At 33.0% G+C, this 115,343-nt stretch carries 112 protein-coding genes and 1 tRNA gene (2 of these 113 cut by a window edge); 48 read left to right on the forward strand and 65 right to left on the reverse strand.

Translation table 11 applies throughout. The features are described 5' to 3' along the window. From rplR to rpsL, 21 genes are all read right to left on the reverse strand, one after another. A protein-coding gene (gene rplR, locus B0M43_RS01955; RefSeq protein WP_065450857.1) for a 50S ribosomal protein L18 crosses the window boundary here: on the reverse strand, positions 1 to 47 show its 5' end (the start). 304 nt of this gene lie to the left of the window's left edge; only the first 47 of its 351 coding nucleotides appear in the window; it begins with the start codon at positions 45 to 47; the stop codon falls past the left edge of the window. 11 nt (positions 48 to 58) lie between these two features. Then, complete coding sequence (gene rplF / locus B0M43_RS01960; RefSeq protein WP_042565877.1) at positions 59 to 601, reverse strand: 50S ribosomal protein L6; 543 nt, start codon at positions 599 to 601, stop codon at positions 59 to 61. 18 nt (positions 602 to 619) lie between these two features. Next, entirely contained in the window at positions 620 to 1,018 is a 399-nt protein-coding gene (gene rpsH, locus B0M43_RS01965) for a 30S ribosomal protein S8 (RefSeq protein WP_017495014.1), read from the reverse strand. 104 nt (positions 1,019 to 1,122) lie between these two features. Beyond that, complete coding sequence (gene rpsN / locus B0M43_RS01970; protein WP_007803655.1) at positions 1,123 to 1,392, reverse strand: 30S ribosomal protein S14; 270 nt, start codon at positions 1,390 to 1,392, stop codon at positions 1,123 to 1,125. A gap of 3 nt (positions 1,393 to 1,395) precedes the next feature. Then, on the reverse strand, positions 1,396 to 1,947 hold the full coding sequence (rplE, locus tag B0M43_RS01975; RefSeq protein WP_007803652.1) for a 50S ribosomal protein L5: 552 nt from the start codon (positions 1,945 to 1,947) through the stop codon (positions 1,396 to 1,398). Between the two features lie 2 nt (positions 1,948 to 1,949). Next, positions 1,950 to 2,264: a 50S ribosomal protein L24 gene (rplX, locus tag B0M43_RS01980; RefSeq protein ID WP_007803650.1), complete on the reverse strand. Its 315-nt coding sequence runs from the start codon at positions 2,262 to 2,264 to the stop codon at positions 1,950 to 1,952. An 11-nt stretch (positions 2,265 to 2,275) separates the two neighbouring features. Beyond that, positions 2,276 to 2,644 (reverse strand): 50S ribosomal protein L14, encoded by a 369-nt coding sequence (gene rplN, locus B0M43_RS01985; protein ID WP_007803649.1) that lies wholly within the window; start codon positions 2,642 to 2,644, stop codon positions 2,276 to 2,278. Between the two features lie 2 nt (positions 2,645 to 2,646). Further along, complete coding sequence (gene rpsQ, locus B0M43_RS01990) at positions 2,647 to 2,907, reverse strand: 30S ribosomal protein S17 (protein ID WP_007803646.1); 261 nt, start codon at positions 2,905 to 2,907, stop codon at positions 2,647 to 2,649. 17 nt (positions 2,908 to 2,924) lie between these two features. Next, on the reverse strand, positions 2,925 to 3,116 hold the full coding sequence (gene rpmC / locus B0M43_RS01995) for a 50S ribosomal protein L29 (protein ID WP_007803639.1): 192 nt from the start codon (positions 3,114 to 3,116) through the stop codon (positions 2,925 to 2,927). Positions 3,117 to 3,129: 13 nt separating this feature from the next. Continuing rightward, complete coding sequence (gene rplP / locus B0M43_RS02000) at positions 3,130 to 3,555, reverse strand: 50S ribosomal protein L16 (RefSeq protein ID WP_007803637.1); 426 nt, start codon at positions 3,553 to 3,555, stop codon at positions 3,130 to 3,132. Between the two features lie 19 nt (positions 3,556 to 3,574). Further along, entirely contained in the window at positions 3,575 to 4,336 is a 762-nt protein-coding gene (gene rpsC / locus B0M43_RS02005; protein WP_007803635.1) for a 30S ribosomal protein S3, read from the reverse strand. 5 nt (positions 4,337 to 4,341) lie between these two features. Then, on the reverse strand, positions 4,342 to 4,755 hold the full coding sequence (gene rplV, locus B0M43_RS02010; protein WP_007803631.1) for a 50S ribosomal protein L22: 414 nt from the start codon (positions 4,753 to 4,755) through the stop codon (positions 4,342 to 4,344). Positions 4,756 to 4,761: 6 nt separating this feature from the next. After that, positions 4,762 to 5,040 carry a 30S ribosomal protein S19 gene (gene rpsS, locus B0M43_RS02015; protein ID WP_012022488.1) on the reverse strand — a complete coding sequence of 93 codons (279 nt, stop codon included), beginning with the start codon at positions 5,038 to 5,040 and terminating at the stop codon, positions 4,762 to 4,764. A 6-nt stretch (positions 5,041 to 5,046) separates the two neighbouring features. Beyond that, positions 5,047 to 5,871 (reverse strand): 50S ribosomal protein L2, encoded by an 825-nt coding sequence (rplB, locus tag B0M43_RS02020; RefSeq protein WP_007803623.1) that lies wholly within the window; start codon positions 5,869 to 5,871, stop codon positions 5,047 to 5,049. Positions 5,872 to 5,880: 9 nt separating this feature from the next. Continuing rightward, positions 5,881 to 6,171: a 50S ribosomal protein L23 gene (gene rplW / locus B0M43_RS02025; protein WP_065450856.1), complete on the reverse strand. Its 291-nt coding sequence runs from the start codon at positions 6,169 to 6,171 to the stop codon at positions 5,881 to 5,883. A gap of 7 nt (positions 6,172 to 6,178) precedes the next feature. Next, on the reverse strand, positions 6,179 to 6,808 hold the full coding sequence (gene rplD / locus B0M43_RS02030) for a 50S ribosomal protein L4 (RefSeq protein ID WP_065450855.1): 630 nt from the start codon (positions 6,806 to 6,808) through the stop codon (positions 6,179 to 6,181). After that, on the reverse strand, positions 6,808 to 7,425 hold the full coding sequence (rplC, locus tag B0M43_RS02035; protein WP_007803612.1) for a 50S ribosomal protein L3: 618 nt from the start codon (positions 7,423 to 7,425) through the stop codon (positions 6,808 to 6,810). The genes rplD and rplC overlap by 1 nt, the downstream gene beginning before the upstream one ends. 403 nt (positions 7,426 to 7,828) lie before the next feature. Next, positions 7,829 to 8,134: a 30S ribosomal protein S10 gene (gene rpsJ / locus B0M43_RS02040; protein ID WP_007803605.1), complete on the reverse strand. Its 306-nt coding sequence runs from the start codon at positions 8,132 to 8,134 to the stop codon at positions 7,829 to 7,831. An 11-nt stretch (positions 8,135 to 8,145) separates the two neighbouring features. Then, complete coding sequence (fusA, locus tag B0M43_RS02045) at positions 8,146 to 10,302, reverse strand: elongation factor G (RefSeq protein WP_065450854.1); 2,157 nt, start codon at positions 10,300 to 10,302, stop codon at positions 8,146 to 8,148. Positions 10,303 to 10,312: 10 nt separating this feature from the next. Then, entirely contained in the window at positions 10,313 to 10,789 is a 477-nt protein-coding gene (gene rpsG, locus B0M43_RS02050) for a 30S ribosomal protein S7 (protein WP_007803600.1), read from the reverse strand. Between the two features lie 113 nt (positions 10,790 to 10,902). Beyond that, the gene (gene rpsL / locus B0M43_RS02055; protein WP_007136570.1) at positions 10,903 to 11,286 is read right to left on the reverse strand and encodes a 30S ribosomal protein S12; all 384 of its coding nucleotides are present in this window, start codon (positions 11,284 to 11,286) and stop codon (positions 10,903 to 10,905) included. A gap of 353 nt (positions 11,287 to 11,639) precedes the next feature. Here rpsL and B0M43_RS02060 point away from each other — a divergent pair, with 353 nt between their 5' ends. From B0M43_RS02060 to B0M43_RS02090, 7 genes are all read left to right on the forward strand, one after another. After that, positions 11,640 to 13,169, forward strand: coding sequence for a ShlB/FhaC/HecB family hemolysin secretion/activation protein (locus tag B0M43_RS02060; RefSeq protein ID WP_246860187.1), 1,530 nt, complete (start codon positions 11,640 to 11,642; stop codon positions 13,167 to 13,169). Positions 13,170 to 13,256: 87 nt separating this feature from the next. After that, entirely contained in the window at positions 13,257 to 16,472 is a 3,216-nt protein-coding gene (locus B0M43_RS02065; RefSeq protein ID WP_078005998.1) for a SusC/RagA family TonB-linked outer membrane protein, read from the forward strand. A gap of 10 nt (positions 16,473 to 16,482) precedes the next feature. Next, positions 16,483 to 17,988, forward strand: a complete 1,506-nt coding sequence (locus tag B0M43_RS02070; protein ID WP_078005999.1) for a SusD/RagB family nutrient-binding outer membrane lipoprotein — start codon at positions 16,483 to 16,485, stop codon at positions 17,986 to 17,988. 311 nt (positions 17,989 to 18,299) lie between these two features. Beyond that, positions 18,300 to 21,365 carry a SusC/RagA family TonB-linked outer membrane protein gene (locus B0M43_RS02075; protein WP_078006000.1) on the forward strand — a complete coding sequence of 1,022 codons (3,066 nt, stop codon included), beginning with the start codon at positions 18,300 to 18,302 and terminating at the stop codon, positions 21,363 to 21,365. A 17-nt stretch (positions 21,366 to 21,382) separates the two neighbouring features. Next, entirely contained in the window at positions 21,383 to 22,759 is a 1,377-nt protein-coding gene (locus B0M43_RS02080; protein ID WP_078006001.1) for a SusD/RagB family nutrient-binding outer membrane lipoprotein, read from the forward strand. A gap of 85 nt (positions 22,760 to 22,844) precedes the next feature. Continuing rightward, positions 22,845 to 23,579: a 23S rRNA (guanosine(2251)-2'-O)-methyltransferase RlmB gene (rlmB, locus tag B0M43_RS02085; RefSeq protein ID WP_065450848.1), complete on the forward strand. Its 735-nt coding sequence runs from the start codon at positions 22,845 to 22,847 to the stop codon at positions 23,577 to 23,579. Positions 23,580 to 23,622: 43 nt separating this feature from the next. Then, positions 23,623 to 24,423 carry a DUF2490 domain-containing protein gene (locus B0M43_RS02090; RefSeq protein WP_078006002.1) on the forward strand — a complete coding sequence of 267 codons (801 nt, stop codon included), beginning with the start codon at positions 23,623 to 23,625 and terminating at the stop codon, positions 24,421 to 24,423. A 2-nt stretch (positions 24,424 to 24,425) separates the two neighbouring features. Here the strand turns inward: B0M43_RS02090 and B0M43_RS02095 are convergent, their stop codons facing one another. Together B0M43_RS02095 and B0M43_RS02100 are read right to left on the reverse strand one after the other, a co-directional pair. Next, complete coding sequence (locus tag B0M43_RS02095) at positions 24,426 to 24,932, reverse strand: hypothetical protein (protein ID WP_078006003.1); 507 nt, start codon at positions 24,930 to 24,932, stop codon at positions 24,426 to 24,428. Positions 24,933 to 24,989: 57 nt separating this feature from the next. Next, positions 24,990 to 25,760, reverse strand: a complete 771-nt coding sequence (locus tag B0M43_RS02100; RefSeq protein ID WP_078006004.1) for a rhomboid family intramembrane serine protease — start codon at positions 25,758 to 25,760, stop codon at positions 24,990 to 24,992. 152 nt (positions 25,761 to 25,912) lie between these two features. On the opposite strand from B0M43_RS02100, the gene B0M43_RS02105 reads away from it, so the two are divergent. Further along, a complete protein-coding gene (locus tag B0M43_RS02105) occupies positions 25,913 to 27,190 on the forward strand; it encodes a replication-associated recombination protein A (protein WP_065450844.1) in 1,278 nt (425 codons plus the stop codon). 18 nt (positions 27,191 to 27,208) lie between these two features. Here B0M43_RS02105 and B0M43_RS02110 read toward each other — a convergent pair whose 3' ends face one another. The 3 genes from B0M43_RS02110 to radC are packed head-to-tail and all read right to left on the reverse strand — an operon-like array spanning position 27,209 to position 29,337. Beyond that, the gene (locus tag B0M43_RS02110; protein ID WP_078006005.1) at positions 27,209 to 27,955 is read right to left on the reverse strand and encodes a hypothetical protein; all 747 of its coding nucleotides are present in this window, start codon (positions 27,953 to 27,955) and stop codon (positions 27,209 to 27,211) included. A 2-nt stretch (positions 27,956 to 27,957) separates the two neighbouring features. Then, positions 27,958 to 28,644 (reverse strand): YjjG family noncanonical pyrimidine nucleotidase, encoded by a 687-nt coding sequence (locus B0M43_RS02115; RefSeq protein WP_078006006.1) that lies wholly within the window; start codon positions 28,642 to 28,644, stop codon positions 27,958 to 27,960. Between the two features lie 3 nt (positions 28,645 to 28,647). After that, on the reverse strand, positions 28,648 to 29,337 hold the full coding sequence (gene radC / locus B0M43_RS02120) for a DNA repair protein RadC (protein ID WP_078006007.1): 690 nt from the start codon (positions 29,335 to 29,337) through the stop codon (positions 28,648 to 28,650). A gap of 206 nt (positions 29,338 to 29,543) precedes the next feature. On the opposite strand from radC, the gene B0M43_RS02125 reads away from it, so the two are divergent. After that, positions 29,544 to 30,170, forward strand: a complete 627-nt coding sequence (locus tag B0M43_RS02125) for a DUF1287 domain-containing protein (protein WP_078006008.1) — start codon at positions 29,544 to 29,546, stop codon at positions 30,168 to 30,170. 87 nt (positions 30,171 to 30,257) lie between these two features. On the opposite strand, the gene B0M43_RS02130 is transcribed toward B0M43_RS02125, so the two are convergent. The 3 genes from B0M43_RS02130 to B0M43_RS02140 are packed head-to-tail and all read right to left on the reverse strand — an operon-like array spanning position 30,258 to position 33,026. Continuing rightward, positions 30,258 to 30,914 (reverse strand): hypothetical protein, encoded by a 657-nt coding sequence (locus B0M43_RS02130; RefSeq protein WP_078006009.1) that lies wholly within the window; start codon positions 30,912 to 30,914, stop codon positions 30,258 to 30,260. 11 nt (positions 30,915 to 30,925) lie between these two features. Then, entirely contained in the window at positions 30,926 to 32,281 is a 1,356-nt protein-coding gene (gene murC / locus B0M43_RS02135) for a UDP-N-acetylmuramate--L-alanine ligase (protein ID WP_078006010.1), read from the reverse strand. Positions 32,282 to 32,339: 58 nt separating this feature from the next. Next, entirely contained in the window at positions 32,340 to 33,026 is a 687-nt protein-coding gene (locus B0M43_RS02140) for a lipopolysaccharide assembly protein LapB (RefSeq protein ID WP_078006011.1), read from the reverse strand. Positions 33,027 to 33,159: 133 nt separating this feature from the next. Between B0M43_RS02140 and B0M43_RS02145 the strand changes: the two genes are divergently transcribed. After that, entirely contained in the window at positions 33,160 to 39,564 is a 6,405-nt protein-coding gene (locus tag B0M43_RS02145; protein ID WP_078006012.1) for an alpha-2-macroglobulin, read from the forward strand. 132 nt (positions 39,565 to 39,696) lie between these two features. On the opposite strand, the gene B0M43_RS02150 is transcribed toward B0M43_RS02145, so the two are convergent. The 5 genes from B0M43_RS02150 to hpt form a co-directional block, all read right to left on the reverse strand. Continuing rightward, the gene (locus tag B0M43_RS02150; protein WP_078006013.1) at positions 39,697 to 41,841 is read right to left on the reverse strand and encodes a S46 family peptidase; all 2,145 of its coding nucleotides are present in this window, start codon (positions 41,839 to 41,841) and stop codon (positions 39,697 to 39,699) included. 177 nt (positions 41,842 to 42,018) lie between these two features. Further along, positions 42,019 to 43,020, reverse strand: coding sequence for a GTPase ObgE (gene obgE, locus B0M43_RS02155; protein ID WP_055093408.1), 1,002 nt, complete (start codon positions 43,018 to 43,020; stop codon positions 42,019 to 42,021). A gap of 78 nt (positions 43,021 to 43,098) precedes the next feature. Beyond that, positions 43,099 to 44,373 (reverse strand): hemolysin family protein, encoded by a 1,275-nt coding sequence (locus B0M43_RS02160; protein WP_078006014.1) that lies wholly within the window; start codon positions 44,371 to 44,373, stop codon positions 43,099 to 43,101. A gap of 93 nt (positions 44,374 to 44,466) precedes the next feature. Beyond that, the gene (locus B0M43_RS02165) at positions 44,467 to 45,039 is read right to left on the reverse strand and encodes an adenylate kinase (RefSeq protein ID WP_065450832.1); all 573 of its coding nucleotides are present in this window, start codon (positions 45,037 to 45,039) and stop codon (positions 44,467 to 44,469) included. 74 nt (positions 45,040 to 45,113) lie between these two features. Beyond that, positions 45,114 to 45,644, reverse strand: coding sequence for a hypoxanthine phosphoribosyltransferase (gene hpt / locus B0M43_RS02170; protein WP_065450831.1), 531 nt, complete (start codon positions 45,642 to 45,644; stop codon positions 45,114 to 45,116). Between the two features lie 184 nt (positions 45,645 to 45,828). Between hpt and B0M43_RS02175 the strand changes: the two genes are divergently transcribed. The 5 genes from B0M43_RS02175 to purE all read left to right on the forward strand — a co-directional run bounded on the left by B0M43_RS02175 (position 45,829) and on the right by purE (position 52,433). Next, positions 45,829 to 47,103, forward strand: coding sequence for a sorbosone dehydrogenase family protein (locus tag B0M43_RS02175; RefSeq protein ID WP_078006015.1), 1,275 nt, complete (start codon positions 45,829 to 45,831; stop codon positions 47,101 to 47,103). A 217-nt stretch (positions 47,104 to 47,320) separates the two neighbouring features. Further along, the gene (locus B0M43_RS02180) at positions 47,321 to 49,417 is read left to right on the forward strand and encodes a TonB-dependent receptor (RefSeq protein ID WP_078006179.1); all 2,097 of its coding nucleotides are present in this window, start codon (positions 47,321 to 47,323) and stop codon (positions 49,415 to 49,417) included. A gap of 21 nt (positions 49,418 to 49,438) precedes the next feature. Continuing rightward, on the forward strand, positions 49,439 to 49,993 hold the full coding sequence (locus B0M43_RS02185) for a hypothetical protein (protein WP_078006180.1): 555 nt from the start codon (positions 49,439 to 49,441) through the stop codon (positions 49,991 to 49,993). Positions 49,994 to 50,675: 682 nt separating this feature from the next. After that, a complete protein-coding gene (locus B0M43_RS02190) occupies positions 50,676 to 51,830 on the forward strand; it encodes a 5-(carboxyamino)imidazole ribonucleotide synthase (RefSeq protein WP_078006181.1) in 1,155 nt (384 codons plus the stop codon). A 117-nt stretch (positions 51,831 to 51,947) separates the two neighbouring features. Continuing rightward, the gene (gene purE / locus B0M43_RS02195) at positions 51,948 to 52,433 is read left to right on the forward strand and encodes a 5-(carboxyamino)imidazole ribonucleotide mutase (protein ID WP_078006016.1); all 486 of its coding nucleotides are present in this window, start codon (positions 51,948 to 51,950) and stop codon (positions 52,431 to 52,433) included. A 136-nt stretch (positions 52,434 to 52,569) separates the two neighbouring features. On the opposite strand, the gene B0M43_RS02200 is transcribed toward purE, so the two are convergent. Beyond that, entirely contained in the window at positions 52,570 to 53,241 is a 672-nt protein-coding gene (locus B0M43_RS02200; protein ID WP_246860188.1) for a hypothetical protein, read from the reverse strand. A gap of 220 nt (positions 53,242 to 53,461) precedes the next feature. Here B0M43_RS02200 and B0M43_RS02205 point away from each other — a divergent pair, with 220 nt between their 5' ends. Both B0M43_RS02205 and B0M43_RS02210 read left to right on the forward strand, forming a co-directional pair. Beyond that, positions 53,462 to 55,489: a M3 family metallopeptidase gene (locus B0M43_RS02205; protein ID WP_078006018.1), complete on the forward strand. Its 2,028-nt coding sequence runs from the start codon at positions 53,462 to 53,464 to the stop codon at positions 55,487 to 55,489. A gap of 135 nt (positions 55,490 to 55,624) precedes the next feature. Then, the gene (locus B0M43_RS02210) at positions 55,625 to 56,284 is read left to right on the forward strand and encodes a vancomycin high temperature exclusion protein (protein ID WP_078006019.1); all 660 of its coding nucleotides are present in this window, start codon (positions 55,625 to 55,627) and stop codon (positions 56,282 to 56,284) included. A 22-nt stretch (positions 56,285 to 56,306) separates the two neighbouring features. Here B0M43_RS02210 and B0M43_RS02215 read toward each other — a convergent pair whose 3' ends face one another. The 5 genes from B0M43_RS02215 to B0M43_RS02235 all read right to left on the reverse strand — a co-directional run bounded on the left by B0M43_RS02215 (position 56,307) and on the right by B0M43_RS02235 (position 60,678). Continuing rightward, positions 56,307 to 56,657: a type II toxin-antitoxin system HicB family antitoxin gene (locus B0M43_RS02215; RefSeq protein WP_078006182.1), complete on the reverse strand. Its 351-nt coding sequence runs from the start codon at positions 56,655 to 56,657 to the stop codon at positions 56,307 to 56,309. A gap of 1 nt (position 56,658) precedes the next feature. Next, entirely contained in the window at positions 56,659 to 56,901 is a 243-nt protein-coding gene (locus tag B0M43_RS02220) for a type II toxin-antitoxin system HicA family toxin (RefSeq protein ID WP_065450827.1), read from the reverse strand. Positions 56,902 to 57,094: 193 nt separating this feature from the next. Further along, a complete protein-coding gene (locus tag B0M43_RS02225; protein ID WP_078006020.1) occupies positions 57,095 to 58,357 on the reverse strand; it encodes a sodium:proton antiporter in 1,263 nt (420 codons plus the stop codon). A 280-nt stretch (positions 58,358 to 58,637) separates the two neighbouring features. Next, complete coding sequence (locus tag B0M43_RS02230; protein ID WP_078006021.1) at positions 58,638 to 60,116, reverse strand: hypothetical protein; 1,479 nt, start codon at positions 60,114 to 60,116, stop codon at positions 58,638 to 58,640. 148 nt (positions 60,117 to 60,264) lie between these two features. Then, positions 60,265 to 60,678 (reverse strand): DUF1842 domain-containing protein, encoded by a 414-nt coding sequence (locus B0M43_RS02235; protein ID WP_078006022.1) that lies wholly within the window; start codon positions 60,676 to 60,678, stop codon positions 60,265 to 60,267. A 411-nt stretch (positions 60,679 to 61,089) separates the two neighbouring features. Between B0M43_RS02235 and B0M43_RS02240 the strand changes: the two genes are divergently transcribed. The 7 genes from B0M43_RS02240 to B0M43_RS02270 all read left to right on the forward strand — a co-directional run bounded on the left by B0M43_RS02240 (position 61,090) and on the right by B0M43_RS02270 (position 65,179). Continuing rightward, positions 61,090 to 61,593, forward strand: coding sequence for a GbsR/MarR family transcriptional regulator (locus tag B0M43_RS02240; RefSeq protein ID WP_078006023.1), 504 nt, complete (start codon positions 61,090 to 61,092; stop codon positions 61,591 to 61,593). A 55-nt stretch (positions 61,594 to 61,648) separates the two neighbouring features. Continuing rightward, positions 61,649 to 61,987 carry a hypothetical protein gene (locus B0M43_RS02245; protein WP_078006024.1) on the forward strand — a complete coding sequence of 113 codons (339 nt, stop codon included), beginning with the start codon at positions 61,649 to 61,651 and terminating at the stop codon, positions 61,985 to 61,987. Then, entirely contained in the window at positions 61,984 to 62,721 is a 738-nt protein-coding gene (locus B0M43_RS02250) for a YqjF family protein (protein WP_078006025.1), read from the forward strand. Before B0M43_RS02245 ends, B0M43_RS02250 begins: the two co-directional genes overlap by 4 nt. A gap of 35 nt (positions 62,722 to 62,756) precedes the next feature. Further along, complete coding sequence (locus B0M43_RS02255) at positions 62,757 to 63,104, forward strand: hypothetical protein (protein ID WP_078006026.1); 348 nt, start codon at positions 62,757 to 62,759, stop codon at positions 63,102 to 63,104. Between the two features lie 19 nt (positions 63,105 to 63,123). After that, complete coding sequence (locus tag B0M43_RS02260) at positions 63,124 to 63,510, forward strand: hypothetical protein (protein WP_065450819.1); 387 nt, start codon at positions 63,124 to 63,126, stop codon at positions 63,508 to 63,510. Positions 63,511 to 63,615: 105 nt separating this feature from the next. Continuing rightward, positions 63,616 to 64,524 carry a TIGR01777 family oxidoreductase gene (locus B0M43_RS02265; protein WP_078006028.1) on the forward strand — a complete coding sequence of 303 codons (909 nt, stop codon included), beginning with the start codon at positions 63,616 to 63,618 and terminating at the stop codon, positions 64,522 to 64,524. A gap of 190 nt (positions 64,525 to 64,714) precedes the next feature. Beyond that, a complete protein-coding gene (locus tag B0M43_RS02270) occupies positions 64,715 to 65,179 on the forward strand; it encodes an SRPBCC family protein (RefSeq protein WP_078006029.1) in 465 nt (154 codons plus the stop codon). 71 nt (positions 65,180 to 65,250) lie between these two features. Here the strand turns inward: B0M43_RS02270 and B0M43_RS02275 are convergent, their stop codons facing one another. Next, positions 65,251 to 66,057: a hypothetical protein gene (locus tag B0M43_RS02275; protein WP_078006030.1), complete on the reverse strand. Its 807-nt coding sequence runs from the start codon at positions 66,055 to 66,057 to the stop codon at positions 65,251 to 65,253. Positions 66,058 to 66,269: 212 nt separating this feature from the next. Here B0M43_RS02275 and gcvP point away from each other — a divergent pair, with 212 nt between their 5' ends. The 6 genes from gcvP (at position 66,270) to B0M43_RS02305 (ending at position 74,274) form a co-directional block, all read left to right on the forward strand. Further along, positions 66,270 to 69,119, forward strand: a complete 2,850-nt coding sequence (gene gcvP / locus B0M43_RS02280; protein WP_078006032.1) for an aminomethyl-transferring glycine dehydrogenase — start codon at positions 66,270 to 66,272, stop codon at positions 69,117 to 69,119. A gap of 808 nt (positions 69,120 to 69,927) precedes the next feature. Next, positions 69,928 to 70,986 (forward strand): 3-oxoacyl-ACP synthase III family protein, encoded by a 1,059-nt coding sequence (locus B0M43_RS02285; protein WP_078006033.1) that lies wholly within the window; start codon positions 69,928 to 69,930, stop codon positions 70,984 to 70,986. Positions 70,987 to 71,152: 166 nt separating this feature from the next. Beyond that, a complete protein-coding gene (locus B0M43_RS02290) occupies positions 71,153 to 71,680 on the forward strand; it encodes a methyltransferase (protein ID WP_065450814.1) in 528 nt (175 codons plus the stop codon). 159 nt (positions 71,681 to 71,839) lie between these two features. After that, positions 71,840 to 72,688 (forward strand): glycosyltransferase family 2 protein, encoded by an 849-nt coding sequence (locus tag B0M43_RS02295; RefSeq protein ID WP_078006034.1) that lies wholly within the window; start codon positions 71,840 to 71,842, stop codon positions 72,686 to 72,688. A gap of 78 nt (positions 72,689 to 72,766) precedes the next feature. Beyond that, a complete protein-coding gene (locus tag B0M43_RS02300; protein ID WP_065450812.1) occupies positions 72,767 to 73,513 on the forward strand; it encodes an ABC transporter permease in 747 nt (248 codons plus the stop codon). Next, positions 73,513 to 74,274: an ABC transporter ATP-binding protein gene (locus B0M43_RS02305; protein WP_065450811.1), complete on the forward strand. Its 762-nt coding sequence runs from the start codon at positions 73,513 to 73,515 to the stop codon at positions 74,272 to 74,274. Before B0M43_RS02300 ends, B0M43_RS02305 begins: the two co-directional genes overlap by 1 nt. 136 nt (positions 74,275 to 74,410) lie before the next feature. Here B0M43_RS02305 and B0M43_RS02310 read toward each other — a convergent pair whose 3' ends face one another. The 5 genes from B0M43_RS02310 to B0M43_RS02330 all read right to left on the reverse strand — a co-directional run bounded on the left by B0M43_RS02310 (position 74,411) and on the right by B0M43_RS02330 (position 78,405). Then, entirely contained in the window at positions 74,411 to 75,013 is a 603-nt protein-coding gene (locus B0M43_RS02310; RefSeq protein ID WP_065450810.1) for a SprT-like domain-containing protein, read from the reverse strand. A gap of 26 nt (positions 75,014 to 75,039) precedes the next feature. Beyond that, a complete protein-coding gene (locus B0M43_RS02315) occupies positions 75,040 to 75,405 on the reverse strand; it encodes a four helix bundle protein (RefSeq protein ID WP_078006036.1) in 366 nt (121 codons plus the stop codon). A 27-nt stretch (positions 75,406 to 75,432) separates the two neighbouring features. After that, the gene (locus tag B0M43_RS02320) at positions 75,433 to 76,110 is read right to left on the reverse strand and encodes an SDR family oxidoreductase (protein ID WP_078006038.1); all 678 of its coding nucleotides are present in this window, start codon (positions 76,108 to 76,110) and stop codon (positions 75,433 to 75,435) included. A 35-nt stretch (positions 76,111 to 76,145) separates the two neighbouring features. Then, positions 76,146 to 77,123 (reverse strand): M20/M25/M40 family metallo-hydrolase, encoded by a 978-nt coding sequence (locus tag B0M43_RS02325; protein WP_078006039.1) that lies wholly within the window; start codon positions 77,121 to 77,123, stop codon positions 76,146 to 76,148. A 139-nt stretch (positions 77,124 to 77,262) separates the two neighbouring features. Next, positions 77,263 to 78,405: an acyl-CoA dehydrogenase gene (locus B0M43_RS02330; protein ID WP_065450806.1), complete on the reverse strand. Its 1,143-nt coding sequence runs from the start codon at positions 78,403 to 78,405 to the stop codon at positions 77,263 to 77,265. Positions 78,406 to 78,890: 485 nt separating this feature from the next. On the opposite strand from B0M43_RS02330, the gene B0M43_RS02335 reads away from it, so the two are divergent. The 3 genes from B0M43_RS02335 to B0M43_RS02345 all read left to right on the forward strand — a co-directional run bounded on the left by B0M43_RS02335 (position 78,891) and on the right by B0M43_RS02345 (position 82,047). Then, positions 78,891 to 79,466, forward strand: a complete 576-nt coding sequence (locus tag B0M43_RS02335; RefSeq protein WP_065450805.1) for a chalcone isomerase family protein — start codon at positions 78,891 to 78,893, stop codon at positions 79,464 to 79,466. A gap of 146 nt (positions 79,467 to 79,612) precedes the next feature. Then, a complete protein-coding gene (locus B0M43_RS02340) occupies positions 79,613 to 80,839 on the forward strand; it encodes a Glu/Leu/Phe/Val dehydrogenase dimerization domain-containing protein (RefSeq protein ID WP_065450804.1) in 1,227 nt (408 codons plus the stop codon). Between the two features lie 308 nt (positions 80,840 to 81,147). Continuing rightward, positions 81,148 to 82,047: a hypothetical protein gene (locus B0M43_RS02345; protein ID WP_078006042.1), complete on the forward strand. Its 900-nt coding sequence runs from the start codon at positions 81,148 to 81,150 to the stop codon at positions 82,045 to 82,047. A 412-nt stretch (positions 82,048 to 82,459) separates the two neighbouring features. Here the strand turns inward: B0M43_RS02345 and B0M43_RS02350 are convergent, their stop codons facing one another. Further along, complete coding sequence (locus B0M43_RS02350) at positions 82,460 to 82,855, reverse strand: biopolymer transporter ExbD (protein WP_026983008.1); 396 nt, start codon at positions 82,853 to 82,855, stop codon at positions 82,460 to 82,462. Between the two features lie 3 nt (positions 82,856 to 82,858). Next, entirely contained in the window at positions 82,859 to 83,551 is a 693-nt protein-coding gene (locus tag B0M43_RS02355) for a MotA/TolQ/ExbB proton channel family protein (protein ID WP_065450801.1), read from the reverse strand. 131 nt (positions 83,552 to 83,682) lie between these two features. Between B0M43_RS02355 and B0M43_RS02360 the strand changes: the two genes are divergently transcribed. Continuing rightward, the gene (locus tag B0M43_RS02360; RefSeq protein WP_078006044.1) at positions 83,683 to 84,909 is read left to right on the forward strand and encodes a folylpolyglutamate synthase/dihydrofolate synthase family protein; all 1,227 of its coding nucleotides are present in this window, start codon (positions 83,683 to 83,685) and stop codon (positions 84,907 to 84,909) included. Between the two features lie 178 nt (positions 84,910 to 85,087). After that, positions 85,088 to 85,162 (forward strand) — tRNA-Val (locus B0M43_RS02365). On the opposite strand, the gene B0M43_RS02370 is transcribed toward B0M43_RS02365, so the two are convergent. From B0M43_RS02370 to mobA, 3 genes are all read right to left on the reverse strand, one after another. Continuing rightward, positions 85,153 to 86,676 carry a recombinase family protein gene (locus B0M43_RS02370; protein ID WP_078006046.1) on the reverse strand — a complete coding sequence of 508 codons (1,524 nt, stop codon included), beginning with the start codon at positions 86,674 to 86,676 and terminating at the stop codon, positions 85,153 to 85,155. The two genes, B0M43_RS02365 and B0M43_RS02370, sit on opposite strands and share 10 nt — an antisense overlap. Further along, positions 86,660 to 86,815: a hypothetical protein gene (locus B0M43_RS24390; protein WP_168199921.1), complete on the reverse strand. Its 156-nt coding sequence runs from the start codon at positions 86,813 to 86,815 to the stop codon at positions 86,660 to 86,662. Before B0M43_RS24390 ends, B0M43_RS02370 begins: the two co-directional genes overlap by 17 nt. Positions 86,816 to 87,113: 298 nt before the next feature. Then, a complete protein-coding gene (gene mobA, locus B0M43_RS02375; protein WP_078006050.1) occupies positions 87,114 to 87,551 on the reverse strand; it encodes a conjugal transfer protein MobA in 438 nt (145 codons plus the stop codon). Positions 87,552 to 87,773: 222 nt separating this feature from the next. Between mobA and B0M43_RS02380 the strand changes: the two genes are divergently transcribed. After that, the gene (locus tag B0M43_RS02380) at positions 87,774 to 88,454 is read left to right on the forward strand and encodes a nucleotidyl transferase AbiEii/AbiGii toxin family protein (RefSeq protein WP_078006051.1); all 681 of its coding nucleotides are present in this window, start codon (positions 87,774 to 87,776) and stop codon (positions 88,452 to 88,454) included. Positions 88,455 to 88,493: 39 nt separating this feature from the next. Then, positions 88,494 to 88,811, forward strand: coding sequence for a hypothetical protein (locus B0M43_RS02385; RefSeq protein ID WP_078006052.1), 318 nt, complete (start codon positions 88,494 to 88,496; stop codon positions 88,809 to 88,811). A gap of 291 nt (positions 88,812 to 89,102) precedes the next feature. On the opposite strand, the gene B0M43_RS02390 is transcribed toward B0M43_RS02385, so the two are convergent. The 7 genes from B0M43_RS02390 to B0M43_RS02420 all read right to left on the reverse strand — a co-directional run bounded on the left by B0M43_RS02390 (position 89,103) and on the right by B0M43_RS02420 (position 94,784). Continuing rightward, positions 89,103 to 90,260 (reverse strand): IS3 family transposase, encoded by a 1,158-nt coding sequence (locus B0M43_RS02390; protein WP_078006054.1) that lies wholly within the window; start codon positions 90,258 to 90,260, stop codon positions 89,103 to 89,105. Between the two features lie 46 nt (positions 90,261 to 90,306). After that, positions 90,307 to 91,362: an IS3 family transposase gene (locus B0M43_RS02395; protein ID WP_246860189.1), complete on the reverse strand. Its 1,056-nt coding sequence runs from the start codon at positions 91,360 to 91,362 to the stop codon at positions 90,307 to 90,309. A 546-nt stretch (positions 91,363 to 91,908) separates the two neighbouring features. Continuing rightward, entirely contained in the window at positions 91,909 to 92,388 is a 480-nt protein-coding gene (locus tag B0M43_RS02400; RefSeq protein WP_210418044.1) for a hypothetical protein, read from the reverse strand. A 56-nt stretch (positions 92,389 to 92,444) separates the two neighbouring features. Continuing rightward, positions 92,445 to 93,005 (reverse strand): hypothetical protein, encoded by a 561-nt coding sequence (locus B0M43_RS02405; protein ID WP_123921754.1) that lies wholly within the window; start codon positions 93,003 to 93,005, stop codon positions 92,445 to 92,447. Position 93,006: 1 nt separating this feature from the next. Then, a complete protein-coding gene (locus B0M43_RS02410; RefSeq protein ID WP_078006059.1) occupies positions 93,007 to 93,546 on the reverse strand; it encodes a hypothetical protein in 540 nt (179 codons plus the stop codon). 12 nt (positions 93,547 to 93,558) lie between these two features. Next, the gene (locus B0M43_RS02415) at positions 93,559 to 93,909 is read right to left on the reverse strand and encodes a hypothetical protein (protein WP_078006060.1); all 351 of its coding nucleotides are present in this window, start codon (positions 93,907 to 93,909) and stop codon (positions 93,559 to 93,561) included. A gap of 8 nt (positions 93,910 to 93,917) precedes the next feature. Further along, complete coding sequence (locus B0M43_RS02420) at positions 93,918 to 94,784, reverse strand: hypothetical protein (protein WP_078006062.1); 867 nt, start codon at positions 94,782 to 94,784, stop codon at positions 93,918 to 93,920. A gap of 173 nt (positions 94,785 to 94,957) precedes the next feature. Between B0M43_RS02420 and B0M43_RS02425 the strand changes: the two genes are divergently transcribed. The 11 genes from B0M43_RS02425 (at position 94,958) to B0M43_RS02480 (ending at position 110,024) form a co-directional block, all read left to right on the forward strand. Continuing rightward, positions 94,958 to 95,365, forward strand: coding sequence for a helix-turn-helix domain-containing protein (locus tag B0M43_RS02425; RefSeq protein WP_078006064.1), 408 nt, complete (start codon positions 94,958 to 94,960; stop codon positions 95,363 to 95,365). A 101-nt stretch (positions 95,366 to 95,466) separates the two neighbouring features. Then, the gene (locus B0M43_RS02430; protein ID WP_078006066.1) at positions 95,467 to 95,718 is read left to right on the forward strand and encodes a hypothetical protein; all 252 of its coding nucleotides are present in this window, start codon (positions 95,467 to 95,469) and stop codon (positions 95,716 to 95,718) included. 65 nt (positions 95,719 to 95,783) lie between these two features. Continuing rightward, positions 95,784 to 97,610 (forward strand): P-loop NTPase fold protein, encoded by a 1,827-nt coding sequence (locus tag B0M43_RS02435; protein ID WP_078006068.1) that lies wholly within the window; start codon positions 95,784 to 95,786, stop codon positions 97,608 to 97,610. Positions 97,611 to 98,156: 546 nt separating this feature from the next. Then, positions 98,157 to 98,903 carry a hypothetical protein gene (locus tag B0M43_RS02445; protein WP_123921755.1) on the forward strand — a complete coding sequence of 249 codons (747 nt, stop codon included), beginning with the start codon at positions 98,157 to 98,159 and terminating at the stop codon, positions 98,901 to 98,903. 408 nt (positions 98,904 to 99,311) lie between these two features. Beyond that, on the forward strand, positions 99,312 to 102,089 hold the full coding sequence (locus tag B0M43_RS02450) for a TrlF family AAA-like ATPase (protein ID WP_078006073.1): 2,778 nt from the start codon (positions 99,312 to 99,314) through the stop codon (positions 102,087 to 102,089). A 58-nt stretch (positions 102,090 to 102,147) separates the two neighbouring features. After that, complete coding sequence (locus tag B0M43_RS02455) at positions 102,148 to 104,676, forward strand: ATP-binding protein (RefSeq protein ID WP_078006074.1); 2,529 nt, start codon at positions 102,148 to 102,150, stop codon at positions 104,674 to 104,676. Between the two features lie 145 nt (positions 104,677 to 104,821). Then, positions 104,822 to 105,907 carry a TIR domain-containing protein gene (locus B0M43_RS02460; RefSeq protein WP_078006075.1) on the forward strand — a complete coding sequence of 362 codons (1,086 nt, stop codon included), beginning with the start codon at positions 104,822 to 104,824 and terminating at the stop codon, positions 105,905 to 105,907. 78 nt (positions 105,908 to 105,985) lie between these two features. Next, positions 105,986 to 107,311: a restriction endonuclease gene (locus B0M43_RS02465; protein ID WP_078006077.1), complete on the forward strand. Its 1,326-nt coding sequence runs from the start codon at positions 105,986 to 105,988 to the stop codon at positions 107,309 to 107,311. Between the two features lie 248 nt (positions 107,312 to 107,559). Beyond that, positions 107,560 to 108,768: a hypothetical protein gene (locus B0M43_RS02470; protein WP_078006078.1), complete on the forward strand. Its 1,209-nt coding sequence runs from the start codon at positions 107,560 to 107,562 to the stop codon at positions 108,766 to 108,768. A gap of 326 nt (positions 108,769 to 109,094) precedes the next feature. Beyond that, positions 109,095 to 109,835 carry a hypothetical protein gene (locus B0M43_RS02475; protein WP_078006080.1) on the forward strand — a complete coding sequence of 247 codons (741 nt, stop codon included), beginning with the start codon at positions 109,095 to 109,097 and terminating at the stop codon, positions 109,833 to 109,835. Between the two features lie 3 nt (positions 109,836 to 109,838). Then, positions 109,839 to 110,024: a hypothetical protein gene (locus B0M43_RS02480; RefSeq protein ID WP_078006081.1), complete on the forward strand. Its 186-nt coding sequence runs from the start codon at positions 109,839 to 109,841 to the stop codon at positions 110,022 to 110,024. Between the two features lie 457 nt (positions 110,025 to 110,481). Here the strand turns inward: B0M43_RS02480 and B0M43_RS02485 are convergent, their stop codons facing one another. The 7 genes from B0M43_RS02485 to B0M43_RS02515 all read right to left on the reverse strand — a co-directional run. Further along, entirely contained in the window at positions 110,482 to 110,934 is a 453-nt protein-coding gene (locus B0M43_RS02485; RefSeq protein ID WP_078006082.1) for a hypothetical protein, read from the reverse strand. A 110-nt stretch (positions 110,935 to 111,044) separates the two neighbouring features. Continuing rightward, positions 111,045 to 111,569: a hypothetical protein gene (locus B0M43_RS02490; protein WP_078006084.1), complete on the reverse strand. Its 525-nt coding sequence runs from the start codon at positions 111,567 to 111,569 to the stop codon at positions 111,045 to 111,047. Positions 111,570 to 111,902: 333 nt separating this feature from the next. After that, positions 111,903 to 112,427, reverse strand: a complete 525-nt coding sequence (locus tag B0M43_RS02495; protein WP_168199922.1) for a GNAT family N-acetyltransferase — start codon at positions 112,425 to 112,427, stop codon at positions 111,903 to 111,905. Positions 112,428 to 112,982: 555 nt separating this feature from the next. Beyond that, a complete protein-coding gene (locus B0M43_RS02500) occupies positions 112,983 to 113,720 on the reverse strand; it encodes an SDR family NAD(P)-dependent oxidoreductase (RefSeq protein WP_078006086.1) in 738 nt (245 codons plus the stop codon). 77 nt (positions 113,721 to 113,797) lie between these two features. Beyond that, positions 113,798 to 114,367 carry a Crp/Fnr family transcriptional regulator gene (locus B0M43_RS02505; protein WP_078006087.1) on the reverse strand — a complete coding sequence of 190 codons (570 nt, stop codon included), beginning with the start codon at positions 114,365 to 114,367 and terminating at the stop codon, positions 113,798 to 113,800. A 68-nt stretch (positions 114,368 to 114,435) separates the two neighbouring features. Then, complete coding sequence (locus B0M43_RS02510; protein ID WP_065450791.1) at positions 114,436 to 114,759, reverse strand: MazG-like protein; 324 nt, start codon at positions 114,757 to 114,759, stop codon at positions 114,436 to 114,438. 3 nt (positions 114,760 to 114,762) lie between these two features. Next, a protein-coding gene (locus tag B0M43_RS02515) for an AraC family transcriptional regulator (protein WP_078006089.1) crosses the window boundary here: on the reverse strand, positions 114,763 to 115,343 show its 3' portion. 334 nt of this gene lie beyond the right edge of the window; 581 of the gene's 915 nt are visible here — the last part of the coding sequence; its start codon lies off the right edge, out of view; the stop codon is at positions 114,763 to 114,765.

Genomic DNA, 115,343 nt, shown 5'->3' on the forward strand with positions numbered 1-115,343 from the left:
ATTCTGAATCTAATTCTCTGTCTTCTATCAGATTTTGTTAATGACATAATCTTATTTTTTAAGCTGATTTACCTGCTTTTCTTCTTAATACTTCACCCACAAATTTAACACCTTTTCCTTTGTATGGCTCAGGCTTACGGAAACCTCTGATTTTCGCAGCAACCTGACCTAAAAGTTGTTTATCAAATGATGTTAATTTTACGATAGGGTTTTTACCTTTTTCAGATATTGTTTCTAAAGCTACTTCCGGAGCAATTTCTAAAACAATATTGTGAGAATATCCAAGAGCTAAATCTAACTTTTGACCTTGGTTTGAAGCTCTATAACCAACTCCAACTAATTCAAGTTCTTTTGTAAAACCTTCAGATACACCAATTATCATGTTATTGATTAACGATCTGTATAATCCGTGTTTTGCTCTTTGGTCTTTATGATCAGATGATCTTTCTAACAGAACCTGATCACCTTCAACTTTTACAGTAATGTCCGAAAACTCCTGAGTTAGTTGACCTTTTTTTCCTTTTACCGTAACGATACCATCTTTAACTTCAACAGTTACTCCAGCAGCAATTACAATTGGGCTTTTACCTATTCTTGACATCTTATTTAGTCTTTAAAATTAGTATACGTAACAAATTACTTCACCACCTACATTTAATTGTTTCGCTTGTTTTCCAGTCATAAGACCTTTTGAAGTTGAAACAATTGCAATTCCTAATCCATTAAGGATTCTTGGTAATTTGGCAGCACCTGCATATTTACGTAAACCAGGTTTACTAATTCTTTGGATATCTTTAATTACAGGCTCTTTAGTATCTTTATCATACTTTAAAGCTATTTTGATTGAACCCTGTACAGAGTTGTCTTCAAATTTGTAACTCAAGATATAACCTTGATCAAATAAGATCTTAGTTATTTCTTTTTTTAGATTAGATGCCGGAATTTCAACAACTTTGTGGTTTGCAGCCACAGCGTTACGAACTCTAGTCAAATAATCTGCAATAGGATCTGTATACATATGTATTTGATTGCGACTATGGTTTTCGGGAGGCACTCGCCTCCCGAACCTTTAATCAATTAAAATTATTTTTTGGTTTGCAAAAGTACTAACTTATTGCGAGATTACCAAGACGCTTTTTTAACTCCAGGAATTAACCCATTATTAGCCATCTCACGGAAAGTTACACGTGAAATACCGAATTGACGGATATAACCTCTTGGTCTACCTGTTAATTTGCAACGATTGTGCAAACGAACTGGTGAAGCATTTTTAGGTAATTTTTGTAAACCTTCAAAATCTCCAGCTTCTTTCAAAGCTTTTCTTTTCTCAGCATACTTTGCTACCGTTTTTTCTCTCTTAACCTCACGGGCTTTCATTGATTCTTTAGCCATGTCTTAATTCTTTTTAAAAGGTAATCCTAATTCAGCCAATAATGACTTTGCTTCCTTGTCTGTTTTTGCAGTAGTAACAAATGTAATATCCATTCCTGAAATTTTGTTTACTTTGTCAATATCAATTTCAGGGAAAATGATTTGCTCTAAAACTCCAAGATTGTAGTTACCCCTTCCGTCGAAACCAGTAGCTTTAATACCACTAAAATCTCTAACACGTGGTAAAGCAGAAGTAACAAGTCTATCTAAAAACTCATACATTCTTTCTCCACGTAAAGTAACTTTTGCTCCAATAGGCATCCCTTTTCTCAATTTGAATGACGCAACGTCTTTCTTTGAAATTGTAGATACTGCTTTTTGTCCAGTGATCTTTGTCAACTCATCAACTGCATAGTCAATAAGTTTTTTATCAGATACAGCTGCACCAACTCCACGGCTCAAAACGATTTTTTCAAGTTTTGGAACTTGCATTACGTTTGTATATCCGAATTCCTCTTTAAGAGCAGAGATTACTCTACTCTTATATTCTTCTTTTAGTCTAGGTGTATATGCCATTACTATAGTACTTGATTAGATTTTTTTGAAAATCTTACTTTCTTATCTCCTTCTACTCTAATACCAACTCTAGTTGTTTCCTTAGTTTTAGGATCAATTAGTGAAATGTTAGATATTTGTATAGAAGCTTCTTTCTTAACGATACCACCTTGAGGGTTTTTAGCACTTGGTTTTGTATGTTTCGAAACCATGTTTACACCTTCAACTATCGCTTTATTTTTCTCACGGTAAACACGTAAAACTTTACCTTCAGCACCTTTATGGTCTCCAGCAATAACTCTTACGATATCTCCTGATTTTATTTTTAGCTTTATCATCTTAAAACGAATTAAAGCACTTCTGGTGCTAATGATACAATTTTCATGAATTGTTTTTCACGAAGTTCTCTTGCTACCGGACCAAAAACACGTGTTCCTCTCATTTCCCCTGCAGCGTTCAAAAGAACACATGCATTATCATCGAAACGGATATAAGAACCATCAGCTCTTCTCACTTCTTTTTTGGTACGTACAACAACTGCAGTTGAAACAGCTCCTTTTTTAACGTTACCGTTAGGAGTTGCATCTTTAATAGATACTACAATCTTGTCACCAACAGAGGCATACCTTCTTTTGGTACCTCCTAAAACACGGATAGTTAAAACTTCTTTTGCTCCCGTGTTATCTGCTACTTTTAGTCTTGATTCCTGTTGTACCATAATTATTTAGCTCTTTCTAAGATTTCAACTAATCTCCAACATTTTGTTTTACTTAAAGGACGCGTCTCGCTAATTCTTACAGTATCTCCAATGTTACAGTCGTTTGTTTCGTCGTGTGCAACGTATTTCTTTGTTTTCAACACGAACTTACCGTATAATGGGTGTTTTACTTTTCTTACTTCAGCAATAACAATAGACTTATCCATTTTATTTGAAGTAACAACACCTATTCTTTCTTTTCTTAAATTTCTTTTTTCTTCCATCTTTCAGCAGAATACAATTATTGTAACTCTCTTTTAGTTAACTCTGTAGCCAATCTTGCAACTGTTCTTCTTACACTTCTAATTTGAAGTGGGTTCTCAATTGGAGAAATAGCGTGAGCCATTTTTAGGTCAGCATATATTTTCTTAGTTTGACTAAGTTTTTCTTGCAACTCCGCTGCAGAAAGATCTTTTATTTCTGATTGTTTCATAATATAAATTTAATTATGCTTCGAAATCTCTAGCAACGACGAATTTAGTTTTTACTGGAAGCTTTTGAGCTGCAAGACGTAAAGCCTCTTTTGCAACTGATAAAGGAACTCCTCCAACTTCAAACATAATTCTTCCGGGTTTAACAACGGCAGCCCAATATTCAACGGCACCTTTACCTTTACCCATACGTACCTCAAGAGGTTTCTTAGTAATTGGTTTGTCTGGAAATATTTTGATCCATAATTGTCCTTCTCTCTTCATGAAACGAGTTGCAGCAATACGTGCAGCTTCGATTTGACGAGAAGTTAAGAACATTCCATCTTCATGTACAGATTTAATACCAAACATTCCATTAGAAAGTTCATGCCCTCTTTGAGAGTTACCTTTCATTTTACCCTTCTGTACCTTACGGTATTTTGTTCTTTTAGGCTGTAACATTTTTCTTTAGTTTAAAAATTTACTTTCTTTTACGAGCGTCTGGTTTACCACCTTTATTAAAAGGTTTTCTGTCTCCTCTCGGAGAATCTCCACCTTTACCACCACCAGTTCCAGATTGTTTTTTATCCATTCCTGCAAGTGGAGAAAGATCTCTCTTTCCATAAACTTCACCTTTCATGATCCATACTTTGATACCCATTCTACCGTAAGTAGTATGAGCTTCAGCCAAAGCATAATCAATGTCAGCTCTGAAAGTTGATAGAGGAATTCTACCTTCTTTGAAACCTTCTGAACGTGCCATCTCAGCACCATTCAAACGACCAGAAATCAAAACTTTGATACCTTCAGCGTTCATACGCATAGAAGCAGCAATAGCCATTTTGATTGCACGTCTGTAAGAAATACGGCTTTCGATTTGACGAGCGATGCTTGTCGCCACAAGATAAGCATCTAATTCAGGTCTTTTGATTTCAAAGATGTTGATTTGAACCTCTTTGTCAGTAACTTTCTTAAGTTCTTCTTTCAACTTGTCTACCTCTTGTCCACCTTTTCCGATAATGATACCAGGTCTGGCAGTAGTGATAGTAACGGTTACAAGTTTCAAAGTTCTCTCGATGATTACTTTTGATACACTAGCTTTTGATAAACGAGCGTGGATATACTTTCTGATTTTGTGATCTTCGGCAAGTTTATCACCGTAATCATTTCCACCATACCAGTTTGAGTCCCACCCTCTGATGATACCAAGTCTATTTCCAATTGGATTTGTCTTTTGTCCCATGCTGCTTAAGAATTGCTTTGTGTGTTATTGATAGCTCCAAGCACGATTGTTACGTGATTAGAACGTTTTCTTATTCTGTGTGCACGACCTTGTGGAGCTGGACGAAGTCTTTTCAACATCATTCCACCATCTACTCTGATCTCTTTAACAAATAACCCAGCTTCTTCTAAATTACCTTCGCTATTTTTTTGCTCCCAGTTGTTGATTGCAGATAATAATAGTTTCTCTAATTTTCTTGAAGCTTCTTTAGAACTAAATCTTAAGATGTTAAGTGCTCTTTCTACCTTCTGACCTCTTACCAAGTCCGCTACTAAGCGCATTTTTCTAGGTGAAGTAGGGCAGTTATTCAATTTTGCGAAAGCAATAGACTTATTAGCCTCTTTTCTCGCATCTGCTGTTTCTCTTTTACGAACTCCCATTGCTTCTTATTTTTTACCTTTATTTTTTGCTCCAGCATGACCTCTAAAAGATCTAGTTGGTGAAAATTCTCCTAATTTGTGACCTACCATGTTTTCTGTTACGTAAACTGGTACAAATTGACGACCGTTATGAACTGCGATAGTTTGTCCAACGAAATCCGGAGTAATCATAGAAGCTCTAGACCAAGTCTTTACTACACTATTTTTACCACTTTCTACGTTTTCCTGAACTTTCTTGTCTAACTTATAATGAACGAAAGGTCCTTTTTTTAATGAACGTGCCATATCTTATTATTTCTTTCTACGTTCTACGATATACTTGTTACTCGGGTTTTTCTTAGAACGAGTTCTATAACCTTTTGCTGGTATTCCATTTCTTGAACGTGGATGTCCACCAGAAGAACGTCCTTCTCCACCACCCATTGGGTGATCAACAGGGTTCATCGCAACAGGTCTTGTTCTAGGTCTTCTTCCTAACCATCTTGTTCTACCTGCTTTACCAGATACAACTAATTGGTGGTCTGAATTAGAAACAGCTCCAATTGTAGCCGAACAAGTTAACAAGATCAATCTTGTTTCACCAGATGGCATTTTAATTGTAGCATATTTTCCATCTCTTGCCATTAATTGAGCAAATGTACCAGCTGAACGAGCAATTACTGCTCCTTGACCTGGACGTAACTCAATACAAGAGATTACAGTTCCTAAAGGAATTCTGCTTAAAGGCAATGTATTACCAATTTCAGGTTGAGATTCTGGACCAGAAACTAATTTCTGACCAACTTTCAATCCGTTTTGAGCAATTACATAAGTTTTCTCTCCATCAGCATAAGCTAATAAAGCGATAAATGCAGTACGATTTGGATCGTATTCGATTGATTTCACTGTAGCCGGAATTCCGTCTTTAGTTCTTTTGAAATCAATAATACGATATCTCTGCTTGTGACCACCACCCGTATAACGCATGGTCATCTTTCCTTGACTATTTCTACCTCCAGAGTTTTTTATCGGCGCTATCAAAGAGCGTTCCGGCTTATCAGTTGTAATGGCGTCATAACCATTCACAACTCTAAATCGCTGACCTGGGGTAATAGGTTTTAATTTTCTTACTGACATTTTTCTATCTTAGATATTGTTGTAAAAATCAATTGTTTCTCCTTCTTGTACTTGAACAATCGCTTTTTTATATGCATTTGTCTTTCCACTGATCAAACCACTTTTAGTGTATTTTGTGCTTCTATCCGGTCTTACGTTCATCGTGTTAACTGAAACGATAGTTACTCCATAAGCAGCTTCAACAGCTTTCTTAATTTGAACTTTGTTTGCTTTTTTGTCAACAACGAATCCGAAGCGGTTTAAAACTTCACTTTCTTTGGTTACTTTTTCTGTTACTATAGGTCTAATTATGATACTCATATTCCTATTATTTGCTTAAATTTTCTTCGATTAACTCCAAAGAACCTTCTAAAAGCACTAAATTGTTAGTGTTTAAAATAGCGTAAGTGCTTAATTCTGAGCTAGTTACGACATTAGAAGCCTTTAAATTGCGTGACGACAAATATACATTTTTATTTGACTCTCCCAACACAAATAGAGATTTTTTATTTTCTAACCCTAAAGCTTTCAAAACGTTAATGAAATTTTTAGTGTTTGGCGCTTCAAAATTAAAGTCTTCAAGAACGATAATATTCGACTCTTTTGCTTTGATTGAGAAAGCTGATTTTCTCGCCAATCTTTTCAAGCTTTTATTCAATTTGAATGAATAACTTCTTGGTCTTGGTCCAAAAATTGTTCCACCACCTTTAAACAATGGATTTTTGATACTTCCCGCACGAGCTGTACCAGTTCCTTTTTGTTTTTTAATCTTACGTGTACTTCCTGTCACTTCAGCTCTTTCTTTAGCTTTGTGAGTTCCTTGTCTTTGATTAGCAAGATATTGCTTTACATCAAGGTATACAGCGTGATTGTTTGGTTCAATTGCGAATACTGAATCAGAAAGTTGAACTTTTCTTCCAGTATCTTTTCCGTTGAAATCTAATACTTTTACTTCCATTACTTCTGAATGATTACATAAGAGTTTTTATGTCCAGGAACACATCCTTTAATAACAAGTAGGTTCTTTTCAGCAACCACTTTTAAAACTCTAAGGTTTTGAACTTTTACATTATCTCCTCCCATTCTTCCAGCCATACGCATTCCTTTGAATACTCTAGATGGATAAGAAGAAGCCCCCACAGAACCTGGTGCTCTTAAACGGTTGTGTTGACCGTGAGTTGCTTGTCCAACACCACCAAATCCGTGACGTTTAACAACCCCTTGAAAACCTTTACCTTTAGATACACCTTGTACATCTACAAATTCTCCTTCAGCAAAAATAGAAACATCAATAAGATCTCCTAATTTTTGTTCAGTTGCAAAATCTTGAAATTCAACGACTTTTTTCTTAGCAACAGTTCCAGCTTTTTTAAAGTGACCTAAAGCCGCTTTAGTGGAATGTTTCTCGTTTTTGTCATCGAAACCAAGTTGCAACGCTTCGTACCCGTCAACACCTTTGGTTCTGACTTGGGTAACAACACACGGCCCAGCCTCGATTACTGTACAAGGAATGTTTTTCCCGTTTTCGTCGAAAATACTAGTCATGCCGATTTTTTTACCAATTAACCCAGACATAAATATTAATTATTAATTACTAAAATTCCCTTCAATTTGAAAATAACAGAAATTTCCAAACAGGGAGTGCAAAAGTATACATTAAAATTGAATATACCAAACAGTTAGAAAAATTAAATGTCTCATAATCAAAATCAAAGCTTCGATTCCTCCTCATTCAATATTTTATTCTTCAAGAAAATCAAATTTTAATATTTTAACAAACACCTTTATTTACCTTAACAATTACATAATCTCGACAAGAAAAAACACTCGCAGCAGCCTAAACAAAAGACATTTCAGTAAAAACAAAGAAATAAATCACAAAAATAAATAACTCAAAACAAACTAGTGTCAAAAATTTCAGCAACAAAAAAAGCGAGACATTTCTGACTCGCTTTTATATATAAAATATAATAAAAAATTATACTTTTATTTCTACTTCAACTCCACTTGGCAATTCAAGTTTCATTAATGCATCAATAGTTTTAGATGAAGATGAATAAATATCAATCAATCTCTTGTATGACATTACTTCAAATTGCTCTCTCGCTTTTTTGTTAACGTGCGGAGAACGTAACACAGTGAAAAGTTTTTTGTGAGTTGGTAACGGAATTGGACCTGTTACAACTGCTCCAGTAGTTTTTACTGTTTTTACGATCTTTTCAGCAGATTTATCTACCAACATGTGATCGTAAGATTTTAGTTTTATTCTGATTTTTTGACTCATTTTCTTAAGAATTAAGCGTTACCTTTTGCTTTTTTAATTACAGCTTCTGAAATATTAGAAGGTGTTTCTGCATAGTGAGAAAACTCCATTGTTGAAGTTGCTCTACCAGAAGATAATGTTCTTAATGTTGTTACATATCCAAACATTTCTGATAAAGGCACATCAGCCTTAATAGTTTTAGCACCGTTTCTATCACCCATGTCGTTAACCTGACCTCTACGACGGTTGATATCACCTACGATATCTCCCATGTTTTCTTCAGGAGTAATAACTTCCATTTTCATGATAGGCTCAAGAATAATAGCTCCAGCAGCTTTCGCTACTTCTCTATAACCCATTCTTGCTGCTAATTCAAAAGAAAGAGCATCAGAATCGACAGGGTGGAAAGATCCGTCTGTCAAAGTTACTTTCAAACTATCCACTTGATAACCAGCCAAAGGACCAGTTTTCATAGCTTCACGGAAACCTTTTTCTACAGATGGAATATATTCCTTAGGAACGTTACCACCTTTTACTGCATTAATAAACTGTAATCCTACAGGAACTTTACCATCAACTTCGTCAGCTGGCTCAAGTGTAAATACGATATCACCGAATTTACCACGACCTCCTGATTGTTTCTTGTAAGTTTCTCTATGCGTAGCAGTTCTTGTAAACGCTTCTTTATATTCAACTTGAGGCTCACCTTGGTTCACTTCAACTTTAAATTCACGTTTCATACGATCTACTAGGATATCTAAGTGAAGCTCACCCATACCAGAGATAATAGTTTGCCCTGAAGCCTCATCTGTTCTAACAGTAAATGTTGGATCTTCTTCAGCTAATTTAGCCAAAGCCATACCCATCTTATCAACGTCAGCTTTAGTTTTAGGCTCAATTGCAATACCAATTACCGGCGCAGGGAATTTCATAGACTCAAGAATAATTGGGTGTTTTTCATCACACAATGTATCTCCAGTTTTGATATCTTTAAATCCAACAGCAGCTCCAATATCTCCAGCCTCAATAAATTCGATTGGATTTTGTTTGTTAGCGTGCATTTGGTAGATACGAGAAATTCTTTCTTTATTTCCTGAACGTGTGTTCAAAACATAAGAACCAGCATCTAAACGACCAGAGTAAGCACGGAAGAAAGCTAAACGACCTACGAATGGGTCAGTAGCAATTTTAAATGCCAAAGCAGCGAACGGCTCTTTTACATCTGGCTTACGCAAGATTTTAGTTTGATCTTCTTCTAATAATTCAGCATCATCAGGATGAATCCCTTCAATACCTTCCTTATCCATAGGAGAAGGTAAATATTTACAAACTGCATCTAACATGAATTGAACTCCTTTGTTTTTGAAAGAAGAACCAGCGATCATAGGAATGATTGCCATATCCATAGTAGCAGCTCTTAAAGCCTTGTTGATTTCTTCCTCTGTAATAGAGTTTTCATCTTCCATGAATTTCTCTAAAAGATTTTCATCATAATCAGCAACCGCCTCAATAAGAATAGATCTGTATTCTTTAACCTCTGCAACCATATCCTCAGGAATAGGCACAATATCAAAAGTTGCCCCTTGAGTTGCATCATGCCAAATGATAGCTTGGTTTTTTACTAAATCTACAACACCTTTGAAATCATTTTCTTCACCAATTGGCAAAGTGATTGCAACAGCATTTGATTTTAGCATATCACGAACTTGTTGACAAACTGCCAAAAAGTTAGATCCTTGACGGTCCATTTTGTTAACGAATCCCATACGAGGAACTCTGTATTGATCAGCAAGTCTCCAGTTAGTTTCTGATTGCGGCTCAACACCATCAACAGCACTAAACAAGAAAACCAATCCATCAAGTACACGTAAAGAACGGTTTACCTCTACAGTAAAGTCAACGTGCCCAGGAGTATCAATAATATTAAAGTGATATGGCAAAGATTCAGGCAAAATTTTACCTTGCTCAGTTGGAAAATTCCACTCACAAGTTGTTGCAGCTGAAGTAATTGTAATACCTCTTTCTTGCTCTTGAGCCATCCAGTCCATTGTCGCAGCACCATCGTGTACTTCACCAATTTTATGTGACTTTCCAGTATAAAAAAGAATACGCTCAGTTGTTGTTGTTTTACCAGCATCAATGTGAGCAGCAATTCCGATATTTCTTGTATATTTTAAATCTCTAGCCATTTCTTACGAATTAAAATCTAAAGTGAGAGAAAGCTTTATTAGCCTCTGCCATCTTGTGAGTATCCATTCTTTTCTTAACCGCAGCACCTTCTTCTTTAGCAGCAGCTAAACATTCTGACGCTAAACGTTGTGCCATAGATTTTTCATTTCTTCTTCTAGAATAAAGTATTAACCACTTCATTGCCATAGAAATTTTTCTGTCTGGTCTAATTTGCATTGGAATTTGAAATGTAGCTCCACCAACTCTACGACTACGTACTTCTACGTGAGGCATAACGTTTGTTAAAGCATCTTTCCAAATTTCTAATGAAGATTTTTCTGAATCTTGCTTTTTAGACTCAATGATGTCAATTGCATCATAAAATACTTTGAAAGCTGTAGATTTCTTACCATCCCACATTAAGTTGTTCACAAAACGTGTTACCAATTGGTCGTTAAACCTTGGATCTGGTAAAAGTGGTCTTTTCTTTGCCGCTCTTTTTCTCATGTCTTTTTTTTAATAAAAAGTTATAGGTTATCCGTTAAATGTTATGTTATAGACTTCAACATTTGTTTCAATCTAACCCTCAACTCCTAACCTCCAACTCTTAACGTTTTAAATTACTTTTTTGCTTCTTTTGGGCGTTTAGCACCGTACTTAGATCTTCTTTGCGTTCTTCCTGCAACTCCTGACGTGTCAAGCGCTCCACGAACGATATGATATCTAACACCTGGTAAATCTTTTACCCTTCCACCTCTAACTAATACTATCGAGTGCTCTTGTAAATTGTGTCCTTCTCCAGGGATGTAAGCATTCACCTCATTACCATTTGTCAAACGTACACGCGCAACTTTACGCATTGCAGAGTTTGGTTTTTTTGGTGTAGTAGTGTAAACACGCGTACAAACCCCTCTTCTTTGAGGACAAGAATCTAAAGCAACCGATTTACTCTTCTTAGTTATCTGAGTTCTTCCTGTTCTTACTAATTGTTGAATTGTTGGCATAATTAATACTAAAAATTTATTATGTATATTAAATTCCCGCTTTTTACGGGGTTGCAAATGTATAAAATATTTTTCACTATACAAACGTTAATCCATTAATTTTCAATAACATTATTTAACCTTAAACTTTTACAAACAAATAATAGATATTTGCAATACTTTTAAAAACCAAACTATTAGACTTGAAACATATCTTATACATAATTATTCTCTGCATCAGCTCATCGTGTTATAGTCAAAATTTTTATTTAAAAATAACCGGCTCAGGCAATACCGAAAACAAAATAATCGACTCTCTTGACTACGCAAAAAAACACCCCAATATTAAATCATTAAATAAGGAAACAACAATCATGTCTGAAAAGCTAACCAAAATTGGTTTTCTAGACCACAAAACACAGCAACTTGAACAGATAAACGACAGTACGTATACCTTAATAATTGACTTAAAAAAAAGAATTAAAGAGATACATATATATATAGGTATAAATAATCTTTTTTTTGAATTAGAAAAAAGACAAAAAGACACCATAATTATAGCCTATCAAGAAGTTGAAAACTTTCTTAATCAAAAAATAGCTGATGCAGAAAAGAAGGGATTTGCACTAAGTAAAATAAAACTTGAAAATATACGAAGAGATAATTTAACAATTTATGCTGATTTAAATTTTAAATCCGAAAAAAAACGCACCGTTAATTCAATTATTCTAACCCAGATTAATTTGGAAGAAAAAAAATATTTCCCTAAAGGACATCTAAAACAATTAAACAAAAAATACCTCAACAAAACTTTCAATCAAGAAACCGTAAAAGAACTATATGCTGATATAAATAATTTCGAATTTGTAAACCAAACAAAATATCCCCAAATTTTATTCACAAATGATTCGACGAAAATATATACTTACATCGAAAAAAGAAAAGCTAATACTTTTGATGGCTATATTGGATTTTCAAATGATGAAAACAAAAAAACAACCATTAACGGCTACCTTGACATAACACTTATAAATACCCTGCACGCTGGCGAACAATTTTCATTGTACTGGAAGAGCGATGGAAATCAGCAAAAAACTTTTAACACCAAATTAGAAATTCCTTACATCTTTCAATCGCCACTAGGAATAAAAGCACAATTAAACATTTTCAAACAGGATAGTACTTTTCAGAACACAAAAACAGCAATTGATCTGGGATATTACATCAGTTATAATTCAAAAATATATCTTGGATATCAATCTACAGAATCAAGCGATATCCAAAACATCAATAATGCTACTATTAGCGACTACAAAAACTCCTATATCACATCAACTTTAGAATACAAAAAAACAGATTACATCAACAATTTATTCCCAAAAAAGGCATCACTTAACTTTATGATTGGATACGGAAAAAGAAACACCAATGACAATCCCGAAACAGCTAAATCAAGCCAACAATTTTCAACCAATTTTAATCTCTTCTACAATTTCGAATTAAACAAAAAGAACTTTATCTTCATCAATTCGCAAAATTCATACTTAAAGAGCAAAAACTACATTACAAATGAATTATTCAGATTTGGCGGAATAAACTCGATAAGAGGGTTTACCGAAAACAGCCTTCAAGGCAATTTAACTGCCATGCTTCTAACAGAATACCGATATGTTGTATCAAGCAATTTATACATAAATTCAATTTTAGATTACGCGATTTATCAAGATTTAACAAATAGTCAAAATCCGGATAAAATAAAAAATTTAACAGGAATTGGAATAGGAACAAATATCCAAACTCCAAACGGTCTACTTCGGATTAATCTCACTAATAGCGGGACAAAGCTTCAGGAAATTCAATTATTTAACACTATCGTTAATATATGTTATAATGTTAAATTTTAACCTTTAAGAGAAATTCGTTAACATAACGTTAGGATTATTAACTAATTATTATGAATATTGCATCACTAATTCAAAATAATTGAGAAAATGAAGCCAAAGTTCAATGGATTTTTAGTACTATTATTAGTGCTATTCGCGCAATTAACCTTCGCGCAAGAAAGAGCCGTTTCGGGAACTGTTACCGATGATGCAGGTATGCCACTACCAGGCGTAAGTGTATTAGTTAAGGGAACAAAAACCGGAACACAAACCGATTTTGATGGTAAATATTCCATCAAAGCAACAACAAGTCAAGTTTTAGTATTCAGCTACATTGGAATGAAATCGCAGGAAATAACAGCGAGTTCATCACAAGTAAATACTAAGTTATCCGGAGATGCCCAACAACTTGAAGGCGTTGTAGTAACAACAGCAATGGGTATTAAAAGAGAAAAAAAATCTCTTGGATATGCCTCTCAACAAATTTCGGGTGCAGATGTTAACGGCGGAGCAGGAAATGCAAACGTCGCTAACCTTTTATCTGGTAAAGCTGCGGGTGTAGAAGTTCAGAGAAACAACAACTTTGGAGGATCTACAAACGTTGTAATTAGAGGAAATAAATCCCTTACAGGAAATAATCAGGCCCTTTGGGTAATAGACGGGGTGCCGATTGACAACTCAAACTCAAACGCTTCTTCCCAACAAGTAGGTGGCGGAGGTTACGATTACGGTAATAACGCATCTGATATCAACCAAGAAGATATCGAAAGCATCAACATTCTTAAAGGAGCTGCTGCAACAGCACTTTACGGATCTAGAGCTGCAAACGGTGTTGTAATGGTAACAACAAAAAAAGGAAAGTCAAACGATAATAAAATTGGATTTTCGTTCTCAAGCGGATTTACAAACGGAAGCATTGATAAGTCAACTTTTCCTACATACCAAAACAGATACGGATCAGGATATGGATTTGGATCATCATTCTTAGGAACCGGAACACCAGATACCGTAGACACATCAAACGATGCCTCTGACGGAGATGCATTCAACAATCAGCCGGTATATCAATGGGATGCTTTTACACCATTTTCGCCAAATTATGGAAAAGCAACACCTTGGGCAGCTGCAAAAAATGGTCCTGTAACTTTCTTTAAAGACGCTCAAACATTTGTTAACAGCATCTCGCTTGAAAAATCAACAGAAAGATCAAGCTTGTCTATGAGCTACGTTAACACAAATCAAACAGGTATTTTACCGAATAGTGAATTGAAAAAGAATCAAATAAGTGCAAGATTTAGCCAAAAAGTTACTGATAAACTTACCGCTAACGCTTATGCTTCTGTTACATTACAAAGCACAGTTGGTAGAAACTCTACTGGTTACAACGACAATATTATGAGTAACTTCAGACAATGGTGGCAAACCAACACTGATGTTCAAGCTCAAAAAGATGTTTACTTTGCTTCAGGAGGCCAAAACATAACCTGGAACTTTAGTGACCCTACTAGTCCAGAAGGTCTAGTGCCAGCATATTGGGACAACCCTTATTTTACACGTTATCAGAACTACTCATCTGATGACAGAACTCGTTTGTTTAGCTACGCCTCTTTAAACTATGAAATTACTCCTTGGTTAAGCGCATTAGGACGAGCGTCTTTGGATACTTACAAACAACTTCAGGAAGAAAGAAGAGCAATTGGCTCTATAGCTTCAGGATTTGGTCTTTCTCCAGTTGATGAATCATCAGGATACCAAAGAAATGACATTAGCTTTCAAGAAATCAATTACGATTTTATGTTAAATTTCAATAAAAAATTCGGAGACAACATCAGCGTAAACGGAGTAATTGGAACAAACATAAGAAGAAATGACAGAGACAACGTACTATCATCAACAGTTGGTGGATTAGTAGTACCTGGAATCTATGCTTTATCAAACTCTAAATTAGATTTACCATTCCCTAAAGAAGCTAAAATATCTTCAGGTGTTAACGGTATTTACGCTCAGGGATCTATTGGATACCTAGACACTTATTTTGTAGATGCTTCTATCAGAAGAGACGTTTCATCTACACTACCAGACGATAACAATTCATACGTTTATCCTGCAATTTCAGGATCATTTTTATTCTCAAACGTAGTAAAAGCAAATTGGTTGAATTTAGGAAAATTCAGAGTTAACTATGCAGAGGTAGGTAATGATGCAGATGCATTACAACTTAACAATACTTATACAAGAGTTTCTAATTTTCAAGGACAACCTCTTTACACAAATTCATTATTACTTCCGTTTCGTAGTATTAATAAAAACCCAGAACTTAAACCAGAGAGAACAAAATCATTCGAAGTTGGTTTAGAAGCAAGCATGCTAGACAGACGTTTAGGCTTTGATATCACTTACTACAAAACAAACTCTGTTGATCAAATTGTATCTGCAGCAGTATCTTCTGCTTCAAGCTATACAAACGGACTTGTTAACGGTGGTAATATCGAAAACAAAGGTTTAGAACTTCAATTGAATGGTACTCCTATTAAAACAAAAGATTTTTCTTGGGAAATAATCATCAACTGGTCTAATAACAGAAGTAAAGTAATTTCATTACCAAACGGACTTGACAACCTTCAATTAGGATCTTTTCAAGGTGGCGTTACTGTAAATGCTGCTCCTGGAGAAGCTTATGGAGCCTTAAAAGGAACAGATTACGTTTACACAAACGGACAGCCAACAGTAGATCAAACTACAGGAAAATATTTAATCACTACTTCTTCAAGCAATACAATTGGTAATATTACTCCAGATTGGATTGGTGGTGTTAGAAATAAATTCACATACAAAAATTTAACTTTTGGATTCTTAATTGACACTCAAAAAGGTGGAGATATTTTCTCTCTAGACATGTACTACGGACTTGCTTCAGGATTATACAAAGAAACTGCTATAGGAGACATGAGAGAAAATGGAGTTATACAACCAGGTGTTGCGCCAGACGGATCAGTTAACACTGTAAGAACAGAAGGCGGAACGATCGAAAACAGTATGGGTTATGGAGCCGCTCCAAACAAAGCCTTTATTTACGATGCTTCATTCGTAAAATTAAGAGAAGTATCTATTACATATAACTTCCCTAAAAAAATGTTCGAGAACACTTTCTTAAGCTCTGCATCAGCAAGCCTTGTAGGATCGAACTTATGGATAATCAGTAAAAATCTACCATACGCAGATCCAGAAAGCGGATTGTCTTCAGGAAATAGCTCTAGAGGTTACTCAGTTGGATCACTTCCAACAACCAGAGATATTGGATTTAACTTAACATTCAAATTTTAATACCAAAAAAATGAAAAAATTAATATATGCTTTAGGAATTATGATTCTCACAGTTTCTTGTGACGATAGTAGCCTAACAGACTTAAACGTAGATGTAAAAAACCCTTCCGTAGTCCCTGCTAGCACTTTATTTACAAATGCAGAAAAAGGTCTTACTGAGCAATTGGTTAATACAAACGTAAATAAAAACATATTTAGATTAGTAAACCAGCAATGGACAGAAACTACTTATTTGGATGAATCTACCTACAACTGGGTAACTCGTAAAATTTCTGACAATCACTGGGACAGATTATACGCAGGACCACTAGCTGATTTATCGCAAGCAAAAGCTTTTTTAGAAAAAGATGTAATAGACCCTGTAGATCCTGAATTTGCTCAAAAAACAATCAGAAAGAAAAATCAATTAATACTAATTGATATCTTGATGGTTTACACTTATCAAATATTAGTAGACACTTTTGGAGACGTTCCTTATACAGAATCATTAAAAGGAGCAGGTAATTACTTACCTAAGTATGACAAAGCTATTGACATCTACAAAGATTTAATTGTTCGCCTTAATAATGACATTGCTAATATAGACACTTCAGAGTCTGCATTTGAAGGCGCTGAAGTTATTTACAAAGACGACTTAGATGCTTGGGTTAAATTTGCCAACAGTATTAAATTAAAATTAGGAGTAAACTTAAAAGCATCCGGACTAGAAGGTGCTATTGCTGACGCTACAATTATTTCCGCAGCAGCAGGAGGATTTACATCCAATGCTGACAATGCAAAATTACCTTATATGTCAAACCTTCCTAACACGAATCCACTTTATGTAGATATGGTATTTTCAGGAAGAAATGATTTTGTTGTTGCAAAACCATTTGTTGATGCATTAGTAACTTTAAACGACCCTAGAAAAGCGCAGTATTTTAGACCAACGTATAAAGATACAGATCCTGTTACAGATGAACTGATAACAGTTACTGGTTACAGAGGAGGAATAGTAGGAACAAAAAATTCTCAATCGAGATTTACACACGCAAGTGACAAAATTAAAGCCCCTGATTTCAGCGGTACTTTATTAGACTATGCCGAAGTAGAATTTTTATTAGCTGAAGCTTCAGCAAGAGGAGTTGCAGTAGGAGGATCTATTGCTTCGCATTATGAAGCAGCAATTAGAGCCTCTATGCAAGACTGGGGTGTTTCTTCAGCAGATGCAGATACTTATTTAAGTCAGCCAGCTGTCGCTTACGCTACAGCCGCAGGAACATGGCAACAAAAAATTGGAGAACAAGCTTGGTATGCCTTATTCAACAGAGGTTTTGAAGGATGGACATCTACAAGAAGATTAAATTTCCCAGTTTTAGCACTAGCTGCAAATGCAGATGCTGCAGCTGAAGGCCAAGTACCCTCAAGAATGGCATATCCTATTAGAGAGCAAACATTAAATGCTACAAATTACAATGCTGCATCAACTTCAATTGGAGGAGATAAATTAAGCACAAAAATATTCTGGGATAAGTAAAATAGTAATCCTAACATAATTTAACAGAAAACCACCCTTCAAAAAGGGTGGTTTTTTTGTGTAAAAGTTATAAAAAAAAGAATAATAACCACTATTTTCTTAAATTTAACATTTTAAACAATCACATTATTTTTCATTATTATCATATTTGAAGCAAAAAAATACGAATTTACAATTTACACATGTTTTTTAACTATAAAAAAACAATATCTTATAGTAAAATCATAATTTAACTAAAAAAAAAGCTTTTTATATTAGGTAGATTAACAAATTATTAAGATTTTTGTCGAACTAATTCAAAATATTTAAAAATGAAACTAAAGTTCAATGGATTCTTAGTACTTTTATTAGTACTAGTTGCGCAACTTACTTTCGCGCAAGAAAGAGCTGTTTCTGGAACAGTTTCTGATAATACAGGAATGCCTTTACCAGGTGTTAGTGTATTAGTTAAAGGAACAAAGACAGGAACGCAAACAGACTTTGATGGTAAATTCTCTATCAAAGCATCTTCAAGCCAAATTTTGGTAATTAGCTACATCGGGATGAAAACTCAAGAAGTAGCTGCAAGTTCAACTTCAATTAATGTAAAATTAAAAGATGACTCAGTAGAACTAGAAGGTGTGGTTGTAACCGCATTAGGTATTAAAAGATCTGAAAAAACCTTAGGATACGCTGTATCTAAAGTAAGTTCAGATGAAATTACTAGATCTGGTGAACAAAACGTTCTTCAGGCATTAGCAGGAAAAGCTGCAGGTGTACAAGTAATTGGATCGGGTGGTACTCCAGGAGCATCTAGTAAGATCATCATTCGTGGTGTTAATACAATCACAGGATCATCTGATCCTTTAATTGTAGTAGATGGTGTGCCAATTGACAACAGTACAAGCCAGACTACAGCTGGAGACAATCCTTTTAATGCAAACTTATCAGGTATCAACAACTCAAACAGAGCTTTAGATATCAACCCTGATGATGTAGAAAGTGTTACTGTTCTTAAGGGACCTGCTGCTGCTGCCTTATACGGAGAAAGAGCTGGTAACGGTGTAATTCTTTATACTACTAAAAAAGGTAGAGCTGGACGAGGATTAGGAATTGATTTCTCTACTTCATTGGCTATTGACAAAGTAAGTCAATTACCTTCAAGACAAAACAAATACGTTCAAGGTACTAGTGCTACTGCAACTACAATACCTACTAATACGCCACAAAGCTGGGGGCCTGCAGCTTCTACTTTAGGTGTACCAATGTATGACAATGTTGGAAACTTCTTTCAAGAAGGTTTAACATACAACAACAACATCGCTTTTTATGGCGGAGACAACAAAGCAACCTACAGAGCTTCTTACGGTAATGTAACGCAAACTGGTATGGTTCCTGAAACAGGATTAAAAAGAAACACTCTAAGAGTTGTTGGTGATTTAAAACTGAACGACAAATGGAAGACGGGTGCTAGCTTACAATACACTCACACAACAAATACATTGGCTCAAAACGGAAGTAACGTTTCTGGGGTTATGTTGAGTTTATTACGTTCAGTAGGAAACTACGATCTGAGAAATTATAAAGATGCATTAGGAAACAATCAAAACTATTTTGCTTCTTATGATAACCCATATTTTACAGTAAACGAAAACCCTGCTACAAGTGATGTAAATCGTGTTTTAGGAAATATGTACTTAACTTATTCTCCAGGTGAATATTTGTCTTTGACAGCTAAAGGAGGTATCGATACATACTCAGATTATCGTAAACAAATTTATGCAATTTCATCAAATGGTGATAATCTTGCAGGTATTGGAGAAGTTGCCTTTAACAACATTACCAACAAACAATTTTATGCAGACTTTATTGCAAGTGGATTATTACCACTAAAAACTGAGTGGTTAAAAATTAACTATACTGCTGGTCTTAATTTACGTTCTAATCAAAATACAGATGTATTCTCTAGAGGTAAAGAACTTGCTGTAAGAGGAGTTTACAACTTAGCAAATGCTACTCAGCTATACGCTTCCAACTACGAAGAAAACATAATGTCAAGAGCGATTTTTGGTCAATTAGAATTCGACGTAAAAAACCAACTTTTCATAACAGGATCTATCAGAAAAGAATGGTCTTCAACTTACGGAACAAATGCTAACAGTGCTATTTTCCCTGCGGCATCTGCTTCATGGGTAATAACAAATTCATTTGATTTACCAGAAGCAATTAGTTTTGCAAAAGTAACTTACGGTTATGGTGAGGTAGGTATTGCTCCTGGACCTTACAGAACACTTAGTACTTATACGCAACCATTTATGACAGATGGTTTCACAGACGGGTTAAGTTTCCCTTACAATGGAATAAACGGAATGACAGTATCAGGAGGATTAGGAAACCAAGACTTAAAACCTGAAAGAGTATTAGGTCATGAAGTTGGTTTAAGCACTAAATTCTTAGACAACCGTTTAACATTTGACATTAACGCATATTACAAAACTTCTAAAGATTTGTTAATCACTCTACCATTACCAGCGTCAAGCGGATTTACATCAGTATACCAAAACGCTGCTGAATTAGTAAATAAAGGTGTGGAAATTGAATTAGGATATGATATTTTCAAAAAAGGAAATGCTTTCCAATGGAACATCAATGCTAACTGGTCTAAAAATGAAAATGAAGTAACAGATATTTCTGGAAACTTAAGCGAAATTTCTATTGAATCTGCTTTTGGATCAATTGGATACTATGCTGTTAAAGGTCAACCATTAGGAAGTTTCTACGGAACTAAATGGGCACGTGACGCAAATGGCAATAAAATTATTGGAACTGACGGTTTAGCTATTGTTGACGGACAAACTGGTAACTTAGGTAACTCTGCTCCAAAATGGACAGGAGGCTTAAGAAACACATTCTCTTACAAAAGAGTAACAATATCAGGTTTATTAGATTTCAGACATGGTGGTGCTGTTTACAACGGTACATTAGCAAGAATGCATAACTTTGGAGTTTCTGAAGCATCTGCAGACAGAGAGCGTACTTACGTAATCGATGGTGTTAAAGCTGACGGTACTAAAAATGATGTAGCTATAACAGCAAAAAACTACTTCCAAAAATATTTAGGAGATGGTGGTGGAGCTGCTGAAGAAGCAGTAACTGATGTTAATTGGATTAGACTTCGTGATGTTACTTTAAGCTATGATTTTGATGTAAAAAGATTTACTGCAATCAATTCTGCACAAATTTCATTTACAGGAAGAAACTTATGGTTAGACACTAACTACAAAGGTGTAGATCCAGAAACAAGTTTAACTGGTGCTGGTTCAAGAATCAACGGATTAGACTACTTCAACAATCCAGGTAGCAAATCATTTATCATGACTCTTAAAGTAGGCTTCTAAATTTAAAATAAATAAAAATGAAAAAATATATAAAAAGTATAATTCTTACAGCCGTTGGTATTAGTTTGCTAACTAGCTGCCAGACAGAATTAGACACATTTAACGAAAATCCAAACTCTCCTATAATAACTACGCCAACATTATTGTTGTCTGCTATGGAAGTTTCTACATTTTCTACACATACAAGTGGTCTAATAAGAACTTCAAATATTTTTGACCAACACCTTGCTGGTACAAGTGTTGGACAATTAGGAGACATTCAACGTTATATTCTGACAGAACAAGATGTAAATAACGAGTGGAATACCGTTTACGGAACTACATTAATCAGTGGACACATTTTAAGCCGTGATTTCGCAGCTGAATTTCCTTACTATAATGGTATTGGTCAAGTATTGACTGCTTTAAATTTAGGCTACGCAACTGATTTATGGGGTGATGTTCCTTATGATGAAGCTTTTAAAGCTGAAGAAGGTAATAAATCACCAAAATACAATACACAACAAGAAATCTACGCAAGATTGCAAACAATTCTTGATGCTGCTATTGTTAACTTAAGCAAACCTGCCGCAAGTAACACTTCTAAACCAGGAGCTGATGATTTTATTTTTGCTGGAAATACTGCAAAATGGATCAAAGTTGCTTACGTGTTAAAAGCTAGATACGCATTAAGATTAACACAAGTTGATACAGGTGCTGCTCAAAAAGCTTTAGACTATATCAACGCATCTGGAATGACTTCTAATGCTGATGACGCTAACACTTTTTTCCCTGGAACATCAAACGGGCTTAATCAATGGTATGCTTTTGATAATAGCCGTGCTAACTACCTTAAAACAGGAGCATATTTTGTTGACGGTTTAAAAAACACTGCAGATCCAAGATTACCTTTTGCAATCGCAAAGGATGAAGATGGAAATTACGTTGGTAATGCTGCGAATGATTTAGACACAACATCATCTTCATACATTGGTTTGGCATATGCTGATGCCAACAGTTCAGTTGGAATGGTAACTTATGCTGAAGCTAAATTTATCGAAGCTGAAGCTAAATTCAGATTAGGACAAAATGCTCAACCAGCTTTAGAAGCTGCTGTTGCTGCATCAGTACTAAAAGTTACAGGAACCGCTGCAACTCCAGCTTTCTTAGCTACTGCAACTTCAACAGTAACTTTAGCTAACATCATTCAACAAAAGTATAATGCACTTTTCTTGACTATGGAACCTTACAATGATTACAGAAGAACTGGTTTCCCTGCTTTAGTTCCAAACCAATCATCTAACACTAAAACTATTCCTGTAAGATTCCCAACTCCTTCGGACGAAAGAAATTACAACCCAAATGCTACTGTAGTTAGTAATGTAACTACTAAACTTTGGTGGGATAAAGACTAATTTATTTCTCAAATAAATACATTAAACCACTCTGTTCATTCAGAGTGGTTTTTTTTTATATCAACATTATCGCTATATTTGTCCCATGGAAAAAGAACATCAAATATTTGGAATTAGAGCCATTATAGAAGCAATTCAAGCAGGTAAAGAAGTCGATAAAGTATTTATACAAAAAGAGATTTCAGGAGAATTAATGAAAGATTTAATGAAAGTGATGAAACGCGCTAACATTAATTTCTCATACGTACCTGTAGAAAAATTAAATCGATTAACTCCAAACAATCACCAGGGAGCAGTGGCAACCATCTCTCCTATTGGTTTTATAGAACTGGAACATTTAGTTGAATCAACCATTGCATCCGGAACTAAACCTTTATTTTTAATATTAGACCAGATTTCTGATGCCCGTAATTTTGGGGCTATCATAAGAACAGCAGAATGCACTGGTGTAAACGGAATCATTGTACAAAAATCTGGTTCTGCCCCGGTAAACGGAGACACCGTTAAAACATCAGCAGGAGCTGTATTTAATGTGCCTATTTGCAAAGTTGAACATATCAAAGATGCTATTTTCTATCTTCAGGGATCAGGTATCAAAACCGTTGCCGCAACTGAAAAAACAGATCAAAATATATATGACGTTGCATTAAACGAACCAGTAGCTATTATCATGGGATCGGAAGAAAGAGGAATAAACCCTTCTGTACTTAAAATCGTTGATGAAAAAGCAAAATTACCAATGTTTGGATCAATAGGATCTCTAAACGTTTCTGTTGCCTGTGGCGCATTTTTATACGAGACTGTTCGCCAAAGGAGCTAAACAAGTATTGAGGAATTAGGTTGACAAATAAATATAACAATTGATGTCTTTAAAACCTTCTCATAACATATTATCAAAAAAGACCGATTTAATACTTGTAATTTTATTAATTACAAGTATTAATTACGGACAAACTACTACATACAATCAGTTTTGGAATGAAATTCAATTCAACAGAACGATCAATGAAAAATGGTCAACTGAATTAAATATTGGAGCCACCTACAGTAGTACGGAATCTTCTTCTAATATTTTCGAACAAAACACTCAGCGCTCTGTACGCGCATGGGGACATTATTACTTTTCTCCCCGTTGGAAATTCTCTTCATTTTTAGCTTACAATTACAACAAAGATGTTCCTGAAATAGGTCAGTTTAAATCTCCCGAAGTTAGGTTTGCGTTACAAAGTATTTACTATTTTCATAAAACAGGATATACTCTTAGTACCCGAATGAGAATGGAATTGAGGCATATGCGAAATGAAGATGGTGATTATGATAATGTTTTAAGATATCGACAACAAGTAAAATACATTCAACCCATAAACAGCAAAATTCTAAGACAAGGTGTCGTTTACGCAATAGCTTCAGATGAATTATTCTTTAAATCAGGAACAAAAGTAACCGGACAAAGTTTCTTTGACAGAAACAGGCTAAATATTGGAGCGGGTTATTTATTTTCAGATGATATACAAGTTCAATTGATTTATGCAAATGAATACCTGCCCAGAAGTGAAGAAACTCAAATTGTAAATGCTGCTTCACTTACACTAACGTTTAATAATCTTTTTAGAAATATCAAAAAAAAATTATCTCATAAAAGCGATTCTCCTAACGATGAATAAAATTATTGATCTTCCTTTTTCAAAAAGCAAGTCAGCTGTTTTACAATAGCATCTTTATGTAATTTAAAAGTGTAGTCTCGAACAAACTCAGTACCCTGCATATTTATTTTTGCTACTAATGCTTCAAATTTTGAAAAATCGTCAAGATCTTTGTCATCTATTAAATAAAGCACTTGCATAATCGAATCATTTTGCCTGTATTGTGTATCGTAGTGAGTTAACTTATATTCTTTCTTATTGGCCAAATGAATAATTAAATCATCTTTGATTTTCTTGCCATCATTTTTAGCAGGAAATGGCAATGGCTGCAAAGCAACAAAGTAATGTTCTTTATCTGTTACAATATTGATTTTTAATGACTTCGATTTGGTAACATAAAAATCAGATGGCTCAAAATAATATACCATTGTTCCATCGGCTAATACTTTATTTTTTACATCGCATTGTGCAAATACTTCAGAAGCAAGTAAGAATAATAAAAAAACTATTGTTAGGTTCAAATATTTCATAACCTCAAATTAAAATTAGAACACTAACAAAAATAGCGTTTTTAAATCAATCAAATCTTAGTTATTATATTTATCGTCTGATTCTGTTCTGGTTACAGTATAATTAACCGAAACATCTGAATGATAATAAGTCGAAAATGATTCTGTTTCTTCTTCCGGTATCTCCGTATTTACAAAATTTCCGTTTTCATCAAAATGCTTCATAAACGCATCTTCTTCCGGATTGAAATCAGCTTTTTGCCATTCATAAACAACAGGTTTTGTATACTCGGGAGTTTTATAAAGCAAAGACAGTACAAATCCGGTTATAAAACCAGCCAAATGTCCCTCCCAGGAAATTGTTTTATCAACGTCTGGGAAAACATACCAAATCATTCCTCCGTAGAGTAAAATTACTGATAATGAAAGTGCCACCAAACGATAATAACCAGTTTGAATTCCTTTAAAAAAAATAAAACTAACCAAAACATAAATCAGTCCACTTGCACCAATATGATAATTTTCGCGACCAATAACCCAGGTAATTAAACCTGAAAATACAATTCCGAAAGCAATAACAGACAAAGTTTGCTTAGGATAAAAAAATTGCATGGCTGCCAATAATACTAATAACGGAATGGAATTATTATATAAATGATCTAAATTTTCGTGAATAAAAGGACTGAACAAAATACCTTGTAAACCCGAAAAATCACGAGGATAAATACCATGTTGGTAAAAATCAAAATCAAACCGGATTTGCATCCAATAAACAATCCACAGAAAAAGAACAAAGAAAACAGGAAGGCCAATAACAGCATTCGAAAATTTAAAGTGGTTATCATTCATTGTTTATGGAAATAAAGTTAAAGACACAATATCAAAAAACTATCCAATTACAATTTACTGATAATTTGTCAGCTATGCCCCTTATACCCTTTGTTATGATTTGTAACCCTTTTTTAACTATAAAATTAAAATTGAAATAGTAATTTTACAAAATGGAAGCACCTTTAGCCGAGCGTATTCGCCCACAGCAATTAGAAGATTATATTAGTCAAAGTCATTTGGTTGGACCAAATGGTTCTTTGACACAACAAATTTCGAAAGGAATCATTCCGTCATTGATATTTTGGGGACCTCCGGGAACAGGAAAAACAACTCTCGCTCAAATTATTGCTCAGGAATCTAAACGTCCTTTCTACATTTTGAGTGCAATAAATTCGGGAGTAAAAGATATTCGTGATGTAATCGAAAAAGCAAAACAAAGTGGCGGATTATTTACGGCCAAAAACCCTATTTTATTTATTGATGAGATTCACCGTTTTAGCAAATCACAACAAGATTCACTTTTAGCAGCGGTAGAAAAAGGATGGATCACACTTATTGGTGCTACTACAGAGAACCCAAGTTTTGAAGTTATTCCTGCATTATTGTCACGTTGTCAAGTTTATATACTAAATGCTTTTACAAAAGCAGATTTAGAAGCCTTATTGCATCGTGCTATGAAAACAGATACTTATCTGGCTTCAAAAAATATTACATTAAAAGAAACAGAAGCTTTACTCCGACTTTCGGGCGGAGATGGACGAAAATTACTGAATATTTTTGAACTTGTTGTAAATGCTTCTGCAGGCGATGAAATAATTATTACAAATGACAGGGTTTTTGAACTGGTTCAGCAAAATACTGTTTTGTATGACAAAAGTGGTGAGCAGCACTATGATATTGTTTCGGCATTTATAAAATCAATTCGCGGCAGCGATCCAAACGGTGCTGTTTATTGGCTCGCAAGAATGATAGAAGGCGGTGAAGACGTGAAATTTATTGCGAGAAGAATGCTTATTTTATCTAGTGAAGATATTGGAAATGCAAATCCAACGGCTTTTATAATGGCAAACAATACTTTTCAGGCCGTGACTACCATTGGTTATCCTGAAAGCCGAATCATATTAAGTCAATGTGCCATATATCTGGCAACATCTCCTAAAAGTAATGCTTCTTATATGGCAATTGGCAATGCGCAGCAATTAGTAAAACAAACCGGTGATTTACCTGTCCCTATTCATTTAAGAAATGCGCCAACTAAACTTATGAAAGAATTAGGTTATGGCGATGATTATAAATACTCGCACGACTATGCCAATAATTTTGCCGAACAGGAGTTTTTACCTGATGCCATAAAGAAAACGGTTCTTTATAATCCTGGTAACAATTCTAGAGAGAATAGCAACCGCGAATTTTTAAAGAACCGTTGGAAAGATAAATATGGTTATTAAAACCGTATTATATTATTTTTAGAATTTTACTACAACTTTTTCAGATACTAATTGATCATTCTTGTAATATTCGAAAAACCATTGATTGTCTTTTGCATTTAATGATCCCTGAATACCATCTTTTATTGCAATAAAGGAATCAGGACGAGATGTTTTTAACAACTTCATTACTACTTTAGGAGTTTTATCAATTAGCTGATATCCGTTTTCTGTAGGTTGCGCATATAACAAGTTAGGATCTGTAATATCTGCCACCGGAGCCGATACAGTTGCTGCAGTAGTCACAGTTTGAACAGTTGCAGGAACAGAAGCAGTGCTAGTTTTCACTGTATTAGCACTTTTTCCATTATACTTATATTGCAGTGCATTTATAGAAACAAATGCCATTTCAAGACTTTCTCTATAAGCTGATTCGTATTCTTTCTCTTTACTTTTTCCTACTTGCGAAGTAAATACAACTTTACCATAGCAATCCCTAAATTCAACAAAAAGTTTGGTCACTAAAAAACCATTATCTCTTTTTACATCTGCATACAATAGATCGCAACGATCAGCAAATTCTGCCGGAAGCTGTTCATTACCATAAAAAGCCTTAAAACCAGCTTTAACCAAATTTGCCTTAGTCATCGTTGATAACCTGTATTGGTTTTCTGTTTTAAGAAACTCATATTTTAAAGGCACAATCACTGCTTTGTAATCATTAACAGATTGCGAAAACCCAATAACTGAAGTAAGAAGCGCAATCAACAAAAATTTTATTCTCATAATTATAAATATTTTTTAAGTTCTAATAAATGGTTTATTTGTTTAATATTATCCGGGACCGTAACTTTTTTATCATTAAAAAAAATAGCATCCAGTCCAGCGTTTAAAGCTCCATTGACATCGGCATCAAGGCAATCGCCAATCATGACACTATTTTGTTTAGAAGCTTTGGCAACATTTACAGCATAATCAAAGATAATACTATTTGGCTTTTTTACGCCTGCCAATTCAGAATTTGTTATAGTCTGGAAATATCCTGAAAGAAGAGCATTATTAATTTTCTTGTCCTGAACATTTGCAAAACCATTTGTAATGATATGCAATCTGTATTTTGGTCTTAAATAGTCTAAGACTTCGATTGCACCATCAAAAAGATGGTTATTATCAGTTAAAAACTCTATATAATCATTTGCAATTTGATTAATATTTTCATCAGAGATATCAATGTTTAAAGCATCAAAAGAAAACTTCAATCTATTGTAACGCAATTCTAAGTGAGTAATTTTATCGTTTTGATAAAGCTTCCAGCACTCCTGATTTATAGGAGCGTATTTTGCTATAAAATCCTGTATTTTAATTTCAGGAAATCTGTTTTTAAAAATTCGATCAAAAGCCATCTCTGAGTTCTTATCAAAATCCCAAAGTGTATGATCTAAATCAAAAAAAACATCGGTAATATTTGTTTTCATCTGTTAAAAAATTCCTTCATCTACAAAACTATAATATTTTGATTCAGTAATAATCAAATGATCTAAAACTTTAACATCTAAACTTTCACCGGCCAATTTTAGTTTTTTTGTAATTTCTTTGTCCGCGTCACTGGGCTGTAAATTACCTGACGGATGATTATGACACAAAATCAGGCCTGTAGCACCATTTTCAAGTGCTAATTTAAACACAAGACGCGCATCTACAATTGTACCTGTTATTCCGCCTTTACTAAGCTGCGATTTAGAAATTATCTTATTAGAATTATTCAGAAAAAGGACCCAAAATTCCTCATGTGTTAATTCACCAATAATAGGCTGCATCATTTCGAATACCTTTTTACTAGAGGTAACTTTTACCAAATCTACCGCATCTTCGGCTCTTCGGCGGCGACCAAGCTCTAATGCAGCAATAATTGTTATTGCTTTAGCCTCTCCTATTCCTTTAAAATTAATTAATTGAGAAACTGACATTTTGCCTAAACCATTTAAACTATCAACACTTGATAAAATTCGTTTGCTTAAAGCTACAGCCGACTCGTTTCGACTTCCTGAACCAATCAAAATTGCAATAAGTTCAGCATCACTTAGCGCTATTTTACCTTTCAGCATTAATTTTTCACGAGGTCGGTCATCTTCAGACCAATTGTTTATAGGAAAATGAGTTGTTTCCATTATTGTATATTATTAATCATATATAAATTAGAGTTTGCACTCTTTTTCTGCTGACAATCTTTATTTTTGAATTCATTTTACTTTTAATCCAAAAAGCGAATATATTTAAAAATAAGAAAAATCAGTCATAAAAAGTGATTACTATTTTCAAATTAATTAACTTTAAATGCCAAAAGACTCTTAACCAAACTTCTGCCAAATTCGCAATGAAATTTCCATATACCTTACTCATCATCTTTTTATTCATTTCATGTAATCAAAAAGAAAAAAGCAATACTTTCTCTCAAACTACACCAACAGCAGCAAAAAACTTCGCTGAGAAATTATCTAATGCAGCGATCTCTATAATTGACCCATCAATAGATTATGATCCTGCTTATTTCTCTATCGAATATCCTAACGGAGATGTTCCTAAAAATAAGGGCGTTTGTACAGATGTTATTATTCGTTCCTATCGAAAATTAGGCATCGATTTGCAAAAAGAAGTTCATGAAGATATGATCGAAAATTTTTCTAAATATCCTAATCTAGAAAAATGGGGAATGACTAAAACAGATACTAATATTGATCATAGAAGAGTTCCTAATCTGGAAATTTTTTTTGAAAGAAACGGACAAAAGCTTTCCATAACACAAGATCCAAAAGATTATAAAACCGGAGAAATTGTAACCTGGCTTATTAATAACAAATTGCCACATATTGGAATCGTGACCAGCAAAAAATCTAGTGACGGAAAAAGAAACCTGATTGTACACAATGTTGGTAACGGACAAGTACTGCAGGATTGTTTATTTGAATATAAAATTGTAGGACATTATAGGTATTGGGAATAAAGATTAAATAAAATGGTAATAGAAAAATTCCAAATTAAATTAAGAAAAAAATGCCAACTACTATTTGTAATTGGCATTTTAAACCTATTAATTAATCTTATAATTTATAATCTTTTTTATACCCCAAAAACCTTCTTTGGTGTACAAGACTAATTTCTTCTTTTTGATTTGGTGGTTGTCCAGATTTCTTAATTCTCTAATAACATCTGAATCATCGCCATCAAATTTACTAAGGCTAAAATTTCCTTCATGCTCTCCTGAATCGTAATACTCAATCCTTGAAAACCTATTGATACTATTTCTTCCTCCCGAACCGTAAATGAATCTTTTGATCGTATAAGATTGCATTTCTGTTGGCTTATCCTTTATAGAATAATCCATTAAAGACTTAAAAATAATATCAGACACAGTTCCAAAACTAAGAAAAGAAATCATTACTCCCATCAAAGACAAAAGTAAAAAACAGCCAATTTTATCAAGGACTGAAGTTGTATCTGAATAATATTTAACAAAAGAATTGAACTTAAAATAAAAGAAAATCATTCCCAATAAAATGGGCAGATAAACAAATATTGCATCACAAAGAATTCCCTTATTCAAATATTGGTTATACCAGAAAAGCCAGTTTAAAATTCCAAAAATTAAAAAACCAACAAATAACTTATACAGTTTTTTATCATTGCGTTTTATTTCATTTTTTAGCTGTCGTTTATTTTCTTTTAACTTAGCAACTCTTCTGTCCATTTCAAATAAAACTACTCAATTAAACCTTTTACTTCATCAAAGTTTAATCCTCCGTAATTTCCTGAACTCATCAATAACAAAGCCGAATTATCAAGATTTAAATGAAACAAATATTCTTTGAACTCAATTGGATTAGTGTAAATTATTAAATCTTTACGATTAAAAGCAGTCGCAATTTGCTCATAAGTTACTTCTTCAAGCTGTTTAATTTTTACAGCATCCGGAGAATAGAAAACTACAGCAACATCTGCATATTCTAAAGCTCCTTCATATTCTTTCAAAAATTCAGCATTTAAACTACTGTAGGTATGCAATTCCAGACAAGCTACTAAAGTTCTGTTTGGGTATTGTTCTTTTACTGCTTTTGTAGTTGCAGCCACTTTACTTGGAGAATGAGCAAAATCTTTATAGGCCACTTTCCCTTTTCCTTCGGCAATTTTTTCTAAACGTTTTGATGCACCTTTAAAACTTGCAATTGCTTCGTAAAAATCAGCTTCGTCTACGCCCATGTTTTGGCAGATCCATTTGGCACCAGCCAGGTTATTTAGATTGTGTGCTCCAAAAACTTCAATTGGCATATCGCCTTCAGGAGTTTCTAATAAAGTTACACCATCATTTACGCTATATTTTGGAGTAGAATAAGCCAGTTTACGAATTGGGTTTGTAGCCGCCTCTGCTACTCTTTTTACTTCAGCATCATCTTCATTATAAACCAGAATTCCACCATTGGTAATCTTAGCAATAAAAATTTCAAATTGCTCAACATAATTTTCATACGTTGGAAAAACATTGATATGATCCCAGGCAATTCCTGAAATCAAAGCAATATTTGGTTGATACAAGTGAAATTTCGGGCGTCTGTCTATAGGCGACGATAAGTATTCATCACCTTCCAGAACCATAAAATCATTTTCTTTTGTAAGATGCACCATGGTATCAAAACCTTCAAGCTGTGCCCCTACCATATAATCAACTTCGATATTATGATAATGCATTACGTGCAAAATCATCGAAGTAATGGTTGTTTTTCCGTGAGAACCTCCAATTACAACACGTGTTTTATTTTTAGACTGTTCGTACAAAAATTCAGGATACGAATATATTTTCAAACCTAATTCCTGCGCTTTTAGCAGTTCAGGATTATTGGCTTTCGCATGCATTCCTAAAATTATAGCATCAATATCAGCAGTAATTTTTTCAGGAAACCAACCCAACTCAACCGGCAGAATTCCTTTTTTCTCTAATCTTGATTTTGATGGTTCAAAAATAGCGTCGTCGCTACCCGTAACTTTATATCCTTTGTTATGTAATGCTAATGCTAAGTTGTGCATAGCGCTCCCGCCTATTGCGATGAAATGTGTTCTCATTTAAATTCCAATTTTTTTAAAATTCCAAATTCCAATTAAATGGAATTTAATTTTGACATTAAGCTTCAAATTTCTGTTTTAATTCCTTTGCTTTTTTAGTGTCTTTTAGATTATTCAAATATAAATTATATAATTTTTGAAACGTAGTTTTTGATTTGCCAATTTCATGAGCCTTTATAAAGTTTTTTTCGGCTGCTGTATATCTCTTAAAATACACATCTATTCTTCCTTTTGATAAATAACCATCAACGGGCGATAATTGCGCCAGCTGATTGGAATATAAAATTGCCTTAGATTCGCTTCCTCCAAAAATGCCCGGCAATTGCAAATATATTTCGATTAATGCCCATCTGGCCGGAAGGTGTTTAGGATCTAAAACAATAGCTTTTTCAAATGATTCTTTCATTTCACTCACCATTCCCAAAGCTTTCAATCTGTTGACTTCCATAGCCCGCATTGCCAGACAGCCTCCGTATTTATAGAAATAATCTGCTTCTGTAGGTTTTAATTCTTTCAGTTTTTTGAAATATTCAGCTCCTTTTAACCATGCTTTTTGATGCGCTGTAATTTCTCCCAAATACTCGATTGTTTTTATATCCGAAGGTTTGCTTTTTAAAACCTCTTCAAAAACAACCCGGGCTTCATCATACTTTTTGGCATGATATAGCTTTTCTGCTTTTTCAAAATTAGATTGCGACCAAATACATATTGGCACAAATAAAAAAAAGAGGATTAGCTTTTTCATCTTTCAAAAATAGGGAAATATAAAACGCAACATTTGGTTTTGAAGATAAATTAGTAATTTGTACGAAATTTATTTTTAATAGTTTTCCCAACCTTTTAGACAAAACCGCGCTCTATATACTAAAAACCGACTTATGAAAAATATATTATTTGTTTTCTTATTGTTTACTACTGCTTTATTTGCTCAAAAAAACGACAAAAACTGGGCTAAAGTTGCCGCTTATGAAAATGAAGGTAAAATAAAATCAGCAAATGAAATCGTTGACAAAATTTACAAAAAAGCAGTTTCAGCAAAAGACGAAGTACAAATGATAAAATGTTTTTTTTATCAATCGAAATATTTGCAGGTAGTTGACGAAAACGCAAAAACTAAAATCTTAGATCATCTTAAAACAGATATCAACCGGGTTTCGATACCATCAAAAGCAATTTTGAATTTAATTTATGCAAAATGTTTAAATAGGTACTCTAATTATGACGAAGCTTATGCAGTTGTAGACAGTGCTGCGGCGGTAGTAGATGAAGCTGCTGCAATGATAGATTCTGCTATTTTTACGGTAGATACTATTGCTGTAGCCATAGACACCACAGCAGTTGTTGATATGCCGGAAGATGATAAAGCAAGCATTGATTTTACATCTGAAAAAGAAGTAATAGCACTTTATGAAAAAACACTGGAAAATGAATCAATCCTTAAAAAAACATCTTTAAAAAAGTATCAGGCTATTTTTAGTTTTTTGACTTTAGAAAAGCTAAAGAATGAAAACTTATATGATTATTTACTAAAAGAAAATATCGCGTTTTTCACTGAAAAAATTGAGCGATGGAAAATTGATAACAGCCAAATTCCAGCTTATAAAAACGAACTTTTAGGAAATTCAGAAGCCTTTTTAGCGCTTGATCTCAATTTTATAAAAGAAGAAAATTTCAAAAAAGTACTTTCTCTATATCAAAAGCTCGAATCTGGCAATCCATCATTAGAAAACCAATTTGACCGCATCATTTTTTGCAGTGAATTTATGCCACAGCCCAATGAAGATTTGAAAACATTTTTAAATGAATTTCAACAACGTTCGAATGATCCCATTCTTATTCAAAAAATTCTATTAAAAAAAGCAGAAATTCTGCTTAGTCAGGCATCGAAAGAATTACATCCTGATTATAATATCGAAGCGGTCAAAATATACGACGAGATAATAAAAATGAATAATGAAACCAATGCAGCTCAGACTGCTTTGGGGCAAAAACAATATGTTATTTCTAAATCATTAACTGCAAGGCTTCAAAAGTTCATTTATAATAAGGAGAATACCAGAGCTTTTATCACTTATAAAAATCTTGACCATTTAAGAATATCATTCTACAAAATTGATCAAAAAAAACTCAGGAAATTTTTAGATTCATATTCTGAAGAAGATAGTTTAGCTGCAGCCATTACAAAAAATCAAATTAAAATAGCTTCTAAAGACTATCAGCTTCAAAATAAAAAGGATTATTTTGAATATACTACAGAAGTTGTTTTACCACAACTGGAAACAGGAACGTATTTAGTTTATTTTGAAAGTGATTCTGATGCAAAAAAAGAGAAACCATTTTCTTATCAAACCATTACCGTCTCAAATTTAAGTATTCTGGCCTCGCAGGAAATCAACAAAGAAAATTTTCAGGTGCTGGACAGAAAAACAGGAAAACCTCTTGAAAATGTAACCATAAAATCTAAGCGTTATACTCTTAAAACAGATTCAAACGGACTAGCTTCTTATATTGGAGCAAATAACTACGATTACAATGAGCATATAGAATTTTCATTGGCAAACGACACTATTTTACCCGAGAAAAATTATCTTAGATATACGCAGCAATACAATCAAACAGAAAACAATTCTTTAACAGGAAAAGTTGAGTTTTATCTGGACAGGGCAATTTATCGTCCGGGACAAACGGTTTACTATAAAGGAATTGCCATTAAAAAACAAAAAAACAAAACCAGTATTGTTGCCAATACCACTTTTAAAATTTTCGTAAGAGACACTAATTATCAAACGTTTAAAGAATTTGAAGTTATTACCAATGAATTTGGTTCTTTTTCAGGAGAATTCACTTTGCCTAAAAGCGGACTTACAGGTAATTTTAATATTTATGCAACGCAACCTGATAATTATGAAAAAGGAGATATTTCGTTTAAAAACAAACCAAATGCATCATTTTGGAAAACCGTAAGACTTGAAAACTCTCAAATTTATTTTAGGGTCGAAGAATACAAACGTCCAAAATTTAAAGTAGATTTTGATCCTAAAAAAGAAAGTTTTCAGGTCAATCAATCGATTAAAGTAAACGGAACTGCAAAAGCATTTGCCGGAAGCAACATTTCTGATGCAAAAGTAACTTACAAAGTAACTCGATTTACACGTTACGTGAGGAATTATAGTGATTATTGGGGGAACGAACAAAACGAAATTATAGCAACGGGCGAAACCAAAACAGATGCTTCTGGTAAATTTGTAATTGAATTTATTGCCGAACCTTCAAAAAATGCAATCAAAGAACAATTGCCTGTTTTTAGCTACAGTGTAATTGCCAATGTCACTGATATTAATGGCGAAACACATACCTCTGAAACCACTGTAAAAGTGGGTTATCATGATTTGGTCATCAATGCCAGTATTCCGGGTAGTATTGAAACTAAAAACAAAAACGAAATCACGCTTATAAGTACCAATTTAAACGGAGAATTTTTAGCAGCCAAAGGCGAAATTAAATTGTATTTTGTTAGTCCGTTTTCTTATAAATTTAAAGAAAACTTGTGGCAAAAACCAGAAATCGAGAACATTTCACCGTCAGATTTTGAAAGATTGTTTCCTTATGAAATGGTAGAAATTAAAACAGATAAAGCAAACGAAGTTTTATTGTTTTCGAAAAAAGTGGACACCGAAAAAGACAAAAAAATAGTCTTGGATTTTATTTCAGATTATAAATCCGGAATTTATAAAATTGTGTTTTCTGCAAAAGACACCTTCAATAATCCTATAGAATCTGTATCGACTTTCGAAATCAAACAAAGCAAGGATAAATTTAATCCAAGTAAATTATTTACAGCAGAGCAAATTAATACGGATCCAAAAAAAGATGGTTTTGTAGCAATTAAACTTTCTTCTGTCATTCCGGATCTTTATATCACTACAAACGGAAATTATGGTAATCAAACCTATTTTGAAAATACGTATCATTTGCAAAACCATGAAGTAACTATCAAAGTTCCGTTAAAAAAAGAATTCGAAAAATCAGTTGGCATAAGTTTTCAAAGCATTTTGGACAACGAAATTTTTAATAACCAAATAGACGTTGCACTAAAAACACCGGAATCTAAACTTGAATTACTTGTAGAAAGTTTTAGAAATAAAATCGAACCCGGAAGTAAGGAAACCTGGTCGTTTAAACTAAAATCAATCCATGCAAAAACCGAAGCAGAAGTATTAGCCTCTATGTACGACAGCTCTTTAGACCAGTTTACAAAAAAGGACTGGAATAATAGCTTAAGTATAAACAATTACCATTACAATTCTCCTATTTTTAAATCTGGTTTAGGTTTTGAACGAACATCTTCATCTCTGGAAAATCTAAATGAATTTCTTCCTCTAACTGCGCTAAAAAATGATGAAACGCGATTAAACTGGTTTGGTTTTGACTTCAATAATAGCAGATACGGTGATTCACTTGGCATCACGATAACCGAACTTAAAGATAAAAAAGTAGGCAGCGAAACTATAAAAGGAGATCCTGATGCTGTTTTAACTGTTGATGAACCAGTTGGTGCAGCAGCAGCAATTACTATTTCAGAATCTGCTTCAGCACCAGCTCCAAAAGTAGATCAGGTAAGATTTGTAAAACCAGTTGTTGCTAAAGCTCAAGAATCTACTGAGGATCCCGAATATTATTACCAGACCAGCAAAGTAAAATTTATACCTGGAAAAAAAATCATAAGCGGCCTAACATCAATGATAATAAATTCATCAACGTTATATATAATTGATGGCGAAATTTCTTCCGAAAACAATTTCAAAAAAATAAATTCTGACGATCTTCTTGATATAGAATTTTTAGAGTCTGAAAAAGCCACAGCACTTTATGGAAGCAAAGCTGCAAACGGCGTAATAATCATTACAACCAAAAAAGCATTAGAAGCATTAACCCAAGTAAAAGCCAGAAAAAATCTTTCTGAAACCGCATTCTTTTTACCGAATTTAAAAACCGATGCCAACGGAAAAGTAAGCTTCAATTTTACCTCTCCAGAAGCTCTAACGGCTTGGAAACTTCGTTTATTGGCACATAATAAAGATGCTGTTTCCGGTTATTTAGAAAAAAGTGTGGTGACGCAAAAAGAATTAATGCTTCTACCTAATTTCCCTCGTTTCTTTAGGGAAAAAGATACGATTGTAATCTCAGCTAAGATTTCGAATGTAACAGATCAGGTAAAAACAGGAATCGCTATTTTACAGTTTTTCGATGCAACAACAATGCAGCCCATAGATGCCAAAATGCTGAATGCAAAAAACGTGAGAAACTTTACGGTTAGTGCTTTTGGGAATACAACAGCAACCTGGACAATTTCAATTCCAGAAGGTTTGCAAGGTGTGCAATATAAAATCCTGGCCAAATCCGGTAATTTTTCGGATGGAGAAGAAAACATACTTCCCGTTTTGACCAATAATATGTTGGTTACAGAAAGTATCCCCATTTGGGTTCGTGAAAATTCTACTAAAGAATATACGTTTGAGAATTTAAAAAACAACAATTCAGCGACTTTAAAAAGTCATCAGCTTACGTTAGAATATACCTCAAATCCATCGTGGATGGCAATTCAGTCTTTGCCGTTTTTGATGGAATACGAACATGAATGTGCCGAACAAACTTTCGCCCGCTTTTATGCCAATGCTTTGGCCTCAGAAATCATTTCGAGTAATCCGAAAATTGCAACTGTATTTGAAAACTGGAGAAAAAACGGAAAACTGAATTCTAAATTAGAAGAAAACGAAGAACTAAAATCAATTATTCTGGCAGAAACTCCGTGGCTAAAAGATGCGGAAAGCGAAGAAGAAAAGAAAAAGAATCTGGCTCTTTTGTTTGATTTGGAAAAAATGAAGACATCGCAAGAAGCTGCTTTCGATAAATTAAAACAAAAACAAAACCCATCGGGAGGATTTTCTTGGTTTGAAGGAAGTTCTGAAAATGAATACATCACCCGTCATATTCTGGCAGGTTTAGGTCATTTATCCAAATTAAACAAAACAGAAGATAATATTGCAAAAATTGATGCCATTGCCAAAACCGGAGTTCCGTTTCTGGACAATAAATTCTTAGAGTATTATAAAAACAAGACTAAAAACTTAAAAAAGACAGAGAAGCTAATTTGGATCAATCCCTATTCAGATCTGCATTATTTATATACCAGAAGTTTTTATTTAGACAATTATCCGCTTTCCGATACTTTGAAAAAAGCAACCAAATTATATTTAGAAACAACTAAAAAAGATTGGCTCAATTATTCGCTTTACGAAAAAGGACTGGCTGCTTTAACTCTAAATCGTTTTGGAGAAAGCGAGTCGGCTAAAAAAATTATCGAAAGCCTAAAAGAAACGTCATCAAATAATGTAGATTGGGGAATGTACTGGATCGCAAATAAAGCAGGTTGGTATTGGTATCAGGCACCCATAGAAACTCAGGCTTTATTGATTGAGGCTTTCGCCGAAGTGACTCACGATATCAAATCTGTGGATGCCATGAAAGTTTGGTTGTTAAAAAATAAACAGACCAAAAACTGGCCAACAACAAAATCTACAACAGAAGCTGTTTATGCTTTATTGATGCAAGGTAATGACTGGTTAAGCGTGAAAGACAATACTATCATCAAAATTGGAAACGAAAAAATCCTAACCAAAAAATTAGCCGAAAACGAAAAAGAAGCTGAAACCGGCTATATCAAACTCAATTGGAAAGCTGATGAAGTCAAAAGAGAAATGGCTTCAATAAGTATTCAAAACAAATCTAAAGTTCCCGGATTTGGCGGCGTTTATTGGCAATATTTTGAAGAATTGGATAAAATCAAAACCAATTCGGGCGCAGTTTTATCAGTTTCGAAAGAATTATATTTAAAGAAGACTTCAATAAAAGGCAACCAATTAGAACGAATTACAAGCAAAAACCCTTTACAAACAGGAGATTTAGTTACGGTAAGACTAATTATAAAATCTAAAGAAGACATGGAATTTGTGCATTTAAAAGATATGCGCGCTTCTTGCTTTGAACCTGTAAATGTACTTTCTGAATATCAATACAAAAATGGTTTAGGATATTATATGAGCACAAAAGATTCTGCAACGCATTTCTTTTTTGACCAGATCAACAAAGGAACTTATGTAATAGAATATGATATAAGAGTAAACAACAGCGGAGAATTCTCAAACGGAATTACCACAATTGAAAGTATGTATGCTCCGGAATTTGCCAGTCATACAAAAGGAATTCGGGTTAAGGTTCAATAAAATTTCAAAAAATAGCCACGAATTCACGAATTAATTAAAATAAAAATTCGTGAATTCGTGGCGGAAAAAATTACCACAAAAAAAGCCGACAGATTTAAAATCTGTCGGCTTTAATTTTAGAAATAAAACAAACTATTTTGCAATAGTCAATTCATCAATAATATTTTTAGCTCCAGCGTATTTGTCTATAATCCAAAGTACATAACGAATATCTACGTTGATTGTTCTTTGCAATTTAGGGTCAAAAATAACATCTCCTGCCATTGCTTCAATGTTTCCGTCAAAAGCAATACCAATTAATTCTCCTTTTCCGTTAAGAACCGGTGAACCAGAGTTTCCTCCTGTAATATCATTATCTGTCAGGAAGTTTACAGGCATATATCCAGCTTTGTCAGCATATTGTCCGTAATCTTTTTTCTTGTTCAATTCTAACAAACGTTTTGGTAAATCAAATTCCTGATCTCCTGCTTTGTATTTTTTTACCATACTTTCCATAGTAGTATAGTTGTTAATTGTAGCATCGTTTCTAGGATCTGCAGGTAATGCACGAACTTTTCCGTAAGTCAGTCTCAAAGTAGAGTTTGCATCAGGATATTGAATCGTGTTTAATTTTGACTCTCTTAACCCTTCAACCAATTCGCGGAAAGCAGTTGCGAAACCATCATCAGCTTTAGCCTGATCATCTGTTTTAGCACGGTATTTTGTCATCAAATCATTAGAAATAATGTACAAAGGATCATGTACAATTGCTAATGGTTTTGGATTCGCCATAAATGCCAACACTTTTTCTTTAGTTGTAAAGTAACTAACCTCAGTTGCTTTTGCAACATCTGCAGTAAAATCACCCTTATTTTCTGATTTCATTTTAGCTACTTGTGTACCTAAACCATATTCAGCACCTTTAGAGGTGTACAAGTTCAATTGTGCAGCAAATATATCTTTTTCAAGGGGCGCATAAAACTCACCATAAATGTTATCGATCATAGCATTGATCTTAGGTAACATCTCTGCTTTTTTAGCATCATTTTCATTATAATAAGCAATCAATGCATTTCCTAAGTTTGCTGGTCCTGCAGCATAACTTGACGTACGCAAAAGCTGCATTAAATAATTATCATGAGTTGCTTTTAAATTTGTAGATCTGTAATACTCATTAATAGTAGGAATTACATTTTCGTACTTTTCTTTATTAGCCGGTTTAGTTGCCCATTCGTAGAATTTATCTTCCTGTGCGGCTTTAACATCTACCGTTCCGGCTTTTGTTAAGGCATCAATCATTCCCTGACGGTTTTTCCAGTAGTTGGCAGTCGAAGCATATTTAGACGCATATTGCAAACGAACTGTTGCATCTTTGTCCATATATTTTTTCATTACATCCATTCCGGTTTTAGCACCTTCAACCCATGCAGGATATGCATATTTTATGTTTTGCTCGATTCCTCCGGCTGGCATCCAACGGTTTGTTCTTCCCGGATATCCTAAAATCATAGCAAAATCATTTTCCTTAACTCCTTTTATACTTACAGGTAAGTAATGTTTAGGCTGTAAAGGCACATTGTCTTTTGAGTAAGTCGCAGGATTTCCGTCTTTATCAGCGTATACTCTAAACATAGAGAAATCTCCTGTTTGACGTGGCCATTCCCAGTTATCAGTATCTCCACCAAATTTACCAACACTTTCCGGAGGTGTTCCTACTAAGCGAACATCGGTATAATCCTGATATACGAAATAGTAATATTCATTTCCCTGAAAGAAAGGACGAACAGAAACAGTATATTTTCCACCCTCGTTATTTTCTTTTTCAATCAAATTGATTTCCTGCTGAATGATTTTATTTCTTTCAGTCTCTGTCATTTTATCATTTACTTTAGACAAAATTCTTTTAGAAACGTCATCCATACGAACAAAGAAACGAACGTATAACGATTTTGGCTTCATTTCCTCACTTTTTGTTTTTGCCCAGAAACCATCTTTCAGATAATTTTGTTCGGCTGTAGAAAGTTCTGCAATTGCATCATATCCACAGTGGTGATTTGTTAAAACCAATCCGTTTTTAGAAACAATCTCAGCAGTACAACCTCCGTTAAACTGTACAATTGCATCTTTCAAACTATGATGATTAATGCTATAAATTTCTTCGGCTGTAAGCTGCAAGCCCATTTTTTCCATATCTCTATGGTTCAATCTTTCGATAAACATCAAAAACCACATTCCTTCATCAGCTTTTACAGGAAAAGCCATTAAGCACATGGTTAAGAATAAAATTATTTTTTTCATATTATTTTGTTTAAGTGATGCGAATATAAGTCATTTTCATAATTATATCATCCGAAGTAGGATCAAAAATAAATATGCTCACCTCTTTTTAAGATTTTATTACGAAATTAACATTTTGCACAATAAAAAAGGTGTCCTATTACAGAACACCTTTTTTGTATAAAATTATTATTTTTACTATTCGTTTAACATCTTCCAAAGTTTATCTTTCAAATCTGTTAAACCTTGTTGGGCAACTGATGAAATAAACATATAAGGAATGTCTTTGAAAGCAACATCAAGTTCAACTTTCAATTCTGCTTTAAGTTCGTCATCCAGCATATCACATTTTGAGATTACTAAAAGACGTTCCTTATCTAACATTTCAGGATTGTATTTCGTTAATTCATTTACCAAAATATCATATTCCCCTTTAATGTCCGGCGTATCAACAGGAACTAAAAACAACAATGTCGAGTTACGCTCGATATGACGCAGAAAGTAATGTCCTAAACCTTTTCCTTCAGCAGCACCTTCAATAATTCCCGGAATATCTGCAATTACAAAAGACTGAAAATCTCTGTAAGCTACAATTCCTAAGTTTGGTTTTAAGGTAGTAAAAGGATAGTCCGCAATTTTTGGTTTTGCAGAAGTCAATACAGATAATAAAGTTGATTTTCCTGCATTAGGAAAACCTACTAAACCTACATCGGCTAAAACTTTAAGTTCCAGAATCACATCCATTTCTACACCCGGTAAACCTGGTTGTGCGTAACGTGGTGTTTGATTTGTTGAACTTCTAAAATGCCAGTTACCTAAACCGCCTTTTCCTCCTTTTGAAAGGATTCTTTTTTCACCATCTTCGGTAATTTCGAACAAGGTTTCTCCGGTTTCTTTATCTTTTACGACAGTTCCTAAAGGTACTTCTATAAATTTATCTTCTCCATCAGCACCTGTACTACGATCTCCACCTCCATCTCCACCGTGACCAGCTTTGATATGACGGGCAAATTTTAAGTGAAATAATGTCCACAAACCTTTATTCCCTACTAAATACACGTGTCCACCTCGACCACCATCACCTCCGTCCGGGCCTCCTTTTTCAATAAATTTCTCTCTATGTAAATGTGTAGATCCTTTTCCTCCCTTTCCGGATGAAACATATATCTTAACGTAATCTACAAAATTTCCTTCTGTCATTTTTTTTAGTATTCAGTCGCAGTCTCAGTTTTCAGTGCAAACTGCGACTAAAAACTGAGACTGAAAACTATTTTATTTTTACTCTTTAAGTGCTTTCACCAACACTTTATCAATCTTTACGCCATCCATATCAATGACTTCAAGCACAAATTTTTGCCAGATTAATTTTTCGCCTTCTTTTGGAATATGAGAAAGCTCGGTCATAATCATTCCACTTACGGTATTTACTTCGTAATCATTTGTTAGTTCATCCAACTCAAAATAAGTCAGAAAATCGTGTAAGGAATAATGTCCGTCTACCAACCATGAACCATCTTCTCTTTCGACCAATTGAAATTCATCTTTATAAAAATCAGATGCATCACCAACTAAGGCTTCAAGAATATCATTTAAAGTAATGATCCCCTGAAAAACACCATATTCATCAGAAACTAAAGCATAATGAACTCCTGTTTTCTTAAAATTTTCCAACGCCTTATAAGCTGTTGTCTGCTCCATTAAATAAGGAGGATCTGTCATTATTGCACCCAAATCAAAATGATCGCTTTCGATATTGGCAAATATATTTTTTAAGGTTACGATACCCACAATATCATCGTAATTATCTCTGTAAACCGGATAAACTGTATGCAAATCCATAAGAACAAGTTCCTTTATTTTGGCTTTGTCTGCATTAAACGGCAACATATCAACCGATTTACGGTGCGTCATTAACGAATTTACTTTTCTGTCACCAATATGAAAAACACGTTCTACGATATCTTGTTCAATTTCCTGAACTTCTCCGCCTTCCGTTCCTTCTTTTATAATGGCTTTTATTTCTTCTTCGGTAACTTTTCCGTCGGCTGAAGGTTTAATTTGTAAAACATTCAGTAAAAAATCAGTCGAAGTAGTAAGCAGCCAAATAAACGGCGCTGTAATAATCGAAATGATCTTCATTGGCATTGCCACCATTTTTGCAATAGATTCAGGATAATTTAACCCAATTCGTTTTGGCAGCAATTCTCCTAAAACTAAGGAGAAAAATGTTAGTACTACAACTACAATCCCTACTGCAACAGAATGTGCATAGGGTTTTAAAACTGCGAATCCGCTAACAAAAGTTTCCACATCTACTGTGATTTTATCACCACTGTAAATACCCGTCAAAATCCCGATTAAAGTAATTCCGATTTGTACTGTAGACAAAAACTTGTTTGGCGAATTGGCCAAATCGAGCGCAATTCTGGCACTTTTATTTCCTTTTTTTGCGGCAGTTTCGAGTCTGTTTTTTCTTGCTGAAATAAGTGCAATTTCAGACATAGAGAAAACTCCGTTTAATAGTATTAGAAAAAATATTATTAGTATTTCCATTTTTAAGTTTAAAGTTAAAAACCAAAAGTTAAATGCTTTTCAGAACTTAAAGTTCTTTCCAAACATTTAACTTTTAACTTCCAACAAGTTGTATTACAAATTATCTATAACTGATGTTAAGCGCTCTGTAATTTCTTCGATAGTTCCGATACCGTTTACGGCATAAAACTTATTTTGTTCTTTATAATATCCAATTAATGGAGCTGTTTTTTCGTTGTATTCCTGATATCTTACACGAATTTTTTCTTCGTCCTGATCATCAACTCTTCCGCTTGTTTTTCCTCTTTCTAATAAACGTGCCACAAGAATTTCATCATCAGCTTCTAATGCGATTGTAGCAGTAACACTTGACCCAATTGTTGGTAAAAATTTATCTAAAGCCTGAGCCTGATCTAATGTTCTTGGATAACCATCGAACAAGAAACCTGCTGTATCTGGATGCTTATTTACTTCGTCTATTAACATTGCAGTGGTAACTTCGCAAGGAACCAATTCTCCATTGTCCATAAAAACTCTTGCTTTTTTACCTAAATCTGTATCATTTTTTAAATTAAAACGAAAAATATCTCCTGTTGACAGATGAGTTAGTTTGTATTTTTCTTTTAAAAATTCTGCCTGAGTTCCTTTTCCTGCTCCTGGCTTTCCAAATAAAACAATATTAATCATAATATGAGTGAGTGTTGTTACTTCTGTTTTTTATAAGAAGTTTTAAATGAATATATAGTTGTGTGTGTTTTTAATTATTCGGCTAATTTATATACTTCGGCTAAATTTCTGCCCAGGCCATCGTAGTCTAATCCGTAACCAACGATGAATTTATTTGGAATCCTGATTCCTATGTAATCTATTTTAATGTCTTTTTTATACGCATCCGGTTTAAAAAACAAAGTCGCAATTTTAAAATGTTTGACATTTTGCTCTTTAAAAATCTTTTTTAATTCTTCGATTGTGTTTCCGGTATCGATAATATCTTCGATGATAATTACGGTTCTGCCTGATAAATCCTGATTAATACCAATTAATTCCTTTACGGTATTAGTAGATTCGGTTCCTTCATAAGATGCCATTTTGATGAATGAAACCTCGCAAGGACTTTTATATTTTTTTAAAAAATCTGCAACAACCATAAATGCACCATTCAAAACCCCTATAAAAATTGGAGTATCATCTCCAAAATCATCTTCTACCTGAGCTACTAATTTGGTCAAAGCAAAATCAATTTCCTTGGCAGAAATAAACGGAACAAATTGTTTATCGTGAAGTTGTATCATTATTTTTATGTTTAAAATAATGGGCAAAGATACAGAATTACAACCAAACTGTAAGTATCAAAATAGGCTGGACACATATTTTTTTAAGAATGTTAAATATCACATAATATTTACAAATCTTTTCTTAAAAATATTTTTAATTTTAGTAAATTGTTGTTCTATAAATATTTAACCCTGAATCATAATGAAAAATACCGCGCAACTATTTTCAATATCCCTACTCACTATACTAACGGCCTGCAACGGACAGGTTAAAAAAGAAGAAAAAGATGCCCTGAGCAAGCAACCCAATACGATTGTAAAAACAGCTGTTGGCGACCTGACTTTACCTCCACCCTACGCAACAGAATCAAAAACAAACAATAGCAAAGTGATTGGCTGGCCCGAAGGAAAAACACCAACAGCACCTGCAGGTTTTACGGTTACCAAATTTGCAGATGGTTTCGAAAATCCGCGTTGGACCTATATCGCTCCCAATAATGATATTTTTGTGGTAGAAAGCGGAACCCGCGGCAGCAAAAATCAAATTACGGTTTTACGTGATAAAGATAAAGATGGTAAATTTGAAACGCGTGAAGTTTTTATAAAAGACCTAAACAAACCTTTTGGAATGTTGGTTCTAAAAGACTTTTTCTATATCGCTAATACGGATGGATTATATCGATATCCTTACAAAAACAATCCGCTAAAATTAGAAACTCAGGGAACTAAAATTCTTGAACTTCCTGCCGGAGGTTACAACAATCACTGGACAAGAAATATAATTGCAAATCCTGAAGGAACAAAAATCTACGTTTCTGTAGGTTCGGGAAGTAATGTAGGTGAAAACGGAATGGACAAAGAAGTACGTCGTGCTGATATTTTGGAAATTAATCCTGACGGAACCGGTGAAAAAATTTATGCTGCCGGACTTAGAAATCCTGTTGGAATGGATTGGAATCCGGCAAACAAGGAACTTTGGACTGCTGTAAACGAACGTGACGAATTGGGCGACGATCTTGTTCCTGATTATGTAACGAGTGTAAAAAGAGACGGATTCTACGGCTGGCCTTATTCTTATTACGGAAATATTCCTGATCCAAGAATGAAAGGTGAACGCAAAGATTTAGTAGAAAAAGCTATTGTTCCGGATGTTCCGGTTGGTGCTCATACGGCTTCGTTAGGATTGGCCTTTTATACTAAAGATGCTTTTCCTGCAAAATACAAAAACGGAATTTTCGTTGGGCAGCATGGTTCATGGAATCGCGCCAAAATATCAGGCTACAAAGTAGTTTTTGTTCCTTTTGCCAACGGAAAACCTTCTGGAAAACCTGAGGACTTTTTGACTGGTTTTATTTCTAATGCTGAAAAAGCAGAAGTTTTTGGCCGACCTGTTGCGGTAACGGTTACACCAGACGGATCGCTTTTGGTTAATGATGATAGTGGAAATACGATTTGGAAGGTTACGGTGAATAAATAAATCCCAAATTTTTTAAATTCCAAATCCCAAACTTTACGCGAATAATTTTAAACACATAGAAACATAGGTTTTATTTTGCGAAAAGGTCATTGAAAAGAAACACATTTCTTTCACATAGCTATGTGAATTAATGCTAAGTGAAATGCCTTTTTACGTCATCAAAAGCTATGTTTCTATGTGTTTAAAATTATGCGCAAAAACTGATCAAAACTCTTTTATGATTTTAAAAAAATATTGTTTTCTACTTTTTGTGTTTTGCATTTTTCATAATAGTAAAGCACAAGAAAAAGAAAGCAGAACTATTGATTCTGTCAAAACTCAAAAACTCGACGAAGTTGTTATTAGTTCACTTCATGTTAATAATAGATTACAGAATACACCCGCAGCAATTGGTATTTTATCTAAAAAAGATCTTCTGCAAAATAACACAACAGATATTACTACCGTAATCAATACGATTCCGGGAGTTTTCATGCAATCCTCTAATTTTACCACAAGCAGAATTTCGATTCGTGGTATTGGCGCAAGATCTCCTTACGGAACGAATAAAATCAGGGCTTTTTACGGCAGTATTCCGCTGACTTCCGGAAACAGCGAAACAGTTATTGATGATATCGATCTTGAAAATATTGGTCAGCTTGAGGTAATCAAAGGTCCGCTTTCAAGTATTTACGGTGCAGGATTGGGTGGTGCTATTTTAATTTCGCCTCAACTTTCTAAAACCAATGGCGAAAATGCCAGCGTAAGCAGCGTTTTTGGTTCGTTTGGATTACTTAAAAACAGTTTGAATTATAGTGTGAATGAAAAAAGTTCCAGTCTGAATATCAGTTACCATAATCTTAAAACCGATGGATGGAGAGAAAACAGTTCGTACAAGCGAGAAGGAATCACAGTTGCCGGAGAATTATTCAAAAAGAAAAACAACAAACTGACTTATTTTACGAATTACACCTATTTAAAAGCTTACATTCCAAGTTCGATTAGTAAGGAGGTTTTTGATTCTAATCCGAAACTGGGCGCTTCAACCTGGGTAGCTGCAAAAGGATTTAAGGAATATAAATCGACTTTGGCGGGATTGGCTTATGATTTCAAAATTAGTGATCATCTGAGTAATGCTACTTCGATATTTGTGAATTATAAAGACAGTAGCGAACCTCGTCCTTTTGATATTTTACGTCAATATACTTTTGGAACCGGCGGAAGAACGCAGTTTTCGGGAGATTTTAAAATAGGAAAAACAGAAAATCAATTTATTGCCGGAATCGAATATTTCACAGATAATTATAACGGAAATACTTTTGAGAATCTCTACAAAAACAACAATGGCCAGGGAAGTTTACAAGGAAAACAACTTACTGAGACCGATCAGAAAAGGCATTTTTATAATATCTTTTCACAAATCAGAACGCTACTTTCAGATCAATTCGAAATTCAGGCAGGACTTAATTATAATGAAACCCATTTTGAGCTAACGAATTTTCTGCCGACTAAAACCTCAACTGAAAAATACAGTTATGACGGGATCTTTTCTCCTCAATTGTCTTTTTTATACAAACCCAATTCCGAAAGAACTTTATACTTTTCGGCAAGTCGCGGATTTTCATTGCCGGCGACCGAAGAAACACTTACAAGTTCCGGCAACATCAATCCTGATATAAAACCTGAAAGCGGTTACAATTTCGAAGCTGGCGGAAAATTCTATTTCTCCAATAAAAATCTTTATACCGAATTTGCGGTTTACCGAATGGAAATAAAAGATTTATTGGTAGCAAAACGCATTGGCGATGATCAATATGAAGGTGTAAATGCCGGAAAAACGTTTCATGAAGGAATCGAAGTTTTAGCAAAACACAACTGGACCATTAATCGTTTTTTTACTTTGAATTCTTTTATCGCAGTTTCGTTAGGAAAGTATGAGTTTAAAGATTTTGTTGATGACGGAAATGATTATTCCGGAAATAAATTAACCGGAGTTGCAGCAAATAAAGTAAATGCCGGAATAATTTTAAATACTTCTTTAGGAATTTATTTTTCTGCTGATTTTCAGTTTACAGATAAAATTCCGTTGAATGATGCTAATTCTGCTTATTCAGATTCTTATCATATCGTCAACTTAAAAACTGGTTATGGTTTTGAAATTCTTCCTAATTTAAATACCAATTTAGCTTTTGGTATTAATAATGTAACTGATGAAAAATATGCGTCAATGATTTTACCCAATGCCGTTGCCGTCGGGAACGCAAGTCCAAGATATTATTATCCGGGACTTCCTGTAAATTATTACGGAACCATTTCACTAAATTACCTATTTTAGATGTGTCCTAAATCGAAAAAAATGTCATCTGAATTACAAGCAAAACTAGACTATGTAAATGCTTACAGAGAAAACCGACTCATGGCGGCTCAGTATGTTTTAGAAAATCATCATTTATTTGAAGAGCTGGTTTCAATTTGTTTTTCGCCCGAAAACAAAAACAATCATAAAGCCTGTTGGATTTTAGAATTTGTATCCTACGAAGAATTAATCTGGCTGCAACCTCATCTTGATTTTTTATGTTCTAATTTGAAAGTGCTAAAGGATGAAAGTGCTATAAGGCCAATCGCAAAAGTGATTCAGCTTTTGGTAAAATCACATTATAAAAAAAATGATGACAGTATTTTACTTTCCGAAGAAAACCTTCAGGATTGTATCGAAGCTTCTTTTGACTGGCTGATAAATGATGTAAAAGTGGCAACGAAAGCCTATTCCATAAGAACTTTATATGTTTTGGGAAATCATTACGACTGGATTCATCCGGAACTGCAAATTATCTTAAACAAAGATTATGGAGATCATTCTGCCGCTTATAAAGCTGTTGCCAAAGAAGTTTTGAAGAAAATCGAAAAGTAATTTTAGTTTGCCACAAATCTTAACATATAGCTTTACGGTTATATTTTTGCCACAGATTAAAAGATTAAAATGTTTTTTTTAGTTAACCGCAAATTTCACAAATTAGCACAAATTTTTATCTGCAAATCTTAACATAAAGCTTTGTGTTCTTTGCCTCCTTCTAACAATTAAACTTTGCGAACTTTGCGAACCCTTTGTGTACTTTGCGGTTAAATTTTAGCCACAGATTAAAAGATTAAAAGGATTTTTTAGTTAGCCGCAAATTTCACAAATTAGCGCAAATTTTTATCTGCAAAATCTAACACATAGCTTTGTGCCCTTTGCATCCTTTTAACAATTAAACTTTGCGAATTTTGCGTAAATCTTTGCGGACTTTGCGGTTAATCTTTTTAGCCACAGATGAGACGATTAAAAATGATTTTTTAGTAAACCGCAAATTTCACAAATTAGCACAAATTTTTATCTTCAAAATCTAACACATAGCTTTGTGTTCTTTGCCCCCTTCTAACAATTAAACTTTGTGAACTTTGCGTAAATCTTTGCGGACTTTGCGGTTAAATTTTTCACCACAAATCCACAAATTGTATTCTGGTTGAAATTAGAATTGGAAAAAAATCATGAAATTCATGAAATTCGTGGCAAAAAAAAGATTAAAAAGTATCTTTGCAAAAACACAACTACAATGAACTATTTTTCTTCTGATTTTAAATTAGGAATATTAGGTGGCGGACAATTGGGTAAAATGCTATTGTTTGACACTCGAAAATTTGACATACAAACTTATGTTTTAGATCCGAGCGACGAAGCTCCGAGTAAAATTGCCTGCAATAAATTCTTTCAGGGCGATTTGATGGATTATGAAACGGTTTACAATTTTGGAAAACAAGTCGATGTTTTGACTTTCGAAATCGAATTGGTTAATCTTGAAGCTTTAACGCAATTAGAGAACGAAGGCGTAAAAGTATATCCATCTCCAAAAACTTTAAAAGGAATTCAGAATAAGGGCGTCCAAAAAGATTTTTATACTAAAAGTAATATTCCTACAGCTTCATATTTACGATTTGATAGTCCGTTGCATTTGCAAAAATCAGTTGGAGATAATGAAATCACAATTCCGTTTGTATGGAAATGTACTGAATTTGGTTATGACGGAAATGGCGTAAAAGTAATCCGCCAGATTTCTGATATGGATGATTTACCCAATGTAGAATGCATTGCAGAAACTATGGTTCCGTTCAAAAATGAATTGGCTGTGATCGTAGTAAGAAACCCTTCTGGAGAAATTAAAACCTATCCGGTTGTCGAAATGGAATTTCACCCGGAAGCCAACCAAGTCGAATATGTAATTTGTCCAGCCAGAATCGACGAAAAAGTGGCCGAAAAAGCCAGAGCAATTGCTTTGAATGTTTCGGAAAAATTCAATCACGTTGGTCTTTTAGCAGTTGAAATGTTCCAAACTCACGAAGATGAAATTCTGGTAAATGAAGTAGCTCCGCGTCCACACAATTCAGGTCATTATTCTATCGAAGCAAGTTATACGTCACAATTCGAAAATCATTTACGCGCTATTCTAGATCTTCCGTTAGGAAATACAGACAGTAAAGTTGCGGGAGTTATAGTAAATTTAGTAGGTGCCGAAGGTTTCTCAGGAGATGTCGTTTATGAAAACATAGAAACCATTTTAGGATGGGATGGAGTTACACCACATATTTACGGTAAAAAACAAACAAGACCTTTTAGAAAAATGGGCCATGTTACTATTGTAAATGAAAACATGGGCGAAGCAAGAAGAATTGCAGAGGATGTTAAGAATACGATTAAAGTGATTAGTCTATAGTTTTCAGTCCCGGTCGCAGTCTACCGTTTAAACCTTAACAAACAAAATAAACATTCTTAGTTTTTAGTCTCAACAACAACCTGAAACTTGAAACCTGAAACAAAATAAACAAAACCTATGAGCAAAGTAGCCATTATAATGGGAAGCATCTCAGACATGCCAGTCATGCAAGATGCCATCGAAATACTAAAACAATTTAATATTGAAACCGAAGTAGATATCGTTTCGGCACACAGAACGCCGGAAAAATTATTCGATTTTAGTAAAAACGCACATACTCGCGGAATTTCTGTAATTATTGCTGGTGCGGGCGGTGCAGCACATTTACCAGGAATGGTAGCTTCAATGTCGCCGCTTCCTGTAATTGGAGTTCCTGTAAAATCAAGTAATTCTATTGATGGCTGGGATTCGGTTTTATCAATTCTGCAAATGCCGGGCGGAGTTCCTGTGGCAACTGTCGCTTTAAACGGAGCAAAAAATGCCGGAATTCTGGCAGCACAAATCATCGGAAGTCACGATAAAAAAGTACTTGATACGATTATTGCTTACAAAGAAGAATTGAAAGCTGCGGTTAATAAAGCTGCTGAAGGATTGAAAAAATAAGATTTCTTCCGCAGAGATATACAAAAAGACGCAGAGATTCACAGAGCTTTTTCACATTTTAGTGAAGAAAAACTTTGTGAATCTCTGCGTTTTTTTGCGAGTCTTTGTGAAACAAAAACTTATTTATAATCTGAAATTATGCTTCGTCTTCAATTTCCTCCAGAACAGATTCAAATTCATATTCTGTAATATCTTCTTTATTTATCCAGTTTTCTGAGGTCACCAGATCATAATTTACATTGTCTTCTGTTGTCAACTCCCAAACAATAGCTTCGGCTTCAGGAAATGGAATATTTTGAGAAATTTGATTTTCGAATAATCTTTTGATTAGATTTCTATCAGATAAACCTTTATTCAATAATTTCAGCACATTTTCAGCTGTCAGTTTTTGTGCTTCACCGTCCGTTGGTGTCATTGAAAAATGAACAATAGAAGCTTTTGCATTGGGGAATTTTCCGTTGTACGCTTTAAAAAGTAATTGATTGATATGAAATAAAGTTCCCTGCATATCTATTTCGGGATATTCTTCGCAAACTTTATCAATCAACATGTTGTGTGATATTTGCTCAATTTGTCCGTCGCCTAATCTGTCAGGAAATTTATATTTCAAAACTATTTCAGCAGCTTCATTAGGTTCGTAATCCGAAATAGCCATTTCTAATAATTCCGGCAAACTCGCTTTGTCTGCAGTTGCACCATCGGGATAATTGAATTTTTCTAATAACTGAACAAAATCTTCATCAGACCAATATCCTTCTACTTCATTAACCGTATCTATATTCTTTATTACAATTTGATAATTCATCATTTTCTTTTTTAAAATTGCTGATTAGCTTTTATAATGCTAAATCATATTTTTTCAATTTACGCTTTTTAAAAGGGGGATCGGAATAAATAACATATTTATAACACAATTTAAGAGCATTTTATGCCTACAATCAATTCTATATAGATGATTACATTTTTATAAATTGCTATCTTTGGAATTCAAAAATTTGACTTCAATTAATATAAATAATTACATTATAATGAACGTTTTACTTTCAAAATTCACTACCAAACATAACACAGCACCTTTTTCACAAATTAAAATTGAAGATTATCTTCCGGCTTTTCAGGAAGGAATTACTTTGGCTAAAGCCGAAATTGATGCTATCGTAAACAATCCCGAAGCGCCAACTTTTGAAAACACTGTTGTAGCAATGGATTTTTCAGGAGATATTTTAGATCGTCTTTCGAGTGTTTTCTTCAATTTGAATTCGGCAGAAACAAGCGACGAAATGCAAAAAATCGCTCAGGAAGTTTCGCCTTTATTGTCTGAATTCGGAAATGACATTACGCTAAATGCTGCTTTATTTGCTAAAATAAAAGCCGTTTACGATCAAAAGGAAACATTAAATCTAAATCCGGAGCAAACTACCCTTTTAGATAAAAAATACAAAAGCTTCTCCCGAAACGGAGCAAATTTAGCTGAAGATAAAAAAGATAAACTTAGAGAAATTGACAAAGAATTATCGAAATTAAAACTACAATTTGAAGAGAATATTTTGGCTGAAACCAATGCTTTCGAATTGCATTTGACCGATGAAAAGGATTTGGCCGGTTTGCCTGAAGGAACAATTGAAGCAGCAAGATTATTGGCTAAAAACCAGGAAAAAGAAGGTTGGATTTTCACTTTAGATCATCCAAGTTATCTTCCATTTTTGACTTATGCAGACAATCGTGAATTGCGTAAAAAAATGGCAATTGCTTTTGGCTCAAGATCTTTTCAAAATAACGAATTTGACAATCAGGAAAATGTCTTGAAAATTGCGAAATTACGTTTCGAAAGAGCGAATTTATTAGGTTATAAAACGCACGCACATTTTGTTCTTGAAGAAAGAATGGCCGAAAGTCCGGAGAAAGTTTTCTCTTTTTTGAATGATTTATTAGCAAAAGCAAAACCGGCAGCTCAAAAAGAATTTGCTGAATTAACGGCTTTCGCCAAAGAGCTGGACGGAATCGAACAACTGGAAAAGTGGGATGGCGCTTATTATTCTGAAAAATTAAAACAACAGCTTTTTAATTTAGATGATGAAAAACTAAAACCATATTTTCAATTAGAAAAAGTATTAAACGGTGCTTTTACAGTTGCTAAAAAACTATACGGATTAACTTTTACCGAAGTTTTTGACATCGATAAATATCACGAAGAAGTTACCACTTATGAAGTAACCGATGCTGATGGTAATTTAGTTTCGATTTTCTATGCTGATTTCTTTCCAAGAAAAGGAAAAAGAAACGGCGCCTGGATGACTTCATTCAAACATCAATCTATAAAAGATGGCGTAAACGAAAGACCACATATTTCGAACGTTTGCAATTTTACCAAACCAACAGAAACAAAACCATCTTTATTGACTTTTAATGAAGTGACGACTTTATTCCATGAATTTGGTCACGGCTTACACGGAATGTTAGCCAATACAACTTATCCAAGTTTATCCGGAACATCAGTATTTTGGGATTTTGTAGAATTACCAAGTCAGATTATGGAAAACTGGTGTTACGAACCTGAAGCTTTGGCTTTGTTTGCAAACCACTACGAAACCGGAGAAATTATTCCGATTGAATATGTACAAAAAATCAAAGAAAGTGCCAGTTTCCAGGAAGGGTTAGCCACTTTACGTCAGTTAAGTTTTGGACTATTGGATATGGCTTGGCACGGACAGGATCCAACACATATTACAGATCTAAAAACTTTCGAAACCCAACAATTTGCCAACACGCAATTGTATCCTGATGTAAAAGAAAATGCAATGAGCACGGCTTTCTCTCATATTTTTCAGGGTGGATATTCTTCCGGATATTACAGCTATAAATGGGCTGAAGTTTTGGATGCAGATGCTTTTGAATACTTTCAGGAAAATGGTATTTTCAATCATGAAATTGCTACAAAATTCAAAGATAATGTACTTTCGAAAGGAGGAACAGAACATCCAATGATTTTATACAAACGTTTTAGAGGTCAGGAACCAAAACCGGAAGCTTTATTGAAGAGAGCTGGGCTTTTATAGACTTTAGACTTCTTAGAATATTAGATAATGAGAAACCGGAGTAGAAATGCTTCGGTTTTTTAATTTGATTTTGACTGTAAATAAATGTTATCTATCTTCACCACCTTTTAAATCTTAATCTTACAAAAATACATTTTGAAAAAATATTTTAAAATATTCCTTTACCTTGCAATTATCGGATTGGTTGCTATTGTTTCGGTAAATTATTACGTGAAGTCTTCGACCAAAAAAAACATTTACTATTCGATTAAAAAATTCCCTAAAAACGATGTAGGAATTATTTTTGGTGCCGGAATCAACGGAGATCAACCGAGTAAATATTTAAAAGACCGTCTTGATGCCGGAATCGCATTATATAAAGCCAACCGAATCAATAAAATTTTACTTTCTGGTGATAATGGTAGTGATGAATATGATGAATTAACGGTAATGAAAAACTACTGTTTTAATCACGGTGTGGATACGACCAAAATATTTATTGACTATGCAGGATTTGACACTTATTCAACGATGTATCGCGCAAAGCATATTTTCAACATCAAAAAAGCAACTTTAATTTCTCAGGAATATCATTTAAACCGGGCAATTTATATTGGTCAAAAACTTGGAATAAAATCTGTTGGCTATTCTGCCAACAATGGTGAATATCTTGGATATAAATATGTAACTTTTAGAGAATATGGTTCTATTTTTAAATCATTTTTTGATGTTTTGAGAAATCGTGAACCTCATTTTTTAGGAAATTCGATTGATATAAACGGAGCTTCTAACTATTCGAAAGAAGACAAACGATGACTTGGAAAACCTCTTATTCTTTTTAGTTCAATACCTCTTCGTGTTTAATTATGTAAGATAGTGCTTCCTTTACGACCTCATTTAAATTCAATCCTTTTTTAGTGGCTAAGAGAGCTATTTTCCGGTGTAGTTCCTGAGAAACTCTTACATTAAAAGATCCTTTATAACTTTTATCTGGAGCTTTATTCAATAATTTACATGTTTCTAAATAGTCGTCAACAGCTTCTTCAAAAGATTTTTCTAATTCGTTAACAGAATAACCTTCGAAGGTTATTAAATCGTTTATACCTTGAATTTTTCCAAAGAATATTTTATCATCTGCAGAAAATTCTAATGTACCAATGTATCCGTTATATTCTAAATAGTTTTTCATTTTATAATTCCAAATGTTCAATAATAATATCAAGTTGGTATCCTTTTAAAACTTTTTGTGGATGCGGTTCGTGCAGACTTATAATCTGTTTATTTTCATTCACAAATTTTCTTCTTGAGCCTCCTGTTTTTCCTTGTGAGATTTGTTTATAACCGAAATGATTTAGAACTTTCAGCATTTCATCCCAAGAAAAATCTTTTGGTTTTGATTTTAACTTTTCAATAAGTTTATCAATTTTACTCATACAAATTTATAATTAAATTCTCAAAACGCAACTAAAATTTAGTTGCAATTAAAAACAAAAACACAAATATAAGAAAAGTCATTCAAAATAATTATTTACTTCTATTTAAAAAAAATAGATAAGCTATAAAAAAAGCCTGCAAAATATTTTGCAGGCTTGTTCAGTAAAATCTTTATTCTTTGCTCCATGTTCTTTATTCTTTCTCCAAAACTTTTTTGGCTAATTTTCCAACAGTAAGTCCTTGTACTACGATTGAAAACAATACCACAATATAAGTTACTTCAAGAAGGAGGTTTTTATATTCACCTTCGGGCATTGAAAGTACCAAAGCAATAGAAACTCCACCGCGAATTCCTCCCCAAACCAGAACCATTAAGGATCCTTTGTTGTAAGCAGATTTAATTCCGAAAAACTTGAATATATCAAAGAATTTCCACGGTAAAACGATAGAAAAAATTCTGGCGAATAACACTATAAAAATAGCTACCAAACCTGTTAACAATTGTTTGTTTAAATCTGGGAGCAATAGTAATTCAAAACCAATAAATAAGAATAAAATAGCGTTTAATATCTCATCAATAAGTTCCCAAAACTTACCTAAATAATCCTGAGTAACTTCGCTCATGGCTACTTTTTTTCCATAATTACCAATAATCAATCCGGCAACAACCATCGCTAACGGACTTGAAACGTGAAGACTTTGGGCAATCAAAAATCCTCCCATTACGATAGAAAGCGTGATTAAAACTGACACTTTATAATCATCGATTTTTTTCATAACCCTCGATGCAGTATATCCTAAAACAGCTCCTAATAAAAGTCCGCCAATTCCTTCTTTTGCAAATAACCAGGCGATAGAACCAAAAGTCATATCAAATGTAGGATCTGTTGCCATTTTTAAAACAACAGCAAACATTACTACTGCTACTCCGTCATTAAACAACGATTCACCAACAATTTTGGTTTCTATTCTTTTAGGAACTTTTGCTTGTTTTAAAACGCCCAACACCACGATTGGATCGGTTGGGGAAATTAATGTACCGAAAACCAAACAAAATATATAAGGTATTTTTATGCCTAAAATTGGTGCAATATAAAAAAGCAGTATAGAAATAATTAATGCTGACAATACTACACTAACTGTAGAATATATCATAATGGGAACTTTTTGCTCTTTAAGATCAGACATGTTGACGTGAAGTGCGCCTGCGAATAAAAGAAAATTCAACATCGCTCCCATTAAGATTTCGTTGAAGTCAAATTCTTTTATTAATTCAAAAAAATGTTTGGTTGTAGCCGGAAAATAAGAATCTCCCAACAAACGAATGCCTAAAGAAACCAACATGGCAATAATCATTATTCCGATAGTTCCCGGAAGTTTTAAAAATCTTAAATTTAAATAGGCGAAGAAAGAGGCCAATACAATAAGTATTGAAAAGGTGTAGTATAATTCCATAAATGTGATTTTTACAAAAATATATTTCCATTACCTAAAACAAAATTTCATTTCCTAAATTAACATAACTTTACAATTTTAAAACAAAACAACTGAATTATTCTCAATAAAAAACCAGTTTCACAATGAAAAATTCAAACAAATAAATAACTACACTTCATTTAATCCTGAATTATTCTAAAGACAACAAAAATCATAAAAAATGCCGAAGCTAAACTTCGACATTTTTATTTTGGGATCAACTTTATAAAATAAGATTCTTTTCTGTTTGAAATATAAATTATTTTTTAGCTTTAACAAACTCTTCAAGTTGTTGTACTTTCAGCGCATCTATTTGTTCAATACGTCGTGCTCTTAAATTATTTGCATTATTTGCGTTTTTACCACTAGATTGTAATACCGGTTTGGTAAACAATAAGTAATCTCCAAATAAATGGCTCAAAAATAAAGGCGATTTTCCCGGTCTGCTTTTATCAAAGTTTGCAGATTGATGACAAAAAAAGCAACTTATTACATTACCATTATTAATATCGTGTATATCACTTTGAAAAGTCTGTGTGTAAGTTTCCATAGTAATATTGGCCAAATTAACTGAACCTCTTGCTAACGAATCCGGAAGCGCACTCGAGATGTCTTTTGTTACAATTGCTTTTGCCTGATTTTCCGGAGAAACGCCATCAAAATCTAACCAAATAGAACCATTATAAAAATAATTTTTAAAAACATCTTTCAAATTAGACGCTACACACTTATTGATATTGTCTATATTATTAAAATTAGCAGGTTCTGCCTGACTTGTTGCCATAAACGCACCAGTATTTACATCTTTTGGTACACCATACTCATAAAGGATAAATGCTTTATTAGGAACAACAGGCGAAGTTCCGTTTTTAATCCACTTAATTCCTCCTATTCCCTTAGTGGTACCTTTTTCGTAAAACAGCATTTCATTTGCCGCGGTTACCGAATTGGTTTTCTTATCGTAAACAGGTGCCATATCTTTATGTTCAAAAGTGGCCCAGATAAATTCAGGATGATTTTTCACCACTCCAACTACGTGCATACCTAATAATGCCATTGTTTTTTCAACATATTGCCCTTTATTATTTTGAACAGCAGCTTTCGTCGTAAAATAATCTTGTTGCTTGGCCTTTGCAATTGCATTGATATTAATCCATGAAACTTTTAATTCTAAAGCACCAACAGGAAATGTCTCTAAATTAGAAACAGGCAATTTTCCACTATTGATTAAAGATGCCATTAAAACTGCTTTGTCTTTTAGCAGCTTATTAATATGAATGGAGTAATATACTGTATCTGCAGTATTATTAAATTTAGGATTAGAACGTAAAACTCCTCTTGAACCAGCCTGATTAATAGAACTCAGCACTAGTTTTATGCCCAATTGCGGCGCGACATCTTCCATTTCAGGGCTAACTAAATCGAGAGAATCTAAAAAGAAAGGATTTCCGCTTGGCAATGGTTTTGTTACCCACAAAAATTTTTGCCATGACCATTGATGAAAATCGCAGTTTGTTGTACTCTTGCTATCAAACGGACTTCCGTCACCTTCTTTTGGAGCTGGAGTTTGTTCATGCGGAAACCAACTTGTCTCACAGTTACATGAATCTGCTGATGCAGTTGCATAAGAAGCTCCATCCTTATATACTCCGTTATTTTTATTAAAAAGAAACAACCACAAACCAACTGCTATTATGATAATAAGCAGTAAACTAATGATAACGTATTTTTTTTTCATTTTCTTATAGGTTTAAAATTGATTAGATAAACAGGACTATTGCAATAAAAAAGACCGCCTTAATCAGGCGATCTTTAAATCAAAACTCTTACCGAGTCAGGAAATTTTTGCTATCCTGTTGAATTTGTTTTTGGGGAGAAATTAATTTTTAAACCAATTCTTCTTGTAAATTTTTTACTGCCGCTACCGGTACGTTTTCGATATTATGTTGATAATATGAAAAACCTCCCGTTCCGTTCCATGCAGCATCGATTGCTAAATGAGCATCAAATTTTGCTAAGAATGAACCAATTGCCGGTGGAGGAACAGAGTGTACATATTCTCCCTGAAGACTTACTACTTGTGTAACTTTACCAAGTCCTGTTGCATATATTTTTCCTGTTACCGGAACAACAATATGGCTATCCGGACCTTGAATCGCCTGAGTAATTACAACTGTACCTGTAACAGTATGTTGTGATGGTACAACTACTAAACTAAATTTTGCAATTGGAGCACCCGGTGTTCCAACATTTCCAATTGTGCCCTGTGCTAAATAAGCACCTGCTAATAAATCTGACATAACTTTTGATTTAGGTTTCCTACTCATAAGGCTTTTCGGGTACGCCTCGTTTTTTTTAGTGGTTTCTGCTCCACCTGATTTGTTAATACTATTATTTAGTGTTTCAAAAACATCTTAAATAATGCATTTGGGATGATTTTCTATTTCAAAACTAAATCAAATAAAAAGGCATAATTAATAAAATGATACAGAGTGGAAATTATTAGGCATGAATGAGATAATGAATGACACAGAAAAATTCAACACGTATAAACACCTGTTTTTAGGTTGTTTCATAAAAATTAAACTCTTTTTTTAATTAAACTTTCATTTATTTTTGAAAGTTTAAAAACTTTTGTTTACATTTGACCTATGACAATGAGCATTTATGCGATTTGCATTTGACCGTTTGAAAAACAATAAAATCGACAAATGAAATTCAAGGAAGCAAAAAATAAGTTCGTACAAACCTGGGGAGCATTAGGATCTCAATGGGGAATTAATAAAACCATGGCACAAATCCATGCTTTATTAATGGTCTCGAACGAACCTGTTTCTATGGAAGATATTATGGATGAATTGCAAATTTCCCGCGGCAATACCAGCATGAACCTAAAAGCTTTGATGGATTGGGGAATTGTTTACAAAGAATACAAAACCGGAGAAAGAAGAGAGTTTTTTACCGCCGAAAAAGATCTTGACGAATTGGCTGTAAAAATTGCCAGAGAAAGAAGCAAAAGAGAAATTAAACCTGCGCTTAAAATTTTAAAAGAAGTTTCGACAATCGATGCCAAAAGTTCGGCTGAAGAAAAACACTTTGTCGATCAAACTTCTAAATTGTATGATTTCGTTTTAAAAGCAGACAATATGTTAGACAAAATGACTGAATTTAATGATAACTGGTTAGGTCGTTTGGTTTTAAAAATAATGAAGTAAAAAAATTTAATCAAAACTTTCATTTTTTTCTGAAAGTTTAAAACAATCAATAACTATGAAAGCTATAAATTACCTCAACTACTTTTTTGTTGCTGCACCCATCATACTAATTATAATAGGGCTGTTTACTAGTTCTGAACTAGCATGTTTTGGTCTTTTATTCACCATACTTACAGGTTTATTTCAATTAATTTTTGGAATAAAAATGCTAATCGATGAACCTGATGACAAAAATCTTCAAGCTTATGTAAACGGAGTTATTTTCTTTTTCCTGTTGTGGCCCGTTAATGCTTTTATAATGCATTTTGAATTTATTTACTTTCTGTTATTTATAATACCAATTATTCTGGCTATCTATTTTTCTATCATAACTTATAAAAAAGCGTATCAATGAACTTCTTAAAAGCAGAATGGAAAAACTTAGCTCTCTTTAATTATGAAGTTGATGCTAAAATATTAGAAAAATATGTTCCTGCAGGAACCGAAATAGATCTTTGGAATAACAAATGTTATGTAAGCTTAGTGGGTTTTATGTTCAAAAACACCAAAGTTTTAGGATTGAAAGTTCCGTTTCATGTAGATTTTGAAGAAGTCAATTTAAGATTTTATGTAAAACGATTTGAAAACGGCGAATGGAAACGCGGCGTAGTTTTTATCAAAGAAATTGTTCCTAAAAAAGCGATCACTTTTATTGCCAATACTTTGTATCAGGAACATTATGAAACTCAGAAAATGAGACATGAAATCATTGAGAATTCAACTACCAATACTTTCATTTATCAATGGAAGAGTAAAGAAAAGTGGAATACAATTCAATTAGAAACTGAAAAAGATTTGACGAAAATAAGAATTGATTCTGACGCTGAATTTATTACAGAGCATTATTTTGGTTATACCAAAATTACAAAAGACCTCACTTTTGAATATGAAGTTCAGCATCCAAGATGGGAGCAATATGAAGTCTTACATCATAATATTGATATTGATTTCGAAAAAACATATGGAGAAGATTTTAAATTCCTTCAAAATATAAAACCAGCTTCAGTTTTTCTGGCGAAAGGTTCCAAAATTACAGTTAAGAATAAAAGAAAATTAGAATCGGTGAAAGCTCTGAAAGAAATGGCATAATAAATTTGCAATCATTAATTTATAAATCGGCAATTATGAATCTTAATATTACAGGATATTTTATCTATTTCAGCATTACGGTTTTCATCATTTTGAAAGTTGGAAAAATATGCTACAAAAACGGAAACATTTTTGTCGCCGAATTAATTCCAAATCATGCGGATATCTGCCAAAAAATCAATCACGTTTTGCTTCTGGCGTATTATCTTTTAAATATTGGCTATTGCGCGATGACGCTTATTTCCTGGCAAAAAATTTCATCTTCGGCACAATTGATTGAAACGATCGGAATAAAAACAGCTATTATAATTTTCATCATTTCGATCTTACATTATTTCAATATCATTATTCTAACCAAGTACATTCACAAATTAATTAAATAATACCTTAAATTTAAATATCATGGAAACTACAAAAATCTTAATCGGTTACGGCATTTATTTACCAGTTGCTTTATTTCTTACTTATTATGTTTCTAAAACACTTTTTAAAAACGGAAAAATCTTTATGCTGGATATTTTTAAGGGAAGAGAAGAAATTGCTGAAGCTACGAATAGACTTTTCGAAACAGGTTTTTACCTTTTAAACATTGGTTTTGCCTTAATGATTTTGCAACTGCAATTGAGCAACAATAGTTATCAGGAATTAATTGAAAGATTGAGCTACAAAATTGGCGGATTTTCTATCTATCTTGGTGTAATGTTATTCTTTAATTTGTATTTCTTCTTTAGAGGAAAAAGAAAAGCCAAAGAAGCGCAGGAAGAAGAAAGACTGGTTTTTAAAGCATAATTTTATATTAAAAGTCGCCACGAATTTCCCGAATTATCACGAATTAATATTTTACAAATTCGTGCAAATTCGTGGAATTCCTGGCGAAAAAAAAATCACAAAACCATGAACAAACTTATCATCGCAGCCGGAACAGGATTTTTAGGACAAGTCTTAGTCAATCATTTCAAAGATAAATTTGAAGAAATTATAATTCTGACCCGTGGAAAATCTCAAACCATTGACGGAATCAAATATGTAAACTGGAATGCCAGAAGTTTTTCAGGTTGGGAAAATGAACTGGAAAATGCAACGGTTTTAATAAATCTGGCCGGAAAATCGGTTGATTGTCGTTATACTGAAAAGAATAAAAAAGAGATCTTATTATCAAGAATTGAAAGCACAAAGATTTTAAACAAAGCCGTTTTAAATTGTAAAAACCCACCGAAACACTGGCTGAATTCATCAACTTCTACTATTTACAGATTTTCTTTGGATAAACAAATGGATGAAATTGATGGCGAAATAGGGAATGACTTTTCTATAAACGTCGCATTATCCTGGGAAAAAGCATTCTTTAAAACCGACACTCCAAATACTTTAAAAACCGCTTTGCGAACTTCTATAGTTTTAGGTAAAAATGGCGGTGCATTAATTCCGTTAAAGACTTTGGCAAAAATTGGTTTTGGAGGCAAACAAGGAAGCGGCAATCAGTTTGTAAGTTGGATTCACGAAGAAGATTTTGCCAATGCGATTGATTTTATTATTGAAAAAGAAATTACCGGAATTGTAAACGTTGTTTCTCCGGAACCAATCCGTAATGCAGATTTTATGAAGAAACTTCGAAAAGCAGTTGGTTTTCCTTTCGGAATTCCGGTGAATACTTTTTTACTAAAAATTGGATCTTTCTTTATTCGAACAGAAGCTGAATTGGTTTTGAAAAGCAGAAATGTGATTCCGAAAAAGCTCTTAGAAAATGGGTTTAAGTTTAAGTTTGGAGATCTTGATGAGGCTTTTAATGATTTATTACGCTAACAACTTTGACAAGTTCGAAACCTATTCGTCCCAATTCCCACATTTTTGTCATTTCGACGAAGGAGAAATCTCCGCAAGAAACTCCGCGTAGTAAGTTGCTAATCTTTGTCGAGCTACTCGCGAAGATCCCTCGTTCCTCGGGATGACAAAAATGTGCATAATAAAACTTACCAAAATACAATTCATATTCATGACAACAATAAACCTTACAACAAAAATAAAAGCCTCAAAACAAATTGTTTTTGACGCATCACGAAATATCGATATTCACCAGGAATCTGCAAGTCCTACAAAAGAAAAAGCAATTGCCGGAGTGACGTCTGGTTTAATAAATTTAAACGAAACAGTAACTTGGCGCGGTAAACATTTTGGATTTTATCTCACACATAAAAGCAAAATTCCGGTCATGAATTTTTATGATTATTTCGTAGATGAAATGGAAGAAGGAAAATTTAAATCTTTCAGACACGAACATGTTTTTGAAGAAGAAAATGGCGTAACGGTTATGAAGGATATATTACAATATGAAACGCCATTTGGAATTTTCGGAAAATTATTTGATATTTTATTTCTCGAAAAACATCTCACACAATTTCTTTTAGAGAGAAATAAGATCTTAAAAGAGGTTTCTGAAGAAACCAAATTTTTCTTTTGAAAAATGAATTTTCTCATTTTACGCCACGGCGAAACACGCCCAAATTATTTAGAACCTTAAATGCGTCTTACTTATAAAAACACAATCATCAGCCACCAAAAAATCGGAACACTTTCGACCCAAAAAGAAGTATAATATTTTGATCTATTCGTATTGGCAAAGAGAATAAACAACATCAAAGTCACAACCATTACCAGATTGATAATAAGATCATGAAGGGTAAAACTCAAAATTCCTAAAACCCAAAACGGAACTAATAATGAAAAGCCTAAGATCTTAGTTCGTTTTACACCAATTGTTTGCGGAACAGTTTTCAAATGCGGATCGTCATTCGCCAGATCTAAAATTTCGAAAACCAAAATCAGCACAAAAACCAAGACAAAACGCTGCCCACATTTTATAAAAAAGTTAGCTGTAAAGGGAATTTCAGCATTTATGTAAGGCAAAACCAAAGTCGCTCCTACCCAGCAAAGCGACACAATATAGATTTTTACTCCTGCCCAGTTTCTCGCATTTTTTCTATTAGGAAAAAAGGGTAAAGTATAAAGTGCCGTTATTAAAAATATACAAACGGAAACAATTTGGGTAATTCGGTTGAGGTGGAAAAAATAATAACCCACTAAAATCAGCGAAATAAAACTCAAAACGGCAATAATTTTCAGCTGTATTCCGATTGGTTTTTTCTTGACGCGAACCAAAGCATCATACTTTACGAAATTATATCCTACAATTGTTCCGAAAAAAACAAATAAAGCAATTGGCTCATCATACTGAATATGAAAGAAGTAAAATGTAATTCGGACCAAAGCATAACACGATAAAGCCACGTGAATACTGCTGTTTAAATAAAAATCAACTATTTGTTTTAGAAGTTTCATGTCTCAAATCTAATCAATTGGTAACAAATCAACTCTTTAGTTAGAAATTTGATAAAAATTGAAGTTAAAAATACCCATTAAATTATTAATAATACTTAATTTTGCGCCACAAAAAAACAACACATTTACTATAAAATGTAATAAACCTTGTGTAACATTATTAAATAGTACACGTTGCTACTTACATTACCTTAAAAAACAGACTGCTACAAATGAAAACAGATGCTTTTGCTTTAAGACACATTGGTCCAAGAGAAACGGATCTTCAACACATGTTACAAACTATTGGTGTTGAATCGATTGAACAACTTGTTTATGAAACCCTTCCGGACGACATTCGTTTAAAAGCGCCTTTGAATTTGGATCCTGCAATGACGGAATACGAATTTGCAAATCATATTCAGGAATTAGGAAAGAAAAATAAAGTATTCAAATCGTATATTGGTTTGGGTTATCACCCCACTATCGTTCCTGCTCCAATTCAGAGAAATATCTTTGAAAACCCAGGATGGTATACTGCTTACACGCCTTATCAGGCAGAAATTGCTCAAGGTCGTCTTGAAGCTATTTTGAATTTCCAAACTACGGTTATCGAATTAACAGGAATGGAAATTGCGAATGCCTCTTTATTGGATGAAGGAACTGCAGCAGCAGAAGCTATGGCGTTATTATTTGACGTTCGTACACGTGACCAAAAGAAAAACAATACCAACAAATTCTTCGTTTGTGAAGAAATTTTACCACAAACTTTATCGATCCTGCAAACACGTTCAACTCCTATTGGAATTGAATTAGTTGTTGGAAACCACGAAAACTTTGATTTTTCAAATGACTTTTTCGGTGCTATTTTACAATACCCGGGAAAATATGGTCAGGTAAATGATTATAGTGCTTTTGTTGCTAAAGCAAAAGAAAATGAAATTAAAGTTGCCTTTGCTGCGGATATTTTATCACTAGCTGCCTTAACTTCTCCGGGAGAAATGGGAGCAGCAGTTGTTGTTGGAACTACACAACGTTTTGGTGTGCCAATGGGTTACGGAGGTCCTCACGCTGCTTTTTTTGCAACTAAAGACGAATACAAACGATCTATGCCAGGTCGTATTATTGGAGTTTCGATTGATGTAAACGGAAATCGTGCTTTACGTATGGCTTTAGGAACTCGTGAGCAACACATTAAGCGTGAAAAAGCGACTTCAAATATTTGTACCGCTCAAGTTTTATTAGCGGTTATGGCCGGAATGTATGCGGTTTACCACGGACCAAAAGGATTACAATACATTGCAGGTAAAGTTCACGCATCGGCAGTTACTGCTGCTGAAGCTTTAAATAAATTAGGCGTTTTCCAAACCAATACGGCTTACTTTGATACTATCTTGGTAAAAGCTGATGCTCAAAAAGTAAAAGCGATTGCGGAGAAAAATGAAGTAAACTTCTACTATGTTGATGCTGATACCATTTCTATCTCATTCAACGAAACAACTTCAGTTGCTGATATCAATCAAATCATATCGATTTTTGCTGAAGCTTTAGGAAAAGAAACTGTTTCTGTTTCTGAATTAACTGCTGCAAGTCAATTACCGGCTTCATTAGAAAGAACTTCTGCTTTCTTAACGCATGATGTGTTCAACAACCATCATTCAGAAAGTCAGATCATGCGTTACATCAAAAAATTAGAACGTAAGGATTTATCATTGAATCATTCGATGATTTCACTAGGTTCTTGTACAATGAAACTAAACGCAGCTTCAGAAATGTTGCCTTTATCAATGCCAAACTGGAACAGCATTCACCCTTTTGCACCAGTAGAACAAGCTGAAGGTTATATCACGATGCTTAAAAAGTTAGAAGAGCAACTAAATGTAATTACCGGTTTTGCCGGAACTACATTACAGCCTAACTCAGGAGCTCAAGGAGAATATGCTGGTTTAATGGCTATTCGTGCTTACCACTTGTCAAGAAACGAAGGTCACCGTAATGTATGTTTAATTCCTTCATCTGCTCACGGAACCAATCCTGCTTCTGCAGCTATGGCCGGAATGAAAATCATCGTTACTAAAACGACTCCGGAAGGAAACATTGATGTAGAAGATTTAAGAGAAAAAGCGATTGAACATAAAGATGATTTATCTTGTTTAATGGTAACGTACCCTTCTACTCACGGAGTTTTCGAATCTTCTATTATTGAAATTACTAAATTAATCCACGACAACGGCGGATTAGTATATATGGACGGTGCTAATATGAACGCACAAGTTGGATTAACAAATCCTGCTACAATTGGTGCTGACGTTTGTCACTTAAACTTACACAAAACATTCGCTATTCCTCACGGTGGTGGTGGACCTGGAGTTGGACCAATCTGTGTGAATGAAAAATTAGTTCCATTTTTACCAACAAACCCAATCTTAAAAGTTGGTGGCGAACAAGCGATTACCGCTATTTCATCTGCACCTTACGGATCAGCTTTGGTATGTTTAATTTCTTACGGTTACATCACTATGATGGGTGCTGAAGGATTAAAAAGCGCTACAGAGCATGCAATTTTGAATGCAAATTACATGAAAGCCCGTTTCGAAGGACACTACCCAATTCTTTATACAGGAGAATGCGGAAGAGCGGCTCACGAAATGATTTTAGATTGTCGTTCATTCAAAGAAAACGGAATTGAAGTTGGTGATATCGCAAAACGTTTGATGGATTACGGTTTTCACGCTCCTACGGTTTCTTTCCCTGTAGCAGGAACTTTAATGATCGAACCAACTGAATCTGAAGATTTAGCAGAATTAAATCGTTTTTGTGATGCTCTTATTTCAATCAGAAAAGAAATTGACGCTGCAACAGCAGATGATAAAAACAACGTATTGAAAAATGCACCTCATACACTAGCAATGTTAACTACTGATAACTGGGCTTTCCCTTACACTAGAGAAAAAGCAGCTTATCCATTAGAGTACATTGCTGAAAATAAATTCTGGCCATCTGTTCGTCGTGTAGATGATGCATACGGTGACAGAAATTTAATCTGTAGCTGTGCTCCAATCGAAGCTTACATGGAAAACTAAGAAATAGTTTTCGAATTATATATCCAAACCCGACAGGTCTTTTAACTTGTCGGGTTTTCTTTTTGTTTTATTTTGTTTCAGGTTTCAAGTTCGACAATAACGTGAAACCTGAAACAAATCTAAAATCAGAAATCTATAATCTAAAATAGTACTTGGGCGTGCCAGTATTTAAAAAAAGGCCAAATCAACTTTGCGCTTATGAGGCCTTTTCTTAAATACTGTCGGGCTATCCATACTGCTTCGGCAGTTTATTCCTATCCCTCACGCGAGCAACTACAAATTAAATTTCCGTAACATACTGTCAATTTCGACGAAGGAGAAATCTTCGTACGTAACTCCTCAACGGAAGTCTAATCTTTGTCGAGCTTCTTGCGGAGATTTCTCCTTCGTCGAAAGGACAATATTGTGTTTAAACTTTGCGTCTTAGCACCTTTGCGAGATTAATTTTATCTTAAAAAAGCTTAACGTAATGAAATTGCCTCCTATCCTCAGTCAAAAAATTACAATAACGTCTACAAAACTTCAAAAGAAATCATAAAGTTTTCTGTTTTTTAACACTTTTTGAAACTTCGGTTTTATTTGTAACAAAACGCAAAAAAACTTAACCATTTTTCCGAAAAAAATAAACCTGAAAACAAATCTCAATCGTTTGAAATCTCGATAAAACTTAAAATTCGTTAGAAAATTAACAATAAATCCCACAAATAATTATTATTTCATAATTATATGCATGCATAGTATTTTTTATGATAGTTATCATGAAATTATTTATACTTTAGCAATAAATTTATCGGATAATTACTGAATAATGAAAATAAAAATAATAGGCATCGGAAGCTATATTCCAAATAAAGAAGTAAGCAATACTGACTTTGGTGATCACGTATTTCTAAACGAAGACGGAACCCCTTTTGCTTACCCTAACGAAGTTGTAATTAAAAAATTTAAAGGTATTACCGGAATCGAAAACCGTCGTTATGCCGAAGACCAACATACCTCATCTGATTTAGCCTTTTTTGCTGCCGAAAGAGCACTTGAAAATGCTAAAATCGATCGTGAAACATTAGATTATATCATATTTGCACATAATTTTGGAGATGTAAAATCCGGAACGAATCAATCTGATATTTTACCAAGTTTAGCCACTCGTGTAAAAAACAAACTGGATATCAAAAACCCTAAATGTGTTGCTTACGATATTCTTTTTGGATGTCCAGGCTGGATAGAAGGAGTTTTACAGGCCAATGCTTTCATCAAATCAGGCATGGCAAAACGTGTTCTGGTAATTGGTGCCGAAACTTTATCAAGAGTTGTAGACGATCATGATCGTGATTCTATGATTTATTCTGATGGAGCAGGTGCTTCAATTTTAGAAGCTTCTGATGATGAAGCAGGTTTACTTTCTTATGAAAGTGCTACTTTTGCCAATGATGAAGCTAACTTTTTATATTTCGGAAAATCATACAATCCAGATTTAGATCCGGACATTAAATACATAAAAATGTACGGTCGTAAGATTTACGAATTTGCATTAAGCCAGGTTCCTTGTGCCATGAAAAGCTGTTTAGACAAAAGCGGAATCGGTATTGATGAAGTAAAGAAAATCCTAATTCACCAGGCAAACGAAAAAATGGACGAAGCAATTATTGCACGTTTCTACAAATTATACGACAAAACAGCTCCTGAAAACATTATGCCAATGAGTATTCATGATTTAGGAAACTCAAGCGTTGCAACCGTACCAACTCTATATGATCTTTTAATACAAGGAAAATTAGAAAACCACGAAATCAATAAAGGCGACGTAGTAATTTTTGCTTCGGTAGGAGCAGGAATGAATGTTAATGCATTTGTTTACCGATACTAAATTAGTTTACAGTCGCAGTCACAGTTTTCAGCTTCTGAATACTGTGACTGTAAACTGAGAATGAAAACTTAAAAAAGTCCGCATCTTAAAATGCGGACTTTTTAGTATATTTGCGACCTAATTATAAAATCAAGAACGAGAGATTGTTTCGTTCCTCGCAACGACTATGTACGAAAAAACGTTTCCTAATAAAAGATTCAAACTTACTTTAGAGTTTTTACAAAAACACGTTACAACATCAGAAACTATTTTTGATTTTGGTGTACCAAATCCATTCTCAAAAATAATGGAAGAAAATGGCTATACCGTAAAAAACACTAAAGGAGAAGATTTAGACAATGATCAAACTGCTTTACAAACCGAAGAATATACTGTTTTTACTGCGTTTGAAATTTTTGAACATTTACTAAATCCGTACACGATTCTTGAAAATGTAAAATGTGACAAATTGTTAATATCAATTCCGTTACGTTTATGGTTTTCTCCGGCTTATCGTTCTAAAACAGATATGTGGGACAGACATTACCACGAATTTGAAGACTGGCAATTAGACTGGCTTTTAGAAAAAACAGGCTGGAAAATTACCGATCGTCAAAAATTTACACATCCGGTAAAAAAGTTTGGTTTCAGACCATTACTAAGATATTTCACGCCAAGATATTATATTGTTGTTGCGGAGAAAATAAAAGCCTAACGGCAAATTCCAAAAAATAAATTCCAAATTCCAATTATTTGGAAAATCTCAAAAAGACAAATTCCAAATTCCAATTTAAACCATATCGGTAAAAATTGGAATTTGGAATTTTAAAAGATTGGAATTTCTTTTAAATAATTGGAATTTAAATTAAAAATCATGAAGTACTATATTGTTATACCAGCTCACAACGAACAAGATCTTATTGGCCTGACTTTGCAATCTTTGGTTTCGCAAACTGTTTTGCCTTCAAAAATTGTGGTTGTAAACGACAATTCTACAGATAAAACAGAAGAAGTCGTTTTGGGTTTTGCTAAAGACAATCCGTATATTTCTGTTGTAAACAAAACTTCAGATGCGATTCATATGCCGGGAAGCAAAGTAATTCAGGCTTTCCAGAAAGGTTTTGCAACACTGGATTCTGATTATGATATTATTGTAAAAATAGACGGCGATTTAATATTTCCTCCAAATTATTTTGAAACTATCATTCGTCACTTTCAATCTGATCCAAAAATCGGAATGGTTGGCGGATTTTGTTACATCGAAAAAAATGGAGATTGGGTTTTAGAAAACTTAACCGACAAAGATCATATTCGTGGTGCATTGAAAGCCTATCGCAAAGCAACTTATCAGCAAATTGGAGGATTAAAACCTGCCATGGGCTGGGATACAGTAGACGAATTGCTTTGTAAATATTATGATTGGAAAATCGTTACCGACGAGTCTTTACAAGTAAAACACCTTAAACCAACAGGTGCAAATTACAACAAAACAGCCCGTTATAAACAAGGCGAGGCTTTTTATACTTTAGGATATGGTTTTTGGATTACCGCAATTGCATCGGCAAAACTGGCAATGATGAAGAAAAAACCATTTTTATTTTTAGACTATATAAAAGGATTTTGGAAAGCAAAAAAAGCCAAAACACCATTATTAGTTACACCTGAACAAGCTAAATTTATAAGAAATTATCGTTTTCAAAAAATGAAACAGAAGCTTTTTTAGTTTTTAAAACTTAAAAAACTGTAAACTGAAACTGTAAACTGTAAACTAATCCTTAATTTAGCCAATATTTCAAAAATTATGATGCTAATTCGTTATATATCTCAACTAGGAAGATATTTTTTAATGCTGAAAGAAATTTTTAACAAACAGACAAAATGGTCTGTGATGAAAAAATTGATTTTTAAAGAAATCGACGATTTAATAATCGACTCTCTTGGTATTGTTTGCTTTATTTCTTTTTTTATAGGAGGAGTTGTTGCCATTCAAACTGCTTTAAACTTAACTAATCCCTTAATTCCAAAATATTTAATTGGTTTTGCTACACGTCAATCTGTGATATTAGAATTTGCCCCTACTTTTATTTCGGTAATTATGGCGGGAAAAATGGGATCATACATTACTTCAAGTATTGGTACAATGCGCGTTACAGAACAAATTGATGCCTTAGAGGTTATGGGTGTTAATTCGCTAAACTATCTTGTTTTTCCTAAAATAGTAGCTTTATTAATGTATCCTTTTGTAATTGGAATTAGTATGTTCTTAGGAATTTTTGGCGGATGGCTGGCTTGTGCATATGGAGGATTTTCAACGAGTGAAGATTTTATTCAGGGCGCTCAAATGGATTTTAATCCCTTTCACATTACATATGCTTTTATTAAAACTTTAATTTTCGCAATGTTATTGGCTACAATTCCATCTTTTCACGGATATTACATGAAAGGTGGTGCATTAGAAGTTGGTAAGGCAAGTACAGTTTCATTTGTATGGACATCTGTTTGTATCATTCTTTTTAATTATATATTAACTCAATTATTATTAGGATAATGATCGAAGTAAAAAACATAGAAAAATCATTTGGTGACAGTAAAGTTTTAAAAGGCGTTTCGACCGTTTTTGAAACTGGAAAAACCAACTTGATCATAGGACAAAGTGGATCGGGAAAAACAGTTTTATTAAAAACCTTATTAGGAATTCACACCCCAGATTCAGGAACAATTGAATTTGACGGACGTATTTATTCTGAATTAAACCCCGACGAAAAACGAGAATTAAGAACCGAAATTGGAATGGTTTTTCAGGGAAGTGCTTTATTTGATTCGATGACTGTTGAAGAAAATGTTGCTTTTCCATTAAGAATGTTTACTCATGACAACAAGGCAAAAATTCAAGAGCGTGTTGACTTTGTTTTAGAAAGAGTAAACTTAGTTGATGCACATAAAAAATTGCCATCAGAAATCTCCGGAGGAATGCAAAAGCGTGTTGCGATAGCCCGTGCGATTGTAAACAATCCGAAGTATTTGTTTTGTGATGAACCGAACTCTGGTTTAGATCCTAACACCTCTACTCTGATTGATAATCTGATTAAAGAAATTACAGAAGAATACAACATCACAACCGTAATCAATACACACGATATGAATTCGGTGATGGAAATTGGAGAAAATATCGTATTCTTAAAAAAAGGAGTAAAAGCATGGCAGGGAACTAAAGAAGAAATCTTTAGAACAGAAAACAAAGATATTGTAAAGTTCGTTTACTCTTCGAACCTGTTTAAAAAAGTGAGAGAAGCCTATCTTAAAGGTTAAAACTTTTTTAAATTCCAAAATATAAATTCCAAATTCCAATTCTGGAATAACTCAATAAAAAAATCCAAATTCCAAAACTATAAGCAGTTGGAATTTGGATTTTTTTTATTTGGAATTTATATTTTGGAATTTAAACTTAATTCGAATTTATCAACTCTACCTCCGCATTTGGATTAAACAAATACGTTCTTCCCGAGCTTATTTCAATACATTCAAAACGCTTGGTTCGAACGGCTAACTTCTTGAATATTTTGCCATTTTTAATTCTGAATACACTTCCGTATGGAATTTCAAAAACATAGTTTTTATCGTTTTGCGCATCGTATTGCTTTAAAGCCAGAGATAAAGTAGTATCGGTATCACTGCTGGCAGATGGATTCTTAAAATGCCTCGCTAGTAAAGGCAATAACTGTCCAGGGAAAATCTCCGGACGAATAAACGGAATCATCATACGCTGAAAAGTATGCTTCCACTCATTTCCGTGTGGTTTTATTTGTCGACCAAACCTTTCAAATGCCACCAAATGCGAAATCTCATGAATTAACGTAATCAAAAAACGATATTTATTTAAACTGGCATTTACCGTGATTTCATGTTTACCACTTGGCCCTCTCCTATAATCTCCGTGACGCGTCTGGCGTTCATTTACGATTTTAAGATGCACCTGATTGGCAACAATCAAATCAAAGACAGGCTTTACAGCATGTTCCGGGATATATCTGGCTAATGTTTCGATCACAATAATTATGAGTTATGAAGTATGAGTTATGAGTTTTGAATTAGGTTTTTCTTTGATGTAATTATTATACTTTTAATGATTTTTAGCACTTCACTACATTGATTGTGCATCGATTCAAACTCTATTCCAGAAATATAGCTTGTTGCATTTAAAATTTCTAACCAATACATAGATTCGTCACATTCTTTTTGAGAAATTGATAACTTATGAATAAAATCTGCCTTGCTTTGTGCGTTGACCGCTTCACGAACATTTGCACCAACTGAAGTAATAGAACGTAAAAATTGTTTACTCATTACAAATTCTTTCTTTTCCGAAACTAACCATTTATAAAAATTAACTCCTCTAATGGCTAATTCAAAAATCTTAGTTTTCACAATACTTTCACTCATAAATCATAATTTATAATTCATAACTAACTATGGATTCGTAGACGAGACCTCTAACACTTTCCCGTTAAAATATTTATTTCCATTCAATGTAAAATCATAAATATAAGTTGCCATTCCTTCGGCAGAAATTGGCGCCTGATAACCCGGAAAAGCTTCATTTAGCATTTCTGTCTGAACTGAACCCAGAGCCAGAACATTAAACGAAATTCCTTGTTCTTTATATTCCTCAGCTAATAATTCGGTTAAAGTAATTACCGCACCTTTACTTGAACTGTAAGCGGCTAATCCTGCAAATTTAAGACTTCCTCTTACGCCGCCAATTGAGCTAATTGTAACAACATGACTTCCTTTTTGAAGATAAGGCAAACAAATTCTGGTAAGATTTGCAACCGCAAAAACATTCACCTTATAAATACTTTCAAAATCAGCCTGAGTGGTTTCTGCAAAAGGCTTCAATAATAAGGCACCTGCATTATGCACTACGGCATCGACTTTTTTCCAGGTCGAAGAAAGAAAACTATCTACTTCCATCAACGCACTTTCTTCGGACAAATCGACTGAAAGGCAAGTAATGTTTTGATGTTCTAAAAGTGTTTGAGGTATTTTTCTGGAAATGGCCAAAACCTGATTTCCGGCATTAGCAAATTGTAATGCTAATTCGTAACCAATTCCTCTGCTGGTTCCGGTAACAATAATATTTTTCATAAGGCAAAAATAAGCAAATCAGATAAAAAGACCGATTATTTATTCATTGTAATTTCTTGGGTTGGCGTAGTAGCAATTCTTGTCACGGCTGGCAAAAATTCCTGAATAAAAGAAGTCATGTGCGAAATGTCCATTACTTTAAATTCATCCGAAACATGGTGATAAAAATCAAAGTTCTCAAAATCAAAAGTACTTATTGATTGACACGGTTTCTTAAACGCTTCATAAAACGAATAATTATCAGATCTGTAAAACAATTGATATTCTGCTTCTTTTGGTAAAAAACCAATAGTCTTTTTCCCTGTATATTCATTTATCTTTTCGGTCATGTTCGATTTATCAAAACCGGTAATGTAAGCCAGATAATCGCGTTTCATGGGCACGCCAATCATTTCGATATTGAGTTGTGCATATAAATTGAAGTTTTGCTTTTGAAGTTTCTGCACTAAACTTTTAGAACCTAATAATCCTTTTTCTTCCCCTGCAAAAAACACAAAAAGAATACTTCGTTTATTTGATTTTGTTTCGCTAAAATATTTTGCCATTTGTGCAACAGCGGTAACTCCCGAAGCGTCATCATTAGCACCATTATTAATCATATCATCCTGTTGCTTTTTCTCCAAACCAATATGGTCATAATGCGCACTTAAAACTATAAATTCTTTTTTTAGAACAGGATCTGTTCCTTCCAGAACTCCAACAATGTTATAAGCAGGAGATTTAAAATTAGTAAGCGTATCACGATAAGACGAAAAATAAGGCTTTACATTATTCTTTTTAAAAAAATCTTCTAAAAATACTGCTGCTTTTTCGATTCCTTTTGTTCCGGTTTCGCGGCCTTCTAATTCATCTGATGAAAGATATTCCAAAAAGTCCGATACTTCGGTTTGATTTACTTTATAATTAATTTCAAGTGGTTTCGAAACTGATTTTGAAGCTTTTTCGCTTACAGCAGTGGGATTCGACTTGCAGGCTAACAAAACAAACGGAAGAAGAAAGTATATTTTTTTCATAAAATAAAAACTGAATGAATAGCTAAGTTATTGGTTTAAAAGTATAATATTCTGAAAAGTAAAAAAATTATCTATAAAAAAACCCTTTCGATGCTAAAAAAGCTGAAAGGGTATTTTTTATATAAAAACAAATTTTGATTTATCCTGCAATTACAGATCTTGAAATTACAATTTTCTGGATTTCAGAAGTTCCTTCGTAGATCTGAGTAATTTTTGCATCGCGCATAAAACGCTCTACATGGTATTCTTTCACATAACCATTTCCTCCGTGAATCTGAACCGCTTCAACCGCAGTATCCATCGCCACTTGCGAAGCAAATAGTTTTGCCATTGCTCCACTTACATCGTAGTTTTTATGCTGGTCTTTGTCCCAAGCTGCTTTCATACATAAATGACGCGCTGCTTCTATATTCACAGCCATATCGGCCAATTTAAAAGCAATTGCCTGATGGTTACAAATTTCAGTTCCAAAAGCTTTACGTTCTCTCGAATATTTTAAAGCCAACTCATAAGCTCCGGAAGCGATTCCTAAAGCCTGAGACGCAATTCCGATACGTCCGCCTGCAAGGGTCTTCATCGCAAATTTGAATCCGAAACCATCTTCTCCTATTCTGTTTTCTTTGGGAACTTTTACATCACTAAACATTAAAGAGTGTGTATCAGAACCACGAATTCCCATTTTTTGTTCTTTTGGTCCGATAGAAAAACCCGGCATATCTTTGGTCATGATCAAAGCATTAATTCCTTTGTGTTTTAATTCAGGATGCGTTTGAGCAATTACCAAATAAACTGATGCTGTATTTCCGTTTGTAATCCAGTTTTTTGTTCCGTTTACAATATAATGATCTCCCATATCTACCGCAGTCGTTTTTTGCGAAGTGGCATCACTTCCCGCTTCCGGCTCACTTAAGCAAAATGCTCCGTGAATTTCTCCAGATGCTAAACCCGGTAAATATTTTTGTTTTTGTTCTTCGGTTCCGTATTCCTGCAAACCCCAACAAACTAATGAGTTATTTACAGACATCACTACAGAAGCTGATGCATCGACTTTAGAAATTTCCTCCATAGCAATTACATATGAAATCGCATCCAGACCGCTGCCTCCGTATTTAGGATCAACCATCATTCCCATGAAACCTAGTTGTCCCATTTTTTTTACTTGCTCAGTCGGAAAAATTTGTTTTTCGTCACGTTCAATAACGCCTGGTAACAATTCGTTTTGAGCAAAATCTCTGGCAGCTTGCTGAATCATTAAATGTTCTTCGGTCAGATTGAAATCCATAGTTATATTGTTTTATTATTTCCCCTAAACCAAATCTTTAATTATTTCGTTTAGCTGATGGTTATTTTTGTTTTTTGAATTGTTTTATTTCCTTAAAAAGGGCTCTCAAAGATAATTTTTAAATGTGGAATTAACAATGCGCGCATATAAAATTAATAGATACGCAACAATTACGATATCGTTTTCGTTATAATTATGAATTTTAGCAATACAGAGGAAAAGTTTGCAATGATTTCTGCAAATTTTAAGAATATAATTAGCGCTAAAAACAGGTAACGGATGAATCTTTACTTAATTTACAAGAGCAAAAAGTTTAAACAAATCATAAAACGCGTAAAACTACGTAAAACAAGTCTTACTAATTTGATTATTAATTAAATACGACAAAAAACTTAAACCCTTCAAGAAAAAAAACTAATAAATAAACGACCTATAATTGATAAATTAGCATTATTTTTGCCTAAAAATTATAAAATTGACAGAACATGAAAAAGATTTTACTTTTACTTACACTTCTTTTAAGCATACCATTTTCTACAGTTTCTGCCCAAACTCAATTAGAAGTAAACGGCGTTACAGTTCCAAGAAAAATTGAATTTCAAAACAAAACTTTACAACTTAACGGAGCGGGAGGAAGATCTAAAATGTGGCTCGAAGTTTATGTTCAGGCATTGTATTTATCGCAATTAAGCCAAGACCCTCAATTTATTATTGACAGCGATACTGAGATGGCCATTCGAATCGAAATTACATCGTCTATGGTTTCTTCAAACAAATTGACGAAAGCAATGAATACTGGTTTCGAAAAATCTGCAGGAAGTAATCTTGAGGAATTGCGACCAAGAATAGAGGATTTTAAAAAACTATTAAGCGATGTGATTAAAGAAAAAGATGTTTTTGTTTTAGGTTACAATCCGCTTGATCAAACGATCAATGTTTATAAAAATGAAGTTTTAAAAGGAAAGGTTCCCGGATTTGATTTCAAAAAAGCATTATTCGGAATCTGGCTTTCTAATAAACCAGTAGACGAAACGCTGAAAAAACATTTATTAGGAATATAATAATTCTACTAAAATTTACAGAATACTAAAGCCGAAAACGGATTGTTTTCGGCTTTCTTTTTTTTGTTTGTTAAAATTGTAACAGAATACATTATTCGCATTATTCTATTTTATACTTTTACGCAAACTAAACATATCTCAACAAAATGAAAGATTTATTACAGCAATTTGAAAATAAAGAGCCTGAAATTGTTTTTAACTGGAAAGATTCTGAAACTGAAGCTGAAGGTTGGACTGTTATTAATTCACTTCGCGGAGGAGCCGCTGGTGGAGGAACAAGAATGAGAAAAGGCTTGGATATGAATGAAGTTTTATCATTGGCCAAAACAATGGAAGTGAAATTTTCAGTTTCTGGTCCTGCTATTGGCGGTGCTAAATCCGGAATTAATTTTGACCCGAATGATCCTCGTAAAAAAGGTGTTTTGCAACGTTGGTACAAAGCTGTTTCTCCTTTATTAAAAAGTTATTACGGAACCGGTGGGGATTTGAATGTGGATGAAATTCACGAAGTAATACCTATGACAGAAGAATGTGGTGTGTGGCACCCACAGGAAGGTGTTTTTAATGGCCATTTTAAACCAACTGAAGCTGATAAAATTAATAGAATTGGCCAATTACGCCAAGGTGTAATTAAGGTAATCGAAAATCCTAAATTCTCTCCGGATGTAACCAGAAAATATACAGTAGCAGATATGATTACTGGTTTTGGTGTTGCAGAAGCAGTTCGTCATTTTTATGCCACTTACGGAGGTGATATAAAAGGTAAAAAAGCAATCGTTCAGGGCTTTGGAAACGTAGGTTCTGCTGCTGCTTTTTATCTTGCAGAAATGGGCGCAAAAGTAATCGGAATTATCGATCGTGACGGAGGTTTGATTAAAGAAGAGGGTTTTTCTTTTGATGAAATTAAAACTTTATTCCTTAATAAAGATGGTAACAAATTAGTTGCCGACAATATGATTCCGTTTGAAGAAATCAATTCTAAAATATGGACAATTGGTGCTGAAATTTTCACCCCTTGCGCTGCTTCAAGATTGGTACAACAAACTCAAATAGATAGTTTAATCGCAAACGGATTAGAAGTGATTTCTTGTGGTGCGAATGTTCCTTTTGCCGACAAGGAAATTTTCTTTGGTTCTATTATGGAAGAAGTAGATCATAAAGTAAGTTTGATTCCGGATTTTATTTCGAACTGTGGAATGGCAAGAGTTTTTGCTTATTTTATGGAGAAGAAAGTGCAAATGACAGATGAAGCTATTTTTAATGATACGTCTGAAATTATAAAAAATGCGATTGTAAAAGCTCACGCTTTGAATCCATCAAAAACAAATATTAGTGCAACTGCATTTGAAATTGCATTGAAACAATTAGTATAATTTTCTTTATACTTTTATTTTAAAACGAGCTAAATTATTTTGCTCGTTTTTTTTATGCCACAGATTATTAAGATTAAAAAGATTTTCAAGCTGTGTAATAAAGTTTTCTCGCAGATTTGGCAGATTGAGCAGATTTTTTCTTTTGAAGAATCAATAAATAATATATTTTTAAAAATTGATCTGCTCAATCTGCCAAATCTGCGAGAGAAAACAACTCATTACAAAATAGCTGCAGCTCTTTGATTCTAAACAATTTTTAGTACTTTTAAACGTTTTTATTATATACTATTACAAAACTCAGAATCAAAATGACTTTTACGGATTCTTCAGATAAAAAGAAATCTCTACTAATATCTACAGCTATTTATGCTGTTTTGTTGTTGCTTTTATTTTTCATTCGTTTTTGGCCTCCTTATAATGCGGAGAACAATGCAGCGCTTGCTTCAGGCGGCGGCGGTGGTGGCGTGACGGTTAATTTTGGCGATAGTGATTTAGGATCTGGAGCGAATTATAAGAGTGAAGTTTTAAACGTAAAAAACAACGTAAAACAAGCTCCTGCAAAAGCTACTCCAGACGAAGCAATCATTACGCAAGAGAATACAAAAGACGATGCTAACGACGTAATAATTCCAACAAAAGAAAAGCCTAAAAAAGCTACTCCAGTAAAACCGGAAGCTAAACCTGTTCCTGAGAAACCAAAAGTTTCGAATTCTACCAACGATGCTTTGTCCAGTATCTTAAAAGGATCTAACAAAGGTGGTGATGGCGATGATAAAGTAGCAGGAAATAAAGGAAAAGCAAACGGAAGTTTAGGCTCTAACGGATATTATGGCGCCGGAGGTTCCGGTGGTGGGACTGGCGGCGGAAACGGTACCGGAAATGGAGTTGGTACTGGAAGCGGTTACGGAGCTGGAAGCGGCGGAGGTTCTGGTGGCGGTTCAGGATACTCTTTAGGTACCAGAAAGGCATTGTCGAAACCTGCACCAAAATATACCTGTAATGAAGAAGGAAGAGTTGTCGTTGAAATCACAGTAGATCAAAACGGAAAAACAATTAGTGCAACTCCAGGAATAAAAGGCACTACAAATACAGCAAGATGTTTACTTGATCAAGCTAAAATTGCCGCTATGAACACGAAATGGGAAGCTGATAATAATGCAGCAGCCAAACAGGTTGGTAAGATTATTTATAATTTTAGTTTGGATTAAGAAACACGAATTACACTGATTTTCACTAATTCAATAAACATAAAAAAGGCTTTCTGAAATATTTCAGAAAGCCTTTTTTATTCGCTTTTTTGTCAATTTCGACGCAGGAGAAATCCTCGCAAAGTAACCACAATCTTTATCGAGCTACTAGTGCGATCCTTCCCCTGTCAGGATGACAAGATTGTGTAATACAGCGAGTGAGATTGCTTCGTTCCTCGCAATGACAAACTCTATGGCTACTTTTTCTTTCCTCTATTATCTTTATTCTATGCTCTTTTCTCTTTTTCTGCGTGAGGGATAGGAGCTATCCGCCGCGGCGGAGCGGATAGCCCAACCGGAATAAAAAAATGGGCGAATCAACGCTATGCTGATTGGCCCATTTTTTTATTGTGGTCACGCCCAAATGATCATTTTACTTGGGACTTGTTGCAATTACAAACTTTAAATTGTTCTTCACTCCTATTTGCAATACGTCGACTAAATCCTGTACTTGCAGATTGAACGGAATTCGAACGACAACGGTTTGTTCTTTGTCTGCTCCTATTTTTGACATTAAACTGGTTTCGAGATTTTCGAAATCTACGGGTTCTTTGTCGATGTAGAATTTTTTATCTTCGGTAACTGATAAACTGATCAGCTGTTTGTTTGTTTTTTCATTTGATTTCGCTTTTGGCAACGTCATTTTGATAACATTAGGGTTTGCAAGTGTTGAGATAATAAGGAAAAACAACAGCAGGAAAAACATAATATCACTTAATGATGAAGTCGCCACTTCGGCATGAAATCTTCTTTTTCTCTTAATAGACATACCTTATGCTCTTTGAATTATATTGACAAATTCTAATATTTGTTTTTGGATTTTTAAAGCAAAATCATCAATTTTTCCGTTTAATAAATGGTAAGCGCTATAGGCAATAATACCTACAATAAGTCCGGAACCTGAACTGATCATTTTTTCGTATAAACCTCCGGAAATGTTTCCGATACTAATATTTTCTGTTACGGAGATGCTGTAGAATATTTTGATAACTCCTGAAATTGTTCCGATAAATCCTAATGTTGGTGCGATACCGGCGATAAGTCCCAGGTGGCCTAAACGTCGTTCCATTTCGCCAATCTCGATATCAGCGGCACGGTCCATGTTTGATTCTATTTCAGCAATTGGTCTTCCGATTACGAGAACTCCTTCTTTTAATATATTTCCGGCTGCGGTATTGCTTCTTTCTACAATTGTTCTGGCCAATTCGATATTACCGGCATTTAGTTTGTCTCCCACATCCTGCATTAATCTTGCATCGATTTTAGAAGCTTTACTGATATAGAGATAACGCTCTATAATAACGTAAAATGTATAGAATAATAATAAGGCGATCGGGATTAGGAAAAAACCTCCTTTTAAGATAAATCCTAAAACTGAGATTTCGGTATTTGGTGCAATTTTTTCGATAACTACGTTTGATGCGTTTGCAATGGTGTCTGTTTGTAATTGAATAAAACTAAACATATATTAATTCTGGTTTTTAATAATTAATTCTAAAAAATATTTGAAATTTGCAATAAAGATAATTTTCGCTGTAATATAAAACTAAAAAAAACGAAAATTATTTCAATCGACAACTATTTTATCCAAAATACATGAACTATCAGGAAACTACGAATTGGATGTTTAATCAACTCCCGATGTATCAACTTCAGGGCGCTTCGGCATATAAAGAAGATTTGACGAATATTAAACTATTGGTCGATCATCTTGATAACCCACAAAACAGGTTAAAATGCATTCATGTTGCGGGAACAAATGGTAAGGGATCGACCTCGCACATGCTGGCTTCGGTTTTGCAGGAAGCGGGATATAAAGTGGGTTTGTACACTTCGCCGCACTTAAAAGATTTCAGGGAGAGAATTAAAATAAATGGTGAAGAGATATCCGAAGATTTTGTTTGTGAATTTGTAGCGAAACACAAAGACTTTTTTGAAGCGAATGATATGAGTTTTTTCGAAATGTCTGTAGGTTTGGCTTTTGATTATTTTGCCTCAGAAAAAGTAGATATCGCTATTATCGAGGTTGGTCTTGGAGGAAGATTGGACGCTACGAATATTATCACGCCTTTGGTTTCGGTTATTACAAACATCGATTTAGATCATACTCAATTTTTAGGAAATACTCCAGCAGCAATTGCTGGTGAAAAGTCAGGAATTATTAAACCAAATGTTCCTGTTGTTATCGGCGAATATACGAATGAAACTCAGCCTGTATTTTTAGCTAAAGCCGAAGAAAACAAAGCACCGATTTATTTTGCTTCTGATTTAATTTCGCAAGTTTTTCCTTCGGATTTAATTGGGGATTATCAATTTCACAATAAAAAAACGGCTCAGCAAACTATTGCGGTTTTAAACTCTCAAAATGAATTTAAGGTTTCTGATGAAAATTTAAAATCTGGTTTATCGAAAGTGGTAAAAAATACGGGCTTACAAGGAAGATGGCAGCAATTGGGAGAAAACCCTAAAATCATTTGCGACACGGCACATAACAAACACGGACTGACTGTTGTGATGAATCAGGTCCGAAATGAAAATTATGAAAAGCTTCATATTGTTCTTGGTGTTGTAAATGATAAAGATTTAGATGCTATTTTGCCTCTTTTTCCTAAAAATGCACAATATTATTTCTGCCGACCTGATTCGTCGAGAGGTTTAGCTACTGAAATATTAAAAGAATCGGCTAAAAAATATGATTTAATTGGTGCAAAATATGATTCTGTTGCCGAAGCTTTCGATTCAGCAAGGCAAAATGCGGCGCAAAATGATTTTATCTATGTTGGCGGAAGCACTTTTGTTGTTGCCGAATTGCCATTAAACTAACGGAATTTTAAATTGAAAGAAAAAGACTAAAAAAAGTTCTTTTATAATAAATTCAATTACAACTAGATAGAAAAAACTTTAAAAAAACTTTAAATTTTTAGCGGGTTTTGTTTGCAGAACTGAAAAAGTGCCTTATATTTGCACTCGCAATCACAAACGATAGCAACCTAGTAAAATAGGGCGATTAGCTCAGCTGGTTCAGAGCACCTCGTTTACACCGAGGGGGTCGGGGGTTCGAACCCCTCATCGCCCACTTTGAGGGATAACAGAAATGTTATCCCTCTTTTTTTTGTATAAAAGATATCCTTTTTCCTCCATTTTACTGGCATTATGAGAAAATATGTCCATCATTGTAGGTGTTCGATAAATACCCTCTTGATAGTACAAGTTGCCATCGAACACCATATTTACAAACTCTCGTTTTTGCAAAGTGTTTGATCTGTCGTAGATATGTCTTATATCTCCCAATAAATCCAGATTACTTTCTAAAATCTCAAAAGCTTTACCTTGGTTTATGCTGAATCTTTCTATAGATGCCGTAAGGGTCAGGATATGATCACTGTATGTAGAATACCATCTATCGTAGGTATCTTTATTTATTTCATCTCTGAACCATTTTTCTTCTACAGCATTTAATCTCTGCTGTATTTCTTCAAGTTCATGTCTTTTTTCTACTGCTTTTTTCTTGTTGGTTTTTACTTCGTTCTCAATTGAAGCATAGCTTCCATCTCTTATATCCTTAATATGTTTTTCTGAAACACTCATCAGGTCGCAGGCATTTAAGAACTGCTCATGCGCTTTGACAGCACTTATATTATTATGCCTAGAATGCTTGCATTTATAATAGTAGAAGTATTTTCCAGATTTTCCACGGGAAGGCGCGCCTGTAAGAGGCGCACCGCAATGACATTTTACAACGCCTCTTAATGGTATCTCATCATCAACGGTTACCTTTATCTTATCTTCTTTTTTCATTTTCGCCTGAACCATTGTCCATGTTATCTTGTCCACTATTGGCTCATGAATGGCTGGAAAAAGACCGCCCGGCAGATCCTTGAACGGCTCGACCTTTACGAGTCCTGCATAAACAGGATTCGCCAGCACACGGTCAATAGCCATATTGCCTTTTCTGTCAAAACCCGACTGATAAGCTATTTCCTTGATTTTGTATAATGGCACATTACGAAGAAACATGTCATAAATCAATCGGACAACTTTAGCTTCTATCTCATTTACTTCGAGATGTCGTTGTTTTCCTTCTCCGACTTTAATATAGCCAAAAGGTTTTTCTCTCGTAAGGAAACGGCCTTCTTTAGCACGAGCTGTGTAAAGTCCGCCCCGTACTTTAATACTCCTGTTGATATTATCTTCCTCGGCAAGCAGTAATTGCAAGCCTGCCCTGAAAAAGCTCCCTGGGGTGTCATAATCAAAGACTATCCCCTCGGTCACACTTATAATCTGAATGCTATATTTTTTTTGGAACTGCTTGACCATGTTCATCGCTTCGCCAGCGTCCCTGCTAAAGCGGTCAAGCTGGTCTACAAGCAGATAATCAACAGATTTATAATGTTTGGCTATAAATGCCTGCAGTTTTATAAAATCTGGACGATCAAAACTTTTTGCACTTTTCCCCCTGTCAATGAAAGTATCTACCAGCTGTATATTATTATACTGCAGGTATTGGTCAGTGTACAGTTCCTGTCGTTCAATCGAGCCATTGCTTTGCCCCAATTGACTAAATCTTAAATATCTAATCGCTCTCTTCATATAATTCTTTCAATGTTAATGAAACAATAATTTCAATCATAAGATTTACTAATTTCTTTTCTTTTTCACTTTCTAAATGTTCATAATTTTTTGATACAATATCATCATTTTCACACTTTTCATCTTTTAAATTTTCCATATCAAAATCATTAAATTTAATCAAGACGCCGTGTATCTCACGGAACCAAAACTAATTTAAAATACAATTTTGAAGTTTGAACTATTTATGCTTTTAATGGAACAATGTGACTTCATTTGGCTTATAACAATCTATGGAGACATACTCAGATGTAATTTTTTCAAACACCAATTAAAAAAATTACAATAATGTATCCTATCAATTCTTTATATATGGTACACTCAAAATCTTGTTACATACATTTTTACGTGAGTAAATTGTATTACAGATCAACTGTCCTTGAAATTTCTCCCTCATATCAAGACTCTTTTTTCAGATGCTTTTCTTCAAATTCCTCTGTGAGCTGTATGATTTTTTTGCACAGAACAGCAAATTCCGCAGTCTGCTTTTCCAACTTGTACAAATACGCAGAAGCTTTCTTTTCGGAAAATTTTTGATATAAAATCTTCACAACCTGATTATAATTTACCCCGATTGCTCTAAACTGGCTATAGAAAGAGGTCAAGCGCATATAGTAATCCATTGTTGCTTTATCGATCCTAACTGTTTTGATCCCTTTCTGAAAAACACACGCTGTAATAAAATGCGCCATTACATGCATTCCTGATGTTTCAAAAAGGGTCAGAAAGCGAGCGTTTTCTTCTGCAGTAAAACTGATCGAATAGCGATGGACGGCGGGATTTATTTTGACAGGTCTGCCTCCTTTTTTCCTATTCTTTTTTTCTTCATTTTCCATGATTTGAGTGTATTGTATTACTTAAACCCAATATATTTTATAATCAGCATTGATGAGCTACTGTGGATGTCCGTGGAAGCGTTTGGAAGTATTTGTCTTTATTTGTTTCCGACCTTATCTTAAACCTTTAATATTAGACATCCGCTGTCAAATAAAGCCATCAGAGGACACTTTAAAAGAGCAGACAGTTTTCAGAATTAAATTTTCTGAAAATATAGAATTATGCTTTATAAAGAAACTGTTACTCCCGAGATGTGGGAACTTCTCGAAAGGCTTATGAAAGATGAAAAACTAAAGGAATTTAATCTTGTTGGAGGCACAGCTTTAAGCCTTATGATAGGACATCGATTAAGCAGTGATCTAGATCTGTTCTCCACACAGGACTTTGATGTACAATCAATGCTTTCTCATTTAAGCAGTAAACATCCAGTTAAAATCAGGGAGCTACTTGACAATACAATGCTTTTGGATATAGGTAAGGTTAAAGTAGATATTCTAGCACATAAATACCCATGGCAGGAACCTGTTCAAACAAAGGAAGGAGTCAGGCTTGCATCTTTACGTGACATAGGTGTTATGAAGCTACATGCTATATTTCAAAATGGCACAAGAATAAAAGATTTTGTGGATATGTATTTTCTTTTGGAACATCACCCACTTAGAACTTATCTGGATGTTTATCAAAACAAGTACAATGGAAGTCCTGGACTGGCTCTAATTTCATTACTGCACCATAAAAATATAGACCGAGAAGAAAAAGTTAAACTGCTGAAAGGAAAAGTAACCAGCTGGGCAAAAATGACTCAGCGTATAAAAAAGGCAGTTCTAAACCCTTCTTTTGATTTTTCCGAGCCAAAAAATCAGAATCCTCCACCCAATAAAAGACGTGGATTTAGGAGGTAAAAACTTGAATATTAAGCTTAAAATTCGTATTTTTACTATATGGCAGTAGCTAAAAAAAATAATAGGGTTCTTAATCTGGATCAGGTCTTTTTCTGGGATTTCGATATCGATGCTATGGACTTAGACAAAGCCTACAAAACTATTATTGCCCGTATCATAGAGCGTGGAGGTCAGGAGGAAATTGATGAAATCGTGCGGTTCTATGGATATGAAAAAGTGATCACGGCTATACGTGACGAAATCTATTTCCTTCCCAATTATGCCATTGACCGAGCTATAAAATTCTTTTCTGAACTCAAAAAGGAAGAGATGTACTGCTATATCAACCGGAAGGATAAACCATATCATTGGATTTAGTCTTGCCTCTAAATTTATCAAACACTAGATTCTATTTACTTGATATTTTTTACACAGAAATAAAAAAAGAAACCGAAGGTATGACGGGAAGCCTCCGCCTGTCCAAAAGACTACGGCATAATGTTTTGTTCGTTCCTCACAAAACACCCTTCGGGACTTATTCCGTTTCCTTTTGGCCTGTCTGCATCCCGTTTTATGAAATAGCTTTCTTTTTCTTTTTTCCGTTTTTCTGTTTCTTTGAAAAAAAAATTTTATCCTTTATTATCTCCAATCTGTAATGAGACATATAAATTATCTTAAATGTATTTTATCAAATTCTTCGATGGTTTTGTAGCCTAAAAATGAATGTCTTCTCTTTCTGTTATACCAATTTTCAATGTATTCCTGTACCTCAACTCTCATCTGTTTTCTCGGCAGAAGTTTGTTTCGATTAATTAATTCCCTTTTGAATGACCCAAAAAAGCTTTCGGACACAGAATTATCATTATGATTTTGCTTACGACTCATACTACGTGTTACACACTTATAAGATTCTAATTTGCTAGTGAAAATTTTGTTGGCGTATTGGACACCTCTATCAGAATGGAATATTAATTTTTTTGTGATTTTTCTGTTGGCAACTGCCATATCCCATGCAGGTAAAATTGTTGCTTTGGTGCTCATTTTAGTGCTTAAACTCCATCCTATGATTTTCCTGTCAAATAAATCCATAATAATAGTAAGATATAAAAAGCCTTTGGTTGTCTGTATATATGTAATGTCTGAAACCCAAGCTACATCAGGCTCACGGACCCTAAATTCTCTATTTAATGCATTTGGAACTACATAGTTATTATGATATGAGTCAGTTGTCACTTTATAATTTCTTTTAGCGATGCTACGCAAACCCAGCGTTCTCATATAAAATTTTACTGAAGAGTTTTTTATTTTAAATCCTCTGCTTTGAAGTTCCTTTGTAATTTTAGTGCTTCCATAGCCTTTTTCAAATTCATAAAATATGGATGTAATTTCCTGTTTTAATAAAATTACCCTGGCCTCTGTATCTGTAATCTCCTGCTTTTTTCTTCTATAATATGTTGTTTCCGATACTTCTAACACGGCACATATTTTTTGAATCGAATATTGTGATTTATTGTTTTCAATGAAATTTTTAGTCATTATTTTTCCTTGCGAAACATATCTGGTTCCTTTTTTTAAAATTTCCAGCGTAATTTTTGAATCTTTAATTTTTTTTTCAAGACTGGTAATGACTGCTTGTTCAGGAGTCATTTTTGGATGGCCACATCCGCAGAAACTGCCTGTACCATATTTTTCAAAGTCTTGTCTCCATTTGTATAGGTAATCGGGAGCTATTCCCAGCTCTCTTGCAAAACCTGCAATCTGCCCTTTTCCTCGCTCATAACTTAATTTAACCGCATTCTCTTTGAAAGTACGTTCATAGTGTTTCATAGCTTAAAGTTTGATAATTTATCGCAGAATTTCTTTAGTATTAATTTTATTTAAGGCATTCAGATATTTTCTCTACCATCTGTTCTTTATTTAAAAGCACATTTAAATCGGCCAGTTTAGATTTAAGGGAAACAAAATAGCTTTCGCACACAGAATTGTCGGAATGATTTCCTTTTCGATTCATGCTTCCTCTAATAAACTTATAGGAGTTTAATTTCCGAGTAAATATCTTGTTTGCGTATTGAGCTGATCTGTCAGAATGAAATAGCAAACCTGCTTTTGCTTTCCGGTTTTTAACCGCCATTGCCCAAGCTGGCATTGTGGTTTCTCTGACGGTCAATCCATTGCTCAAGCTCCAGCCTATAATTTTCCTGTCAAACAAATCCATGATAATAGTTAAAAACAAAAGTCCTTCCGTCGTTTGGATGCGACTTATTCCTGAAATCCAAGTTTTGGAAGGCTCTTCAACCGTGAATTGTTGATCTAAAATATTAGGAAAAATATAAGGATTAGAATGCGAAACATTTTTGAACTTATAATTACCTCTCAGCTTGCTGACCAGACCTAGTTCGCTCATATGACTGCAAACTTGCCGGTCTGAAATCGTAAAGCCTCGACTTCGTAATTCTGCAGTAATTCTCCTGCTACCATAAATTTTTTTGTATTCAAAAAAGATTGAAGTTATTTCTTTCTTTAATAAATTTGTTCTACTTTCTGTCGGAGAAAGTACCTGACTTTTCCATCTAATATATGCATTTCTGCTAACTCCAAAAACTTTGCATATTTTTTTGAGTGTATATTTCTCTACATTATTTTCAATAAAATGATAAGTCATCAGTCTCCCCTGAGAAACATATTTATAGCCTTTTTTAAAAATCTCGATTTTAATTAATGATTCTTTAAGCTCTCTTTTTAGTTTTCTTTGTTTTTTGGAAAATAGTTTTTCTTCGGGAGTAAGTCTGCACTTCCCTGTTCCGCAGAAACTTGCCTCTCCATATTTAAGAAACTCCCGTCGCCATCTACTTATATGAGATGACTCTATACCAAGTTCTCTTGAAGCTTTTCTCACGCCCAATTCGGAGCCCATTTGAATTGCTTTCATTTTGAAATTTCTATCGTAAATTTTACATTTCATTTCTTAAATTTCAGTTTATATTCTTACGTGAATTTAAGAATTATAACTCACAGATATACAGACAATAAAAGATAATCAAATAGCTGACTACATTATCCTCTGATATCAAATTAACTTTTGGGTTACATTTAAAATAAAGCCGTAACCTGGGCATATTGTTATGATTAATTTTTCTCCTACTTAGTAATGGAATTTCTGAACCCCAGCTTATCTGCGTCCACAATCACAGCCTTGATTTCATGACTGCTTGCAGTCTCGCAGTCTCGCAGGCAGGAATGCAGACCTGCATACATGCAAACCTTCCTGCATGGTTATATGAAAACATGACTGAATACTCGAAGACATGTCTGGCCTGCATATGTAAATTAATTATCGCCATATCTTCTGCTTTATTTTAAAACTCTTCGGCGTTTTCAGGCTGTATTGTACAGCCCATCATTGCCTGCATTTTTAATAATTTTTTAAATACAACAAAAAAAAGGGCATCAAGCCCTTTCAATTAAAAATCCATTCCTAAAAAGTTGTCGCCAGACAACGGCAAGTTGTGTTTTGAGATGCTTGAAATGAATTCAGCATCTCAAAACAACTTGCCCTGCGGGGCTGGAAAACGCCTCCGAAGTCGGCGTTTTTTTTAAAATTAATAACGGAAAAATCAGTCCGCATTACTTTTTTATTCTGCTTTAAATATTTCCTGTGAAGGATGTCCAGCAGATCACCTTCCTCTAAAGGAATCAGCATTTCAATCACTTTGAGAAGGCTGCAAACGTATCTTTCCGTCTGCTTGTGATTGTTCTCACTTATTTCAATTCCCTCTAAAGCCAGCATTCCTACTTTAAGCAGATCCATAATCATGGTAAAAAGATCAGAATATCCGCCAACATTTATGTTGAGATTATATACGTCTTTTCTTGTTTTTGACGCTGGCTTGAGCATTACAAAATAATGCTCTGGATTCTCAACCATATCCCTTAATTTGATTTTATTTTTTCCCATATCAATATATTTTATCAGTTAACATCGATCATGTTCGAAATGATGTAGCAATGTCATTATCCTGCATTATCTGTACTCAGACTCACTTTTTTTATTTTCTCAATCCCTCTATCTCGCATAAGCTGGCATGCGTCAAGCATCTTGACAAGATAGATATAAGGCGTGATCAGATCATAATCAAATTCCTCAGTACATGGTGACAATGACAGGTGCGAGATTTCAAAAAGAAAAAAATCAAATTTATCAATGGTATTCTCCTCAAATGCTTTTTGAAATACTGTGAAAGGATTCTCATATTCCTGCTCTGTAAGTGAAGCCAGATCAAGCTTTGACTTAAAGGCGGATGAATCTTTAATTTTCCATTTTCTGCTTCTGTACTGCAGAAGAAAACATGCTTTAACAAAAGATCGGAAAGCGCTGTGAAAAACAAACACCTGTCCGGGATATCTTATCCTGCATACTTCTGTTTTATGGATATACAAAAATGTCTCGCTGAGCACTTCCTTATATGAATCAAGATGGGCAAAGTCAAAAAAAGCATCCATAACCTCAAAAGGTTTTTTAATCTCATAGCCTGCCCAAAACTTGGTTTCAAAGGATTTTATATTCTTTTTCATATCACGTTGCTTTTTTGTTTTTTTTAATCCCTCTCTCATTGATAAGCTCTCCCGCATCCAGCAGTTTTATTAAATGGATATAAGGAGTGGTTATATCGGAGTCAGGATCTGAACTGAAAGGAGATAATGAAAGCTCTGTTATTTCGTTTAAGAAGAATTCAAACTCCTGCAGTGTTTTCTCTTCAAACGCATTTTGAATCGCCAGATAAGGATTGTCGTATTCTTCTTTGGTCAGGGAAGAGAGATGAAATACTGTTTCAGAGCGGGTTGATTCTTTCACTTTCCATTTTTTGCTTTTATCCAGCATCCAGTAGCAGACTCTGACAAACGAACACACAGCTGTATAAAAAACAAAAACGTTGCAGGGAGTATCCTGTTTATATACTTTACTTTTATAACAGTGAAGAACCGCTTGGGTTAGGTTCTGTTTATAATAATCAAGATGGGCAAAATCAAAAACTGCATCTAATGCGCTGTATGGGTTTTCCGTTCTGAAGCCTGCCCAGAATCTTGTTTCGAAAGATATTTTATTCTTTTTCATAATTTCCAAAGATTATCCGTTATCATTTTCCTTATTTATATCTAAGTAAAGCTTATGCAGTTTGTCAAGTCCCTCGGCTTCACAGCATGGCAGGAGCTGTACTGCAATTTCCAGAACGCTTGTAAGATGGAAAGCGGGATCCTCGATCTGGCTGGAATTCTCTAAATCAGAATTCTCCAGCGTATGAAGGGCTATTTTCAGAAGATCCTGTACAGTAAACATCAGATTGATGTAGCTTGTAAATTTTAGGCTTGCATAATAAGCGCCTTCTTTGTCTTTCTGCGGGGTCAGGGTTCTGAAAAAGAAACTCTTTTTCAGCTCTTTAATAAATTCATCCGCAGTTCTGGTTTCATTTGTTTCCATAATTTCTTCTATTTTATTTTCTCAGGCTCTTCCTTTTCAGCTTTCTCAAGCCTGTCAAGTTGATCTTGTATCAGAATATCAGCCTGCTTTCTAAATTTTCCGCATCTTTCTTCCATAAGCTGGTAATAGAGATAATCAACGTCGTTAGCCTTGGCGAAACGAAGTACGTGGGACTGCTGTTTAAGCAGGCTGAACATAGCTCTGTCTTCCTTGGTCTTGCGTGGAAAGAAATCTGCAGTAATGCTGGAAAAGTATTCGCAGAGGCTGAACAGATGTTCCATTGCAAAATGGCTTGGGGTATAGCCTGTAAAGGAACGGATAAGAGAAAGACAGGTCTGTTCCACTATCTGGTGAAGGGAAAACATTTTCAGCTCATACGAATTTGAAACATCATCGTCATTGTAAACCAAGTTCCAGATTGTGATAACAATATTGCTCCTGTTTGCAACATAATTGGATGCAAGTTTTAAGTTTCGTTTTGGAGTTTCGCTGATGTTTAAATACGGAGGATTGTTAATGTCCTGAAATAAAAGCTCAGCATTCTGCATGATCTGCCAGAAAAAAAACTGCTGGTCTTGTCCTACGCTTTTCAGGCTCTGTACATGATGCAGAAGAATAGTTGCAGTCAAAGCCCCTTGAGTGTTCGTTTTTATTTTATCACTTATGTCATTGCTTGCATTCTCTATAGTTTCTGTTACAAAAACGAGAAGGTACAAATGGACATGTTCTTTCTGCATCCCATGGTCGGGATAAACCATTCTGCTTGAGCTGTAAGCCGTATCGTTACTGCCGAAACAATATACTGCCGATGTCTTGATGTGCTCAGTAATTGCCTGAATTACTTCTTTCTGCTGTGAAATTTCAATTGTTTTCATAATTTTACTTTTTTTAATTAATACTTGTGTGAAAAATTGTATTTTTGTTTAACACACAGCCAAGTAAGTGATTAGTTGTACTGTACCGTATCAATTTGTATCATACCGTACAGTAAAATTTCTATATCATACAGCAGACTTACTTTTTTATTCTTAATTATTATCTTTGAGCTATGAGTACATCAACAAAACCAAGTCACATGGGGCGTAAAATCAGCCGTATCCGTGAACTGAAAGACATGAAACAGGAAGCACTGGCACAGGCTATGGGAACTAACCAGCAGGCGATTTCTATTATGGAAAACAGCGAGACGGTAGAAGAAGAAAAACTGATCGAAGTTGCAAAGGCTTTAGGAGTAAGTGTCGAAGCAATCAAGAATTTTTCAGAAGAAGGTGTGTTTAATTATTTTAACACTTTTAATGATTCGGGCAATAATACTTTTGCAAATAACGTATGCAATTTTAATCCATTAGATAAATTAATCGAATCCCACGAACATCAGATCAAACTTTACGAACGTTTGGTTCAGGCAGAAAAAGATAAAGTCGAGTATTTGGAAAAATTACTAAAAGCAAAATAATGCTTTTATAAAAGATATATTAATTCCAAAAAGAGGCTTTCGAGTCTCTTTTTTGTTTTAAAAATATTTGTTCAACTATTTTACAATACCAAATAAATATCATGAATAAAACAATTAAGCTAAGGGTAAAAAAAGAAATTGAAAGGGATAAAGAACTTAAAGTATTAAAACTGAAAGGGACTTTAATTTCCAGAGGCTATACTGAAATTATCCACATAGCCGATGAGAATGAAGATTTCCACTTAAATACTTTTACAACTTCACCAGATCATAAAAAAGAAGCTGAAAATTTTGTGTTAGATTTTATATCTGCTAATAATGTAACAGATATTGTAACACTCCTGAAAGATTAATTAATCTTTTGTTTTGACATTACTTATTACCAAAATTCAAACCTAAATAAAAAACATTTAGCTTTATGGACAGTTCACATATTAAAGTCATATTTGAAGATTATTTAAAAACAGTTAATTCAAATTATGCTTTACTCATAAATGGGAGCTGGGGAAGCGGTAAAACTTATTTCTGGAAAGATTCATTATGTAAAATCTGCTCTGAAAATAATTATAAAACTTTATACATTTCATTAAATGGATTGAGTAAAATAGAAACACTGGATTATCAGTTAAAGATTAAACTTATCCCATTGCTAAATAAATTAGACTCCAAAAAAGCGATCTCATTGCTTAATCTTTTAAAAAATATAGGAGGAAAAATTATACAGAGTAAATACAATGTTAGTCCTGAAGAAATTTTAAAGGATGTTGAAGTTGACACTGCACTTTTTTCAAAACAGGTAATATGCTTTGATGACTTGGAAAGATGCAATATACCTTTAAGCGAAGTGTTGGGATACATCAATAATTTTGTTGAACATAAAAACTCAAAAGTTCTCATCTTATCTGATGAATCAAAAATACAGAAAGAAGAAAATAAAAACGACACCACTTATAACTCTATTAAAGAAAAAGTTATTGGCAGGATATTAAATTTTAATAATGATTTAAATCTTATATTTCCTTTTTTTATAAACAAATATGAAAAGTCAGAACCTGAATTTTCATATTTGTTGGATCAGAATAAATCATTTATACTTGAAATCTTAGCAGAGTTTAAAGAAGAGAATCTAAGGAATTTATCATTTTATCTTGAATCCTTAAATAAACTATATCCTGTTTTCAAGTCAAACATAGAGTTTAAAAAAGAAATCATATTATTTGTGTTGATTATTACGCTAGAGTTTAAAAGGGGCAATCTAAACTCCAACGACTATAAAAATTTTAATGATTTTGATTTGCTGAATCCGTCATATGTGATGTTCAACTTCGATCCTTCATTTAGTCTGCTTTCTAAAAAGGCTGAAAAGACTCCAATAGAAGAAAGTGAACTGGAAAAATTCTATAAAAGATACCTTACCAACTATATACAAGATTACTTTTTTTATCCAGCTGTTTACCAATTTATACTGACAGGTTATCTGGATATTGAGAAATTTACCAATGAACTTAAAAGCCGTATTCCTATTGAACCAACAATTGAAAATGCAACTTTTACCAATGTTGCAACAAATAAATTCAGACAGTTATCTAATGAGGAATTTAATCAAAATATTGAACGTTTCCTAGTCTTTGCAAAACAAGGCAAATATGATGTGCCTGATTATCTGCAGATTTCTAAATTTTTAAATTTCTATTCTGAAAATTCAATTATTGATCAGACGAAAGATGAGATAAGGAAAATTCTTTTGGAAGGGCTTCATATTGCAAAGGAAAATATTATTCCTGTCAGCCGAATGCGAAACTTTTCATTTGATATGGATCAAAACCCTACTGATGACACAATATTGAGAGATAAAATCATTGAGTATATCAATGCAAGCCAAAAAGAATTTGAAAAAGAAAAAAGTAATTCACTTTTAATTGCTATTGCAGAGAACGACTTGGAGCAGATGAAGGATATTTTTGATGGATACAATGTTAACAAGGAGCTGTTCCTAAATTTCAGTGCCGAAATTTTATGGGCGCATCTTCAAAACTCTGAAAATAAAACCATAACCCAATTTACAAATCTGCTGAAACAGCGCCATAGCTTTTCAAATATCAAAAGCTATTTCCTCGATAACGCAGTTCTTTTCAAAGACCTGATTCTATGCATTAAAAATTCAGAAAGCACAGGGAATCTGCAAGATATGCTTAAGAAAGAATTAATAGTACAGCTGGAAGAAATTTGTGAAAGAATGAAGTAGCTTCATACATTATCTATCAAAATGGCAATTAGTTGTTCTCACTCAAAAAGACTTATTTCTTTTTGGGTGAGAACATTTTACTGATCGGCAGTCTTGGGAGTACCTTCTCAAAAAAATCTCCCATAAGAGGTATTCTGTCTTTTTTTACATAATTTAAAACAATAGTCATCACAAAGATGAAGACAAAAATAACGATCACTAACTGTACAATTGTATCCATAATATTTCCTTTATATATAAATATTCCCATTTTTTTTAAAAGTTGATTTTTTTTAAATTATTTTTTAATCGCCTGTCAAGGTTTTAAACATTAAATCAGGACGCTTAAAAAAAATCTTAATGCCTGCAAGGTATTTACAGGCTTTAAAATAAAATAGGACATCAAAAAAATCACCTGCTAAACCGGCTTATGTTTCTTTTCGCAAATTAAAACACGCTCTTTTATAATTGCTGTGACATAGAAATTTGCTCAATATTATTTATACTTACGATCATAAATGGTTGAAAACTTCAACTATATTCTAATCGAAACAAAAAATATGCGGATTGAACAGCTTATTATTTTGCATTGATGTTTTGTCTATCTTTCAATCTAAAATCTTTACAAGAAGTCAGTCCAAAAAAAAAGAGCATAGCCTTCTGGCGACAGAACCTTTAAACAATAAGAATTTAAAAATGGATTTAATAGAAGCACTAAACGTAATTGATAGATTTAAAAACATAAATATTCGTGAAACCTTTAAAGCGTTGGAAAAACTAGATGCACTGGATATGGATTACGACTTTGCGACTATTTTTTCCGCTTCCAAAATAATGAAAGAAGCTTCAGCGCAAATTGATGAAATTGTTCATGCCTCTGGAATAATGAATGCTCAAAAAAAATGGCTTGACGAGAATGAAAAATTGCGATACCTGTCTCTTGGTGCAGGAAATCATAAGGAACGATTCGACTTGGAAACTAATTTAAGGATTGCTGAATTTAAATTTGGCAGATGGAACGATAAAAGCCCTAACGGATTAAGGAGACGAGGCTATTTTAGTAATTACATAGGTCTTCTAACCTCAGAAGACCCAAGAAGAAAATACTTTGTTGTAGAAGATAAAGAGAGTTTTTTTAAGTTTATAAAAGGAAAAGCAGATTGGAGAAATGTACTGAGTAAAAATCCCACTGGTCTAAAAAAGCTTGAATTTTTTTTAATTGAAAATGGAAAAGAAAATTTAACTAGTGTTGGGCAAATTTATAGTGCTTTTGAAGAATCAGTAACTATACTCGATTATTGTGATATAGTATAGTAAAATTATAGTTTCGCACCAATAAAAAATTAGATTAGTCTTTTTGCTTACTATTTCTTCAATTATTATATAATCTCATCCGTAGTACTGTAAATAATTGCATTTGTTAATTTTTTCCATTATCAGAATTTAATTTAAACAAAAAATGAAGAAAAAATGTTACATTCAAAATGATTATTAAACAAGTATAAATACTCATTTTAATAAAAAGATTAATTGCATATTTTTGGATGATTAAGATGCATTACAGTTTTTGTCGAACTTAAAAATTATAAAGCAAACATGGTCTTTAATTAATATTCAAAAAGACATGCTTGATAATATAATCATTGTAAGGTAAAAATTTAGGTACGGGTAAACGATGCTTCAAAATATCAATTATGTTTATAACAAAATAAACTAAACATTATGAGTTACAAAGGTTCTGAATGGAGAAAATGGGATTTACACATTCATTCTCCATATACCCATGGCACGGCAAATAAATACGGTAGCACCAGCATAGATGAATTTTGTAATACAATTTTACAAAATGAAATTGCATGTATTGGATTAACCAATTACTTCTACATAACAGAAAAAGAATTTGACGAAATAAATTCTAGATTAGATGGTAAATGTTTAGTCATTCCAAATTTTGAGTTTAGAGTAAGTGATAAAAATAATAAAGGAGACCATATAAATGTGCATGTATTATTTAATCCTGAAATTGGCATTGGTAATATCTTAAAGACTTTGAGCAGAGTAAAAATCCATAACAGGACTGATAAATTTTGCAATATTGAAGATATTAATGAATTAGGACTTGAAGCTATTTCTGTAGATTTTGAAACACTAATTATAGAGTTAAAAAAAACTTTTAGACCAATCGATGACTTTATTTTAATTTGTCCATATACAGGCTATGGTGGCTTTAAAAATGATGCAAAGCCTCGTAACGGAGAGACTGAAATGAAATTTGACATTCATTCAGATATTATATTTGGCAGTAAAACATTTTTAACCTATTTTCTTAATGATCGAACATATTCGATTACAGGAAATAATTATTCAATCACAAAAAAGAAAACTATACTTGAATGTAGTGATGCTCATTCTTTAGATAAAGTAAATGAAAAATATACGTGGATAAAAGCAGATCCCACATTCGAAGGATTGAAACAACTTATATTTGAACCAGAACAAAGGGCTAAAATTCAAAAAGAAAAACCTGAATTTAAAGAAGATAAATTAATCATTGAAAATGTTAAATTCATTTCCCAAAGCAAAACCTTTACAGATAAAACTATATACCTCAATGAGAATTTAAATGTTATTATTGGGGGTAAGTCTTCAGGTAAATCGATTTTATTGTACGCAATCGCTAAAACACTTTTACCTGATGATTTTATTCTAAAAAACGATGATGATACAGAAAAATACGAACTAAAAAAAATTGATTCTGACTTAAATTTTGAAGTAACTTCAAAATTGGGTATAAGTCAAAAAATGTTCAGACCAATAGAGGAGAACTCAATTATACCTGAAATTAAATACATACCTCAAAACTACCTTGTCAAACTTGCAGAAGCTGAATTTACAAAAAAAGGAAAATCTTTAAATAAGTTAGTAAGAGATTTGATAAATGAGGATAGTGATTCGAAATCTTTCTACAACGAGTTTATTTACATAGTTAAACAAAATGATATTAAGAGGGATCAAATTATAGACAATTTTTTTAATTTAATTGAAGAAATAAAAACTCTCGAAATTGAATTAAAAACCAAGTCAAATAAGGATGTTCTTGAAAAAAACATCACCGTTAACTCAGCAAAAGTTGATGATTTAAATAAAAATGCTGGCCTATCAACTGAAGATCTCGAAAAATATAAAAAGATACAAGAAGAAATTGAAAAGAATAATTCAGATATTGAAATCTGGAAAAACGATTTCAATCTTTTCAGACAGCAAATTTTAGACATTCAAAATCTTGCATCTCAAATTACAGAAAAGAAAGAAGTTATTACTTCCAGTTTACAAAATAATTCTATAAAAAATAAATACACAAACGATTTAAAATTTATCGACGAATTTAATACTGCATTATCCACTCTTAGCGACGATGTAGCTACAGAAATTAAAGATGGTAAAACAATTCTAATTAATGATAGTGTTTTTAAAGAAACCTTACAAAGTTTAAACAAATCAAAACAAAATTTCAACGAAGATCTTAAACCATTTCAACAAAATCTTGAATTAAAAACTCAAATAGAAGATTTAAACAAATCAATAGTAAACGATAAAAAACTTCTTTCTGATATAGTTACATTAACTAAAACAATTAAGGACAAAAATTTAATGCTTGAAGAAACAAGGAAAGAACTTTTTGATCTTTATTGCTCTAATTATGAAGTTTATTTAGATATTATTGAAAAACTCAAACTTAGAACTGAGCAACTAGAAAATGATGGATTGGAGATTGAAGGTATTGCCCAATTTAATTTTCCAAAATTTTATAAAAACATTTTAGATTTAAGTGATAGAAGAAGTGCATCATACTTAAATTATTTACCACTTGATCAAAAATTAAAAGCTACATCTACTTTCGAATTTGCTGATTTACTATCTCAAATGCAACTATTATTTGGAGATATTTTAAATGGAGTATACGTCACAAATTCAAAACAATCTAAAAAAGAAATTATTAAAATATTACTAGATGATTATTTCTTTGATTTTTGGAAGATCACTTACAAAGGTGACAAACTTGGTGAAATGTCTAGCGGAAAAGCAAGCTTTGTTATACTCATGCTTATCATAGGGTTAAGCCAATCTAAAGCCCCAATATTGATAGATCAACCAGAAGATAATCTTGATAACAGGTCAATTACTTCTGATTTGGTATCGTATCTCAAGAACAAAAAATTAGAACGTCAAATTATAATCGTGACTCATAATGCAAATATCGTTGTGAATTCCGATGCGGAAAATATTATTGTAGCAAATCAGAAAGGACAGAATGATATTGAAACCACAAGTGAATTTAGGTTTGATTATATTAATGGCGCAATCGAAAATAGTTTCGAAAAGATTGAGACTGAGACAAATCTTCTCTTGTCAATGGGAATAAGGGAACATATTGCTGATATTGTTGAAGGAGGAAAAGATGCTTTTAAAAAGAGAGAACTTAAGTATCGTTTCAAATAAAAAGTATATTTTAAAATAAATTAAAAATAATTAAAGACCACATTCATATAAATAAAAAATGTCAGATAAAAACCTAAATCTAACTATAGACACTAATTTAAAAATTGATGATTTAATTTTGATTAAACGTTTAGAAAACAGTGAATTTCTCCCTAATATTAAAACTGTTTTTAATAAGATACAACCACTCCTTGATAACCAAATTCCAAAAATTTTTGGAAGCTATACCCTTCACAATATTGACCATTCGATTCGAATAATGGAGTATATGGCAGATATAATTCAAGATATTAATTCTTTGAGTGAATTAGAAATTACATTGTTAGTTTATTCAGCATTGCTACATGATATTGGAATGGCTGTTAGCACTAAGGATATTGATTTAATTAAAAAAGATAATTTTTCTGAAATTGACATTAAATTTTCATCAATGAAAAAAGTGATGAATAATAACGAAGAAATCGCATTAACTGAATACATTAGGAGATACCATTCATTTCTTTCTGCTAAGTATATTAGAGAAAATCTTAATGAATATTTTCAAATACCTGGTCAGATTACTGCTTATTTCACTGAAGATCTAGCACTAATTTGTGAAAGCCATACAAAAGATTTTGACTGGATATCTTCAAGGTTAACTCAAAATGATAAGAAGGGACATTTTCACTACAATTCACAATTTATTGCCTGTATATTAAGATTGGGAGATATCCTAGATATTGATTCCAGCAGAACCCCATACAATTTATACAAAACTATTGATCCAAAAGGAATTAGTGAAGATGAGTGGAAACAACATTTTGTTATTACAAACAAGAAAAAAATTGAATTTGATACGGTCAAGAAACAAAAACAAATTGTTTTTCATGGCGAATCTCCAAATGCAAATATCCATCGAAAAATTCTATCATACATAGATTGGGTTGAAAAAGAGCTTAATGGCTCAATGGATCTTACCAACAAAATGCCTAATCAATATAATATCTTATTTGATTCTTCTCCAAAAATTCATATCAGACCAATAGGTTTTACATTTTCTGAATATAAAATGTCTCTTGATTATCATGCAATTAGTAGACTATTGATGGGGGATAAAATTTATGGTAATAAATCACTTGGTCTTCGTGAAATAATTCAAAATTCTCTTGATGCGTGTAGAGTGAGACAGGAAATTGAAAAAGAAAAATTCCAGTTTGGTGATGATAACTACGAACCTAAAATAAAAATTATTCTTGATGCTAAAAATAACATTGTCATAATTAAAGATAATGGGATTGGCATGTCAATGGAAATAATAAAAAAGCATTTTTTAAACATAGGTGTTTCATATTACAATTCAACCGATTTTAAATTAAGAGATTTAAATTATAAACCTATCGGAAATTTTGGAATTGGTTTTTTATCCTGTTTTATGTTATCAGACAATGTGAAAGTTATAACAAGGAATTTTAAAGATAAAAGTAAATTCACTATTGAACTAGAGAAGAACAATGAATATACATCTTTAACTCAAATTGATGATTTTACATTTGAAGGCACAGAAGTAATATTAAACTACATTAATTTCATGAGCATCTTTGGTAATGATGCAGATACAATAAAGGAGTTTTTAAATCAATATTTTTTGACTGATGAAATTAAAATAGAGTTAATTAACAAAAGCGAAGAGATTACTCATGAAATCGTAAATTTAATAAACATCGAAAATCCTAATAATTGGATTAAAATTGATTTTCGCAAATACTTGAAAGATATTGAAGGTTATATAATTGTTAAAAAGAATAAAGACTATATAACTAACATTGAAGATTTAGATTTTAAAGGTGAAATTTATACTTATGACGACATAAATGGAATTCAGAAAATAAATTTACAAAACGACATCAATTTAGACGATTACATAGATAACAATCAAATTAAGTACATAACAATTCCATTAGTAGAAGAAGAAGTTGAAGAACGTTTTCTTACAGGAATCGCATTTACTGATTCAAATGTTGATGATGTTATTCAAAAATTGGAACGAGAATTAAAATGGATCTCAATAATTGTTAAAAAGGATCTTCAAAAACTAATATATCCATGCACATTTGATGATGAAGAAAGTGGTATCCTTGAAAATCTAAAGTTGAAAGAATTATATAAGTTAGGACATTCTGAAAGATGCAAAACATCGATATTTACTGAAACAATTAATATTCATGAAGGCAAAAAGAAGGAATTATATCTAACATTCAATAAGGGCGACAAATATATTTATTATTCTAGAAATCAAGATAAAAAAAGAAAAGAGCTATTTGTTAGAAGCGTTTTAATTAAAGACTTTAGATTTAACCTTCCATATTCAGCTTCATTATTTGAAATTGAAAGTTTAGTACTAAATATTAATTCACGACTTTTTATACCCGAGATCTCAAGAAATAATTTTGATCAGGTAACAATTGATGAAATAAATTATATAATAGGTAAAGCAATTCACACTGGTATATTGGAAAACTTTGAACTTACTGATGATAAAAAAAATGCTCTAAAAAGTTTTATAACTAACTATTATGAAATGATTACTGGATTTGAAAAAGAAGATTGAAAAATTATTAATTCAATATGTGATATATAATAGTTAGAGTTTACATAAAGGAAGACAAATGTTTAAGAAATAATTTAGAAACATTAACTTTTTGAGAACTACTCGTAAGTTCGGAAGTAACTTAATAACAACATCAACAATAAAAATGGCAAAGTTACCTATAGAAATAGTACGTATTGGAAATTCATATTCAAAAAACATTGAAAATGTAATTGCAATGCTAAATCAAACGCAAAAAGAAATTCAGTTTTCTTTATTGTCTTCAAATGAAGAAGAAAAATTTCAACTATTAGATTTTAAAAAAGCTGATTGCAATGAATTAATTGAGTCTATAAAAACTATTAGAAGCGAATTAAAAGGATACCATCCCTATCTTATTGCTATCACAAACACTGACCTTTATGATGATGAGTATTCAAATTTGTTCGGAACATGTCATTCTGAAAAAGGAGTAGCGATATTCACATTTAACAATGTAGCGGAATTAATAATTCCTGAGAATAAAATTGAGTCTTACATAGCATATTATTTAGCACGATATACTTTTAACTTTTTAATTAAAGATCATCACAATCATTACGATACTCGAGGTTGCGCATTTGATTTCAAAGAACTAAAAACTGATATTGTTAAGAGTATGAAAGCAGGAGCGCTTTGTGACGAATGTCGATCAGTAGTTATGAATCCGGAGTATTCAATTTCAGCTTCACAATTTAGTAGTATAAATCAAATATTTGCATTGAGTGAAGAATTATTAAATCAAGAGAAGCAACAAATAGAATTTAAGGTTAAGAGACCTACAATTTTTGTAGGGTCATCTATCGAAGGATTATCTATTGCACAAAAAATACAAAATGAATTGATTCACGATTTCGAAATTGTTATTTGGAGTCAAGGCATTTTTGATAAATTAGGCCTTTCATTTTTAGAAATTTTGGAGGAAACCGTAAACAAGTTTGATTATGGCATTTTTATTTTTACTCCAGATGATACTATTCAAAGTCGCGGAGAAACAAAAAAAATTGCTCGAGATAATGTTATTTTTGAATTAGGAATGTTCGTGGGCAAATTATCGAGAAAAAAAGCTTTTTTAGTCCATCCGAAAAGTATGGATTTGCATATCTTAAGTGATTTTAATGGTATTACAAAAGCTGTTTACAATCCTAATTTAGAAAATTTGCAAGCTGCATTGGGACCAGTCTGTGATCAAATAAGGACATCAATTAAATAATCATTTAGTTATGGGACATAAAGTAATGTGAATGTATAAGTTTATTAATAAACTTAAAGAAGAAAAAACTAGATAAAAATGAGTAAACCTAAGTTAAATAAAGACGAAATTAAAAATTTGTTCAATAGACTGTACAATGAGTCTCTATTTACACCACAACAAAGAGGATACGAATTCGAAAAAATAATTGAAGCACAGCTTAAAAACGAAAAACTTGAACCAAGGGCGAGCTATAAATTAAAAGGAGAACAAGTTGATGGCTCATTCTTTTGGAAAGGACAGACCTTTTTATTGGAAGCAAAGTGGGTTAAGCCCAAAATACCAGCTTCAACTATATATGCATTTAAAGGAAAACTTGATGGTAAATTTCATACTACAAGTGGTATTTATATTGCAGTCAATGGCTATTCGAATGATGTTGAAGATGCCCTAAAATTTGGAAAATCACTAAACATAATACTATTTGATTCTTCAGATGTTAAATTAATTTTTAATGGCGAAGTCACATTTCTTGATGTTTTAAAATTTAAATTGCGAGAAGCAGGAGATACAGGAAGCGTAAATATTCCATACAGCTTAAAAACTAAAGCAGAAAGAATATCAAAAGAGAGCAAATTAGATTTCCTAACAGCACAGCTATTTCAACAAAAAATTACAAAAAGAAAAATTACCGAAGATTTATTGGTTTTTGTTGAAGGCAAAAGTGATATTCAAATTATTGATAATCTCTTAAAGCCAATAGAATTAGATTTTCTACTTTCTTATAAAATTATTTCTTTGGAAGGAATAAATAATATAAGACAAATTCCTTCTCTTTTAAATCTTTATGCAACTTATCATCAAAACAAAGCTGTTATTGTAATCCTTGATGATGGCCAAGCTACGCTGCAAATAAAAGGCATTATTGAAAACGTTACAGAACAGATTGAAAATTCATCTATTCCAATAAATACAAAGTTTTTCTTTATTGATGAGAAACTAAAAGATAAACTCTCTCATGAAATTTTAGAAAATGTGATATTTTCTAAAAATTATAATAAACCACAGCTATACTTAGAATTAGAAAGATTCCTAAATCAAATCTCATATGAATATTATGATCCAGAAATAAATATTCCAAAAGAATCTTTAAAATCTATCCTCAATAGAGCAGAATGGGATTATGAAAATAATCAAATTATATTTCCTGACGATTATACAGATAGAGACTTCATTGTGGAAAATTTAGAAGATTTGATAGAATTTCTTAACGAAGAAGTAATTAATGTTGTCCAAGGAGAAATGCCTTTAGAAATATTAAAAGAAAATGACTATTTAGATTATGACAGTGAGGTTAGAGACCATTTGCTTACATATTACAAAGATAAATTAGAAAAATTGAATTGGAATACCGATGAATTATAGTAAACACTAGGTGCCAAAAACCTTTGTCATGATTGAGAATTTAATGAAATTAGCACTTTTTACTAAATTTGCATTAAGTCGCAAATACTCGGTTTCAGAATAAGCAGGAATTAGTTAAGCATACCAAATATATTATTCTGTTTCTGTGTCTTATGGTAAGACCATTATTTGACTACATTTATAATCGCCCCCTAATATGGTAGGTATTAACCAAAATGCACCAGATTAGCGAACAATAAATAACTCGAATGGAAATAAAAGAATTCGAAAATGAGATAATAGAATCTATGATTCATTCATACGAATTTCTGCGAATAAGATATTTTAATAAATCAATTCAATTCCCAAACAAACCCACTTATAACTCACAAATTAGAATTGCCGAAACTCAAGAACATTATATAGCGGAGTTATTAGGAAATAAAGATTTTGAAATTAATAAAAAAACCGAGATTACGACCAGAGCAATTGAAAAAGTTGACAACATAAACTCATTTGTTTTAGGTATTTATAAAATAAGTAATCCAGAAATAGCAATTTTAGATTTCAGCAAAAGCAGTTGTAATTTAGGAGGAATATTTCTCGCATCTTCTAGCGACAAAAGAGAAACCGAAAATAGATTAGGGATTGGAATAGTTAAGGACGGTATTCAAAAAGAATCTGCAACAATACCGATTCAATTTGGAGAAGAAACAAACAATTCTTTACTTCATCAAATTGAACTCCTGAGGACTGTAACTTCAAATATATATTATCGTCACATTAGCTTTTTAGTTATCGTAAAAAAGAGCAGTTCATTAATTGAATTTAAAAATTGGTTCAGAGAACATTTAGAACAAAAATGGAATAATTGTGCACCAGCAGGTATTGATTTTTCCGCAGACTCTGCAAATATTAGGATTTCAAGAAGTTTAATAAGTCTTTCAGAACAAAATATTACAGAAAGAATCCTCGATAAATATATTAGTCAGCATTCTGAATTGTTTGCAAATTCAATGAATTACAAAAGAGCTTTACCTCAGATTGAATTGAGGTGGATAAAAAGAAATGATAATGACCCAAGAATAAGCATTCCTGATTATCTAATGGAATCAAAAGATGGAACTTATCATATAATTGATTTGAAAAAAGGTTTTCTTGGAAGAAAATTAGTAAAGGGTAAGATTGGAAGGGAAAGATTTATCGATTACGTTACTGAATTAGTCGCACAATTAATAAATTACGAAAGATATTTTGAAGAAAGTGAGAATCGCAATTATGCGAAATCTAATTACAACATTGAAGTGAATAACGAATTAAAATTGATTGGAGTTGTAGGTGGATTTTACGAATATGATGATATTGCCGTTTCTAAAATTTTAAAACAGTACAGTACAAAAATTACGATTATTAGTTATTTTGATTTAGCTACTTTAATTCGAAAAAATGAGATAGTAGCGATACCTAATAAAAGTTAAGAAATACATCATTTTATATTTTCGAGAAACATCAAAATAGATTTTAAGTATCTACATTCCAAGATATTCCAAAGAAAGACAAACAATGCTATTGGAATCCAATGGAGTTGTTTGTGTTAACATACTCCACAAATTTTTTGTCTAGCTTATTTTTTGGTTATCTCTAATTAAATTAGAGTTTATAAAAAAAATCAATGGTACTATTCCGTTTTTCTGTATTATTGTATAAACTTATGCTTGATTATGTAGCTTACATAAATCACTAAAAATAAGATATGCTTCATCAAATAGCACTTAATCTCACGTAAAATATGTATAAAAAATAAATGAAAGAATATTTTAAAACTATTGGATTGTCACTAATTCCTACAATATTAATCTATATCGGAAAAACTGACGGATTTTTTACATTTCTTAAAGAGCATAAATTTATGACTGATAGTACTGATATCCAAAGCCCTCAATTTTGGTGTTTTTTATCGGGGTGTATATGGGCAGGTTTAGTTACTCCTGTACAATTTGCAAACACAAAAATTAAACTAAAAGAAAAAGAAGACGAATTTAATGAACTTTTAAAATTCAATAAAGACATATATTTTAAATCCGCAAAAGAAAAGATAAAAAAACAAAGTATAAATTTCAGAACTCGTGTTTTTGTTCCTGAAAAAGGTTTAAAAAGTCATTGGAAAAATATTAGACACAATAAGAAAGAATTTCACTTAAAACATTTCAAAAGTATAAGCGATTCTATTTCAAATAAAAACCTACATTTCGAAGTAACTCCAAATATTCAGGGAATGGTAGGAAAAACTTTTGAGTCTAAAAGTATATTAATTGATTTTGATGTTCAACAATCTGATTATAATTTGACCCACTACCAAAAAAGCAATACAACAGATGTAAAATTTTGTTCAACTGTTCCTATATTTGATAAAGATAATGAAGTTAAAGCAATTATTTCTGTTGATAGTGAAAAAGGAGTTACATTAAAAGAATCTGAAATAATTGAGTGGGAAAAAAGTTTAGCTTATTATGGCTCATTAGTAGATAAACATTTAAAGTTGTAGACTATGAAAAAAATAATAAAACATATAACCAAGATAACTATTAATTTGAGTAAAAATAAAAAAAACGAAATTGAAAAGGATTTTACTAGGGAATACTCAAATTCGATAGAGGAATATTTAAAAGAAGAAGTTAAAAAATATAAAAATATAGATGTAGTTATATTTAATAAACCAAAGGAGCGTAAATAGTGCTTACGAATAAGCGTCGTTATGGATTTTAAATGGAAAATTGATCTTGAGCTTGTCAATTAAAAAGCCAATAAACGTTCGAAAATACTTCACTTTATATTTCTGAAAAACGTCAAAATAGGTATTAAGTGTTCGACTGTAATCCCTGACAGCCCACCAAGAAACTCCTTAAGAAATTAAGGAGTTTTTTTTTATTTTTATTTCTTCAATGTTATTTAATCCTAATCAATCCCAAAATCTTTGGGAGTAAAAAAAATTTACTGCAAAGAACGCTAAGTTTTTTTTCTCTTAACTTTTATAAAAGGCAAAGTTCGCAAAGTTTTGTATTGATTTAATATTGTGAAATCTGTGCTTTCTAAAGTATTCTTAGATAAAAGTCTTTGTGTTTCTCTGCAGTAAAAAATAATTATTGAGTCTTTAAGCATTGATCCGAAATACACTGTTATTATCTCTTCTCTTATTGACTAATTTCACTTTTTATAGCATCATTCTGTTTTAATGTATCCTTTTCTTTATTGATGATTTCACTATCACTAATTGTATCATTATCAATTACTGCTGTTTCTCCATCTATTACTGCTTTTCCCATACAACTTGTTAAAGAAAAAAGAAGACTCAGTGTAAACAAAGCCATTTTTTTAATTGGTTTAATCTTAATTCTACTAAATCTATTTCTCAAATTAGCATATTTGCTACTATCGTCGTTCTTAATTTGATTAGAGTTAAAATGCCCGCAAACACTTTCATTTTTGGAGTTTTCAATCAAATATTTTCTAATTTCAGAATTCTCCATTTTAGTAAAATCAATTACTGTTTTACTACAAGAATTACAGAATCTACCCTCTTTATTTGGTAGCATTGAATTCCAGTTTTGATTGCAGGGTTTTGGTATAATAATTTGATTTTCCATTTGATTTAAAAATTATTAATTTTTGATTAAGGTTCGTTAACTTCTTTACGCCAGACAAATATAATGCCGCAATAAATGAACTCTTAAAATTGGAAAAACTTTACTCTACGTTATAAACTCTGAATGCTCTTTATGGTAATTCCAGCAAAGCAATCGTCAACACAACCTTTTTCGACGTACCCACAGGTTGATATCAAACCATCATTTTTTGCTTCAAAATAATTCGTTACATTTTTTCTCTTAACCAACCATTCGTTTTGGGCTTTACTATATATTTCGTCTAACGTTAAAGCATCAGCAGCATTTGAATTTTGATGACTATTTATTTCACTTTCATTCTCTGTCCATTCTAATTGTTCTGCGGGAATATTGGCTGGATTACCTAAATATTTAAAATTTCTAGACACTATTTTCCCGTTTGAGACTGTAATTGTAGTTTGCCAACCATAAGTCGCAAACACAGAACCTCCGGCAACGACATATTTATATGAATTGTTTGAAGATTCTTTAAAATTTAACCATGTAGCATGACTACTTTGAAAATCGTTTTTATAACTCAAATCATCATCTGAAGAACAGGAAATTATTAAACTACTAATGAATAATAACGCCATGCAGTAAATTTTGTTTTTCATAATTTATGTTTTTAATGTTACATCCTAATTTGTAATCTCTCTTATACATATAAATCATACTCCACTCTTTTTGCTATAGGGCAATTTCTTTTCGTACAATTTTCAATTAAAGTTAAAACGTAATAAGTTTGCTAAAGCCTACTTTCTACTTTTGTTTAAAAGCTAAAATAGCCAAATAAAAAGACTTTCTATTATCTACCTCTAATACATTTTTATCCTATTTTATCTAAAACCAATAATTTAATTTTAAAAATTATAAATCTAATGAACAACTATATAATTACAGGAGAGGCTGGAGCTGGCAAAACCGAATTAAAAATAACGAAGATTTAATTATGTCGTATACTTTCGGAATTCTATAATACAAAGATCAGTTGTATCATTTTTTTGCTGTTTATAGGTCCTAAAAGGAATAAAACCAAATTTTTCAGGAATTTTCACACTTCTATAATTCTTTTTATCTACAGGATAAATGATATAATTAAGTTTAAAATTTTGTTCTATAAAATCAATTAGAGCATTTATTATTTCTGTTCCAAGTCCTAAACTTTGAGATTCCTTTCTTAACCATAATCCAAGTTCAACAGATTCTTTATTAATATTATGTATTCCACAGCAACCTATGAATTCTCTTTTTAAATTAAGAACCACAAAAACAATATCAGTTTTTTGAATTAAATTTTTCTTTGCGCTCTCCACAAAATTTACAATTTCATTTTTATCCCTATTTGGATTAAAGGGCATGTATGTTGTTATTTCCGGAGTGAAGTTTGTATTAATATCATCAATATATTTTTCATCAATTGGCTCAAGAATTAATCGATTTGTATTTATTACTATATTTGAAGTGAACTCCATTAGAAATATCATTTATTTTACCAACATAAGAACCTGAAGATCATAACTAGAATTATCCCAATTGTATTTTTCTAAAACAGTTTTATGAACTTCAATGTTTTTTACTTATTATCTTCAAATCCAAATTTTCACAAAACGCATTAAGCTTTGCAAAAGGGAAAAAAACAAATATTTTTGAAAATGCCATTTTCGTAATCCGATATAAATTTTTCTCAATATAAATATATTTTCCTACAAGTATATCTTTTTACATTTAATCATAAAAAATAGAAAATTCTAATCAGTTTTCTGAAATCTCAAATATACCCAAATTATCAAACTCTTGATGAAGCACTTCTTTTGTCATAAAAGAACAATTTACGAATTACATTATTATAATGTTTTAATGAAGGCAAGAAAATGAGCCAATCATTTTACTTTGGATTGTTTTTCGTGATGACTTCTGTCATTCTTCAAACGAATATTTCCTTAAGAAGGAAGAAATAAAAAAAGAAACCTCCAAAGTCAATAATGACTTTGGAGGTTTTTAAAATTTAAAGATTTTTCTATTTTTTTTTACCAAGGGCTAACTTCTGATTCATCTTCTATATCATTACTGAAAAATTGTCCTGTAGGCGCATTTTCATCTGTAAAAGTATGTTTGATAATAAAAGCCGCAGCACTTTCTACTGAACCGGGACCGCTATGATGATTAAAATCTGTAGCTGTATAACCCGGATCAATTGCATTTACTTTAAAAGGTAATTCTCTCAACTCGTATGCCAGTGCAATAGTATAAGCGTTCAAAGCTGCTTTTGAAGTAACATAACTTACAGCTTTAAAATTATAATATTTCCAGGTAGGATCACTATGTAAAGTTAGAGATCCTAGTCCCGATGTAATATTACTTATTCTTGGACTTTTTGATTTTTTAAGCAATTCTAAAAATGCTTGCGTAACACTGATGACACCAAAAAAATTACTATCAAATACATTTTGAATATCTTTAATCGATGTATTAAGAGCACTTTGAGGAAACTCCCCGCTTATTCCTGCGTTATTTATCAGAATATCTAGTTTACCTTTTTCACTTTCTACAATGTTTTTGGCTGCTAAAATGGTATCCGGATTAGTAACATCAATTTGAATGGCTTTAATATTTTCAAAACCATTTTTGTTTAATTCGTTTACCACTGCTTGTCCTTTTTCAAGATCGCGAGTCCCTAAATAAACGAATAATCCTTTTTTAGAAAACTGTTTTACCAGTTCTAAACCAATGCTTCTATTTGCTCCTGTAATTAATACTGAATTCATTTTTTCTTGTTTTAAATTATTGAAGCAAAGTTCACTCCTTTAAAAATAAAATCATTTGCCATTTGGCAAAAAGCAATTTAACTTATATTTTTTCTTATTCTGCTTAATGAGGATTGGGTAACACCTAAATAAGAGGCAACATAAGATAACGGAACACGATTGACAACATTTGGATAGATTTCTAAAAATTTCAAATAACGTGTGGCCGCATCTTCTGAAATCTGCGGACTTCTTCTTTCTACTTTTTGCATTAACGCTCTGGAAATAAGTTTATGCACTATTGCATCCCATCCCACGATAGTATTAGAAAGTTCTTTCCAGTCTTTTTTAGAAAAAACCATAATAGCGGTATCTGTAATTGCCTGCACATAAGCTGTTGAAGGAATTTCATTTTCAAAACTTTCCAAATCTACTACAAGATTATTTTCGTCAATAAAATATTTCGTAATTTCTTCTCCCTTATTATTATAATAACAAACCCTTACAATACCATTTAACACAAAGCCTACTTGCTGTGCAACTTTTCCGGCTTCAGAAAAATATTCTTCTTTTTTTAATTCTAATGCTGTCGCTTTACTTAAAACCAAGTCAATTTGTTGGGAATTTAAATTCCCAAATTGCAATATATATTCTATAAATTCTTTCATAGTGGCAAGTTAAACAAAGTTATTATTGAAGAATTTGTCATTTGGCAAAAAAACCAAAATCGTAAATTTTATTTTTCAAACAAATTTTCGGTTTTACTTAAAAACTCTTCTGTTGCTTCTTCGATATTTATATTCATCCTTTCGGCTAAAATGGTAAGCCACCAGATTGATTCGCCAATTTTATGTTTGAGTTCTTCTGCAGTATTCTCTTTTGGCCATCTCCCTTGTTGCGACATCACATAGCGACCTATTAAACCAGCATCTGTTAAAAAAGCCAGTGCATCTTCTTCTACAGTCCATTCGCTTTCGTGATGAATTCGCTCTAATTCATGATAACGTTGTCTTATTTTTAAAGAGCGTTCTTTTAATTGTTCGAAATTTAGTGAGGCCATAATTTAATTTTTATTAAATAATTCTTTAAATGCTATTGGACTTAATTGGGTCTTCTTCTTAAATAATTTATTGAACGATTGAGGATGTTCGAATCCTAATTTGTATCCAATTTCTGCAACTGAATGAGTCCCATTTGCAATATATTCTTTTGCTTTTTCAATTAATTTATCATGAATAAACTGCTGTGTATTTTGACCGCAAAGATTACGTAACAAATCGCTTAGATATCTGGGAGACAAATTCAATTGTTCTGCCAAAAACTGAACAGTCAGAACGCCTTGTGTCAATGTTTTTTCCTGATCAAAATAATCATTGATCAGGATTTCTAATTTAGAAAGCACATCATGATTCACTGCTTTGCGCGTAATAAACTGCCGATTATAAAAACGATTACTATAATTCAGTAAAAGTTCTATTTGAGATATAATTACATCCTGACTAAAGCTGTCTATTCGTTCATTAAGTTCATTCTGAATCGAAGCAAAAACGCCTAAAATAGTTTCTTTTTCTTTCTCTGATAAATACAATGCTTCTGAAGCTGAATAATTAAAAAACCCATATTTTTTAATAGCACTATTTAGGG

It is taken from the genome of Flavobacterium sp. KBS0721 (genome assembly GCF_002007065.3).
In the GTDB taxonomy this organism is placed as follows: Bacteria; Bacteroidota; Bacteroidia; order Flavobacteriales; family Flavobacteriaceae; genus Flavobacterium; species Flavobacterium piscis.

Excerpts from the sequence above, each read along its gene's own strand:
- rplF (WP_042565877.1), bottom strand. The coding sequence starts at position 601 with ATGTCAAGAATAGGTAAAAGCCCAATTGTAATTGCTGCTGGAGTAACT.
- rpsH (WP_017495014.1), bottom strand. The coding sequence starts at position 1,018 with ATGTATACAGATCCTATTGCAGATTATTTGACTAGAGTTCGTAACGCT.
- rpsN (WP_007803655.1), bottom strand. The coding sequence starts at position 1,392 with ATGGCTAAAGAATCAATGAAAGCCCGTGAGGTTAAGAGAGAAAAAACG.
- rplE (WP_007803652.1), bottom strand. The coding sequence starts at position 1,947 with ATGGCATATACACCTAGACTAAAAGAAGAATATAAGAGTAGAGTAATC.
- rplX (WP_007803650.1), bottom strand. The coding sequence starts at position 2,264 with ATGATAAAGCTAAAAATAAAATCAGGAGATATCGTAAGAGTTATTGCT.
- rplN (WP_007803649.1), bottom strand. The coding sequence starts at position 2,644 with ATGGTACAACAGGAATCAAGACTAAAAGTAGCAGATAACACGGGAGCA.
- rpsQ (WP_007803646.1), bottom strand. The coding sequence starts at position 2,907 with ATGGAAGAAAAAAGAAATTTAAGAAAAGAAAGAATAGGTGTTGTTACT.
- rpmC (WP_007803639.1), bottom strand. The coding sequence starts at position 3,116 with ATGAAACAATCAGAAATAAAAGATCTTTCTGCAGCGGAGTTGCAAGAA.
- rplP (WP_007803637.1), bottom strand. The coding sequence starts at position 3,555 with ATGTTACAGCCTAAAAGAACAAAATACCGTAAGGTACAGAAGGGTAAA.
- rpsC (WP_007803635.1), bottom strand. The coding sequence starts at position 4,336 with ATGGGACAAAAGACAAATCCAATTGGAAATAGACTTGGTATCATCAGA.
- rplV (WP_007803631.1), bottom strand. The coding sequence starts at position 4,755 with ATGGGAGTTCGTAAAAGAGAAACAGCAGATGCGAGAAAAGAGGCTAAT.
- rpsS (WP_012022488.1), bottom strand. The coding sequence starts at position 5,040 with ATGGCACGTTCATTAAAAAAAGGACCTTTCGTTCATTATAAGTTAGAC.
- rplB (WP_007803623.1), bottom strand. The coding sequence starts at position 5,871 with ATGTCAGTAAGAAAATTAAAACCTATTACCCCAGGTCAGCGATTTAGA.
- rplW (WP_065450856.1), bottom strand. The coding sequence starts at position 6,171 with ATGAGTATCATAATTAGACCTATAGTAACAGAAAAAGTAACCAAAGAA.
- rplD (WP_065450855.1), bottom strand. The coding sequence starts at position 6,808 with ATGGAAGTAAAAGTATTAGATTTCAACGGAAAAGATACTGGAAGAAAA.
- rplC (WP_007803612.1), bottom strand. The coding sequence starts at position 7,425 with ATGTCTGGGTTAATTGGTAAAAAAATCGGCATGACTAGTATTTTCGAC.
- rpsJ (WP_007803605.1), bottom strand. The coding sequence starts at position 8,134 with ATGAGTCAAAAAATCAGAATAAAACTAAAATCTTACGATCACATGTTG.
- fusA (WP_065450854.1), bottom strand. The coding sequence starts at position 10,302 with ATGGCTAGAGATTTAAAATATACAAGAAATATCGGAATTGCTGCTCAC.
- rpsG (WP_007803600.1), bottom strand. The coding sequence starts at position 10,789 with ATGAGAAAAAGAGCGGCAAAGAAAAGACCACTTTTACCAGATCCAAGG.
- rpsL (WP_007136570.1), bottom strand. The coding sequence starts at position 11,286 with ATGCCAACAATTCAACAATTAGTAAGAACAGGAAGAACTCAGATAACT.
- B0M43_RS02060 (WP_246860187.1), top strand. The coding sequence starts at position 11,640 with ATGTCTGAAAAGCTAACCAAAATTGGTTTTCTAGACCACAAAACACAG.
- B0M43_RS02065 (WP_078005998.1), top strand. The coding sequence starts at position 13,257 with ATGAAGCCAAAGTTCAATGGATTTTTAGTACTATTATTAGTGCTATTC.
- B0M43_RS02070 (WP_078005999.1), top strand. The coding sequence starts at position 16,483 with ATGAAAAAATTAATATATGCTTTAGGAATTATGATTCTCACAGTTTCT.
- B0M43_RS02075 (WP_078006000.1), top strand. The coding sequence starts at position 18,300 with ATGAAACTAAAGTTCAATGGATTCTTAGTACTTTTATTAGTACTAGTT.
- B0M43_RS02080 (WP_078006001.1), top strand. The coding sequence starts at position 21,383 with ATGAAAAAATATATAAAAAGTATAATTCTTACAGCCGTTGGTATTAGT.
- rlmB (WP_065450848.1), top strand. The coding sequence starts at position 22,845 with ATGGAAAAAGAACATCAAATATTTGGAATTAGAGCCATTATAGAAGCA.
- B0M43_RS02090 (WP_078006002.1), top strand. The coding sequence starts at position 23,623 with ATGTCTTTAAAACCTTCTCATAACATATTATCAAAAAAGACCGATTTA.
- B0M43_RS02095 (WP_078006003.1), bottom strand. The coding sequence starts at position 24,932 with ATGAAATATTTGAACCTAACAATAGTTTTTTTATTATTCTTACTTGCT.
- B0M43_RS02100 (WP_078006004.1), bottom strand. The coding sequence starts at position 25,760 with ATGAATGATAACCACTTTAAATTTTCGAATGCTGTTATTGGCCTTCCT.
- B0M43_RS02105 (WP_065450844.1), top strand. The coding sequence starts at position 25,913 with ATGGAAGCACCTTTAGCCGAGCGTATTCGCCCACAGCAATTAGAAGAT.
- B0M43_RS02110 (WP_078006005.1), bottom strand. The coding sequence starts at position 27,955 with ATGAGAATAAAATTTTTGTTGATTGCGCTTCTTACTTCAGTTATTGGG.
- B0M43_RS02115 (WP_078006006.1), bottom strand. The coding sequence starts at position 28,644 with ATGAAAACAAATATTACCGATGTTTTTTTTGATTTAGATCATACACTT.
- radC (WP_078006007.1), bottom strand. The coding sequence starts at position 29,337 with ATGGAAACAACTCATTTTCCTATAAACAATTGGTCTGAAGATGACCGA.
- B0M43_RS02125 (WP_078006008.1), top strand. The coding sequence starts at position 29,544 with ATGAAATTTCCATATACCTTACTCATCATCTTTTTATTCATTTCATGT.
- B0M43_RS02130 (WP_078006009.1), bottom strand. The coding sequence starts at position 30,914 with ATGGACAGAAGAGTTGCTAAGTTAAAAGAAAATAAACGACAGCTAAAA.
- murC (WP_078006010.1), bottom strand. The coding sequence starts at position 32,281 with ATGAGAACACATTTCATCGCAATAGGCGGGAGCGCTATGCACAACTTA.
- B0M43_RS02140 (WP_078006011.1), bottom strand. The coding sequence starts at position 33,026 with ATGAAAAAGCTAATCCTCTTTTTTTTATTTGTGCCAATATGTATTTGG.
- B0M43_RS02145 (WP_078006012.1), top strand. The coding sequence starts at position 33,160 with ATGAAAAATATATTATTTGTTTTCTTATTGTTTACTACTGCTTTATTT.
- B0M43_RS02150 (WP_078006013.1), bottom strand. The coding sequence starts at position 41,841 with ATGAAAAAAATAATTTTATTCTTAACCATGTGCTTAATGGCTTTTCCT.
- obgE (WP_055093408.1), bottom strand. The coding sequence starts at position 43,020 with ATGACAGAAGGAAATTTTGTAGATTACGTTAAGATATATGTTTCATCC.
- B0M43_RS02160 (WP_078006014.1), bottom strand. The coding sequence starts at position 44,373 with ATGGAAATACTAATAATATTTTTTCTAATACTATTAAACGGAGTTTTC.
- B0M43_RS02165 (WP_065450832.1), bottom strand. The coding sequence starts at position 45,039 with ATGATTAATATTGTTTTATTTGGAAAGCCAGGAGCAGGAAAAGGAACT.
- hpt (WP_065450831.1), bottom strand. The coding sequence starts at position 45,644 with ATGATACAACTTCACGATAAACAATTTGTTCCGTTTATTTCTGCCAAG.
- B0M43_RS02175 (WP_078006015.1), top strand. The coding sequence starts at position 45,829 with ATGAAAAATACCGCGCAACTATTTTCAATATCCCTACTCACTATACTA.
- B0M43_RS02180 (WP_078006179.1), top strand. The coding sequence starts at position 47,321 with ATGATTTTAAAAAAATATTGTTTTCTACTTTTTGTGTTTTGCATTTTT.
- B0M43_RS02185 (WP_078006180.1), top strand. The coding sequence starts at position 49,439 with ATGTCATCTGAATTACAAGCAAAACTAGACTATGTAAATGCTTACAGA.
- B0M43_RS02190 (WP_078006181.1), top strand. The coding sequence starts at position 50,676 with ATGAACTATTTTTCTTCTGATTTTAAATTAGGAATATTAGGTGGCGGA.
- purE (WP_078006016.1), top strand. The coding sequence starts at position 51,948 with ATGAGCAAAGTAGCCATTATAATGGGAAGCATCTCAGACATGCCAGTC.
- B0M43_RS02200 (WP_246860188.1), bottom strand. The coding sequence starts at position 53,241 with ATGATGAATTATCAAATTGTAATAAAGAATATAGATACGGTTAATGAA.
- B0M43_RS02205 (WP_078006018.1), top strand. The coding sequence starts at position 53,462 with ATGAACGTTTTACTTTCAAAATTCACTACCAAACATAACACAGCACCT.
- B0M43_RS02215 (WP_078006182.1), bottom strand. The coding sequence starts at position 56,657 with ATGAAAAACTATTTAGAATATAACGGATACATTGGTACATTAGAATTT.
- B0M43_RS02220 (WP_065450827.1), bottom strand. The coding sequence starts at position 56,901 with ATGAGTAAAATTGATAAACTTATTGAAAAGTTAAAATCAAAACCAAAA.
- B0M43_RS02225 (WP_078006020.1), bottom strand. The coding sequence starts at position 58,357 with ATGGAATTATACTACACCTTTTCAATACTTATTGTATTGGCCTCTTTC.
- B0M43_RS02230 (WP_078006021.1), bottom strand. The coding sequence starts at position 60,116 with ATGAAAAAAAAATACGTTATCATTAGTTTACTGCTTATTATCATAATA.
- B0M43_RS02235 (WP_078006022.1), bottom strand. The coding sequence starts at position 60,678 with ATGTCAGATTTATTAGCAGGTGCTTATTTAGCACAGGGCACAATTGGA.
- B0M43_RS02240 (WP_078006023.1), top strand. The coding sequence starts at position 61,090 with ATGAAATTCAAGGAAGCAAAAAATAAGTTCGTACAAACCTGGGGAGCA.
- B0M43_RS02245 (WP_078006024.1), top strand. The coding sequence starts at position 61,649 with ATGAAAGCTATAAATTACCTCAACTACTTTTTTGTTGCTGCACCCATC.
- B0M43_RS02250 (WP_078006025.1), top strand. The coding sequence starts at position 61,984 with ATGAACTTCTTAAAAGCAGAATGGAAAAACTTAGCTCTCTTTAATTAT.
- B0M43_RS02255 (WP_078006026.1), top strand. The coding sequence starts at position 62,757 with ATGAATCTTAATATTACAGGATATTTTATCTATTTCAGCATTACGGTT.
- B0M43_RS02260 (WP_065450819.1), top strand. The coding sequence starts at position 63,124 with ATGGAAACTACAAAAATCTTAATCGGTTACGGCATTTATTTACCAGTT.
- B0M43_RS02265 (WP_078006028.1), top strand. The coding sequence starts at position 63,616 with ATGAACAAACTTATCATCGCAGCCGGAACAGGATTTTTAGGACAAGTC.
- B0M43_RS02270 (WP_078006029.1), top strand. The coding sequence starts at position 64,715 with ATGACAACAATAAACCTTACAACAAAAATAAAAGCCTCAAAACAAATT.
- B0M43_RS02275 (WP_078006030.1), bottom strand. The coding sequence starts at position 66,057 with ATGAAACTTCTAAAACAAATAGTTGATTTTTATTTAAACAGCAGTATT.
- gcvP (WP_078006032.1), top strand. The coding sequence starts at position 66,270 with ATGAAAACAGATGCTTTTGCTTTAAGACACATTGGTCCAAGAGAAACG.
- B0M43_RS02285 (WP_078006033.1), top strand. The coding sequence starts at position 69,928 with ATGAAAATAAAAATAATAGGCATCGGAAGCTATATTCCAAATAAAGAA.
- B0M43_RS02290 (WP_065450814.1), top strand. The coding sequence starts at position 71,153 with ATGTACGAAAAAACGTTTCCTAATAAAAGATTCAAACTTACTTTAGAG.
- B0M43_RS02295 (WP_078006034.1), top strand. The coding sequence starts at position 71,840 with ATGAAGTACTATATTGTTATACCAGCTCACAACGAACAAGATCTTATT.
- B0M43_RS02300 (WP_065450812.1), top strand. The coding sequence starts at position 72,767 with ATGATGCTAATTCGTTATATATCTCAACTAGGAAGATATTTTTTAATG.
- B0M43_RS02305 (WP_065450811.1), top strand. The coding sequence starts at position 73,513 with ATGATCGAAGTAAAAAACATAGAAAAATCATTTGGTGACAGTAAAGTT.
- B0M43_RS02315 (WP_078006036.1), bottom strand. The coding sequence starts at position 75,405 with ATGAGTGAAAGTATTGTGAAAACTAAGATTTTTGAATTAGCCATTAGA.
- B0M43_RS02320 (WP_078006038.1), bottom strand. The coding sequence starts at position 76,110 with ATGAAAAATATTATTGTTACCGGAACCAGCAGAGGAATTGGTTACGAA.
- B0M43_RS02325 (WP_078006039.1), bottom strand. The coding sequence starts at position 77,123 with ATGAAAAAAATATACTTTCTTCTTCCGTTTGTTTTGTTAGCCTGCAAG.
- B0M43_RS02330 (WP_065450806.1), bottom strand. The coding sequence starts at position 78,405 with ATGGATTTCAATCTGACCGAAGAACATTTAATGATTCAGCAAGCTGCC.
- B0M43_RS02335 (WP_065450805.1), top strand. The coding sequence starts at position 78,891 with ATGAAAAAGATTTTACTTTTACTTACACTTCTTTTAAGCATACCATTT.
- B0M43_RS02340 (WP_065450804.1), top strand. The coding sequence starts at position 79,613 with ATGAAAGATTTATTACAGCAATTTGAAAATAAAGAGCCTGAAATTGTT.
- B0M43_RS02345 (WP_078006042.1), top strand. The coding sequence starts at position 81,148 with ATGACTTTTACGGATTCTTCAGATAAAAAGAAATCTCTACTAATATCT.
- B0M43_RS02350 (WP_026983008.1), bottom strand. The coding sequence starts at position 82,855 with ATGTCTATTAAGAGAAAAAGAAGATTTCATGCCGAAGTGGCGACTTCA.
- B0M43_RS02355 (WP_065450801.1), bottom strand. The coding sequence starts at position 83,551 with ATGTTTAGTTTTATTCAATTACAAACAGACACCATTGCAAACGCATCA.
- B0M43_RS02360 (WP_078006044.1), top strand. The coding sequence starts at position 83,683 with ATGAACTATCAGGAAACTACGAATTGGATGTTTAATCAACTCCCGATG.
- B0M43_RS02370 (WP_078006046.1), bottom strand. The coding sequence starts at position 86,676 with ATGAAGAGAGCGATTAGATATTTAAGATTTAGTCAATTGGGGCAAAGC.
- B0M43_RS24390 (WP_168199921.1), bottom strand. The coding sequence starts at position 86,815 with ATGGAAAATTTAAAAGATGAAAAGTGTGAAAATGATGATATTGTATCA.
- mobA (WP_078006050.1), bottom strand. The coding sequence starts at position 87,551 with ATGGAAAATGAAGAAAAAAAGAATAGGAAAAAAGGAGGCAGACCTGTC.
- B0M43_RS02380 (WP_078006051.1), top strand. The coding sequence starts at position 87,774 with ATGCTTTATAAAGAAACTGTTACTCCCGAGATGTGGGAACTTCTCGAA.
- B0M43_RS02385 (WP_078006052.1), top strand. The coding sequence starts at position 88,494 with ATGGCAGTAGCTAAAAAAAATAATAGGGTTCTTAATCTGGATCAGGTC.
- B0M43_RS02390 (WP_078006054.1), bottom strand. The coding sequence starts at position 90,260 with ATGAAACACTATGAACGTACTTTCAAAGAGAATGCGGTTAAATTAAGT.
- B0M43_RS02395 (WP_246860189.1), bottom strand. The coding sequence starts at position 91,362 with ATGAAAGCAATTCAAATGGGCTCCGAATTGGGCGTGAGAAAAGCTTCA.
- B0M43_RS02400 (WP_210418044.1), bottom strand. The coding sequence starts at position 92,388 with ATGGGAAAAAATAAAATCAAATTAAGGGATATGGTTGAGAATCCAGAG.
- B0M43_RS02405 (WP_123921754.1), bottom strand. The coding sequence starts at position 93,005 with ATGAAAAAGAATATAAAATCCTTTGAAACCAAGTTTTGGGCAGGCTAT.
- B0M43_RS02410 (WP_078006059.1), bottom strand. The coding sequence starts at position 93,546 with ATGAAAAAGAATAAAATATCTTTCGAAACAAGATTCTGGGCAGGCTTC.
- B0M43_RS02415 (WP_078006060.1), bottom strand. The coding sequence starts at position 93,909 with ATGGAAACAAATGAAACCAGAACTGCGGATGAATTTATTAAAGAGCTG.
- B0M43_RS02420 (WP_078006062.1), bottom strand. The coding sequence starts at position 94,784 with ATGAAAACAATTGAAATTTCACAGCAGAAAGAAGTAATTCAGGCAATT.
- B0M43_RS02425 (WP_078006064.1), top strand. The coding sequence starts at position 94,958 with ATGAGTACATCAACAAAACCAAGTCACATGGGGCGTAAAATCAGCCGT.
- B0M43_RS02430 (WP_078006066.1), top strand. The coding sequence starts at position 95,467 with ATGAATAAAACAATTAAGCTAAGGGTAAAAAAAGAAATTGAAAGGGAT.
- B0M43_RS02435 (WP_078006068.1), top strand. The coding sequence starts at position 95,784 with ATGGACAGTTCACATATTAAAGTCATATTTGAAGATTATTTAAAAACA.
- B0M43_RS02450 (WP_078006073.1), top strand. The coding sequence starts at position 99,312 with ATGAGTTACAAAGGTTCTGAATGGAGAAAATGGGATTTACACATTCAT.
- B0M43_RS02455 (WP_078006074.1), top strand. The coding sequence starts at position 102,148 with ATGTCAGATAAAAACCTAAATCTAACTATAGACACTAATTTAAAAATT.
- B0M43_RS02460 (WP_078006075.1), top strand. The coding sequence starts at position 104,822 with ATGGCAAAGTTACCTATAGAAATAGTACGTATTGGAAATTCATATTCA.
- B0M43_RS02465 (WP_078006077.1), top strand. The coding sequence starts at position 105,986 with ATGAGTAAACCTAAGTTAAATAAAGACGAAATTAAAAATTTGTTCAAT.
- B0M43_RS02470 (WP_078006078.1), top strand. The coding sequence starts at position 107,560 with ATGGAAATAAAAGAATTCGAAAATGAGATAATAGAATCTATGATTCAT.
- B0M43_RS02475 (WP_078006080.1), top strand. The coding sequence starts at position 109,095 with ATGAAAGAATATTTTAAAACTATTGGATTGTCACTAATTCCTACAATA.
- B0M43_RS02480 (WP_078006081.1), top strand. The coding sequence starts at position 109,839 with ATGAAAAAAATAATAAAACATATAACCAAGATAACTATTAATTTGAGT.
- B0M43_RS02485 (WP_078006082.1), bottom strand. The coding sequence starts at position 110,934 with ATGGAAAATCAAATTATTATACCAAAACCCTGCAATCAAAACTGGAAT.
- B0M43_RS02490 (WP_078006084.1), bottom strand. The coding sequence starts at position 111,569 with ATGAAAAACAAAATTTACTGCATGGCGTTATTATTCATTAGTAGTTTA.
- B0M43_RS02495 (WP_168199922.1), bottom strand. The coding sequence starts at position 112,427 with ATGGAGTTCACTTCAAATATAGTAATAAATACAAATCGATTAATTCTT.
- B0M43_RS02500 (WP_078006086.1), bottom strand. The coding sequence starts at position 113,720 with ATGAATTCAGTATTAATTACAGGAGCAAATAGAAGCATTGGTTTAGAA.
- B0M43_RS02505 (WP_078006087.1), bottom strand. The coding sequence starts at position 114,367 with ATGAAAGAATTTATAGAATATATATTGCAATTTGGGAATTTAAATTCC.
- B0M43_RS02510 (WP_065450791.1), bottom strand. The coding sequence starts at position 114,759 with ATGGCCTCACTAAATTTCGAACAATTAAAAGAACGCTCTTTAAAAATA.